The sequence below is a fragment of the Streptomyces xylophagus genome, assembly GCF_000716435.1.
Lineage (GTDB): Bacteria > Actinomycetota > Actinomycetes > Streptomycetales > Streptomycetaceae > Streptomyces > Streptomyces xylophagus.
Window position 1 is genome coordinate 288,358 of the sequence record NZ_JNWO01000015.1, and the last position, 115,343, is coordinate 403,700.

The 115,343-nt window shown below is 70.4% G+C and carries 58 protein-coding genes and 1 pseudogene (1 of these 59 running past the window's edge); 37 read left to right on the forward strand and 22 right to left on the reverse strand.

Annotated features, from left to right (window positions below):
• Nucleotides 1-476 carry the 5' portion of an SPFH domain-containing protein gene (locus OO70_RS30775; protein ID WP_043678236.1) on the reverse strand. The gene continues 562 nt to the left of window position 1, outside the view, so only the first 476 of its 1,038 coding nucleotides appear in the window; it begins with the start codon at nucleotides 474-476; the stop codon falls past the left edge of the window.
• A gap of 168 nt (nucleotides 477-644) precedes the next feature.
• Between OO70_RS30775 and OO70_RS30780 the strand changes: the two genes are divergently transcribed.
• Together OO70_RS30780 and argF are read left to right on the forward strand one after the other, a co-directional pair.
• Nucleotides 645-1,868, forward strand: coding sequence for an arginine deiminase (locus OO70_RS30780; RefSeq protein WP_043678238.1), 1,224 nt, complete (start codon nucleotides 645-647; stop codon nucleotides 1,866-1,868).
• Nucleotides 1,869-1,968: 100 nt separating this feature from the next.
• Nucleotides 1,969-2,976 (forward strand): ornithine carbamoyltransferase, encoded by a 1,008-nt coding sequence (gene argF, locus OO70_RS30785; protein WP_043678240.1) that lies wholly within the window; start codon nucleotides 1,969-1,971, stop codon nucleotides 2,974-2,976.
• Nucleotides 2,977-2,999: 23 nt separating this feature from the next.
• On the opposite strand, the gene OO70_RS30790 is transcribed toward argF, so the two are convergent.
• The 6 genes and pseudogenes from OO70_RS30790 to OO70_RS30815 all read right to left on the reverse strand — a co-directional run bounded on the left by OO70_RS30790 (nucleotide 3,000) and on the right by OO70_RS30815 (nucleotide 7,270).
• Nucleotides 3,000-3,455 carry an ATP-binding protein gene (locus tag OO70_RS30790; RefSeq protein ID WP_043678242.1) on the reverse strand — a complete coding sequence of 152 codons (456 nt, stop codon included), beginning with the start codon at nucleotides 3,453-3,455 and terminating at the stop codon, nucleotides 3,000-3,002.
• 276 nt (nucleotides 3,456-3,731) lie between these two features.
• On the reverse strand, nucleotides 3,732-4,943 hold the full coding sequence (locus tag OO70_RS30795) for a sulfate adenylyltransferase subunit 1 (protein WP_043678245.1): 1,212 nt from the start codon (nucleotides 4,941-4,943) through the stop codon (nucleotides 3,732-3,734).
• Between the two features lie 2 nt (nucleotides 4,944-4,945).
• Nucleotides 4,946-5,692, reverse strand: coding sequence for a sulfate adenylyltransferase subunit CysD (gene cysD / locus OO70_RS30800; RefSeq protein ID WP_043678248.1), 747 nt, complete (start codon nucleotides 5,690-5,692; stop codon nucleotides 4,946-4,948).
• Nucleotides 5,680-6,054, reverse strand: a pseudogene (locus OO70_RS30805) (adenylyl-sulfate kinase); the annotation flags it as partial. The gene cysD and the pseudogene OO70_RS30805, both read right to left, overlap by 13 nt.
• A gap of 96 nt (nucleotides 6,055-6,150) precedes the next feature.
• Complete coding sequence (locus tag OO70_RS30810) at nucleotides 6,151-6,963, reverse strand: PaaX family transcriptional regulator (protein WP_043678249.1); 813 nt, start codon at nucleotides 6,961-6,963, stop codon at nucleotides 6,151-6,153.
• A 109-nt stretch (nucleotides 6,964-7,072) separates the two neighbouring features.
• On the reverse strand, nucleotides 7,073-7,270 hold the full coding sequence (locus OO70_RS30815) for a DUF5999 family protein (RefSeq protein ID WP_043678251.1): 198 nt from the start codon (nucleotides 7,268-7,270) through the stop codon (nucleotides 7,073-7,075).
• Nucleotides 7,271-7,530: 260 nt separating this feature from the next.
• Here OO70_RS30815 and OO70_RS30820 point away from each other — a divergent pair, with 260 nt between their 5' ends.
• Nucleotides 7,531-7,962, forward strand: coding sequence for a DUF6299 family protein (locus OO70_RS30820; protein WP_043678253.1), 432 nt, complete (start codon nucleotides 7,531-7,533; stop codon nucleotides 7,960-7,962).
• Nucleotides 7,963-8,022: 60 nt separating this feature from the next.
• Here the strand turns inward: OO70_RS30820 and OO70_RS30825 are convergent, their stop codons facing one another.
• Complete coding sequence (locus OO70_RS30825) at nucleotides 8,023-9,195, reverse strand: hypothetical protein (RefSeq protein ID WP_043678255.1); 1,173 nt, start codon at nucleotides 9,193-9,195, stop codon at nucleotides 8,023-8,025.
• 229 nt (nucleotides 9,196-9,424) lie between these two features.
• Between OO70_RS30825 and OO70_RS30830 the strand changes: the two genes are divergently transcribed.
• Together OO70_RS30830 and OO70_RS30835 are read left to right on the forward strand one after the other, a co-directional pair.
• Complete coding sequence (locus tag OO70_RS30830; RefSeq protein ID WP_043678257.1) at nucleotides 9,425-12,769, forward strand: right-handed parallel beta-helix repeat-containing protein; 3,345 nt, start codon at nucleotides 9,425-9,427, stop codon at nucleotides 12,767-12,769.
• Nucleotides 12,766-14,031 carry a S8 family serine peptidase gene (locus OO70_RS30835; RefSeq protein WP_043678260.1) on the forward strand — a complete coding sequence of 422 codons (1,266 nt, stop codon included), beginning with the start codon at nucleotides 12,766-12,768 and terminating at the stop codon, nucleotides 14,029-14,031. The genes OO70_RS30830 and OO70_RS30835 overlap by 4 nt, the downstream gene beginning before the upstream one ends.
• A gap of 97 nt (nucleotides 14,032-14,128) precedes the next feature.
• On the opposite strand, the gene OO70_RS30840 is transcribed toward OO70_RS30835, so the two are convergent.
• A complete protein-coding gene (locus OO70_RS30840) occupies nucleotides 14,129-18,061 on the reverse strand; it encodes a type VII secretion protein EccC (protein ID WP_043678262.1) in 3,933 nt (1,310 codons plus the stop codon).
• Between the two features lie 321 nt (nucleotides 18,062-18,382).
• Between OO70_RS30840 and eccD the strand changes: the two genes are divergently transcribed.
• The 10 genes from eccD to OO70_RS30895 all read left to right on the forward strand — a co-directional run bounded on the left by eccD (nucleotide 18,383) and on the right by OO70_RS30895 (nucleotide 65,171).
• Nucleotides 18,383-19,783 (forward strand): type VII secretion integral membrane protein EccD, encoded by a 1,401-nt coding sequence (gene eccD / locus OO70_RS30845; RefSeq protein ID WP_043678265.1) that lies wholly within the window; start codon nucleotides 18,383-18,385, stop codon nucleotides 19,781-19,783.
• 49 nt (nucleotides 19,784-19,832) lie between these two features.
• Nucleotides 19,833-21,428: a type VII secretion protein EccB gene (eccB, locus tag OO70_RS30850; RefSeq protein WP_051741758.1), complete on the forward strand. Its 1,596-nt coding sequence runs from the start codon at nucleotides 19,833-19,835 to the stop codon at nucleotides 21,426-21,428.
• A gap of 221 nt (nucleotides 21,429-21,649) precedes the next feature.
• Nucleotides 21,650-21,988: a hypothetical protein gene (locus tag OO70_RS30855; protein WP_019065061.1), complete on the forward strand. Its 339-nt coding sequence runs from the start codon at nucleotides 21,650-21,652 to the stop codon at nucleotides 21,986-21,988.
• Between the two features lie 69 nt (nucleotides 21,989-22,057).
• Nucleotides 22,058-22,381: a WXG100 family type VII secretion target gene (locus OO70_RS30860; RefSeq protein WP_043678268.1), complete on the forward strand. Its 324-nt coding sequence runs from the start codon at nucleotides 22,058-22,060 to the stop codon at nucleotides 22,379-22,381.
• Nucleotides 22,382-22,496: 115 nt separating this feature from the next.
• Complete coding sequence (locus tag OO70_RS30865) at nucleotides 22,497-22,943, forward strand: type VII secretion system-associated protein (protein ID WP_043678270.1); 447 nt, start codon at nucleotides 22,497-22,499, stop codon at nucleotides 22,941-22,943.
• A gap of 97 nt (nucleotides 22,944-23,040) precedes the next feature.
• Nucleotides 23,041-26,127, forward strand: coding sequence for an AAWKG family protein (locus OO70_RS30870; protein ID WP_043678272.1), 3,087 nt, complete (start codon nucleotides 23,041-23,043; stop codon nucleotides 26,125-26,127).
• 40 nt (nucleotides 26,128-26,167) lie between these two features.
• The gene (locus tag OO70_RS30875; protein WP_043678273.1) at nucleotides 26,168-26,617 is read left to right on the forward strand and encodes a YbaB/EbfC family nucleoid-associated protein; all 450 of its coding nucleotides are present in this window, start codon (nucleotides 26,168-26,170) and stop codon (nucleotides 26,615-26,617) included.
• Between the two features lie 6 nt (nucleotides 26,618-26,623).
• Nucleotides 26,624-26,989, forward strand: a complete 366-nt coding sequence (locus OO70_RS30880; RefSeq protein WP_043678274.1) for a hypothetical protein — start codon at nucleotides 26,624-26,626, stop codon at nucleotides 26,987-26,989.
• A gap of 18 nt (nucleotides 26,990-27,007) precedes the next feature.
• Nucleotides 27,008-63,967 carry a hypothetical protein gene (locus OO70_RS51365; protein WP_051741759.1) on the forward strand — a complete coding sequence of 12,320 codons (36,960 nt, stop codon included), beginning with the start codon at nucleotides 27,008-27,010 and terminating at the stop codon, nucleotides 63,965-63,967.
• A 37-nt stretch (nucleotides 63,968-64,004) separates the two neighbouring features.
• Nucleotides 64,005-65,171 carry an RICIN domain-containing protein gene (locus tag OO70_RS30895; RefSeq protein ID WP_043678277.1) on the forward strand — a complete coding sequence of 389 codons (1,167 nt, stop codon included), beginning with the start codon at nucleotides 64,005-64,007 and terminating at the stop codon, nucleotides 65,169-65,171.
• A 55-nt stretch (nucleotides 65,172-65,226) separates the two neighbouring features.
• Here OO70_RS30895 and OO70_RS30900 read toward each other — a convergent pair whose 3' ends face one another.
• The 3 genes from OO70_RS30900 to OO70_RS30905 form a co-directional block, all read right to left on the reverse strand.
• Entirely contained in the window at nucleotides 65,227-66,756 is a 1,530-nt protein-coding gene (locus OO70_RS30900; protein ID WP_043678279.1) for a helix-turn-helix domain-containing protein, read from the reverse strand.
• 64 nt (nucleotides 66,757-66,820) lie between these two features.
• Nucleotides 66,821-67,018: a DUF4236 domain-containing protein gene (locus tag OO70_RS52835; protein ID WP_078651623.1), complete on the reverse strand. Its 198-nt coding sequence runs from the start codon at nucleotides 67,016-67,018 to the stop codon at nucleotides 66,821-66,823.
• A gap of 69 nt (nucleotides 67,019-67,087) precedes the next feature.
• The gene (locus OO70_RS30905; RefSeq protein ID WP_043678282.1) at nucleotides 67,088-67,696 is read right to left on the reverse strand and encodes a TetR/AcrR family transcriptional regulator; all 609 of its coding nucleotides are present in this window, start codon (nucleotides 67,694-67,696) and stop codon (nucleotides 67,088-67,090) included.
• A 92-nt stretch (nucleotides 67,697-67,788) separates the two neighbouring features.
• On the opposite strand from OO70_RS30905, the gene OO70_RS30910 reads away from it, so the two are divergent.
• Both OO70_RS30910 and acnA read left to right on the forward strand, forming a co-directional pair.
• Nucleotides 67,789-68,535 carry an SDR family oxidoreductase gene (locus tag OO70_RS30910; protein ID WP_043678284.1) on the forward strand — a complete coding sequence of 249 codons (747 nt, stop codon included), beginning with the start codon at nucleotides 67,789-67,791 and terminating at the stop codon, nucleotides 68,533-68,535.
• A 230-nt stretch (nucleotides 68,536-68,765) separates the two neighbouring features.
• Nucleotides 68,766-71,480: an aconitate hydratase AcnA gene (acnA, locus tag OO70_RS30915; protein ID WP_043678287.1), complete on the forward strand. Its 2,715-nt coding sequence runs from the start codon at nucleotides 68,766-68,768 to the stop codon at nucleotides 71,478-71,480.
• 64 nt (nucleotides 71,481-71,544) lie between these two features.
• Here the strand turns inward: acnA and OO70_RS30920 are convergent, their stop codons facing one another.
• A complete protein-coding gene (locus OO70_RS30920; protein ID WP_043678289.1) occupies nucleotides 71,545-72,546 on the reverse strand; it encodes a response regulator transcription factor in 1,002 nt (333 codons plus the stop codon).
• Between the two features lie 79 nt (nucleotides 72,547-72,625).
• The gene (locus tag OO70_RS30925) at nucleotides 72,626-76,300 is read right to left on the reverse strand and encodes a S8 family serine peptidase (protein WP_043678291.1); all 3,675 of its coding nucleotides are present in this window, start codon (nucleotides 76,298-76,300) and stop codon (nucleotides 72,626-72,628) included.
• A gap of 278 nt (nucleotides 76,301-76,578) precedes the next feature.
• On the opposite strand from OO70_RS30925, the gene OO70_RS30930 reads away from it, so the two are divergent.
• Both OO70_RS30930 and OO70_RS30935 read left to right on the forward strand, forming a co-directional pair.
• Nucleotides 76,579-77,304 carry a response regulator transcription factor gene (locus OO70_RS30930; protein ID WP_043678292.1) on the forward strand — a complete coding sequence of 242 codons (726 nt, stop codon included), beginning with the start codon at nucleotides 76,579-76,581 and terminating at the stop codon, nucleotides 77,302-77,304.
• On the forward strand, nucleotides 77,301-78,833 hold the full coding sequence (locus tag OO70_RS30935; RefSeq protein ID WP_043678293.1) for a sensor histidine kinase: 1,533 nt from the start codon (nucleotides 77,301-77,303) through the stop codon (nucleotides 78,831-78,833). The genes OO70_RS30930 and OO70_RS30935 overlap by 4 nt, the downstream gene beginning before the upstream one ends.
• A gap of 32 nt (nucleotides 78,834-78,865) precedes the next feature.
• Here the strand turns inward: OO70_RS30935 and OO70_RS30940 are convergent, their stop codons facing one another.
• Entirely contained in the window at nucleotides 78,866-81,133 is a 2,268-nt protein-coding gene (locus OO70_RS30940; protein ID WP_234336981.1) for an NEW3 domain-containing protein, read from the reverse strand.
• Between the two features lie 245 nt (nucleotides 81,134-81,378).
• Nucleotides 81,379-82,251, reverse strand: coding sequence for a helix-turn-helix domain-containing protein (locus OO70_RS30945; RefSeq protein ID WP_043678301.1), 873 nt, complete (start codon nucleotides 82,249-82,251; stop codon nucleotides 81,379-81,381).
• Between the two features lie 205 nt (nucleotides 82,252-82,456).
• Here OO70_RS30945 and OO70_RS30950 point away from each other — a divergent pair, with 205 nt between their 5' ends.
• The 5 genes from OO70_RS30950 (at nucleotide 82,457) to OO70_RS30970 (ending at nucleotide 86,722) form a co-directional block, all read left to right on the forward strand.
• On the forward strand, nucleotides 82,457-83,437 hold the full coding sequence (locus OO70_RS30950; RefSeq protein ID WP_043678303.1) for an aldo/keto reductase: 981 nt from the start codon (nucleotides 82,457-82,459) through the stop codon (nucleotides 83,435-83,437).
• Nucleotides 83,438-83,468: 31 nt separating this feature from the next.
• The gene (locus OO70_RS30955) at nucleotides 83,469-83,873 is read left to right on the forward strand and encodes a nuclear transport factor 2 family protein (RefSeq protein WP_043678306.1); all 405 of its coding nucleotides are present in this window, start codon (nucleotides 83,469-83,471) and stop codon (nucleotides 83,871-83,873) included.
• Nucleotides 83,874-84,117: 244 nt separating this feature from the next.
• A complete protein-coding gene (locus tag OO70_RS30960; protein ID WP_051741761.1) occupies nucleotides 84,118-85,539 on the forward strand; it encodes an aldehyde dehydrogenase family protein in 1,422 nt (473 codons plus the stop codon).
• A 139-nt stretch (nucleotides 85,540-85,678) separates the two neighbouring features.
• Complete coding sequence (locus OO70_RS30965; protein ID WP_043678308.1) at nucleotides 85,679-86,386, forward strand: alpha/beta fold hydrolase; 708 nt, start codon at nucleotides 85,679-85,681, stop codon at nucleotides 86,384-86,386.
• A gap of 108 nt (nucleotides 86,387-86,494) precedes the next feature.
• Entirely contained in the window at nucleotides 86,495-86,722 is a 228-nt protein-coding gene (locus OO70_RS30970; protein ID WP_043678310.1) for a hypothetical protein, read from the forward strand.
• Here the strand turns inward: OO70_RS30970 and OO70_RS30975 are convergent.
• Entirely contained in the window at nucleotides 86,713-87,120 is a 408-nt protein-coding gene (locus tag OO70_RS30975) for a hypothetical protein (RefSeq protein ID WP_043678312.1), read from the reverse strand. The two genes, OO70_RS30970 and OO70_RS30975, sit on opposite strands and share 10 nt — an antisense overlap.
• Nucleotides 87,121-87,585: 465 nt before the next feature.
• Here OO70_RS30975 and OO70_RS30980 point away from each other — a divergent pair, with 465 nt between their 5' ends.
• The 3 genes from OO70_RS30980 (at nucleotide 87,586) to OO70_RS30990 (ending at nucleotide 92,707) form a co-directional block, all read left to right on the forward strand.
• Nucleotides 87,586-88,668 carry a lytic polysaccharide monooxygenase auxiliary activity family 9 protein gene (locus OO70_RS30980; RefSeq protein WP_043678314.1) on the forward strand — a complete coding sequence of 361 codons (1,083 nt, stop codon included), beginning with the start codon at nucleotides 87,586-87,588 and terminating at the stop codon, nucleotides 88,666-88,668.
• A gap of 324 nt (nucleotides 88,669-88,992) precedes the next feature.
• Entirely contained in the window at nucleotides 88,993-92,265 is a 3,273-nt protein-coding gene (locus tag OO70_RS30985; protein ID WP_043678316.1) for a GH92 family glycosyl hydrolase, read from the forward strand.
• A gap of 67 nt (nucleotides 92,266-92,332) precedes the next feature.
• A complete protein-coding gene (locus OO70_RS30990; protein ID WP_043678319.1) occupies nucleotides 92,333-92,707 on the forward strand; it encodes a hypothetical protein in 375 nt (124 codons plus the stop codon).
• A 7-nt stretch (nucleotides 92,708-92,714) separates the two neighbouring features.
• Here OO70_RS30990 and OO70_RS30995 read toward each other — a convergent pair whose 3' ends face one another.
• Nucleotides 92,715-96,506: a GH92 family glycosyl hydrolase gene (locus OO70_RS30995; RefSeq protein WP_199827440.1), complete on the reverse strand. Its 3,792-nt coding sequence runs from the start codon at nucleotides 96,504-96,506 to the stop codon at nucleotides 92,715-92,717.
• Between the two features lie 366 nt (nucleotides 96,507-96,872).
• On the opposite strand from OO70_RS30995, the gene ngcE reads away from it, so the two are divergent.
• The 9 genes from ngcE to OO70_RS31040 all read left to right on the forward strand — a co-directional run bounded on the left by ngcE (nucleotide 96,873) and on the right by OO70_RS31040 (nucleotide 109,003).
• Nucleotides 96,873-98,321 (forward strand): N-acetylglucosamine/diacetylchitobiose ABC transporter substrate-binding protein, encoded by a 1,449-nt coding sequence (gene ngcE / locus OO70_RS31000; RefSeq protein WP_043678321.1) that lies wholly within the window; start codon nucleotides 96,873-96,875, stop codon nucleotides 98,319-98,321.
• Between the two features lie 59 nt (nucleotides 98,322-98,380).
• Complete coding sequence (locus tag OO70_RS31005; RefSeq protein WP_043678322.1) at nucleotides 98,381-99,316, forward strand: carbohydrate ABC transporter permease; 936 nt, start codon at nucleotides 98,381-98,383, stop codon at nucleotides 99,314-99,316.
• Nucleotides 99,317-99,333: 17 nt separating this feature from the next.
• Nucleotides 99,334-100,269 carry a carbohydrate ABC transporter permease gene (locus OO70_RS31010; protein ID WP_043678323.1) on the forward strand — a complete coding sequence of 312 codons (936 nt, stop codon included), beginning with the start codon at nucleotides 99,334-99,336 and terminating at the stop codon, nucleotides 100,267-100,269.
• 199 nt (nucleotides 100,270-100,468) lie between these two features.
• Nucleotides 100,469-101,668, forward strand: a complete 1,200-nt coding sequence (locus OO70_RS31015) for an ROK family transcriptional regulator (RefSeq protein ID WP_043678324.1) — start codon at nucleotides 100,469-100,471, stop codon at nucleotides 101,666-101,668.
• 132 nt (nucleotides 101,669-101,800) lie between these two features.
• A complete protein-coding gene (locus OO70_RS31020) occupies nucleotides 101,801-102,895 on the forward strand; it encodes a sugar ABC transporter substrate-binding protein (protein ID WP_043678326.1) in 1,095 nt (364 codons plus the stop codon).
• A gap of 209 nt (nucleotides 102,896-103,104) precedes the next feature.
• Entirely contained in the window at nucleotides 103,105-103,893 is a 789-nt protein-coding gene (locus OO70_RS31025) for an ATP-binding cassette domain-containing protein (RefSeq protein WP_063749751.1), read from the forward strand.
• Nucleotides 103,890-105,209: a sugar ABC transporter permease gene (locus OO70_RS31030; RefSeq protein ID WP_043678332.1), complete on the forward strand. Its 1,320-nt coding sequence runs from the start codon at nucleotides 103,890-103,892 to the stop codon at nucleotides 105,207-105,209. The genes OO70_RS31025 and OO70_RS31030 overlap by 4 nt, the downstream gene beginning before the upstream one ends.
• Nucleotides 105,210-105,403: 194 nt before the next feature.
• Nucleotides 105,404-107,332: a 1-deoxy-D-xylulose-5-phosphate synthase gene (dxs, locus tag OO70_RS31035; protein WP_043678334.1), complete on the forward strand. Its 1,929-nt coding sequence runs from the start codon at nucleotides 105,404-105,406 to the stop codon at nucleotides 107,330-107,332.
• 147 nt (nucleotides 107,333-107,479) lie between these two features.
• Entirely contained in the window at nucleotides 107,480-109,003 is a 1,524-nt protein-coding gene (locus OO70_RS31040; protein WP_043678336.1) for an amino acid permease, read from the forward strand.
• A 74-nt stretch (nucleotides 109,004-109,077) separates the two neighbouring features.
• On the opposite strand, the gene OO70_RS31045 is transcribed toward OO70_RS31040, so the two are convergent.
• Nucleotides 109,078-109,449 carry a PIN domain-containing protein gene (locus OO70_RS31045; RefSeq protein WP_043678338.1) on the reverse strand — a complete coding sequence of 124 codons (372 nt, stop codon included), beginning with the start codon at nucleotides 109,447-109,449 and terminating at the stop codon, nucleotides 109,078-109,080.
• A gap of 68 nt (nucleotides 109,450-109,517) precedes the next feature.
• On the opposite strand from OO70_RS31045, the gene OO70_RS31050 reads away from it, so the two are divergent.
• Nucleotides 109,518-110,537: a hypothetical protein gene (locus tag OO70_RS31050; protein WP_043678340.1), complete on the forward strand. Its 1,020-nt coding sequence runs from the start codon at nucleotides 109,518-109,520 to the stop codon at nucleotides 110,535-110,537.
• A gap of 32 nt (nucleotides 110,538-110,569) precedes the next feature.
• Here OO70_RS31050 and OO70_RS31055 read toward each other — a convergent pair whose 3' ends face one another.
• The 3 genes from OO70_RS31055 to OO70_RS31065 all read right to left on the reverse strand — a co-directional run bounded on the left by OO70_RS31055 (nucleotide 110,570) and on the right by OO70_RS31065 (nucleotide 115,206).
• On the reverse strand, nucleotides 110,570-111,643 hold the full coding sequence (locus OO70_RS31055; RefSeq protein ID WP_043678342.1) for an LCP family protein: 1,074 nt from the start codon (nucleotides 111,641-111,643) through the stop codon (nucleotides 110,570-110,572).
• A gap of 219 nt (nucleotides 111,644-111,862) precedes the next feature.
• Entirely contained in the window at nucleotides 111,863-113,992 is a 2,130-nt protein-coding gene (locus OO70_RS31060) for a 3-hydroxyacyl-CoA dehydrogenase NAD-binding domain-containing protein (RefSeq protein ID WP_043678344.1), read from the reverse strand.
• Nucleotides 113,989-115,206, reverse strand: coding sequence for a thiolase family protein (locus OO70_RS31065; RefSeq protein WP_043678346.1), 1,218 nt, complete (start codon nucleotides 115,204-115,206; stop codon nucleotides 113,989-113,991). The genes OO70_RS31060 and OO70_RS31065 overlap by 4 nt, the downstream gene beginning before the upstream one ends.
• Between the last annotated feature and the right edge of the window lie 137 nt (nucleotides 115,207-115,343).

The window sequence follows — 115,343 nt, forward strand, 5'->3', positions numbered from 1 at the left end:
GTGGCCGGCAGGCGGGGTTCGGCATGCAGCCCGGCCGCGATCTGCTCCCTTACCGCCGTCACTCCGTCGACCAGCGCGGATGCCAGCGGTGTGCGAGCGAGTACGGCCAGCGCGTGCTGCTGGGCCGTCTCCGTGAGCAGGGTGCCCAACTGCTCCAGAGGCGCGCCTCGCCATACGCCCGTGTCCGGGTCGACCGAGAAGTCGAGCCGGGCGGACGCCAGGGCCGGGTCGTCGATCCGGTAGGTGACGGTCGCCTGGACCGCCACGTCCTGGAAGTCGGACGTACGGGCATGGAAGGTCATGGCCAACTCCCGGTCGTCGACCGGTACTTCGGAGAGCGCGGCGGTCAACGAGCGGAACCAGAAGCTGAGTCCGGGCCCGTCGTGCAGCAACTTGCCCGAGCGGTGGTGGCGGATGTGTGCCGTCGGAGCCCCGCGCAGGTGGCGCCAGCCAAGGCGCCGGGTGATGTCGGCCATCAGAGTCCCTCAGATCCCATCTGGTCCCGTCGGATCGCCTCTCGATCTCGTCAGTAAGACGATAATCGTGCGACGCACTTGTCGTCAAGGGGACGAAAACAAGTGCGGTCTGAAGGCAGTATGAAAAGTAGGAGGGTGAACTCGGGCCCAGGTGGTCAGGATGGAGACATGGCACTCCATGTCGACTCCGAGACCGGGCGGCTCCGCCGCGTCATCCTGCACCGGCCGGATCTCGAGCTCAAAAGGCTCACCCCCGAGAACAAGGACGCCCTCCTCTTCGACGACGTGCTCTGGGTGCGCCGGGCGCGCGCCGAGCACGACGGGTTCGCGGACGTACTGCGCGACCGGGGCGTCGCCGTCCACCTCTTCGGCGACCTGCTCGCCGAGGCCCTGGCGATCCCGGCGGCCCGTTCGCTCGTCCTGGACCGCGTCTTCGACGAGAAGGAGTACGGCCCCCTCGCCACCGACCACCTCCGCGCCGCCTTCGAGGCCCTGCCCGCGCCCGAACTGGCCGAGGCGCTCGTCGGCGGCATGACCAAGCGGGAGTTCCTGGACGCCCACGCGGAGCCGACCTCCGTCCGCTTCCACGTCATGGAACTCGACGACTTCCTCCTCGCCCCCCTCCCCAACCACCTCTTCACCCGCGACACGTCCGCCTGGATCTACGACGGTGTCGCCGTCAACGCGATGCGCTGGCCGGCGCGGCAGCGCGAGACCGTCCACTTCGAGGCGATCTACCGACACCACCCGCTCTTCCGCGCGGAGAAGTTCCACGTCTGGTCCGAGGGGCAGGCCGACTACCCGTCCACCATCGAGGGCGGGGACGTCCTCGTCATCGGCAACGGCGCGGTGCTCATCGGCATGAGCGAGCGCACGACCCCGCAGGCTGTCGAGATGCTCGCGCACAAGCTGTTCGCCGAGGGCTCCGCGCGGACGATCGTCGCGCTCGACATGCCCAAGCGGCGCGCCTTCATGCACCTCGACACGGTGATGACGATGGTCGACGGCGACACCTTCACCCAGTACGCGGGGCTCGGCATGCTGCGGTCGTACACCATCGAACCGGGCGTCGGCGACAAGGAGTTGAAGGTCACCGACCATCCGCCGGAGCACATGCACCGCGCGATCGCCGCCGCCCTCGGGCTGAACGAGATCCGTGTCCTGACCGCCACCCAGGACGTGCACGCCGCCGCGCGCGAGCAGTGGGACGACGGCTGCAACGTCCTCGCCGTCGAGCCGGGCGTCGTCGTCGCCTATGAGCGGAACGCGACCACCAACACGTTTCTGCGCAAGCAGGGCATCGAGGTGATCGAGATCCCTGGCAGTGAGCTGGGCCGGGGTCGGGGCGGGCCGCGCTGCATGAGCTGCCCGATCGAACGGGACGCCGCGTAGAGGTCGCCGCACAGAAGCCGCCGTATAGAAATGCTGCGTGTCGTATAGAATTCCAAACCAAGCACTTGTTCCCCTGTACCCGTATCTCTGGAGCGCCCCCATGGCGACAGTCCCGACCGCCCTCGCCGGCCGCCACTTCCTCAAGGAGCTGGACTTCTCCGAGGAGGAGTTCCGCGGTCTGATCGAGCTGGCCGCCGAGCTGAAGGCCGCCAAGAAGGCCGGGGGCGAGACGCGGTACCTGTCGGGGAAGAACATCGCGCTGATCTTCGAGAAGACCTCGACGCGCACACGCTGCGCGTTCGAGGTCGCGGCGGCCGACCAGGGGGCCTCGACGACCTACCTCGACCCGTCCGGCTCGCAGATCGGGCACAAGGAGTCCGTGAAGGACACCGCGCGCGTGCTCGGCCGTATGTTCGACGGCATCGAGTACCGCGGGGACAGTCAGGCGGCCGTGGAAGAGCTGGGTGCGTACGCGGGCGTGCCCGTATACAACGGTCTCACCGACGACTGGCACCCCACCCAGATGCTCGCCGACGTGCTCACCATGACCGAGCACAGCGACAGGCCGCTCAAGGAGATCGCCTTCGCCTACCTCGGCGACGCCCGCTTCAACATGGGCAACTCCTACCTGGTCACCGGCGCGCTGCTCGGTATGGACGTACGGATCGTCGCCCCGAAGTCGTACTGGCCCGCCGAGGAGATCGTCACCGCCGCCCGCGCGCTCGCCGAGCGGAGCGGTGCCCGCATCACGCTCACCGAGGGGATCGAGGACGGGGTGGCGGGCGCCGACTTCGTCGTCACCGACGTGTGGGTCTCGATGGGCGAGCCCAAGCAGGTCTGGGACGAGCGGATCGCGGCCCTCGCGCCGTACGCCGTGACCATGGACGTCCTACGGGCCACCGGCAACCCGGACGTCAAGTTCCTGCACTGCCTGCCGGCCTTCCACGACCTCGGCACCAAGGTCGGCCGCGAGATATACGAGACCCACGGCCTCGACTCCCTGGAGGTCACGGACGAGGTCTTCGAGTCGGCCCACTCGGTCGTCTTCGACCAGGCCGAGAACCGACTGCACACGATCAAGGCCATACTGGTGGCAACACTGGCCTGACCAGCGTCGATGCCGTCCGGCGGCTATCCCGCCGGACGCCACTGGGGCGGTACGACGGGCAGCCTGAACCACACCGCTTTGCCCGACTCGGTCGGGCGGTGGCCGCACGACGAGCTCAGGGCGCGGATCAGCAGCAGGCCGCGCCCGTGCTCCTGCCAGGGGTCGGGCTCTTCCTCGGCGGGCTTGGTGAGGCTTGTGGGCGGCTCCGGGTCGGGGTCGTGCACCTCGACCTGGCAGCCGGTGGGCAGCAACTCGACCACGAGCTCTATGGGGGCGTCACCGGCGGTGTGCTCCACCGCGTTCGCGACCAGCTCCGCCGTCAGCAGCTCCGCGGTGTCACTGTCGGCCGTGTGCTTCACCTCGGACAGAGCGGTACGGACCAGTGCGCGGGCCACCGGCACGGCCGCGGCGGTGTGCGGCAGTGCGATGCGCCAGGAGGCGGAGGCGGAGGGGCGTTCTTGCAAGGCGGGTCCGTTCATGGAGCAGGCTGTCCTGCTTTCAACTATATGAATGGTACGGCGCCCTTTGTCAGAGTCTCTCGACGGGCTCCGCACGGGACCTTCGTCCCGGTACCGAGCGGCATACCCCGTTCAACGGCCTCTTCCGCATGACAGCTCCCGTTGTTACCGCGCTATTGACGACTCGTGACGGATGCGACGGCGACAGGTCATTTCGACGGGTCATTTCGACATGGCACAAGAACGCCCTCGGGCCCCGTTCGAAAACGGGGCCCGAGGGCGTTCTGCGGGCGAGGATCAGGCCAGGTCGGCCATCCCCGCGGTCAGCGTCGCGCCGTCCGCCGGGTCGATCACGAGGAACGCGCCCGTGCGGCGGGAGACCGCGTAGTCGTCGAGCGCGAGCGGCTCCGCGGTGCGCAGGACGATCCGGCCCAGATCGTTCGCGGTCAGCTCGGCCGCGCCGCCGAGGTCCTTGACGATTGCCTTGACCGTCCGGGTCGTGTGGCGCACCAGCACCCGGTCGCCGACCCGCAGCGGGCGGTCGGCCAGATGGCATACGGCGGCCCGGACGTCCTGCGTGAGCGCGGGCGCGTCGGCCCCGGCGGTGATCATGTCGCCGCGCGACACGTCCCGTTGATCGGCGAGGCGCAGGCTGACCGACTGGGGCGCGTACGCAGCTTCGGCCTCGGTGCCGAGCACGGAGATGCCGGTGATCTCGGACGTCTCGCCCGAGGGGTGGACCGTGACACGGTCGCCGACGCGCAGAGAGCCGGACACCAACTGGCCCGCGTACCAACGGACTTCGCCGTCACGGATGACGTACTGGACCGGAAAACGGGCCGGTGCGTCGGACGGGTCGGCGCCGACCGGCACGTCCTCCAGGAACTCCAGCAGGGCCGGGCCCTCGTACCAGTCCATGTGCTTGGAACGGTCCACCACGTTGTCGCCGACGAGTGCCGACACCGGTATCGGCGTGAAGGACGGCAGGCCCAACTCGGCCGCGTGGCCCGTGAATTCCTCCACGATCCGCTCGAACACCGGCTGCTCGTACCCGACGAGGTCCATCTTGTTGACGGCCAGGACGACGTTCGGGACGCGCAGCAGCGCGGCAACGGCGGCGTGCCGCAAGGTCTGTTCGACGACACCGTTGCGCGCGTCGACCAGGATGATCGCCAACTCGGCGGTGGAGGCGCCGGTGACCATGTTGCGGGTGTACTGCACATGGCCCGGGGTGTCGGCGAGGATGAACCGCCTGCGTGGGGTGGCGAAGTAGCGGTACGCCACGTCGATGGTGATGCCCTGCTCGCGCTCGGCGCGCAGGCCGTCGGTGAGCAGCGCGAGGTCGGGGGCGTCCTGGCCGCGGTCGGCCGACACCCGCTGTACGGCTTCGAGTTGGTCGGTGAGGACCGACTTGGAGTCGTGCAACAGCCGTCCTACGAGAGTGGACTTGCCGTCGTCGACGGAGCCTGCCGTGGCGAACCGCAGCGTGTCGATGGTGATGGTGCTCATGGTTAGAAGTACCCCTCGCGCTTGCGGTCTTCCATCGCGGCCTCGGACATCTTGTCGTCGGCACGCGTGGCGCCCCGCTCGGTCACGTCCGCCTTCGGGCCGCCCCATTCACCGGCGGTCAGCCACATGCCACCGCGGTTGAAGACCTCGCGGTAGTGGGCGAAGTAGATGTCGGGGAGTTCGATGCCTTCGCGGGCGATGTACTGCCAGACGTCCAGCTCGGTCCAGTTGGACAGCGGGAACACACGGACGTGTTCGCCGGGGGCGTGGCGTCCGTTGTAGAGGTTCCACAGCTCGGGCCGCTGCCTGCGCGGGTCCCACTGCGAGAACTCGTCCCGGAGCGAGAACACCCGCTCCTTCGCCCGCGCCTTCTCCTCATCACGACGCCCGCCACCGAACACGGCGTCAAAGCGCTCGGACTGGATCTTCTCCGTCAATGGCAGGGTCTGGAGGGGGTTGCGGGTGCCGTCGGGGCGTTCGCGCAGTACACCGCGGTCGATGTAGTCCTGTACGGAGGCCACATGGAGGCGCAGCCCATGTGCGGTCACCACACGGTCCCGGTACTCGAGGACCTCGGGGAAGTTGTGTCCGGTGTCCACATGGAGCAGGGAGAACGGCACCGGCGCGGGCGCGAACGCCTTCAGCGCCAGGTGCAGCATGACGATGGAGTCCTTGCCGCCGGAGAAGAGAATCACCGGCCGCTCGAACTCACCCGCCACCTCACGGAAGATGTGCACCGCCTCGGACACACCTCGACGGGGGTCGCGACATGCACCTCGACGTACGGCGTCCCGCTCGCCTCGTGGCGCTTGCGGACGGCCTCGCGGCTGTCGGCGTAGGGCGCGATGACCGGGACGACGGAGAGGACGCCGTTGCGCGCGAGCACCTCGGAGACGAGGCCGATGCGCTGCACGTTGGTGTTGCGGTCCTCGCGGGAGAAGCCGAGGCCGGCCGAGAGGAAGCGGCGTACCTCGTCGCCGTCGAGGATCTCCACGCGATGTCCCTCGGCCTTGAGGCGCTCCCCGAGGTGTCTGGCGATCGTCGTCTTACCCGCGCTCGGCAGTCCGGTGAGCCAGACGGTGGCTCCCTGAGCCCTTGCCGTGGTGGTCATGCGCAACAGTCCTCTTTCTTACCCGACGAGCGACGTCGTCGAAGGCTAGGTAAGAACTCTGAGAGGACCTGTTAAAGAAGCTGAGGTTTAGCTGAGTCACACGCCCGCGAACGCCGCTCCCGCGTCCCGCAGCCGTGCGTGCAGCGCCCGGAACACCTCGGCCGAGCGGGCGCCCGGCCAGTCGCGGGGGAGCAGGCTCGCGGGCAGTCCCGGGTCGATGTAGGGGAGGTGGCGCCAGGAGTCCAGGGCGAGGAGGTAGTCGCGGTAGGCGTCCTCGGGCGGGGTGTCCGCGCGCTGTTCCCAGTCGTGCAGCACGCGCGCGTGGCGGTCGAGGAACGCCTCGTGCGCCTTGGCGATCGTGGCGAGGTCCCACCAGCGGGCGACGGCCTCCGCGGTCGCCGCGAAGCCCAGGTGTTCGCCGCGGAAGAAGTCCACGTACGGGTCGAGGCGCAGCCGTTGGAGGATGTGCCGGGTCTCCTCGTACAGGCGCGCGGGTGCGATCCACACACCCGGGGCGGCGGTGCCGAAGCCGAGGCCGGACAGCCGGGAGCGCAGGACGTGCCGCTTCTGCCGTTCGGACTCGGGTACGGAGAACACGGCGAGCACCCAGCCCTCGTCGTCGGAGGGGGTGGTCGCGTAGACGCGTCGGTCGCCGTCGTCGAGCAACTGCCGTGCCTCGGGCGACAGTTCGTAGCCCGCGGCGCCCTGTGCGGTGCGGGCGGGCAGCAGCAGCCCGCGCCGTTTGAGCCGGGACACCGACGAACGCACGGAGGGCGCGTCGACGCCGGCCGCGGCCAGGAGCCGGATCAGCTCCGCGACCGGGACAGGGCCGGGCACGAAGCGGCCGTAGGCGCCGTAGAGCGTGACGATGAGAGACCGTGGAGCATGCTGGTCGGACACGTTGATCATCTTAGGCCGCCGGCATCACTGCTGGTCACCTCGGGTGCGCAAGCTGAGCCTCTACGGTTTGGCGGTCACCGTGGGCAGCGCGTCCCGGAAGACGATCATGCGGGAACGGTCAGGCGGCGACGGCGAGTTGGTCGGCCGCCACCCGGAGCGGGGCGACGATCCGGCCGTCGGGCAGCAGGGCGCCGGTGTCGTCGAAGACGATCGCGCCGTCGCACAGCAGCGTCCAGCCCTGTTCGGGGTGGGCGGAGACGATGTGCGCCGTAGTGGCGGTGTCGGTCACGGGGCACGAGGACTGGTGGGAACACATGGCGTACCTCCACGTCGGATGCGAGCCGTGCGGGCGGCTCCGTCACCGCCCCGCATCGCATATACAGACCATCCTCCCGCCGCGAACTCATCGGAACCGCCTGCTGTGAAGCGTGACAACACGCGGACAACACTCGGACGGTTCGGCGACGCTCGATGCGGACTCGCCACCGAAGGAGTGAGGATCACGGGAGTCGGGGCGATGGACCGGTACCAGTGGAGACCTCTGTTTCTGTTTCAGGTACTTCAGGAGGTCTTTCCATGTCCATGCGTTCCGTCCTCGGTACGGCTGCCGGTGCCGCGCTGCTCCTGCTGGCCGCCGCTCCCGCCGCGACCGCGTCCGCCGACCCCTACGAGACGGTGACGGTCGACCCCACGGGCAGCATCGCCCCGGACGGCACCGTGACCCTCTCCGGCACGTACCGCTGTCTCGGCAACTCGGGCCCGGTGTTCGTCAGTTCGTCCGTCTCGCAGGGCGACCCGTCGGTCCGGCACGGCATCGGCGGCACCCGGGCGGTCTGCGACGGCGTGGAGCACGGCTGGGAGAACTCCGCGAAGCCGTCGTCCGACACGCTCACCCCGGGCCCGGCCCAGGTCGAGGCCACCGTGATGGAACTGTCCTCCCGGGGCGGCCTGCCCCTGCCCCGCTTCCACGCGACCCAGCGGCAGGACATCACCCTGACCGAGAGCTGACCTCCACGTCTTCGGCCCGCCACCCTCAACGGGGGCGGGCCGGACGGGAGTTCGGGTCGGTCAGTGCTGGGTGTTGCTGGCCCAGATCGCGGTCGAGCCGCCGGAGTAGATCACCATGTTGCCGTCGCCCTGGAGCCTGAGGATGGCGCCGTCGTGGCCTTCGGTCTGGCTGGCCCAGACGGGCTGGTTGCCGGAGGTGTAGACGACGAGGTTGCCGTCCGCCTGGAAGACCGCGTGGTAGTTGGAGCCGAAGGTCATGGTGGCCCAACGGGGCTTGTTGTTCTCGTCGTACAGCACGAAGTTGCCGTCGGTCTGCATCCGCAGCCGCGCCTTCTTCGCGTTGATGGACTGGCCCGCGCTCAGCACCCGGGTGGCCGTGACGAGGACGTCCGAGGGGTAGCTCGACGTGGAGGTGGACGTGGAGCTCGATTTCGTCCCGGACTTGGTCGTCGTGGACTTCTTCGTCGGCTTCGCCGCCGCGGTCGGCTTCTTCGTCTTGACGGTCGTCGGCTCGCTCGCCGGGTGCGCGCCGGACGTCTTGACCGGAGTGGTCTTGTGCGGGGCGGCCTTCGGTGTCGCGGACCGCACGGCGGCGGAAGGGCTGGACGAGGCGTAGGCCCCGGCGCCCTGCGTCGCGCCGTCGCCGAGAATGGTGCCCGCCTGGTCGGCGACGACCCGGTCGTGGCTTTCCGGCGTGCGGTCCCGGCTCATCAACAGCCCCGGTACGGCGATCAGCAGCGCGCCGAGCACCGCCGCACCGGCCAGCAGCGGCCGGCCGGGGCGACCGACGGACGCGGTCGCCGTGTCTCCGGGAGTGGGCCCGTCCCCCTCGGGAACGCTCGCGGCCAGCGCCCCGGCGGGCGCCTCGGCCTCCTCCTGCCGCGCAGGCCGCGCGGAAGCGGGGTCCGCGCCGGCCGGCTCCGCGGGATTCTCCGTCGTACGCGCACGGGTGAGCGCTTCGGTCACGGCCTGTGCCAGTGTGGTCGCGGGCCGACTCGGCTCCGCGGCGGCCGCCTCCGGCGAGAGCTGTGCCGCGACGGACTCCGCCGAGACGGTCCCGGCGGAACCGGCAGCCCCTGAACGGGACTTGGGTGCCTCGCTCGCCGTACTTCCCGCCGCCGTCTCCCCGGCGGACGCTGCCGCCGAGGCCTCCGCGGCTTCCCCTGCCGGGGTGGCCGCCGCCGAGGTCTCTGCCGCTGTCTTCCTCGCGGTCGGTCCGGTTCGGTCTGTCATCCGCCCTGTCCGCCCCAATCGCCCAGCAGTTCTTCGTACGTCTGTATGGACAATCCTTTCACGCGCATACACGCACGTGCGCCAACAGCGGTTCCTTTCCCCGGAGTTAACAATCGTCACGCACAAGCTCCCGCGCTGGTACGGCTGTTGCGCGACGGCCCATAATTTGCCGTACGGCATGATGGGGTTGGCCGCAACCGACGGGTGCCGACACGAGGAGGTCAGCTGAGTGCGCCAGGTACTGACGGTCTGTCCGGAGGGCACCGGGGATGCCCGGACGATCGGAGAGGCCCTGGCCAGGGCGCGCGGCGGCGCCGTGCTGAGCGTGCGCCCCGGGACGTACGAGGAGAACCTCGTCGTCACCACCCGGGTGACCATCGTCGCCGAACAGGCGCGCGGCACCGTCCGGTTGGCACCGCGCAAGGGCATCGTGATCTCGCTGCGCGTGGACGCGGTGATGCTGACCGACCTGGTGGTGCAGGGCCAGGACGAGGAACAGCCCGCCGTGGACGCCTCGCACGGGCAGGTCGCGATGCAGGGCTGCGATCTGTCCGGCGCCTCGTGGACGACCGTACTGGCGCGCAACTCCGGGTCGTTGGCGATGCGCGAGTGCCGGATATCCAACCGCACCGGCGCCGGTGTCGTGGTCACCTCGTCCACGGAGAGCTCGCTGGAGTCCTGCACCCTCGAACACCTCGGCACCAGCGGTGTGGTGATCGGCGAGCGCGGCCGGGCGACGCTGCGCGGCTGCACGGTGCGGGACGCGCGCGGCAACGGCGTGCTCGCCAACGGCGACGCCCAGGGCTCCGTCGAGGACTGTGACCTCTCCTCAACGGACAAGCCCTCACTGGCACTTGAGGAGCGCAGCGCGCTGCGGGTGCTGCGGACGGTGATCCGCGACACCTCGATCGGCGTGCATGTCACCAGCGCCGCCCGCTGCGAGCTGGAGGAGGTGCGGGTCACCGGCAGCAGCGGGCCCGGCATCATCGTCTCGCACGGCAGCGACCCGGTGCTGCGCCGCTGCCGTACCGCCCGCACGACGGGCAACGGCCTGCTGGTGACGGACCGTTCGCGCGGCACGTACGAGGACTGCTGGCTGACCGGCGCCCAGACGGCGGCGCTGCGGGTGGCCGGGGCCTCCTCGCCCACGCTGACCTCGCTGACCGTCCGGGACGGCGAGTCGGACGGCGTGCTGCTCGAGGAGGACTCGGCGGCCGAGCTGGAGCGCGTGGAGATCATCGACGTCAAGGGCACCGGTGTGGTCATCCGGGGCAACGCCAACCCGCTGGTGCGGCGCGCCCGGATCACCGGCGCGGGCGGCTCCGGTGTGTCGGTGCGCGACGGCGGGCGCGGCCGGGTCGAGGACTGCACGGTGGAGACGCCGGGCGGTGCGGGCGCGGACGTCGCGGCGGGCGGCAACGTCTATCTCGCCGGGTTCCGGGTGAACAACCCCGGCGGTGCCGGTCTGGAGATCGGCGGCGAGGGCACGGCGGCGATCCGTGACGGCGAGCTGGTCTCGGCCGGTGGCTGCGGTGTACTCGTGGACACCGGCGGCGAGTTGACGGCCAACCGGGTGCGGACCGCCGCCTGTGCCGAGCACGGCTTCCTGGTCCGCGACGGCGGCCGGGCCTCCCTGAACGGCTGCGAGGCCGCGGGCAACGACCGCGACGGCATCCGCGTCGAGTCGGAGGCCCCGGTCTCGGTCGTGGGCTGCACGGTGCGCGACAACAAGGGCGGCGGCCTCGTACAGGCCAAGGCCGGCGGTCGGCTGGCCGTGGAGAACCTCACCAGCACCGGCAACGAGTCCCGCGACGCCTGGGGCTTCGGCGAGGCCGAGGGCACCGACCCGGCGGGCACCGTACCCGCCTCGGAGGGGCCAGGACGCCCCGACGGACCGATGGCCGCGCTGGAGAGCCTGATCGGCCTGGACAACGTCAAGGAACAGGTCCGCACCCTCGTCAACCTCACCCAGCTGGCCGCGCGCCGCGCCCAACTCGGCATGTCCGCACCGCCGATGAGCCGCCACCTCGTCTTCGCGGGCCCGCCCGGCACCGGCAAGACCACCGTCGCCCGCCTCTACGGCACGATCCTCGCCGAGCTGGGCGCCCTGCGCTCCGGGCACCTGGTCGAGGTCTCCCGCGCCGACCTGGTCGCCCAGGTCATCGGCGGTACGGCCATCAAGACCACGGAGGCCTTCGAACGGGCCCTGGGCGGCGTCCTGTTCGTCGACGAGGCGTACACCCTCACCTCCGACTCCCGTGGTTCCGGGGCCGACTTCGGGCGCGAGGCCGTCGACACGCTGCTGAAGCTGATGGAGGACCACCGCGAGGACGTGGTCGTCGTCGCGGCGGGCTACTCCGACGAGATGCGCAGCTTCCTCGGCTCCAACCCCGGTCTGGCGTCCCGCTTCTCACGCACCGTCGAGTTCGAGAACTACTCGGTGCCGGAGCTGGTGGAGATCATGGAGAGCATGTGCGTACGCCACCAGTACGCGCTCGCCGACGAGACCCGACACGCCCTCGCGGTGCACTTCGAGCGAATACCGAAGGACGCCGGTTTCGGCAACGGCCGTGCCGCACGCCAGGTGTTCGAGGAGATGGTCGACCGGCAGGCCGTACGGCTGTCCGCGCTCACCGACGTCACCGAGCAGGACCTCTCCCTGTTGCTGCCGCAGGACATCAGCGAGGAGGCGGCACGCACGGCCGCCGACGGCCCGAACGCCACCGACCCCGGCGACGACGCGCTGAGCAGGCTGGACGCGCTGGTCGGACTGCACGCGGTGAAGCGGGACGTCACCGACCTCGTCAACCTGGTGTCGACGGCCAAACAGCGCGAGGCCGCCGGACTCCCCGTGCCCCGCCTCAGCCACCACCTCGTCTTCACCGGCCCGCCCGGCACCGGCAAGACCACCGTGGCCCGCCTCTACGGCGAACTCCTCGCCTCCTTGGGCGTGTTGCCGCGCGGCCAGCTCGTCGAGGTGTCCCGCGCCGACCTCGTCGGCCGATACGTGGGCCACACCGCGCAGTTGACCCGCGAGGTCTTCGAACGGGCCCTGGGCGGTGTGCTGTTCGTCGACGAGGCGTACACCCTCACCCCGCGCGAGGCGTCCGGCTCCGACTTCGGCCGGGAGGCCGTCGACACGCTGCTGAAGCTGATGGAGGACCACCGCGACCAGGTGGTCGTCATCGTCGCCGGATACACCCAGGAGATGGAGACCTTCCTGGCCTCCAACCCGGGCCTGTCGTCGCGGTTCTCGCGCCGGGTCGAGTTCGCCGACTACTCCTCCGACGAACTGGTCACCATCGTGCGCGAGCACGCGGTGCAGCAGGGGTACGAGTGCGGCGCCGGGCTCGGACCTGTGCTGCGGCAGTACTTCGACGCGCTGCCCCGCGACCGGTCGTTCGGCAACGCGCGCACCGCCCGCCAGATCCTGGAGCGGATGATGACCCGCCAGGCGGGCCGCCTCAGCCGGCTGGCCGTACCCAGCCTCGACGACCTGCGGCTGCTGCTCCCGGAGGACCTCGCGGATCCGGCGAGTGCCTCCTCCACCTCCAGCGGGGCGGCCCGGGCATGACGACGACACACGGCAAGGTCTCCGCCGCCGCTCTGGCGCTGCTGCTGACGGCTTCCGCGAGCGCACTCGGCGCCGGGTCCGCAACGGCGGCCGGCGGCACGGTCCAACTCCCGGTCCTGCCCTCGCGGTTGGACGCCGACACGGCGTGTACGGCGGGCTCGGACCAGCGGGCCACCGACGTGCCCTGGGAGCAGGTCTCCCTCCAGCTCGGCCGGACCTGGGAGTTCGCGTCGGGCGCCGGGGTGACCGTCGGCGTGGTCGACACCGGGGTCTCGTCCTCCGCACCCGCGCTGAAGGGGCGGGTCACGGCGGTCGGCGACGCCGGGACCGACTGCGTGGGACACGGCACCTTCGTGGCCGGGCTGGTCGGCGCCGCCGTAGAAGACGGTGTGCGGTTCGCGGGTGTGGCGCAGCAGGCGCGGATCCTCGCGGTGCGCGGGAGTGATGCGCGTGGGGCGGTCACCGCCGAGCGGGTCGCGGACGGCATCCGGGCCGCCGTGGACGGCGGGGCGAAGGTGGTCACGGTGTCGGCGGCGCTCGGCGGTGACACCGCCTCGCTGCGCTCGGCCGTGGCGCTGGCGGCGAAGAAGGACGTGCTGGTGATCGCCGCCGCCGTACCGGACACCCCGGCGACGGCGACCTCGGCGACGGACAGTCCGCCCGCCCGCGACTACTACCCGGCCGCCGACGAGGGTGTGCTCTCCGTCCTGGACGTGGACGTCGACGGCAAGCGGCCGACCGGCGCGTACACGACCGACAGCGCCGCGATCTCCGCTCCCGGTGACGGGGTGGTCGGCATCGGCCCGAAGAAGGACGGCCACTACATCGGTTCGGGCGCGTCCTTGGCCGCCGGGTTCGTGGCGGGGGCGGCGGCGCTGGTGCGCTCCGTCCACCCCGAACTGACGGCCGCGCAGACCGCGAGCCTGCTGCGTACGTCCGCGTACCCGGCCGATGTGCCCCGCCTCGACCCGTACGCGGCGGTCACCTCGGTCCTGACGCCGGCCTCGGCACCGGCCCGGGGCGACGCCGGTTCCCCGGTGCGGCTGCCTGCCGACGAGGCGGCCGGACCACTCCGACGCGCCCTGTGGCCCGCGTCGTTGGGCCTCGCCGTGATCATCGCGGTGGTGTGGGCGGGTTTGGTTCTGCCTCGGGGACGCCGACTGGGCTGGCGCCCGTCCCGGCCGGAGGATACGACCGGCGCCGAGGGCGAGGGGAGTGCTGTCCCGGTGGGCGCGGGTGCCCAGGGGACCTCGGAGAGCTGACGGGGTTCCGTCCTCGCGGACATCACACACCAGGTGAAACGGCACGGCCCCGGGTGACCGACAGTCGCCCGGGGCCGTGCCGTTCAGTATCTGCCTCTCACTCCTCCGCCCCCGCCGCCAGCGCCGTCTGGATCAGCACCGGCTTGCGGCGGACGATGTGGAGGGCTCGGCCCGGGGGGAGGACCCGGGGTTTGACGTTGCCGAAGACGTAGCCCTCGGAGGGGGAGCAGGACATCAGGATGCCGGGGGTGTTGACCTCGTCCATGCGACGGAGGAGTTGGTCGTTCAGGCCGCGGCCGGCGCCGGTGGCGGAGCGGGCGACGACCACGTGCAGGCCCAACTCGTGGCCCAGCGCGAGGTGTTCGAAGAGCGGGGCGAAGGGGTGGTCCATGACGGTGCCGCCGCCGACCATGTCGTAGTCGTCGACGAGGACGAACAGGCGGGGGCCCGTCCACCAGTCGGCCTGCCGCATGCGGGCCGGGGTGATCTCCTGGCCCGGGAGACGGGTGCGGAGGGCCTTCGCGGAGCCGCCGACGAGTTGCTTGAGGGCTTCCAGGGCGACGGCATGGCCGAGGCGGTATTCCTCGGGGACCGCGTCGACCAGGCCGCGGCGGTAGTCGACGACCAGGATGCGGGCCTCGGCCGGGGTGTAGCGGGCGACGACCGCGTCCGCGACCAGGCGCAGCAGGTTGGTCTTGCCGCTCTCGGTGTCGCCGACGGCGACCAGGTGCGGGTTGCGGGAGAAGTCGTGCCAGACGGTACCGAGGGTCTCCTCGTCCTGGCCGAGCGCCAGCTTGAGGCTCTGGCCGTCGCCGAGTTCCGGCTCGGACAGTTCGGCCGCGGGCAGCCGGTGCGGCAGCATCCGCACCTGCGGGGCGCGCGGCCCGTGCCAGGCGGCGGCGATCCGGTCGACCAGATCCGCGACGCCCTCGCTGAGCGTCTCGGGGTCGGTGGAGCCGTCGCCGCGGGGCAGCGCGGACAGGAAGTGCAGCTTGGTCTCCACGGTGAGACCCCGGCCGGGGATCTGCGGTACGGCGCTCGCCTTGCGGACGTCCACCACGGAGTCCATCGTGTCGCCGAGCCGGAGTTCGAGCCGGGTCGCGGACTGGTCGCGGACCGGGGCGGTGAGTTCCAGCCAGCGTGCGGTGGCGACGATGAGGTGGATGCCGTAGTTGAGGCCGCTGGTGGCGATCTGGTTGAACGTGGGGATGAACTGGTCGAAGTTCTGCCGGACCGCCGACCAGCCGTCGATCACCAGGAAGATGTCGCCGTGCGGTTCGTCGGGGAACTCCCCGGCCGCGCGGCGGCGCCGGTACGTGGACATCGAGTCGATGCCGTTGTCCAGGAAGAACTGCTCGCGCTGGGTGAGGACGGCGGTGACCTCGGCGACCGTACGGCTGATCCGCTCGGTGTCGAGGCGGGCCGCGACCCCGCCGACATGCGGCAGCCCGGTGAGCTGGGAGAGCGTGCCGCCACCGAAGTCGAGGCAGTAGAACTGCACTTCGCGCGGGGTGTGCGTGAGCGCGAGGGCCATGATGAGGCTGCGCAGCACCGTCGACTTGCCGCTCTGCGAACCACCCGCGACGGCGACATGGCCACCGGCTCCGGCGAGGTCCACCACGAGCGGATCGCGGCGCTGGTCGAACGGCTTGTCGACCAGACCGACCGGAACCCGCAGCTTCCCCGCACCGGTCCAGCGGGACGCGGACAGGCCGCGGTCCGGGTCCTCGGCGAGACCGCCGAGCAGGACGTCCAGCGGGGACGCGGTGTCCAGCGGCGGCAGCCACACCCGGTGCGCGGGCGGCCCGGAGTCGCGCAGCCGGTCCAGCGCCACCGCCAGCAGACTCTCGGCGCTCTCCTCCGCCTCGGGCTCCGGCGTGATCGCGGCCGGTGCCGGGGCGCGCGGCACGATGTACCCGGTCGACCAGGGCACCACCTGGGTGGCGACCCGGGCCTGCGCGACGGCACCGCCGCGCCTGCGGTACGGGCCGGAGACATAGGCGGCGCGGAACCGGGTGAGGGCCTCGACGCCGCTCTTCAGGTAGCCGCTGCCGGGCTGCGAGGGCAGTTCGTACGCGTCGGGGACACCGAGGACACCCCGGGACTCCATCGCGGAGAACGTGCGCAGACCGATCCGGTACGACAGGTGCGACTCCAACTGGTGCATACGGCCCTCGTCGAGGCGCTGCGAGGCGAGCAGCAGATGCACACCGAGGGACCGGCCGAGGCGGCCGATCATCACGAACAGCTCCATGAACTCCCGGTGCGAGGCGAGGAGTTCGCTGAACTCGTCGACGACGACGAACAGGCTGGGCAGCGGGGCGAGATCGGCGCCGCCGGCCCGCGCCTTCTCGTACTCCAGCGCGGAGGTGTAGTTGCCTGCCGACCTCAACAGCTCCTGGCGGCGGATGAGTTCACCGTGCAGCGCGTCCTGCATGCGCTCCACCAGGGCGGCCTCGTCGGCGAGGTTGGTGATGACGGCGGAGGTGTGCGGGAGTTCGTCCAGACCGAGGAAGGTCGCGCCGCCCTTGAAGTCCACGAGGACGAAGTTGAGGGTCTCGGAGGAGTTGGTGAGCGCGAGCCCGAGGACCAGGGTGCGCAGCAGCTCGGACTTGCCGGAACCGGTGGCGCCGATCAGCATGCCGTGCGGGCCCATGCCGCCCTGCGCGGACTCCTTGATGTCCAGCTCCACGGGCCGCCCGTCCGCGCCGACCGCGACCGGGACGCGCAGCCGGCCGGAGCCGTTGTGCCGCCGCCAGATCGTGTCGGGGTCGAGCCGGTGCAGGTCGGCGATGCCGAGCAGGGTCGTCAACTCCGTGTCGTTCGACAGCGGTTCGACCGCGTCCGAGGACAGACTCATCCGGTACGGGGCGATCAGCCGGGCCAGCGACTCGGCGGCGACCGGACCCACCCGGTCGGGGCGGCCCAGGACGGTGGTCTGTTCCTTGCGGCTGCGGTCGGTGCGCACCAGCGCGACCGCGTCCGGGGCGATGTCCAGGCGCAGCGTGGTGCGGCCGGGCCGCCAGGTGAGCGAGTCGGACAGGTCGAGGACGATCGCGTTGCGGAAACCGGGCCCGTCGAAGCGGTGCCCGGCCGGGATGCCCGCGCCGTCCACCACGACCACCACCAACGGCTCGTCACGGCCCGGTACGGCGTCGGGGTCGAACGCGGGCCGCTCGGAGAACTCGCTGCCGAGCTGGTCCTCCAGGTCGGTGAACGCGGATGCCACCATGCGCAACGGACCGGCGCCGTCGGTCTCTTGGGGATGCTGGTTGTGGGGCAGCCACTTCACCCACTCCCACTCCGCGCGCACCTCGTCACCGGCGCAGACGGCGATCCACAGCTCCTCCGGCGGGTGGAACAGGGCCAGTTGGCACAGCGCGGCGCGCAGCATCCCCCGGGTGGCGTCGCGGTCGCCGCGCACCAACACCCTTGACCAGGAACGGAGATAGAGCGCGATGGGCTGGCCGGGGACCGTGCTGTAGGCGCGGATGAAGCGGCGCAGGGCGTGCGCGGACAGCGGTTCGAGGTCCTCGACAGGCTTGCTGGACACGGGGGTGAGCCGCATGGCGAGCTGCTGGTCGCCGACGGCGATCCGGACCTCGCCGAAGTCGTCGTCCTTGACCCGGCGTTCCCACAGCCGCGTGGTGCGGACCATGGTGCGCAGCACCCGGGGCTCGGGGTGACGCCAGGCGAGCGCGAGCTGCTGCTCGATCACGGCGCGCTGCACGGTACGCCGACTCTGCGCCAAGTAGCGCAGATAGTCCCGGCGTTCACCACGCAGCCGCTGCTTGCGGTCGCCGGCCTTGCGCATGACCTGACCGACCATCATCGCGCCGGCGGCCATCACCATCATGCCGAGCGCGAGATACATGAAGATGCCGCTGGACTGTCCGCCCGACCGCATGAACATCATCATCATCGAGACCGACATCATCGCCATCGGCAGATACGTCCACACCGCGGACGTGTCCGGGACGGTCTCCATGAGGGTCGGCGGTTCCTGCAGGACCAACTCGCCGGCGGGCATGTCGGGTCCGCGACGGCGGGCCGGACGACGGAACAGGACCACGCTCAACGCTTGGGGCTCCTAACGGACTTCGCGCACCGCGGCGGTACGTGGGGGGCGTGCACCGGATCTGGCCTCGGTACTGGCACGGTGGAGGATGCTGTCAACACCGTTCGTGGGGGCTCCCGTTGACACGCGTCGTAGGGAGTGTCAGTAGTGTGCACCCCGTCAACTCTGTACGTCCATGTCACCCCCCTGCTTCACAGGCACCCCTCGCTCCCCCCACCTCGCACGCCGCGCCGCGTGCCCCCGTTTCGATGTTCAGGAGACGTGAGCCCCGGTATGACCGACACTTCCGTGACCGGACTGTGCCATCTGACCGTGCGCGCCCCGGCCCGCACCATCGACCTCGCCGTGCCGTCCGACGTGCCGGTCGCCGACCTGCTGCCCACGGTGCTGCGGTACGCGGGGGAGGAGGCCGAGGAGAACGGCCTCGAACACGACGGCTGGATACTCCAGCGCCTCGGCGGACGGCCGCTCGACGAGGAGGCGACGCTCGCCTCGCTCGGGCTGACCGACGGCGAGGCGCTCCATCTCCGGCCGCGCACCGAGGCGTTGCCCGAGGTACGCCTCGACGACCTGGTCGACGGGATCGCCGCCGTCACCCGGGACCGGCTGCACGGCTGGAGCCCGGAGGCGGCACGCCGGCTGTTGCGCGGGCTGCTCGCGGTGGCGGTGCTGGCCGGCATGGTCCTGCTGGCGCTGCCGGGCGCCCCGGCGTCGTTGCGCGCGGCCACCGCCGTAGGAACCGGTCTGTTGCTGTTGGCCGGGGCCGCGTCGGCGAGTCGGGCCGTGGACGATCCGGCGACCGGGGTGGTCTTGGGCCTGCTGGCGTCGCCCGCACTCGCGCTCGCCGGTTGGCTGGTGCCGGGTGGGGAGTTGAGCGGTCCGCAGGCCCATCAGGTGCTGGGGGCGCGGCTGTTGGGGGCGGCGGCGGCCTGGGCGGGTGGCGCGGTGCTGGCGCTGGCGGCCTCGGCGGCGCGTACCCCGCTGTTCCTGGCGTCGGCGCTGGTGGCGCTCGCGGCGGCGGTGGGCGGTGTGCTGATGACGGTGTTCGACGTGCGCGTGGCGGGCGCGGCCGGGGTGGTCGCGGCGCTGACGGTGCTGCTGGGCGGGCTGGTGCCCTCGCTGTCGTTCAAGTTCGCCGGGATGCGGATGCCGCCGTTGCCCACCAACCCGGAGCAGTTGCAGGAGGGCATCGAGCCCTACCGGGGCAACGACGTCGCCGTACGCACCGAGTTGGCCGGCGAGTGGATGACCGCGCTGTACGGCGCGACGGGCGTGCTCTCGTCGGCCTGCCTGGTGGCGCTGGCCCGCAGGCCGAGCCTCCCGTCGCTGCTGGTCGCCCTGGTCCTGTCGCTGCTGCTGCTTCTGCACGGCCGGGGTCTGGTGAACACGGCGCAGCGACTGGTGCTGGTACTGCCGGGCGCGTGGGGCCTGTTGCTCCTCGCGTTCGGCTGGGGACTGCGGCTGTCCGGCACCGAGCGGACCCTGCTGGTCGCCGGGCTGCTCGCGGTGGCGGCGGCACTCACGGTCGCGGTGTGGACCGTACCGGGACGGCGTCTGGTCCCGTACTGGGGCCGCGCGGCGGAGATTCTGCACTCCCTGCTGGCGATCGCCCTGCTGCCGCTGACCCTGTGGCTGCTGGGCGTGTTCGGCACGTTGCGCGGCATTTTCGGCTGACCGCCCGCGAGACCCGACCGGAACCTGAACGACCGAGCAGGAGGAAAACGTGCGGTCGAAGCGCGACCAGGTGCAAGCGCACACGTTCATGATGGGCCGCCTGACCTCGGGCATGCTGCTGGCCGACCCGGACGCACCGGAGAGTCCCCTGGGCCGTACCAGCCGGGGCGCTCTGGTCGGTCTGATCGTCGGTGTGCTGTTCTGCGCCGGGGCGCTGGTATTCGGGCTGCTCAAGCCGGGCGGCAACGACGCCTGGCGCAGCGGCGACACCCTGATCGTCAACAAGGACACCGGTGCCCGCTACCTGTACGCCGACGGCCGGCTGCGCCCGGTGCGCAACTACGCGTCGGCCGTGCTGATCGGCGGCGCCGACCTGAAGACCACGTCGGTCGGCTCGAAGTCGCTGGCGGGCACCCCGGTCGGCAAGCCCGTCGGGATCACCGGCGCCCCCGACTCGGTGCCCGCGACAGGTGAGTTGGAGTCCTCGCCGTGGCAGGTGTGCTCGACGGGCACCGGCGCGCAGACGACCCTCGTCCCGGGCGCCCCGGTGGAGACGGACCCGGTCGGCGTGAAGTCGGCGCTGGTGGTGCGGGGTCCGGACAAACTCACCTATCTGGTGTGGCAGGGCAGCCGGCTGGAGCTGGACAAGGACTCGGGCGCGGCGGAGTCCCTCGGCTACGCGCCGGTGACCCCCCGCCCGGTGTCGGCGGCCTTCCTGGACGCCCTGGTCACCGGCCCAAAGCTGGCCACCCCGAAGGTCGAGGACCGCGGTGCGGCGGGGCCGGAACTGGGCGGCCGGGCGACCCGGATCGGGCAGGTGTTCCGGGTGGTCGCGGGCTCCGGCAACCAGGAGTACGTCCTGCAGAAGGACGGCCTGCACCCGGTGACGGACACCCAGTCGGCACTGCTCCTCGGCGATCCGGACACCCGCAAGGAGGCCTACGACGGAGCGGCGCCGGACGTCGTCACGCTCGACGTCTCCGACCTGCGCGCCCACCAGGCACCGGGGACCGCGGGCACCGACCCGTCGGTGTCGGGCCTGCCGGACAGCCCGCCGAACGCGATCGAACCGGCGGCGGGGGAGTCGGTGTGCGCCCAGGTCGACCCCGCCGACGGGCAGGTGCGGGTGACCTCGGTGCGGGTCGCCGAGTCCGCGCTGTTCCCGGCCGCGCAGGCGGACCCGACCGCGCTGACCGCCGCGTGCGTCGCGGTGGACCGGGTGGTGATGCGGCCGGGGCACGGCACCCTGGTCCGGGCGCTGGGCGCGGCCGGCGGGACGGTCGGCGACACCACGTTCCTGGTCGGCGACGACGGGGTGAAGTACCGCATCCCGGACGCGAACGCGCTCGCCGCACTCGGCTACGACGGGGCGGCGCCGGTACGGGTCCCGTCCACGCTGCTCTCGATGCTGCCGACCGGTCCCGAGCTGAACGCACGGGCCGCGGCGTCGGACTCGGCGGTCGTGGCCCCGGGCGGCGCGGCGGCCCAGTGCGGCACCGGGACCACCCCGGGAGGCGGCGGACTGTCCGGCCCCGGCCTTCCCGCGGTCGGCGGCCAGGCCCAGGCGGGCGGCTCGGCCGTAGCGCCGGGGTCGGCCGCGAAGTCGACGTCGAACCTCAACTCGGCCTCGGGCACGGCGAACTGACGAATTCACGCCGATCGGGATCGTGTTCACGCCAATCCCGTTCGAGCTCAGAACCGGAATCCGCGGAGTCACGTGTTCCGGTCAAGTTGCCTAGCAGTAAAAGGCGTTGATCGGAACCGGATGGCAACCTCAGATCTTCCTCAGTTCGTTGCCACCGCAACTTCCGTCAACCTAGGCTCAGTTGTGCTCGCACTGTAGATCGACTTACGAAAGGTGGGACGATGGCTGGAGATGGCCAGCAGTCAAGCGAAGGTTCGACCCGGAACGGAATCCAGGCCCTGGAGAGCGCCTTCAGCGGCATCGTGAAGATCCGTCAGGACGTCGACAGCACCCGTTCCACCCTGGGCAGTGGCTACCAGGGCAGCGACGGCGGCCAGTACGGCCAGCTCCTCGCGCAGTGGGACGGTCAGTGCAACGTCATCCTCAAGAACCTCGAGGACGTCATCGACCGGCTGAACCAGAGCCTCGTGGAACACAACAAGACCCAGGGTTCCTCGAACGACTCCATCAACCAGGCGTACAACGCGTCGCAGTCGGCCTTCGACCAGCTGGCCGGCTGACCGACGCACCGCCTTCCCCGTGACCTCGCGGTCACGTCCGATCCCCACATCGTGTAAGAGAGGCAAGCTGTGGCAGACAACCTGTCCGACGGTGTCATCTACGTCAGCTACAACCACATGTCGAACGCCGCGGACGACATGGTGGCGCAGACCAAGGCGATCGCCCAGACGCTCTCCAGCCTCGAGCAGGAACTCGGCGAGCTGTCCAAGACCTGGTACGGCAACGACGCCGACACCTACCGCCAGAAGCAGGCGGCCTGGGACGGCGCGGTGCAGAACATGGAGACGCTGCTCACCTCGCACTCGCAGCTCCTCAACGAGATCTCCAACAGCTACAAGTACAGCGAGAACTCGCTCAGCCAGATGTGGTCCGAGGTCACCATCGGCCGCTGAGCCGGCCGGCTCACCGCACCGACCGGTCTCGTCGTGGTCGGTGCGGTCAGGCTCCTTCCCGTTCCGTCGCCGCGCCGTACGCCAGGGTCGGCGCGTCCCGCCCGAGGAGGCATCCATGGCAGATCTGACCCATCTCGACTCGACCGCGCTGAAGAACTTCAAGAACACCGACGTCGCCGACTTCATCAACGATCTGCTGGCCATCCGCAAGGACAACGCGGGCGTCCGGTCGTTGAAGAACCTCATCGCCGAGACCGGTGCCGGCTCGGCCCAGGGACTCGCCAAGATCCTGCGCATCGGCCTGATGAACGGCGGCGACAGCTCGGACCCGGTCGGCGGTGCCACGCTCGTGGAGGCGCTCAAGACGCAGGCGACCGGACTGGACAAGATCCTCACCGGCCAGAAGACCCTCTTCGACGACATCGACGACGCGCTGGACGAGACGATCACCACCCTGCTGAAGACACAGGGCGACAGTCTCGACTCGATCGACGGCGAGAAGCTGCTCGACATCTTCGACACCGTCGACGGCGACATGAGCGGCACCGACTCGAAGACCTGAGGCCGGCGCGCGGCCCGCCGGCTCCCCGTGAGCCCGGGCCCCGCCGCCCGGACCCCCCACCCAGTCCCCCCTCCTCCTCCGCAGCGGAGTCCGCCCCATGGCCGAAACCACCACCGGGACCGCCAACTACGACCCGGACGACTACTTCGCCCAGGCCGTCACCGACTTCACCGGCTACACGCTCCCGGCCCGGTCCACGCTGTTCGACAAGCTGAGCAGCTCGTCCAGTGACGACTTCGGCAACCTCAAGCTGTTCCGGATGGACATCCAGGGCATCGACATGAGGTCGGTGACCGCGGCCGACTACTCGGCGATCGGCGGCTGGCACGTCAACTCGGGCGAGGACTACGACCTCGCCTTCTACGACGCCGGCGGGGACGGCGCGCACAGCAGCGTGGACATGAAGAAGGCCCGGATCGTGATGATCGGCGTCACCGTTGACGAGAACGGCCGCGCCACGCTCTGGAGCGGCGGGGACATCGTCGGCGGCGGCGCGTTCGAGGGCTCGTACTCGCACGTCCAGTGGGACTCGGGGCCGATGGCCCAGTACATCTCGGGCAGCAAGCTGGTCCTCGACCACATCCTGGCGTCGCCGTACTCGACACAGGGCTTCTCGTACAGCGGACTGTCCGTCATCGACGCCAACGCCGTCGACATGCTCTCCTTCGAGACCACCGGACAGTCCTTCGACCGGGTGGTGCAGTTCTTCAAGGACCACTCGGACATCGTCAACCAGTGGATGACCTCGCTCGGCGAGGACCAGGCGGCCTGGAAGGGCAAGGCGGCCAGCCTCTTCTGGCATCTGCTGGACGAGCTGAAGACCAACTACGACGGCTACGTCTCCCAGTTGGGCGGCCGTGACTACACGGCGACCAACACCACCCTCGGCGGCACCGTCCCGAAGTCGAAGCTGAGCGACGCGCTGGCCGCCGCGCAGCAGGCGCTGAAGCAGGCGGTCACCGACCTGCAGACCGCGTGGACCAACTGGGCGTCGGACGGCCAGCACGACCCGCACTACCACGTGAAGAAGATCCTCGACGAGATCAGTCAGTGGGTCATCAACAACAACATCAACCACGTGCTGGAGGAGACCTCCTACGGCGGCGAGACGGCCGTCACGACCTACTCCACCACCGACGGGTTCAAGCAGAACGTCCCCGACTACGGCGATCTCACCCAGCACACCACCTGGCAGAAGGTCGCCGACGCCGCCGTCAAGAGCTGGTCCGACCACGCGGACTCCAAGCTCAAGCAGCCGGCCATCGACGCGCTCAGCAACGTGAAGAACGCCTGGGCGGACGTCGAGGACGCCTTCGCCAACGAGGTCACGAACAAGAACAAGGAGACGCTCTCCGAGGTCCTCCAGAAGGAGGAGAACGAGATCGCCGAGGAGGAGGCGAAGGAGAACAACGACAAGCTCAACGACAACCTCAACAACCTCGGGGACAACCTCAACAACCTCGGCGACAACTTCAACAACCTCAACGACAACCTGAACGACAACCTCAACAACCTGGGCGACAACCTCAACAACCTCAACGACGGCCTGAACGACAACCTGAACAACCTCGGCGACGGCCTCAACAACCTCGGCACGAACCTCAACACCAACCTGAACGACAGCCTCAACAACATCGGCGACGGCCTGAACTCGAGCCTCAACAACCTGAACGACGATCTCGGCAACAGCCTGAACAACGTCGGCACCGGGCTCGACGACCTCAACACCAACAGCCTGCTGAACAACGACGGTTCGACCGGCGGCAACGACCCGACCGACCTCGCCAACGCCGCGCTGAGCACTCTCAACCCGTCGCTCCTGAACGGCAACGACACCACCAAAAACGGCTCGACCACGCTCAACTCCCCGACCGGGGGCACCACTCAGCTCAACGGCGACGGCACGCTCACCACGACGTTCCCGGACGGCTCCACCCAGACCATCGACCCGTCGACCGGCCTGGTCACCACCACCAACCCGGACGGCACCACCTCGGTCTCCCAGCTCAACCCGGGCACCACCATCACCAACCCGGACGGCTCGACCACCACCCTGAACGACGACGGCACGCTCACCACGAAGTTCCCGGACGGCACGAGCCAGACCCTCGACCCGACCACCGGCCAGGTCAGCACCCTCAACCCGGACGGCACCACCTCGCTGTCGCAGCTCAACCCGACCGACGGCTCCTTCACCACCCCGGACGGCTCGACGGCCCAGCTCAACGCGGACGGCTCGGTCACCACGCACTTCCCGGACGGCTCCACCGAGACGCTCAACCCGGACACCGGTCAGGTCTCCGTCACCGACCCCTCGGGCCATGTCACCACCACGCATCTCAACGCGGGCGACACCTTCACCAACCCCGACGGCTCGACGACCACGCTGAACGACAACGGCACGCTCACCACGAAGTTCCCGGACGGCTCCACCCAGACCCTCAACCCGGACACCGGCCAGCTCACCACCACCGACCCGTCGGGCCACACGACGACCACCGACATCGACGGCACCGGCCTGCCCTCGTCCTCGATCGACACCAGCGGTCTCAACGGCAACGGCATCGACACGAGCGGCATCGACACAAGTGGGCTGAACAGCAACGGCATTGACACGAGTGGGCTGAACACGAGCGGCCTCAACAGCGGCGGACTGAGCAGCGGCAGCCTCAACACGTCCGGCGGCGGCCTGGATTCGGGCCTCGACAGTGGCTACGACGACTACGACAGCACCCCCTACACCGGCGGCGCGCTGCGCTCCGACGCCCTCGACACGAGCACTCTCGCCGCCGCCTCGGGAACGCAGGCCGCGTCGAGCGGCACCCCGCTCAACCCGATGGGGATGGGCGGCATGGGAGGCATGGGCGGCGGTATGGGCGGCGGCGGGGGAGGCCAGGGCGGCACCACCGAGCGCACCCGCGCCGTACTCACCGATCCGGCCAACGGTGCCACCAGGCGCGGTCGGGCCAACCGGGCGACATCCGTCGACGAGGACGAGGACGTCGTGTACACCCGGCCCACCACGTCCAGCGCCCCCTACCCGGTGGGCGGGCCCGGCAACGGCGCCGGCCAGAACGGCCGGTCCACGGAGAGCGGCGACCGTGCCCGGGAGGCATGGCTCACCGAGGACGAGGACGTCTGGGGCACGGACGAGGGCGGTTCGCCGGCGGTGATCGGCCGATGAACTCGGGACGTTCCGTTCGGGAGAGCACGCGAGGTGCCGGATGAGCAGTGAGTCGATCGAGCAGCGGCTGGCCAAGGCGGTCGCCGAACTGGAGGCCACCGAGGCCGCGGTGGCGCGCGCCGAGGGCGAACTCGCCCACGCCGAGAGCACGGTGCGCTCGGCGGACCGCGCGGTCGAGGTGACCGTCAGCGCGCAGGGCGACCTGCGTGCGCTGACCTTCCTGGACGACAAGTACCGCACGATGCCCGCCGGTCAGCTCGCCGCGAGCGTGCTGGAGGCGGTGCAGGAGGCACGGGCGCGGATGGCCCGGCATGTGATGGCCACCTTCGAGCCCTTCACCAAGGCCAACCCCGAGGCACCCGAGATCACCGGTTTCGACGTGGACTGGAACAAGATCTTCGGGCCCGGTGTCCTTGAGGGCCCCAAGGGCGGCCGACGGCGCGGGGCCGGCCGGCTCCGCGACGAGATCAGCGAAGACCCGGAGGACTGAGAAGCGATGTCGTCGAACGCCTACTCCGCCAGCCCGGCCGCGCTCATCGCCGGTACCCGGCAGATCGAGCAGATCAGCCGGCTGGCCAACGAGATGATCAGCGAGTTCATCACCGACGTGTCGTCCACCTCCGGCTGGCCCGGAGACGACGACAGCTACGCCAAGCAGATGCTGCCGCAGGAGAAGGAACAGCGGGAGGGCTCCGTCAAGACCGGCTCGTCCCTGTCCGAGGCGATCGTCAGCATCGGCGACGGCACCCTCACCAACCTCAAGAGCGTGCTGGGCACCCAGAACAACGTGCTCGGCGCCATCCACGACTCCGACATCAACACGGGCGACACCGACGGTGGTTCGCACGGCGGAAAGCACTGACGCAGAAGATCGCCCCTGATGACCATCCACGCGTCGCCCCAGCTGAACAACCTCATGTTCGTGCTCATCGGCGAGAAGTTCCTCCAGGCCGACGAGGACATGGCCTACGCCAACGGCAAGCCGTACGAGCGGCTGGGCCGGCGTATGCGTGACCTCTCGGACCTGATCGAGCAGACCGCCGGTGGGGTCGGGCGCGCGCTGCCGCCGCAGGTCGGGAACAACTATGTGCGGGCGATGCACATGTTCCTCGACAGCGGCGGCGTCAACTACCTGAAGGATTTCGCCGACCAGCTCGACAGCATCGGGCAGTCCCGCACCAAGTCCTCCATGGACATCATGGAGTCGAAGTGGCAGATCATCGCCGAACTGGTCCGGCTGCTCATCGAGTTGCTGGTCATCGCGGTGCTGTCCGCCTTCACCGGCGGTTCCGCGTCCAGCCAGGCCGCGGTGGCGAAGGCCCGCAGCCGGGTCGCCATTCTCACGCTGATGGAATGGCTGATGAAGAAGACGCATCTTCTGCCCAGCCTCACCGAGGCGATCGAAGAGGCGTTCACCACCTTCGCGGTACGGCTGGCCATGATGCTGGGCGCGCCCAAGGGCCGCCGCCCGCACGGGTTCGACTGGTCGCAGATCGTCCAGGACGGTGTCTTCGGCGCCTTCACCGGCCTGTTCCACGGCCTGCTGCACGACCTCGGCAAGGGCCTGAAGAACAACCTCAAGAACATCTTCGGCAGCCACAACCCGTTCAAGGACGTCAGCGGCAACTCGAAGAAGTTCAACAACCACAAGTTCGACAACCCCGACGTCAACACCAAGCCGAACCCGAAGCCGAACCCCACGCCGAACCCGAAGACCACGCCCACCCCGACACCGTCCCCGCATCTCACGCCGACCCCGACGCCCACCCCCACGCCGAAGCCGAAGAGCCTGGGCAACAAGGTGGCGCACGAGTTCGGTGAGGACGTGGAGCACTTCCTCACCGAGGGCGGTGCGGAGGCGCTCGGCGAGATCGCCACGGCGTCCATCTACGGCTTCCCCATCGACCCCCTGAACACCTTCCTGGGCGGCGGCCTCAGCTCGGTCGCCGAACACCATCTGGGACAGGGCGCGAGCGCGCTCGGCAACAAGTTCAACTTCAGGACACCGCCGCAGGTGAACACCCTGAGCACCGCGGACGTCCCGGACGACTCCCACACCGACGTCAACTCCGGCCCCAACACCGCCTCCTCGAACACGCCGTCGTCCGACTCGTCCACCACGTCCGGCCCCGGCCCCATCAACACGACCTCGAACAACGGCAGTTCCTCGACGAGCGGCAACCCCCAACGCACCTCCACGAACACCCCGCCGACCCGGACCACCGACCTGGACGACACGAACCTCAGCGACATCCACGTCGACGACGTGAAGGTCGACGGGGGGGACCTGCAGAGCAACGTCCCGCACGGCACGACGAGTTCGACCGGCGACGGCTCGTCGTCCAGTACGCCGACGAGGACGCCGAGCCAGGTCGACACGGGCGGTACCGACGAGGTGGCCCAGGGGGCCGGTGAGCAGCAGAACGCCCCCTCGAACACCACGGTCGTACCGCCGACCACGAGCACGGGGAACCCGACGTCCGGTTCCGGCTCGCCCTCGAACACCGGCGGCACCCCGCACACCACCGACTCGGGAACTCCGGCGCCCGTGCGGACAGTTCAGCAGCAGCCGAACAACACCGGCGACGGCGTGCAGGAGTCCGCGCAGGGGACTGGTCAGCAGAGCGATACCTCGGACACGTCAACTCCGGTGCCTACGCCGGACGTTCCGGTGGCGAGTGGGGCCGACACCACCGTCGTACCGCCGGGCACGGGCACGGGTACCGGTACGGGTACGAGCACGACCGGGTCCGGTGCCCCCACGTCGAGCGGGACGAACACGGGGAGCCCGACGTCCAGTTCAGGTACCCCCTCGAACACCGGCGGCACCCCGCGCACCACGACACAGGGGCGCCCGGAGGACGCGACGTCCAACGGCACCGGCACCACCCACTCCGATGGCGACACCGGATCCAACACCACCACCAGCACCGATCCCACCCCCGGCAACACGCACACCGAGACCGGCACCGGTACCAACTCCTCCCACCCCGATGTCAACACCAGCTCCGACACCGGCACCGATCCCACCCCCCTCCCCACCCCCGGCGACACGGACACCGGCACCGGCACGGACACCGGCTCCGATCTACCGACGCCGGTCACCACCAGCAGCAACAGCGCGCCGCCTACGACCAGTTCGGCCCCGGACACGTCTTCCGCACCGGAGACGGCCTCGCTGCCCAACTCCGACTCCAGCTCCGGCACCGACACGACGGCACCGCACACCGACCCCGCCACCACATCAACAACTTCCTCCGACGTCACCCCCGTACCGGAGCCGAACAGCACGCCCACCCCCGCGCCGGCCGTGGATCTGACCCCCTCCGTGACCCCCAACTCCGCGCCGGAACCCGGCAGCCTGGCGGATGCGCGGGCCGGGGTCACGTCCTCGGAGCGCAGTCATACCTGGGTCGACCCGGTGTCGCGGCCGCTCGGGGCGGACGGGACGCGTACCCAGTACGTCGTGCGGGCCGGGTTCGCCGTGCGGCGGTTCAGTCACGACGGTGGGCCGGTCACCGATCTCACCGTCACCTACCGGCTCACCGGTAACCCGAACCTGGGACCGCAGGTCGACGGTGTCCAGCAGCGGCTGACGGACGGTGTGCAGCGGGTGTTCAACACCCCGGGGCACCGGTTGGAGGACGGGAGTCTGCTGCACGTCACCGTCGTGCCGGCCGCGCCCGGCGAGACGGCGCACCTCGATGTGACGCTCACCGACCCCGCCGACGGAACTCCGGCCACCCATCACTCCTGGCCGGCCGACATCTCCGACTCCGACCTGGCCCACGAGGTCGGTCATCAACTCGGCCTGCGCGACGAGAGCGGCTTCGACTCGGCCGCCCCGCACCGCGGCGGTACGGCCAGCCTGATGGGCGACCCCACGTCGTTCACGCCCGCGTCGGACCCGGCGTACAAGTCGGGTGGGCTCAGGCCCCGGCACCTCGCGCTGATCGGCACCCTGGTCGGCGATCCCGCCGACGACCGCCGGGGCACCGGGACCGGTACCGGTCCGAAGGGCCCGGTCGCGGGCGCCCCGGGCGCGGACCCGCCCGCCCCGGTCAAGCCCACCGTCGACGCCTCCGACACCGCGCCGACCCCGGTGGCCACCACGTCCACGCCCCTGACGGTGTCCACGTCCTACGGCATGGATCCGGCGGACATCGAACTCACGGACACCGTCCCGACGGAGACCGGGACCGTGCCCGCGGTCGTGCCGCTCCCGGAGATCACCGTGACCTCCCCGGAGGGCGACACCAGCGCGCCGACCGAGGTGGTGCCCGGCGGGGGACGCCGTACCTCCTACCTCGACGGTTACGGGCAACGGCACGACGGCCAGATGGGCCTGGTGCAGATGGAGCCGTTCGCGCCGGACCTGGTCGACGGGCTGCACCGCCAGGTGCTCACCGCGCTCGGCAGGCCCGCTCCGGGACCGGACGACCCGGTGCTCGGCCAACTGCGGGACGTGCTGTCGGAGCAGCAGATGACGCAGAACATGCCGTATCTGCGCAGCCTCGGCGGCCACCGGATCGTCCTGGAGGTCGACGGCGTCGACCGGCAGGTGGACGTACGGCTGACGCTCGACAACAGGCGGCCGTCCGTACGGCAGGGCGCGCTCGACACGAGCGATCCCGACAAGCATGTGGAGCGGCGCGGCTACGGCACCCGGGAGATCGTCTCCGCGCAGCCGTCCGGCACGTTCTCGACGATTCCGGTGCCGTGGACCGGTTCGGTACCGATCGCGGCGGCGGGCCCGGTCCGCGGGGTGGATCTCGCGCTGGCCGCGACCATCACCCACAACCAGGCGGACGGCTCGACGACCGTCACCCAGGTCGTGCAGACCACCAGCGCGCAGCGCAGCAACGAGCCCTCCCGCGCCTACGACTTCACCGACAACTGGCAGGTGCGCGTGGACGCGCCGGCTCCGGGCACGGGCGTAACAGGCGTAGGCAATGCGGCTGTAGTGAATCCGGGGGCCTCAACGGACGCGACGGACACGGCAGTTGTCGTCGCGACGCCCGATCCCGCGCACGACTGGAGTCCGGCCGAGCAGCACGGGTCGGTCACCGTCTGGTTCCCGCAGCACCTCGTGGACGCCGACGCCGATCCCGGGCAGGCGCTGCCCGCCCCCGCCGACCTCAGGCAACTGCCCATCTACGGCGTGGACTCGGTGCTGAACCCGCGGCGGCTCTACGAGGGTGCCGCGGAGAACTTCCGGGCCGACCTGGACGACACGTCGTCGGCCCAACTCGCGGACTTCCTCGACGAGTCGATCCTGCGCGGCACGCTGCCGATGCAGGTCGAGGGCGGGTTGTACTCGCCGGTGCTCACCGACGCGCGCGGACGTGCGGTCGGCATGATGCGGCTGGACGCGAACGTCACCCGGAACACCCCGGTGGCCAAGAGCCTCGACAAGAAGATCAACCTCGAGAGCCATGTCGTCACCTCGGTCAAGAACGACCAGAGCACGGCGTTCAGCAGTGGAGTGACCTTCAGCGGCAGTGTCGGCCCGTCCCTCACGATCGACCACCGCGCGGGGCACCCGGACGCCTCCCACGGCATCGGCGGCACCGTCAACGGCAAGGGCACCGCCTCCCTCGCGGCACAGAACGTGTTCGGCACCAGCGCCCTCGCGGGCACCATGCACGCGGTGCGCACCAACCGCAGCCATCTGCTGACCGAGGCGGACGTCCAGTACACCCTCACCCTGTTCCGGCCGGACGGCACCGTCTCCACCTACACACCCCCGGCGTGGACACACGCGCTCGATCTGCGGGTGCTCAGCGCCGAGGACGCGACGGGACACCCGCCGACCGCGGACGAGGTCCGCGCGCTGCCGCACGAGTTGGCGACGCTGGAGTCGATCGGGCAGTCCACCGCACCGCTCGGGGTGGACGAGAACGACGCGGAGCCGCTGTTCGAGGACGCGGAGACCTGGCTGCGGGACGAGGGCTTCCTGCCGCCACCGGCGAACGCACCGCGCCGCGGCCGCCTGCCCGACGAGACGTTGGTGCAGGCCCAGTTGAACAATCTGCGGCGGCTGCAGGAGCTGCGTTCCCCGCTCGGGCTGCGCGCGGCGACGGACTCCATGGTGGACGGCGGCCACTCGCTGTTCCTGGAGATCCCCTCGGTGACGGGACGGCGCCGGGTACGACTGGAACTGGGCGCGCTCCACGACCCGGACCGGAACGTGGAGCACCGCACGGTGCTGCCCGACATCCAGGTCATGGGCCTGGCGCAGGCGGGGACCGGCGGCACCGGCCGGCTCGGCAACACCTACAGCCTCGGCGGCGGGGTCGGCGGCGGGCTCACCGTGCCCACACCGCACGGCGGCGCGTGGACCCTGAGCGGTACCGGCGACTACCAGTACGTCGGCCAGGCCACCCTCGGCAACACCACCGGCACCACGCTCGGCCACGACCAGTTCTTCATCGGCACCGGGCAGAACACCCACGAGTTCGCGGTACCGGCCCGCCTCACGCTCGACCTGTACGAGGGCCCCGGCCAGGAACCGGTGCGCCGGTTCGGCGAGGTGCAGGCGCCCCGCGCCGAGGGCGATCCGGAGGCCGGTGTACAGCCTCCCGGCGTGCGGGGTGTCGCCGGAATGATCCGGCTGGCCGTTCCGCACGCGCGGACCGTGGACGCCGCGGAGGACGCGCCGGCCGGTGAGCCGTACACCGTACGGCAGGAGACGCCGGAGGACCGGCAGCGGCTGGCCATGACGGGCCCGGACGGCACGCCGCACCCGGACGTGGTCCGCGTGCCGGACGACGCGCTGATCGACGTGGTGCGCGGTTCGGCGGCGCTCCAGGACGCCTTCCGGCAGATCGTCACCGGCGTCGGTGCCCGCCCCGATGCCGACGCCACCGCGGGTGACGACAACGCCGACGGCGACCCCGCCGCTCCTCCCGGGCGGATCTCCCGGCTGGTGGGTGGTGTCACCGGGTTCCTGCGCAGTTCGCTGGTCGGCAGTCCGTTCGCCGACACCACCACGGTGAGCGCCGAGTCCCGCACCACCGCGCTCTCGCCCGGTTCGCTGATCGGCCGGGGACACCAGATCTTCAGCGGCACCTACGTGGTGGAGGGACTGACGCTGCCCGGGCTCGGCGCCGACGGCCAGCTCGCCATCGAGATCGAGGCCGTCGCCCACACGCCCCACCTGACGCAGAGCGTGAACCAGTACCTGGAGACCGGCATCTCCGCCGCCGACTCGGCGCAGCAGCTCAAGGGACTGGGAAAAACACACCAGTTCGGCCTGGGCGGCTCGGCGACCCAGAACAACCCGCCGAGTCCCACCCCGGCGAGCGGGCAGCCCGCCGCCTCCCCGGCACCGACGCCGTCCCGCTTCAACCCGTCCGGGCGCTACCAGTACGACCGCAAGAGCGACAAGTCCGACACCCTCAGCAGCAGCACCGCCACCAACCGGACGCCCACCCAGTCGGGACTCCAGCACCGGGTCACGGCCGACGTCACCTACCTGATCACCGTACGGTCCGGACACCGCAACGTGGTCGCCAACTCCCTCGGGTTCGGGCCCGCGGAGACCGTCACGCTCGCCGTCGACGTGCCGCGCGGCCTCCAGTTCCTGATGACGGAGAGTCAACTACGGCGCGACGGAGGGTGGATGGGCGCCTTCGACCCTCCCCTGCCCGCCCCGTCGACGACCGGCCTGACGAGCCCGTCACTGCCCAGTCGCTACGTCCGTGACGGCACCCTCGGCCTGGCCACTGTCAACTCGGTCACCGAACTCTCCGACCGGGGAACGGGCCCGGCGGCGACCCCGCAGAGCGAGCAGCGCGCCCGACTCCACAACGAGACACGGGAGTTGGTGGAGCGGTACGCCCCCGGTGTGACCACCCCCGGCCACGCGTCCTATCTGCCCGGTGTCGCCGCGCTGATCGCCGACAACACCGGTGTCGCCGGGAAGCGGGCGCTGATCGGGCGCGGCGACGGACAGACCAGGTTCAGCTTCCGGCACCACCGGTTCGGCGGTTCGGCGCTGGTCGAGGTGACGTTCTCGGCCCGCCCCACGACCACCCCCGTGGACCGGGGCACACGGCGGGGCACCGCGGTGCCGGGCGACAAGTCCGGTATCGAGCAATGGGGTTCGCACACGCCGGAGGGTCGTTCGCTCTCCTCCTCGGTGGGCCGGACGCACCGTCTCACCGGCAACCCGACTGCCCGTTTCAGCCGCCCCGACACCGACGACCGCACGGACCGGCTCGGCCCCTCCGCCCATCTGGTCTCCTCGTCCACCAAGGTCGACAAGCGGGGGCGCACCGCCGAGGACCGGTACTGGCTGCGCACCGACAGCGCCGCCGACTTCGACGACCTGGACTACGAGTTGGTCGCCACGGTCCGCTCCACCCTGGTCACCGACTGGCCGCCCAACGTGCTGGGCGCCCTGGTGCAGCGCGGGGTCATCGCCTGGGACGACGCCGACGCGCCGACCCGCTCCTGGCTGAGCCGCACCCTCTCCGGCGAACTCGGCGGCCAGGCCCGGGTACCGGCCCGCGTGAGCCTGCGCTTCACCGGCAGCGAGACCAACACCGCCCCGGTCACGCCGCCCGCGCTGCCGGCGCCTTCGCTGTCCCGGGTCGACCCCCGTCAACTGCCCGGCGCACAGCCCGCGTTGCGGGACACGGACCTCTTCCACCCGACCGGCAACGTCCCGGTCTACGGCTTCGACGCCTGGAGCCAGCTGTACACCGCCCTCGACCAGGTGGCCCCGGACACCGGGAGCAGCTGGCGCTCCCAGCCGGCCTCGACCTCCGACGAGAACGCCTCGGTGCGGCTCGGCGAACTCATCCAGGCGGGCACGCTGTCGCTGGACACACCCCGTCAGGTCGGCGGCATGCTGGAGGGGATGCCGGGCGCGTACCCGTTGCGGAACGCCCCGGACCAACGGCCCACCCTCACCGTCTCGTTGTACCGGCCCAGGGCGGTCAGCGACGGCGGCGACGTGACCCTCGACAGGCTGCGGATCAGCTCGCGGAACAGCAGCACGGTCTCCGGCGGCGACACCACCACCGGGCTGTCGCTGCCGTTCGTCATGAGCGCCGACGACCCCGACCGCAACCTCCTCGGCGCGACCCCGCCGCTGCTCCAACGGCCGGTGCACGCGAGCAACTTCGGCAGCACGGTCTCCGGCGGGCGCCGCGACTGGCTCAAGACCGGCTCCACCAGCCTGCCCGCCGACGGCCGCGGCACCCGCAGCTACGAGGTCACCGCCGACGTACACATCGAGGTCTCCGGTCCCGAGGGCGTACGCCATGTCACCGGTACCGCCACGATCCGCGTCGAGGAGCGCGACGCCCTCGGCCACGGCATCACCGACGCCCGTCCGGTGCCCGGCGTCTACGACCTCCCGGCCCTGCTCACCGCGGGCACCGACACCGCCCCCGAGGACTGGGCGACGACCCCGCTGCGGGACGTGACCCCCGCACTGACCGACGGCGTCGACCGCACGGACGGCGGATACCAGTTCTGGGTGGCCACCGGCCCCGACCCGGACGGCTCCCGCCTAGCCCTGGCCCTCTACGGCGCCTCACGGGCGGCCCGGGCACACGGTCACCCGGCGGAACTGGTCACCCGGGGCCCGGAGGGCCTGCGCATCTGGTCCTTCGACCAGGACGGCACGCTCACGGGGTCGCCGGTGGGGAGGACGGGGACGGACATCGTGGCGCCCGGTACGGATGGCGGGGCGCCCCGCACGGGTGAGACGGCACCGGGCTCCACCACCGGTGTCGTAGCGCTTGACCAGGCATGGGCGGACTTCGAGGATGCCGCCGCCGCGTTCGACCGGGCCGAGGAGGACCACGCCGAAGCGCTCGACGACGAAGGCGTGGAGCGGGGTCTGCGGGCCGACGCGCAGCACGCCCTGAACGACGCCGTCACCGCGCTGACGGACGCGGCGGCCGAGGCCACTCGGACCGCCACGGCCGCGACCACCGCGGAGCAGGAGGCGGACCGGGCCGAACAGAACGTCCGTGACCTCGTCGCCCGCGACAAGACCCTGGTCGGTGGGATCTCCGGGGCCCGCCGCACGATCGGCTCGCTCACCGACGCGGTCTCCGAGGGCGAGCGCGCGGAGATACGCCTCAGCGCCCAGGCCAAGACCGCCCGACGCCACCTGGCCGACCTCACGGCCCGCGCCGCGGCGGCCTCGACGACGAGGCCCTCCGGCTCCGGCCCGGGCGACACGGAGAACGTTCCGGTACCGGGCCCGTCCGGCACGGACGGTGCTACGACGGTCGAGAGCGCGACGCCGGATAGGGTCACGCAGAACTCGGACACGCCGGGCACGACCACGTCGGACACCGTCACGCCGGACACTGTCGTAGGACCCGCGCCGGAAACGGCCGTAGGACAGCCGGTCGGGGACGACACCACCGCCCCCACCCCTGCCGTAGATCCCCGTCTCGCCCGGCAGATCGACGAAGTCACCGCCGACGTAGGCAAGTTGGACGCCGACCTCGCCGAGGTGCGGGCCGGGCTGGAGCGGGACCGTGCCGCGCGCGAGGACACCGAGGCCGGCCTGGCGCGCGACGAGGCGGCCCTGCGCGAGGCGCGGGCGCAGCTCCCCGGCGCCCAGGCCACGGCAGGCACTCTGCGCACGGACGCAGGCACGGCTCGCGACACTGCCACGGGCGCGGCCCTCGTCCACGAGGACGCACGCGAGAACCACGAGCAGGCGGAGCAACAGCTCCACGATATCGACGCCCGGATCGACAACGCCGTCGGCAGGCGCGACGACGCAGCGGCCCGCCGGGCGGCGGCGGAGACCCAACTCCCGGGCGCGACCGGCCCGGTGCTGGTCTCCGGCCCCTCGACGCTGCCCACCTCACACTCGACGCTGGCCTCCATCACCCCGCGCTGGCCGGGCTCGGGCCGCCCCCGCGCGGCGGGTCCCTCCACCGGCAACACACCGGGCCCCGGCGACGGCAACACCCTCGCGAGCGGCGACTCCACCACCAGGAACGAGAACTCCGGGGACGGCGGCGGCCGTTCGGACACGCACACCGACTCGACCACCTCCGACTCGACATCCCTCGTCCCGCCGAAGGACACCCCACCGACCGGCGACAACGACACCACAGGCGGCAACCCCGGCACCACCTCCGACCAGGACAACGCGTTCGACGCCCTGGTCGGCAACACCACGACGTTCGGGCACCTCGGCAGCAACTCCGGTGAGGGCAGCGGCAGTACGTCCTTCAACCCCGTCGTCAGCACCACGACCCAGAACCCCGGCACCACGCCCGCCGACCCGCACAGCACACCGGCGGACGCGGACACCCACACCCAGGACGAGACGGAGGCCGCCACCCTCACCCCGGACGAGGCAAAGGCCAAGACCGAAGCCAAGGGCAAGGGGCGCGCCCAGGACGACGCGGACCCCGTGCCGGCCAACCGCACGGCGTCCCGGCCCCCGGCCTTCCAGGTGCGGCCGGCCCGAGGGCGTCCGATCGACACCCGGGGCGACGGCCGGTGCATGCTCTACACGTTCATCGGCACCGACCCGGAGCGGGTCCGCGACGCGCTGCCCGGACTGCGTACCGAGGCCCCGGACACCTACGCCTGGCTCAGCCGACCGAGCCAAGTCCGCGCCGGAGTGGCCGAGTTCGCCCACTGGGAGAGGGGGGCCTCCCCGATGCCCCCGGCCGGCCGGCATCTGATGGTCGCGGCGGACCGGCTGCGCATCCTCGCCGATCACCGACTGCTCATCGCGCGCGGCGAGCGCCCGTTGCCGCACGAGGTGGTCGGTCAGGTACGGCAGACGCTCGTGCCGTGGTTCGACAAGCGCACGGCGAAGATGAGCCGGCCCGAACTCCTCACCACCCTCGACGAGTACGGCATCGAAGGGGTGACGGAGCCGGAGCAGTTGGACGATCTCGACACGCGCTACATCGACGCGCTGACCACGGACGACGCCATCGGCCCGGCGACGCCCGGCGCGCCGGACATGTTCGCGTATCTGCGCGACACCGACCGGCTGCCCACACTGAACGACCTCTCCGACGCGGAACTCCGCAGGCTGCTCGGGCACGGCTACACCGAGAGCGACGCACAGTTCACCGACGCCGAACTGGCCCACGCGCTCCACGCCGTCGGGAACTGGTCACAGACCTATGAGAGCAACGAGGGCGAGTTGTTCCTCCCGTTGCTGGCGGACACCCTGGACGTGGCCGTGGAGGTACTGCGGCCGGGCGACTCGGCAGACACCGCCACCGTCAGCGTCATCGGGCCCGCCTCCGCCACCCGGGTCATCGAGGTCCACTACACAGGCCTGAACCACTACAGCGCGACCGACGCGGGCCCCCTCATCGTCGACGACACGACGACCACCATCACGCCGTCGCAGGCGCCCCGGGGTCCGGAGGACGCCAACAGCGTTCAGCCGGAGGGCCGTTACCGCCCCGCGCCCGTCCGCGACGCCGACGAGGACCGGCCCGCATCCCGTGTCACCGATCCCGCGCCCAAGGACACGTGGCACGCCCTGCGTCCGCACGCCCGGGCTGCCGTGCACTCCGCGGAGCGGTTCGATCCGCACGCGGATCAGTCCACCCCGCCCCGCCCCGGCGCCCTGAGCGGTGCGACGACTCTCATCCGGGCGCAGATCCGTCGTATCCAGGCCCCGAACGGCCAGTGGGTCCGCGACTACACGCTCAACCTCCCGGTCACCACGACCGACCCGGCGCTCACCACCCAACTCAACGAGCGCATCACGCGGTTGCTGGACACCCACCTCAACTCCGGTCTCGCACTGCCCAGTTCAGGCGACCAGCTGCACGTCAACCTCAACCTGATCAGCGACTCCGCGCACCCGGAGGCGATCACCCTCACCGACTCCGGGAACCCGGCTCGCGCCGACCAACTCCACCTGGACGTCAACCATTCCGACGCGGTCCTGCTCCACGAGATCCTGCACTACCTCGGCCTGCCCGACCAGCAGCGCGACAACGACTTCCTGCTGCGCAACCACCCCAACAGCACCACCGTCCACACCACCGGCGTCATGGCCACCACCCAGACCCCGGTCCACATTCCCCGCCGCTACCTCCGCACCATCGAGAACGTCACCTCCGCGGGCCCTCAACTCCACGACCACACAAACCAAGACCGGACGACCCCCGCCCAGAACCCCGACACCAATCCCATTCCCACAGACACCCCCCTCACCTGGCCCGCCTCCCAGGCCCCGACCGCACAGCCGCCTGCGCGGGGCCAATTGCCGTCGAGCTATGTGAATTCCTACGGTGCGCGTCCGGACGGCACGGTCGGTTTGGTGTACGCGGAGCCGTTCTCCGACGAGGTGATGGAAGGGCTGCACGGTCAGGTCTACGAGGCGCTCGGGCTGGACGTGGACAACCCGCCCGAGTCGGTGCGTGAACAGGTGCGGGGTGCGCTGAGCCGGGAGACTCTCTCGCTTCAGCTGCCGTATCTGCGCTCGAACGGTGGTTACCGGATCACGGTCCGGGTCGACGGGCGTGATCGCACCGTCGACGTACAGCTGACGCTTTCCGACGCACGAACGTCGTTGCGGCAGGGGCGCTTTGACACGCGTGATCCGGACAAGCATGTCGAGCGGCGTGGGTTCGGTACGCGGGAGAACTTCTCCAGTCAGCCGGCGGGTACGTATCGGACGGTCCAGGTGCCCTGGACGGGTACGTGGCCGATCACGGCGCCGACCGCGGTGCGGGCGGTGGACGGTTCGGTGACGGTGTCCCTCACGCACAACCAGGCGAGCGATGCCACCACGGTCACGCAGGCCGTCCAGACCACGTCTTCCCAGCGCTCCAACGAGCCCTCTGATGCTGTGGAGTTCACCACCCACTGGCGGGTGCGCGTCGATGCCCCCGCGGTCACTGCGGCGCCCACCGCACCCCCCGCGCCCGCCACCGCCCCGGCGACGGACGGGTGGGGCGCGCCGGTGTCGCACGGTTCCACCACGATCTGGTTCCCGCAGCACCTCACCACCGCCGATCCGGCGCCGGGTTCGCTGCCCGACCCCGCCGCGCCGACCGATCTGCCGCTCTACGGCGTCGACTCCGTGATCGACCCGAGGGCCCTGTACGAGCACGTCCACCAGGCGTTCCACGCCGATCTGGACGCCACCGCCGCGGGGCAGGTCTCGGACTTCCTCTCCGAGCAGGTGCTGCGCGGCACGCTGCCGATGCAGATCCATGGCGGGCTCTACTCGCCCGTGATCACCAACGCCGACGGCGCGGCGGTCGGCATGCTTCGCCTCGTCACCCAGCCGGGGACGAGCACCCCGCAGCGGCAGAGCATCGCGGGAAAGATCAACCTGGAGAGCCATCTGGTCAACACCGCGAAGGTGGACCTCTCTTCGAAGTACACCAGCGGTATCGGCATCAGTGGCAGCGCCGCTGTCGCCCTCACCGGTGACCACCATCAGGGTCATCCGGACGCGTCGAGCACCATTGGCGGCACTCTCGGTCTGCGGGGGCAGACCCAGGCGACCGTCACCAACACGTACAGCGCGAGCAGTTCCGCCGGCACGATGCACGCCATCCGCACCAACCAGAGCCATCTGCTCGCCCCCACCGGCGTCACCTACCGGGTCACTCTGATCCGGCCGGACGGTACCGAGACGCGGGCCCCGGCGCTCACCCAGGCGCACGGCATGGACTTGCGGCTGCTGAGCAGGACGGCCGCCGCCGGGCACCCGCCGACCGCTGCCGAGACGCGTGAACTCCCGGACTCGCTGGAGCGGTTGGACGGTATCGGGCTGAGTGCGGCCCCGCTCGAAGTCACCGGCGCGGACGGCCTGTTCGACGAGGCCGAGGCGTGGCTGCGCCGCGAGGGCTTTCTGCCGTCCGCTCCCACAGGGATGGGCGTGGTGCGCAACTACGAGCCCGAGCACCAGATTCGGCTGCACGCGCAGCTCAACAATCTGCGCCGGCTGCGCGAGGCCCGCTCCCGCACGGGGCTGCGTGCTGCCACCGATGCCATGGTCGACGGCGGTCACTCCCTGCACTTCGAGGTGCCCAACAGCACGGACACGGGCGTGCGTCGGGTCCGGCTGTTGCTCACCGCCGACCGTGACACCGGGCAGGCCAGTACCCATGACCTGGTCCTGCCGGGTATTCAGGTCATGGGTCTGGCGCAGATGTCGGGCAGCGACGCCGAGCAGCGAGGTGAGTCGTACAGCGGTGCGTTCGGGGCGTTGGGCAGTGTCGGCGGGCCGTTGCCCAGGTGGGGGTCCATCGGGTTCGGGGGCGACTATCAGTACGGCCACCAGGTCACGCACGGCGACACCGTGGGCGGGGCCACCGGCCATGACCAGTTCTTCATCGCCACCAACCAGGACAGCCACGCGTTCGACGTGCCGGTGCGGTTGGCCCTGGACCTGTACGCGAACGACACGGACGAGCCGAGCGAGCGGTTCGGGCGGAACGTCAACCAGGCGGCCCAGCCGGCCGTAGCCCCAACTGTCCCCGGTGCGCCGCCCGTTGCCCCCGCGCCGGCGCCTACGGTCACCGGTTCGCTGCGGCTGGCGGTGCCGGACGGCCGTACCCACGCGCCCTCGGCGACCCCCGCACCGCGCGCCGCACGTGCCGACGGGGCGCCGCGTGATGTGGACCGGAACGACAGGGACCGTCTCGCCGCGACCGACAACCAGGGCACCCCGCTTCCGGGTCTGGTGCGGATACCGGACGACGCGCTGATCGACACCGTGCGCGGCTCCGCGGCCATCGAGTCGGTCTTCCGGCGGGCCGCCCGGGAGATCCGCAACCAGGCCCAGCAGGCGACGCCCGCCACCCCGGCCACCGGCCCGATCCTCCCGGTCACTGCCCCCGGCACGGCGCCCGCCCCCGCCGCGCCGCAGCGCGCCGGCGTCCTCCCGCTCGCCGGGCACGGGCTGATGGACAACAGGACGCGTGCCGCCGAGACCCGGCACGCGGCGATCACGCCGGGCAGTCTTGTCGCCCACGGGCACGAACTGTTCAAGAACTCCTACGTAGTTGAGGGCCTGAGCCTGCCGGGGACGATGGCGGACGGTCAGTACTCGCTGGAGATCCAGGCGGTGGCGCACGCGCCCCGGCTGCTGGACACCACCCGGCAGTACCTGGAGACGGGCGTCTCGGCCACCGACAGCGCCCAGCAACTCAAGTCCCTGGGAAAGTCACACCAGTTCGGCGGTACCGGCTCGGTCACCCAGAACTCGTCCACACCGGTGGCGCAGAGCAACACCGGTTCCGGGTCGGACGGTTCGGGCTCCACCGGCCAGAGTGCCACCAAGCCGAACAAGAACCAGTTCAACCCGGCGGTACGGCTCAACAAGGTGTCCCGCACCGACACCTCCGACACGCTCTCCGCCAGCACGGGCGTCAACCGCACCCCCACCGAGAGCGGAACCCTGCACCGGGTGGTCGCCGACGTCACCTATGTGGTCACGGTCCGGGCCGGCTCCCGCACACTGGGCAACGGGGTCGCCGACCTCGGCACGATCGCCCCCGTCACCTTCGCGGTGGACGTCCCGGGCGGCGTCCAGTTCCTCATGACGCAGGGTCAACTCGACCGTGACGCACGGTGGATGGGCTCGGTGAACGGTCTCACCCCGGCGCCCGTCCAGGGCCAGGCTCCGCTGCCGGCGGCCTACGTGAACAATCGGCAACTGGGCCTCGGCGGCGTCCTCTCGGTCACCGAGTACGAGAGGGCCCCCGCCCCGGCAGCCGTCGCCGGCCAGGTCCCGTTGCTGCCGGTTCACGACAGGGAGCGGCGCGGCCAGGTCGGGCGCGAACTGCTGGCCCTGGTCGCGACCGAGGCACCCGGAGTGTTCACCCCCGGGCACGTCGGTTACCAGCCCGGTGTGCACAGCCGGATCGCCCAGCTCACCTCCACGGCCGGACTGCGCTCGCTGCCCGGACGCGGCCCGGACGGCACCCCGCACCCGGCCACCACCCGCTTCCACTTCCGCCACCACGGTTACGGCGGCGAGCGGCTGATCGAGGTCACGCTGCGGGCGAGGCCCCGGCGGACCCAGAACCTGGCCGGGATCCGGGGCACCTCCACCCCCGGCTCGGGTCTCGAACAGTGGCAGTCGCACACCGCCGCGGGCCGCACCACCACCCGTGCCTCGGTACGGCAGACGCAGCTCCCGATCACGCCGACGGTCCGCTATCTCCGTCCGGACCAGGGTCCCGATCCCTTGACGACGGACCGCTCGGCGCCGGGCGTCACCCCGCAGTCGGCCAGCGGCATCACGGCCCGGCGGGCGACCACGGCCGACAACCGTTTCTGGCTGCGCACGGACAACGGTGCCGACTTCGACGGCCTGCGCTACGACTACGAGCTGACCGTCCGCTCCGCGCTGGTCGTCGACTGGCCGCCCAACGTCATCGGCGGTCTCATCCAGAACGGCGTCATCGCCTGGGCCGACGCGGACGGCGACATACGCCAGTGGATCGACGCGATGCTGGAGGGAGGCAACGCGCGCACCAGCACCGTCCCAGTCAGCCTGGCGCTGCGGTTCACCGGCACCGAGACCAACGTCCCCGCGCAACCGGCCTCGGTGACCGCCCCGTCCGCGGAGTCCGGCGTCGACCCGCGCAACACCGTGCTGCCCGGCCCCGCCCGCACCCCGTATCTGGCCGACGCGCAGATGTTCCATCCGGTGGGGCCGACCCCGGCGTTCCACTTCGACGGCTGGGCACACCTGGAGACGGCGCTCAACGCCGTTGCGCCGCGCGGCGGACGCGGCTGGCACGCGCAGATCACCTCCGTCTCGGTGGAGGGACAGGCCGTCCGGCTCGGCCAGTTGATCCAGGCCGGGCAGGTCTCGCTCGACCGCCCCCGGTTGGCCGCCGACCTCACCCGCCAGCTGCCCGGCACCGCGCCCTTCGAGGGGGCACCGGGCCAGGCCCCGTCGATCGCGGTGACGCTCTACAACCCGCGCCGTTCCACCCATGCCGACGACGTCACCCTCGACCAACTCCACAACACCACCGACACGGTGAGCACCGCCGCCGGCGCCGACCACTCCATGGCGACCTCGTTCACGCAACTCCTCAGCGGTGACGACAACAATCGCCAGCTCGGTGGGATCAACGTCCCGGTCGCCCAGCGGCAGACCCAGCCCTCCAGCTTCGGCGGCACCACCACCGGCAGTCGCCGTGACTGGCTCAAGTCGGGCAGCACCTCCGCACCGGCCAACGGGGCGCGCGGGACGCGGAGTTACGTCGTCGACGCCGATGCCCACCTGCTCGTCGAAGGACCGCAGGGCACCCGTCACGTCACCGGCACGGTCACCCTCCGCATCGAGGAGCGTGACCTCCTCGGCCACGGTCTGCTCACTCCGGCCGAGTCCCCGGAGGACGTCCACGACCTGCCCGCCCTCGTCCCCGACTGGGCCACCGCCGAGCCGCACACGCTGCCCGAACGGCTGCACTCCGCGATCCCGGCCGGCAGCCATGGCGTCCAGTTCTGGGTGGCCCTCGGCGCCGACCCGCAGGGCGAACACCTCGGCCGGGCTCTCTACATGGCTTCCCGTACGGCCGTGCTCGGCAACCGTCCGCTGGAGTTGATGACCCGTGACCAACAGGGCGTCCGCCGTTGGGAGTTCACCCCCGAGGGCGCGCTCGTCACTGCCGACCCGGATCTGACCACCGCGTGGACCGCCTTCCACGCCCAGGCGGAACTCCTGCACACCGCCACCGACACCCTCGCCGACACCCCGCAGCTGCTGAACCTCCGTTTCGCTGCCCGCAGGGAGGCCAACCAGGCGTACACGGCCGTCGCGAAGACCCACCGGGAGGCGCAGCTCGCGGTCACGAAGGCGACCGCCGCCCACACGCAGGCGAGGAAGGCGGCCGTCGACTCCGCCCAGGCCGCGCGCGACGCCGAGGCACAAGTCGAGCGGCTGAAGCGGGAGTTCGCGGAGGCCCAGCAGACCACCAGGACACTGCCGCAGGTCATCGAGGCCCACGAACGGGAGGAGAGGCAGGGCGTCCACGCCCGTCAAACGGCCCTGGCCGCGCTGACGCAGGCCGAGACCCTCGTGCGCGCCGAACGCGCCGACGCCGCCCGGGCCGCCGCCGAACAGGCCGCGAGGAACGGGCAGTCGAGTACGGCCCCCGCTCCCGTACCGGCCCCGCCGACCCCCGCCGCACCCGGCGCCCCGCGCTCCCACGCCCCCGCGGCCGATGTCGCCGACGACCCCCGGGTGCAGGCCGCGGTCCCGGCGGTCACCGCCGCCGAGAACGCCGTCCAGCGGGCCACCGCCGCGCTCACCACGGCCCGGCCGGCGCTGGAGCAGGCGCGGGAGACCGTCGCCAACCGGCCGGACGAGATCCGCACGGCGCAGGAGGACCACGGGAAGGCCGAGGAGAAGGCGCGGGAGGACGCGCGTGCCGAGGAGGTCGCGGCACGCGGCCTCCGGGTCGCCACGGAGAACGAGGCCGCCGCCCAGAACCGGGTCACCGCCGCAGCGGCCGAGGTCACCCGCCGCGACGGGGAGATCGTCGCCGTCGTCGCCGCGCAGGTGCAGGCCGCGGCCGACCAGACATCGGCCACCACCGCGCTGCCGGGCCTGTCCACCCCCGTCCAGGACAGCGCCCCGACCCCCGAACAGTCCCTGCGCACCACCTTCGCCACCACCCCGCCCCGCTGGCCCGCGCCCGACGGCCCGGCCACCCCCCTCCCGGCCGCCGGTCAGACCCACACCCCGGCCCCCGCCACCAGTACGACCGTCCCCAGCACCGGAACCACGCCGAAGCCGACGCAACAGAAGCCGAAGAAGAGTGAGCCGTCCAAGTCCGGTACGAGCAGCGGCAAGTCGGGCAAGACCGACAAGGGCAAGAAGCCGGTCACCGGCAAGAGCACGGGCCCGGGCAAGGCCAAGACCCCGCTCGTCGCGTCGCAGCCCGGCACTACTCCGGCCGCCCCGCTGTCTCCCTACGTAGCCTCCACGGGCAACGCCGTTGAGACCCCCGGTGACGGCAACTGCCTCCTGTACGCCGTCATCGGCAGCGCGCCGCACCTGGTCCGCACCCGACTGCGGCAGGCCAACCGGGCCTTCGCCGCAGGCACAGCCGCCTGGCTCGCCCGGCCCGAGGACGTACGGCGGACCCTCGCGACGATGACGCGGAACCCGGGGACCAACAACCGGGGATCAGGCCATCTGCGGTACGCGCAACAGGAGTTGCAGAACCTGGTGCTGGCCCGCCTGGCGGAGGCGCGCGACGGCAGGCGGCCGCTGCCGCCGCAGGTGCTGGGCCAGCTCCGGGGCGTCCTCGCCGGCGGCTTCGCGAGGCGGGTGCAGAACGCGTCGGACGGCGAGGTCGACAACCAACTGACCCAGTACGGCATCCAGGGCATGACCCACGCCGAGGACCTGGACCCGGTCGACCTCCAGACCCGCTATCTGCAAGCCGTCTCTCTGCCGGGCGCCCCGACCCCGCCGACCGGCAACCCACCGAGCAACCGGCGGATGTTCGCCTATCTGCGCGCCGCGAACGCCCTGCCGACGCTCGCCACCATGACCCCGGACGAGCGCAGGTCGCTGCTGACCGCCGGCTACCACCGGAGCACCGCCGCACTCACCGACTACGAGGCGGGCGTCCTCGACGGCGCGGTGAGCAACTGGTCGGATGCATGGGCGAACCCGGTCGGCGACACCTTCCTGCCGCTGCTCGCCGACACCCTCGGCGCCCCCATCCACGTCTTCGAGCCGGTGACCAACACAGCCGCCGGTCCCCGAGGCATCGTGCTGCGCTACGGCCCGACGACCACCAACACGCCCGCGCTGGAGGTCCACTACACGGGCCTCAACCACTACAGCGCCAGCGACGCGAACACCGGCACCACCCCGCCGAACATCACCCCTTCGTACGCGCCCCGGGGTCCCGAGGACGCCAACAGCGTTCAGCCGGACGGCCGTTACCGCCCCGCGCCCACCCGCAGCGTCGACGACGACCGTCCCGCATCCCGTGTCGCCGACCCCGCGCCCAAGGACACCTGGCACGGCCTGCGTCCCCACGCCCGCGCCGCCGTGCACAGCACGGAGCGCTTCGACCCGCACGCCGACCAGTCCGTCCCGGACCGCCCCGGCACGCTCAACGGCGCGACGACCCTCGTCCGTACGCAGGTCCGTCGTATCCAGGCCCCCAACGGCCAGTGGGTCCGCGACTACACGCTCAACCTCCCGGTCACCACGACCGACCCGGCGCTCACCGCTCAACTCAACGAACGCATCAGCGGTCTCCTGGACCTGCACGTCAACTCCGGCCTGGAGCTGCCCAGTTCAGGCGATCAGCTGCACGTCAACCTCAACCTGATCAGCGACCCCGCGCACCCGGAGGCGGTCACCCTCACCGACTCCGCGAACCCCGGCCGCGCCGACCAACTCCACCTGGACGCACAGCACTCCGACGCGGACCTGCTTCACGAAGTCCTGCACTATCTCGGTCTGCCCGACGAGCAGCGTGACAACGACTTCCTGCTCCGCAACCATCCGAACAGCACCACCGTCCACACGACCGGCCTCATGGCCACGACTCAGAACTCCGTCCACATCCCGCAGCGTTACCTCCGCACGATCGAGAACGTCACTGCGGCGGGCCCTCAACTCCACGACCACACAGGCCAGGACGAGACGACCCCGGCCCAGGACCCCGACACCACCCCGATCCCCACGGACGTCCCCCTCATCTGGCCCGCCTCCCACGCCCCGACCGCACAGCCGCCTGCGCGGGGCCAACTGCCGTCGAGCTATGTGAATTCCTACGGCGCGCTCCCGGACGGGACCGTCGGGTTGGTGTACGCGGAGCCGTTCTCCGACGAGGTGATGGAGGGGCTGCACGGTCAGGTCTACGAGGCGCTCGGGCTGGATCCCGATGACCTGCCCGAGTCGGTGGGTGAGCAGGTGCGGGGTGCGTTGAGCCGTGAGACCCTCGCGCTCCAACAGCCGTATCTGCGCTCGAACGGCGGTTACCGGATCACGGTCCGGGTCGACGGGCGTGATCACACCGTCGACGTACAGCTGACGCTTTCCGAGGCCCGGACCTCGTTGCGGCAGGGCCGGTTCGACACGCGTGACCCGGACAAACATGTCGAGCGGCGCGGGTTCGGTACGCGGGAGAACTTCTCCAGCCAGCCGGCGGGTACGTATCGGACTGTCCAGGTGCCGTGGACCGGTTCCTGGCCGCTCGCGGCGCCGACCGCGGTGCGGGCGGTGGACGGGTCGGTGACGGCGACCATCACCCACAACCAGGCGAGCGACGCCACTACGGTTACCCAGGCCGTCCAGACCACCTCCGCCCAGCGCTCCAACGAGCCTTCGGATCCAGTGGAGTTCACCACCCACTGGCGCGTGCGCGTCGACGGCCCCGTCGTCACGGCGCCGCCCAAGACGACCAAGGCGGCCAAGCCGGCCAAGGCAACCCCGGCGGACAAGACGGGCAAGACTGGTACGACGGCCCCGGCCGACGGCTGGAGCGCGCCCGAGTCGCACGGGGCCACCACCATCTGGTTCCCCCGGCACCTCACCACCGCCGACCCGGCGCCGGGCACGTTGCCCGCGCCGGCCGCGCCCGCCGATCTCCCGCTCTACGGTGTCGACTCCGTGATCGACCCCCGGGCGCTGTACGAGCATGTTCACCGGACGTTCCACGCCGAGCTCGACGGTGCCGCCGCCGGGCAGGTCTCGGACTTCCTCTCCGAGCAGGTGTTGCGCGGCACGCTGCCCATGCAGGTCGACGGGGGTATCTACTCGCCCGTCCTCACCGACGCCGACGGCAACGCGGTCGGCATGCTGCACCTGGTCACCGTGCCGACGGTCGGGACCCCGCTGCGGCAGAGCACTCCGGGTCAGATCAACCTCGAGAGCCACCTGGTCAACACGGCGAAGGTCGACCTGTCCTCGAAGTACACCAGCGGTATCGGGGTCAGCGGCAGCGGTGCCGCCGCCCTCACCGGCGACCATCAGCAGGGCCATCCGGACGCCTCGGGAGTCATCGGCGGCAGTCTCGGTCTGCGCGGGCAGACGCAGGCGACCGTCACCAACACGTACAGCGCGAGCAGTTCCGCCGGCACCATGCACGCCATCCGCACCAACCGGGGCCATCTGCTCACCCCCTCCGGCGTCACCTACCACGTCACCCTGATCCGGCCGGACGGCACCGAGACGGCCGCGCCGCCGCTGACCCAGGCGCACGGCATGGACCTGCGGGTCCTGAGCCAGGCGGACGCCACCGGCCGGCAGCCGACCGCCGCCGAGACACGGGAGCTCCCGGACTCGCTGGAGCGGTTGGACGGCATCGGGCTGAGCGCGGCCCCGCTCGAAGTCACCGGCGCGGACGGCCTGTTCGACGAGGCCGAGGCGTGGCTGCGCCGCCAGGGCTTCCTGCCGCCCGACCCCACGACCCCGGCCCCCACCGGGATCGGCGCGCGCCTGAAGCAGGGGCTGGAGCAAGCGGTACGCAACCACGAGCCCGAGCACCAGATCCGCCTGCACGCGCAGCTCAACAATCTGCGCCGACTGCGCGAGGCCCGCTCCCGGACCGGGCTGCGCGCCGCCACCGACGCCATGGTCGACGGCGGACACGCCCTGCACTTCGAGGTGCCCAACAACACGGACACCGGCGTCCGCAGGGTCCGGCTGCTGCTCACCGCCACCCGTGACACCGCGCAACTCAGCACCCACCACCGGATTCTGCCGGGCATCCAGGTCATGGGCCTGGCCCAGATGGCGGGCAGCGACTCCGAGCAGCGCGGTGAGTCCTACGGCGGTGCGCTCGGACCGATGGCCAGCGTCAGCGGTCCGCTGCGCAGTTGGGGGTCCATCGGGTTCGGCGCCGACTACCAGTACGGCCACCAGGTGACCCACGGCGACACCGTGGGCGGCGCCACCGGGCACGACCAGTTCTTCATCGCCACCGGCCAGGACAGCCACGCGTTCGACGTGCCGGTGCGGCTGGCCCTCGACCTGTACGCGGACGACGGCAACCGCCCCAGTGAGCGGTTCGCGGAGACCCTGCACCAGTCCCTCGCGCCGGTCCTCCCCGGTGCGGCGAACGTCCCCGGTCCGCCGACGGTCTCCGGCTCGCTGCGGCTGGCGGTGCCGGACGGCCGTACCCAAGCACCGCCTGCGACCGCCGCTCCGCGCACCGCACGTGTCGACGGGGTACCGCGCCTGCCCGACGTGACCGACCGGGCCCGGCTCGACGGGACCGACGTCCACGGCATTCCGCTCCCGGAGCTGGTGCGGATACCGGACGACGCCCTGATCGACACCGTGCGCGGCTCGGCCGCCATCGAGGACGCCTTCCAGCGGGCCGCCGGGGAGATCCGCAACCTCGCCCGGCCGACGCCCCCCGCCACGGGAACCGGCCCGATCCTCCCGGTCACCGCCCCCGCGACCGGTGCGCCGCCGGTACTGCCTGTGCCGCCTGTCCCGACGACGACCGGCACCGGTGTGCAGCCCGCCCCGGCGACCACGGGCGCCGCCACGACCACGGGCACCGCCGCCGGCACGACCCCCCGCCCTGCCCCTGCCCGCCCGGCTCGCGACGGCATCTCCCCGCTCGCCGGGCAGGGGCTGATGGACAGCAGGACGCGTGCCGCCGAGACCCGGCATGCCGCGATCACGCCGGGCAGTCTCGTCGCCCACGGGCACGAACTGTTCAAGAACTCCTATGTGGTTGAGGGCTTGAGCCTGCCGGGGACGTTCGCCGACGGCCAGTACTCCCTGGAGATCCAGGCCGTCGCACACCGGCCCCGGCTGCTGGACACCACCCGGCAGTACCTGGAGACGGGTGTCTCGGCCACCGACAGCGCCCAGCAGCTCAAGTCCCTCGGGAAATCGCACCAGTTCGGCGGCAGCGGGGTGGCCACCCAGAACCCGCCCAAGCATCCGGCGACCCCGGTGAACGCGGCCGGGCAGGGCAACACCGGTCCCGAGTCGGACGGTTCGGTCTCCACCACCCAGACCAGCGGCAAGCCGTACAAGGGGCTGCTCAACCCGTCGGTACGGCTCGGCCATGTGTCCCGTACCGACACCTCCGACACGCTCTCCGCCAGCACGGGCGTCAACCGCACCCCTACCGAGAGCGGCACCCTGCACCGGGTGGTCGCCGACGTCACCTATCTGGTCACGGTCCGGGCCGGTTCCCGCAACCTGCTCAACGGTGTCGGCGAGTCCGGCACGATCGACCCCGTCACCTTCGCGGTCGACGTCCCGGGCGGCCTCCAGTTCCTCATGACGCAGGGGCAACTCGCACGCGACGCCCGGTGGTTGGGCTCCGTGACCGGGCTCACCCCGGCGGCCGCACCGGCCCTGACGGCGCCGCTCCCGGCGTCGTACACCCGCAATCGGGAACTGGGCCTCGGCGGTGTCCTCTCGGTCACCGAGTTCGAACCGCCCGCCCGCGTCCTCCCGGCGGCGCCCGGCGCCGCGATCCCCCTGGGACCGGTCAACCGGAGGGAGCGGCGCGGCCAGGTCCGGCGCGAGCTGCTGCGGTTGGTGGAGGCCGAGGCGCCCGGAGCGTTCACCCCGGGGCACTCCGGCTACCAGTCCGGCGTGCACAGCCGGATCGCGCAGCTCACCTCGACCGCCGGACTGCGCTCGCTGCCCGGACGCGGTCCGAACGGCACCCCGCGCCGGGCCACCACCCGCTTCCACTTCCGCCACCACGGTTACGGCGGCGAGCGGCTGGTCGAGGTCACGCTGACGGCGAGGCCTCGGCGCACCCAGAACCTGGCAGCCGTCCGGGGTTCCTCGACCCCCGGCTCGGGTCTCGAACAGTGGCTGGCGCACACCGCCGCAGGCCGCAGCATCAACCGGGCCTCGATACTCCAGAATCAGCTCCCGGTCACCTTCACCACCCGCTATCCCCGTCCGAACCAGGGCCCCGACCTGGCCAAGGTGGACCGGGCGGCGCCGGTGTTCACCCCGCAGTCGGCCTCCAGCAGGTCGGCTCGGCGGGCGACCACCGCCGAGAACCGGTTCTGGCTGCGCACCGACAACGGCGCCGACTTCGACGGCCTGGAGTACGACTACGAGCTGTCGGTGCGCTCCGCGCTGGTCGTCGACTGGCCGCCCAATGTCATCGGCGGTCTCATCCAGAACGGTGTCATCGCGTGGGCCGACGCGAACGGCGACGTACGCCAGTGGATGAACGAACTGCTGAGGCGAGGCACCCCCCGCACCCGTACCGTCCCGGTCCGGCTGACCCTGCGCTTCACCGGCACCGAGACCAACGTCCCCGCACAACCGGCCACGGTGACCGCCCCGTCCGTCGTCTCCGGCACCGACCCGCGCAACACGGTGCTGCCCGGTCCCGCCCGCACCCCCTATCTCGCCAACGCGCAGATGTTCCATCCGGTGGGGCCGACCCCGGCGTTCCACTTCGACGGCTGGGCGCACCTGGAGACCGCGCTCAATGCCGTGGCGCCGCGCGGCGGTCGTGGCTGGCACGCGCAGATCACGTCCGTCTCGGTCGAGGGACAGGCCGTCCGGCTCGGCCAGTTGATCCAGGCCGGGCAGGTCTCCCTCGACCGCCCCCGGCTGGCCGCCGACCTCACCCGCCACCTGCCCGGCACCGCGCCCTTCGAGGGGGCACCGGGCCAGGCCCCGTCGATCGCGGTGACGCTCTACAACCCGCGCCGCTCCACCCACGCCGACGACGTCACCCTCGACCAACTCCACAACACGACCGACACGGTGAGCACCGCCGCCGGTGCCGACCACTCCTTCGCCACCGGGTTCACCGAACTCCTCAGCGGCGACGACGACAACCACCAGATCGGCGGACTGAGCGTCCCGCTCGCCCAGCGGCAGACCCAGCCCTCCAGCTTCGGCGGCACCACCACCGGCAGCCGTCGTGACTGGCTCAAGTCCGGCAGCACCTCCGCACCGGCCAACGGGGCGCGCGGGACGCGGAGTTACGTCGTCGACGTCGATGCCCATCTGCTCGTGGAAGGACCGCAGGGCACCCGTCACGTCACCGGTACGGTCACCCTCCGCGTGGAGGAGCGTGACCTGCTCGGCCACGGTCTGCTCACCCCGGCCGAGTCCCCGACGGACGTCCACGACCTGCCCGCCCTCGTCCCCGACTGGACCGCCGCCGCACTGCACACCCTGCCCGAACGCCTCAACTCCGCGATTCCCGCGGGCAGTCACGGTGTGCAGTTCTGGGTGGCACTCGGCGCCGACCCGCAGGGCGAACACCTCGGCCGGGCCCTTTACATGGCCTCTCGTACGGCCGTGCTCGGCAACCGGCCGCTGGAGTTGATGACCCGTGACCAACAGGGCGTCCGCCGTTGGGAGTTCACCCCCGAGGGTGCCCTGGTCACTGCCGACCCGGATCTGACCACCGCGTGGACCGCCTTCCACGCCCAGGCCGAACTCCTGCACACCGCCACCGACACCCTCGCCGACACCCCCCGGCGACTGGACCGCCTCACCTTCTCCCTCCAGCACGCCAACCGGAAGCACACGGACTCCGCGGACTCCCACGGGCGGGCGGGACACGCGGTCACGTTCGCGGTCGCCGCCCACGCCCGGGCGACCGCCGAGGCCACCGCCTCCGCCCAGGCCGCGCGCGACGCCGAAGCGCTGGTCGAGCGGCTGAAGCGGAGCCTCGCGGACGCCCATCGGACCGTCACCACCCTGCCGGCGGTGATCGCGCAGCACGAGCGGGACGAGACCCGGGGCCGCCGTGACCTGCAGACCGCGCTGGCCGCGCTGACTCAGGCGGAGAACACCGTGCGTGCCGAACGCGCCACCACCCAACAGGCCGCGCAGGGTGGGCAGTCGAGCACTTCTCCGGCCGCCGCACCGACCCCGCCGGCCCCCGCCGCACCCGGCACCCCGCGTTCCAACCGCCCCGCGGCCGACGTCGCCGACGACCGCCGGGTGCAGGCCGTCGTCCCGGCGATCACCGCCGCCGAGGACGCGATCCAGCAGGCCACCGCCGCGCTCACCACAGCCCGGCCGGCGCTGGAACGGGCGGAGCACATCGTCGATATCGGACCGGCCCGGATCAGCGAGGAGGAGGAGAACCACGAGGAGGCCGTGGCGACAGCGCACCGGGATGCGCGGGCCGTGGCCCGCCGGGCCGAGAACCTGCGGGTAGCCAGGTTCCGCGAGACCCGCGCCCAGCGCCGGGTTACCCGGGCCCAGGCCAGGATCACCCGCCGCAACGGGCAGCTCGCCACCACCGTCACCGCTCAACTCCAGGCCGCCGCCGACCAGTTGTCGGCCACCACCGCGCTGCCGGGCCTGTCCACCCCCGTCCAGGACAGCGCCCCGACCCCCGAACAGTCCCTGCGGACCACCTTCGCCACCACCCCGCCCCGCTGGCCCGCCCCCGACGCCCCGGCCACCCCCCTCCCGGCTGCGGGCCAGACCCATACCCCGGCCCCGGCCACCGGTACGACCGTCCCCAGCACCGGAACCACACCGACCCCGACGCCGCAGGCGCCGAAGAAGAGCGAGCCGTCCAAGTCCGGTACGAGCAGCGGCAAGACCAGCAAGACGGGCAAGACCGACAAGGGCAAGAAGCCGGTCACCGGCAAGAGCACCGGCAAGAGCACCGGCAAGAACGCCGACACGAGCAAGAGCACCGGCAAGAGCACGGCCACCGACAAGGGCAAGGGCAAGGCCCCGCTCGTACCGACGCCCCCGCCGCCCGGCACGACCACGACGACAACTGCCGCCCCGACCCCCGCCGTCCCGCCGTCCCCGTACGTCACCCCCACCGGCAACGCCGTCCAGACCCCCGGCGACGGCAACTGCCTCCTGTACGCCGTCATCGGCAGCGCGCCGCACCTGGTCCGCACCCAACTGCGGCAGGGCGACCCGGCGTTCGCCGCGGGTACCGACGGCTGGCTCGCGCAGCCCCATCTCGTACGCCAGACCCTCGCGACCCTGGCGCAGCACCCGCAGACCGCCGGCCAGGCAACCAACCATCTGCGGGCCGCCCGGCGGGGGTTGCAGAACCTGGTGCTGGCCCGGCTGACAGCCGCACGCGACGGCAGCCGGCCGCTCCCGCCGCAGGTGCTCGGCCAGCTCCGGGGCGTCCTCGTCCGCCCGTTCGGGACGGAGGTGCAGAACAGGCCCGACGCCTGGGTCGACAACCAGCTGACCCAGTACGGCATCCAGGGCGTGACCCACGCCGAGGACCTGGACCCGGTCGACCTCCAGACCCGCTATCTGCAAGCCGTCTCGGCGCCGGGCGCACCGCCCGCACCGGCAGGCAACCCGCCGAGCAACCGGCGGATGTTCGCCTACCTGCGTGCCGCGAACGCGCTGCCGACGCTCGCCGCCATGACCCCGGACGAGCGCCGGGAGCTGCTGATCGCCGGCTATCACCGGAGCACCGCCGCCCTCACCGCGGACGAGGCGCGCGTGCTCGGGCACGTGGTGCGCAACTGGTCGGACGAGTGGGCGAACCCGGTCGGCGACACCTTCCTGCCGCTGCTCGCCGACACCCTCGGCGTCCCGATCCACGTCTTCCAGCCGGTGTCTCCCGCGCTCGCCGGCACGACCGCGACCGGCGGTCCCCGGGGCATCGTGCTGCGCTACGGCCCGACCACCAACACGCCCGCGCTGGAGGTCCACTACACGGGCCTCAACCACTACAGCGCCAGCGACGCGAACGCCGGCACCACCCCAGCCCCCATCACGTCATCGAAGGCGCCCCGGGGTCCGGAGGACGCCAACAGCGTCCAGCCGGACGGCCGTTACCGCCCCGCGCCCACCCGCAGCGTCGACGAGGACCAGCCCGCATCTCGCGTGGTCGATCCCGCGCCCAAGGGCACGTGGCACGGCCTGCGCTCCCACGCGCGCGCCGCCGTGCACTCCGCCGAGCGGTTCGACCCGCACGCGGATCAGTCCACCCCGCCCCGCCCCGGCACGCTCAGTGGCGCGACGACCCTCATCCGGGCGCAGGTCCGTCGTATCCAGGCCCCGAACGGCCAGTGGGTGCGTGACTACACGCTCAACCTCCCGGTCACCACCACTGATCCGGCGCTCACCGCCCAACTCCAGGACCGGATCACGCGGTTGCTGGACACCCACCTCAACTCCGGTCTCGCACTGCCCAGTTCAGGCGACCAGCTGCACGTCAACCTCAACCTGATCAGCGACTCTGCGCACCCGGAGGCGATCACCCTCACCGACTCCGGGAACCCGGCTCGCGCCGACCAACTCCACCTGGACGTCAACCATTCCGACGCGGACCTGCTCCACGAGGTCCTGCACTACCTCGGCCTGCCCGACCAGCAGCGCGACAACGACTTCCTGCTCCGCAACCACCCCAACAGCACCACCGTCCACACCACCGGCGTCATGGCCACCACCCACACCCCGATCCACATCCCCCGCCGCTACCTCCGCACCATCGAGAACGTCACCTCCGCAGGCCCCCAACTCCACGACCACACAGGCCAGGACGACACCACCCCGGCCCACGACCCCGACACGACGCCGATCCCCACAGACACCCCCCTCACCTGGCCCGCCTCCAAGGCCCCAGTAGCGGCGCCTTCTTCGTCGTACGTCCTCGACTACGGCTCTCAACGGGACGGCAACGTAGGCCTGGTGCTCCTGGAGCCGCTGTCGGCGGCCGTCGTGAGCGGGCTGCACCAGCAGGTGATGACGGCGCTCGGGCTGGGGAACGCGCCGGACACGCACCCGGTGCGGGAGCAGTTGCGGACGGTGGCGAGTGCCGAGACGCTGGTGCTCAACCTGCCGTATCTGCGCGGGAGTCTGGGTTTCCGGATCAGGGTGACCGTGGACGGCCGGGACCGGGACGTGGACCTGCGGATGCGGCTCTCGGACCCGAGGGCGGCGGCCCGGTACGGGCAGGCCGAGGGCGGTGTGCGGGACGTACGGGTGGAGCGGCGCGGCATCGGTTCGCAGGAGTCCGTCTCGTCGGAGGCGTCCGGCAACATCCGTACGGTGATGCTGCCTTGGACCGCGCTGTTCCCGGTGACCCGGGCGATCCCGGTGCGCGGTGTCGATGCCGCGCTGACCCTCGCGCTGACCTTGAACCAGCTCTCGTCGAGCGTGTCGGTGACGACGGGGGTGACGTCGACGACGGCGCAGCGCAGCAACGAGCCTTCGGAACCGTACGACTTCACCGCCGAGTGGGACGTCCGGGTCGACACTCCGGCGCTGGCCGCGCCCGTCAACTGGTCGCCGGAGCAGTCGCACGGGCCGGTGACCGTCTGGTTCCCGCAGCATCTGGCGCGGGACGAGGACGAGGAGTTGCCGGCGGCGGCGGGTCTGGACGTGCTGCCGATCTGGGGCGTGGACACGGTGGCGGAGCCGGGGCGGCTGCTCGCGGAGACGCTGCAGCGCTTCCGTGACCGGCTGCCGGACTTGGACAAGGACTCCCTGGCGGAGCTGGAGACGTTCCTGTCGGAGCCGTTGCTGCGGGGCACCCTGCCGATGCAGCGGGAGGGGGGCGTCTTCTCGCCGGTACTGCTCGACACGTCGGGGCGCGCGCTCGGCATGTTCCAGTTGCGGACCGAGGTGACGGTGGGCGAGCCGCAGCGGCGGACCGTCGCCGGGAAGGTCAACCTGGAGAGCCACCTCACCCAACTGGTGAAGATCGAGGCCCAGTCGAAGTTCAGCAGCGGCGCCGCCCTGTCCGGGAGCGTCGGTCCGGCGCTCACCGGCGACCACAGCCAGGGCCACTCGGAGGCGACGCGGCGGGTCGGCGGCGGTGTGCTGGGGCGGGCCTCGGTCCAGGCGGGGACGAGCGACGCGCTGAACCAGAGCGCCGGCGCGTCGTTGATGCACGAGGTGCGCACCAAGCGCAGTCACCTGCTGGCGCCGGCCTCGGTCACGCACACGCTGGTGTTCCATCGGCCGGGCGGCGGGCGGGAGACCTTCGAGCCCGGCGAGTGGCGAGCCGGCATGCATCTGCGGGTGATGACCGCCGAGGACGCCCAGGGTCATGACCCGACACCGGAGGAACTGCGGCGGCTCCCGGCGGAGTTGGAGCATCTGCGGTCGATCGGCGCCAGCGCGACACCGCTGGAGGTGACGGACGCCCACACCCTCTTCGCGCCCGCCGAGAACTGGCTGCGCCGCGAGGGTTTCCTGCCCGCCGACACCAACGCCCGCAACCGCGTACTGCCCGACGAGGCGCTGGTGCAGGCCCAGTTGAACAACCTGCGCCGGTTCGAGCAGACCCGGTCGCAGATCGGGCTGCGGGCCGCGACGGACGCCATGCTGGACGGCGGTCACTCGCTCTTCCTGGAGATCCCGACCATGACCGGCAGCCGCCGGGTGCGGCTGGTGCTCAGTGCGGAGCGCGGCGCGGGCGAGAGCACGCACACCAAGGTGCTGCCGCACGTGGAGGGCATCGGCCTGGTCTCGCTGTCGACGGTCGCCACCGACCAGAAGGGCTCGCAGTACGGGGTGTCGTACGGCGCCGGCGGTTCGTTCGGCATACCGGTGCGCGACGGCGCGTGGACCCTCGGCGGCACCGCCGACCATGTGCGCTCCCACCAGGTGCAGCACGACAACAGCGTGCAGGTGTCCCTCGGGCACGACCAGCAGTTCCAGGGCACCGGGGCGGGACAGCGCATCGAGGTGTTCGAGGTGCCGGCCGCCTTCGGGCTCGACCTGTACGAGGGGCCGGGGGAGGAGCCCCTGGTGCGGTTCGCGCACCAGGCCGCCGTAGAGCCGTATGTCCCGCACGGCGCTCCGGCGCCCGCCCCGCAGTATCCGCCCGCGCCGCCGCCGGACCGGGTGCGGGGGACGCTGAAGCTGGCGGTGCCGACGCTCCGTACGCTGCCCGCCGCCGACGAACCCGTCCCGCCGGCGCCCGCCGCGCACACCGTGCGGGCCGCCACCGACGCCGACCGCACGGCGCTCGACCTCACCGACGCGAACGGCGGCCTGCTGCCCGACGCGGTACCGCTGCCGGACGACTCGATGGTGGAGGTGTTCCAGGCGTCGGCCGCGCTGGACGACGCGTTCCGCGCGGTCCTCGGCAACACCTACCAGGGGCATCCGGCACGCGGCCTGCTGGACGGCGTACGGGACACGGTCGCGGGCCTGACTCCCGCTCCCGTGGCGCGCGTCGGCCGTGCCGTCGGCGAGTCGCTGGCCGGTGCCGCGGCCACCGATCCGACCACGGTGACGGCGGAGCTGCTCAGTGCCGCCCGCAACCCCGCCGCCCTGCTGGCCCGCGGCCACCAGGTGTTCAAGGGCGCCTATGTGATCGAGGGGCTCACCCTGCCCGGGCTCGCCGCCGACGAGGTGCTGTCGGTGGAGATCCGCGGCGCCCTGCGCAGGCCGCGGGCGTCGGCCGAGATCACGCAGTACTTCGAGACCGGGCTCAACGCCGTCGACGGCGCCGGGCAGCAGCGCGGGGTGTCCAACGCCGCGCAGTGGGCGGGCGGCTTCACCGCCGTCCGCAACAGCTCCTCGGCCCAGACCCCGAGCTCCGACCAGGCCGCGGGCAACGACGGCGACATCGGCGGCCTCGGCGAGGGCGGCATGCAACGCCGCGCCGACACCCCGGCACAGCAACAAGGCAGTTCTACGACCGGTTCGGCGTCCCGCAAGGCGACCTTCAACCCCTCGGGCCGCTACACCCGCACCACCCGCCGCGAGAAGGGCCGGGGGCTCGCCTCCTCGACGATGGCGCACCGCACGGCCACCGAGGGCGGCGCCCAGCACCGCGTCACGGCCGACGCGCTCCTGCTGGTCACGTTCCGGCGCGGCACCCGCAACGCCGTGGGCAACGCGTTCGGGCGGGGCGAGGGCCGCGCCGTGACGGTGGCGGTCGAACTCCCGGACGCCGTACGGTTCTTCGTCACCCCGGCCCAGATCCGGCGCCACCCCACCTGGTTCGCGACCGTGCCCGGCCTCACCGTGCCCACGCCGGTACCGGGCTCCGTACCGCTGCCGCGCCGCTTCATCGCCTCCCGCGAGGTGGGTCTCGGCAGCGTCCAGGCGATGGACCAGTTCACCGACGCCACCCGCACCGTGCAGCGCCCCGACCTCCTCCGCCGGCAACTCCTGCCGCTCGTCGAGCAGGAGGCCCCCGGCACGACCCGCCCGGGCCACGCGTCGTATCTCTCCGGCGTCGACACCCGCATCGCCGACCTCACCTCCACGGCCGGCCTGCGCACCCTGGCCGGCCGCGGCCCCGGCCGCGTGCAACGCTTCCGCTTCCGCCACGTCGGCTACGGCGGCGCCCGCATCGTAGAGGTCACGCTCGCGGCCCAGCCGGACGCCGACGACCACGCGCTACGCCAGGTGCGCGGCCACGACGGGGCAAAGGGCACCGGCATCGAGCAGTACCACGGCCACACCCCGTCCGCGGTGACCGACAAGACCTCCCACAGCACCCGCCACTCGGGGTTCGTCCAGCTCCAGACCCGGCTCCCGAGGCCCACCGGCGGCCCCCGCACCGACCGGGCGGCCGCACTGCTCAGCGCCGACACCGTGCGCGGCAACTCGGCCCGGGTCACCCGCGCCGCCGAGGACCGGCACTGGCTGCGCACCGACAACGTCGCCGACTTCCACGGCGTCCCGTACCGGATCGTCGCCACCGTACGGTCCACGCCGACCGTCGACTGGCTGGTGGACCTGCCGGGCAGCGTGTTCCAGCACGGCGTGCTCAGCCTGACCGACGCGGACGCCTCGCTGGCCGACCGCATCGCCCACCTCTTCCTCGGCCGCCGGGTGCGGAGCACTACGGTGCACACCGCCGCCGCGCTGCGCTTCACCGGCAGCGAGGCCACCGACCCCGACCAGCCCGAGGAGCCGCGGGTGGCGGTGGGCGTGTCGGCGGAACGGCCGACGCCGGTCGGCGGCCGGTTCAGGCCGGCCGGCCCCGCACCGGTCTTCTCCTTCGACGCGGGCATCGAACTCGCCACGGCGCTCGGCGAGGTGGCCCCGGCCCTCACCGGCTCCTGGCGTCGGCTCGCCGCCTCCGACTCCGCGGACGCCACCGCCGTACGGGTCGGCGAACTCCTCCAGGCGGGCACGATCGAGCTGGACCACCCGCGCGGCCCCGCCGGCCTCACCACCACGATGCCGGGCGCCTACCCGTTCCAGGGCGATCCCGACACCCCGCCCCGGCTCACCGTGGAGCTGTACCGGCCGCGCCCGGAGACCGACACCGGCGACGTGACGATCGACCGGGTCCGGCTCAGCACGGTCAGCGCGGGCTCCGCCTCGCACGCGGGCCTCACCGGCAGCCTCTCGGCACAGGGCGCCTTCAGCCTCCACGACTCCAACCGCCAACTCCTGGGCTTCACCGCGCCGGTACTGGCCCGCCCGGCCCAGGACCCCGGCTCGGGCGCCGCCGTCGCCGGCACCCGCCGCGAGTGGCTCAAGCACGGCGACACCAAGCTCCCGGCCGCGGGCTCGCGCGGCACCCGCAGCCACGAGATCCTCGCCGACGCCCTCGTCACCGTCCACGGCCCGAACGGCACCCGGTACGTCTCCGGCACGGTCCGCCTGCGCCCCCTGGAGCGCGACCTCCTCGGCCACGGCGTCACCACCGCCCGCACCGACACGGGCGTCTACGACGGCGCGTCCCTGATCCGCGAGGCGGCGCCGACCGCCCCCGCGGACGGGGCCCTCCGCGACTGGCGCAGGATCTCCTTCCGCGACCTCCCGACCCTGATGGCCCAAGGCATCCAGGCTGACCCGGACCCGGCCCGCGACAACGCCGCCATGCTCCAACTGTGGCTGGCCACCGACGGCAGCCCGAACCAGACGGCCCGCGCCCTGTACGCCGCCTCGGGCACAGCTGCCTTGCTACGGCGGCCTGTTGAGCTCGCGCTGCGTGACGGTGAGGGGGTGCGGTTCCGGCGGTTCGACGGGAACGGGGAGCCGGAGGGCACGCCTGGGGTGGACGAGCGGGGCCACGAGGAGCCGGACGGCGAGGAGTTGGACGGCAGGGGCCCGAGCGCTGCGGGCCCGAGCAGCGCGGTGCAGAGAGACCGGGGCCGAGCCCGCGTCGGCCGGAACGACGCGGTCCACGACGCCGGTTGGGCGGCCGTACGGGGTCAGATACGCACCCTGGAGGAGGCCGCACAGGCGGAGCACGACGCGCACACGCAGGAGGGCCGACTCCAGGACCAAGTGCCGGATGCCGAACGCGTGTTGAACGAGGCCGAGCCGCCGGTGACCCAGGCGGAGCTGGACCGGGGCGAAGCCCACGCCGCCGCGCACACCGCGGCCCGCGAACTCACCGCCGCCGAGCGGGCCGTACCGCTCGCCGAACGCACCGATCACGAACGGCGCGCCCGTGTCACGGAGTTGACCACGGATCTCCAGGCCCGGGACGAGCGCGTGACGGAGGCGACCCGGGCGGCGGGGGAGTTCCACGACGCGGTCCGCACGGCGGAGGAGGAACTGGCGGCGGCGGAGGAGGCCCTACGGGAGGCGGCGGAGGACGCGCGGCAGCAGCCCGCCAACTCCTCGACCCAGGGCGGGAGTTCGCGTCGCGACGAGGGGAACTCCGCCCCGGGCGACCCCGGTTCCCGCACCCGGCCCGAGGCGCGCCGGAACCGGGCCCGTACCACGCTGGACCAGGCACGGATCGAGGCCGCGGCAGCCGACCGCGCCGTCGACACCGCCCGGCACGCCGCCAACGACACCAGGCGCCGGCTCGTCCTGGCCGAGGACGTGGCACGCCACGCCGCAGGCGTCCTGACCCGCGCCCGGAACAGGGTCGCGACGGCGACCACGACGCACCGCACGGCCCAGGCGGCGCTCACCGATGCCACCGCTCACCGCGATCGGATGGTCGCCGCGCGGAACGAGGCCCGGGAGGCGTTCGACGCCCTCCGACGCGAGATCACCGACTCCCTCGCCGTACAGGCCAGGCAGGCGACCCGGCAGCGCCACGCGGAGCGGGATCTCGCCGATGTCGTCACCGTCCTGGAGACACAGCGAGCGGCGGCGGGCGACGGCACGGCCCTCCTGCCGACCGGCTCCCTCGCCGCGACCCCGGCCACGCGGCCGCACCGCACCCCTCGCCCGGTACCGGCCCGTGCCGACGCGGGCCCCGCCACCGCCGAACCGGTGGTGGACCCGCGGGAAGAACCCGAGGGCGAGCCCCAAGTAGTCGACCAGGAACCGGAGTTCCCGCAGGGAGGAGCCGCCAACGAGACCGGCGAGGAACCCGAGGACGACCAGGGCGACGAGGACGATCAGGGCGGCGAGGACGATCAGGCCGGCCGGCATGGGCAGGTCCTGGACGACGGGAGGGAGCCCGGCGACGGCGCGTCGGACGCCGAGGGCAGCGACGTGGACGAAGACGGCTTGGAATACTCCGGCGAGTCCGACGACGAGGACGGCGGCGATGACGGCGCTGGCGATGGCGATGCCGCGAACGGCCGGCGCGGTGAAGGCTCCGGCACCACCGCCTCCTCTGCCCCCGCCTCCTCTGCCCCCGCCTGGATCCGCACTCCCGACCCCCATACCGCCCTCCTCACCTGGGCCCGGGCCGACGTAGCGGCCAACGGCGCCCCCGACGACGCGGCGCTCCCCGCCCCGAACACCTCGGTCGGCACCGACGCGCTGGCCGAAATCGGCGCTCTCACCGAGGAGTTGCGCGCCCAGTCGATCCTCCAGAACGGCACGGTGACCGTCGCGGAGGCCGGACTGGACGACTCAGGACGCCTCGCGCTGGTGCTGGCCCGCCCCGACACCCCCACCTACGTGTCCACTCTGGCCGCCCTGGTCGCACGCGACACCGGGCGGCCGGTCGAGGTGCTCGGCCCCGACGACCGCACCCATCGGTCCGGGCCGGCCGACGGCACCCCGCTGACCCTGTACTTCGACGGCAACCGGTTCTCGGTCAACCCACCGACCCCGGACGGCGACTGACAAGTCGTCACCCGATCACGTTTCTGGAAGGAACAGCATGTCCGGCAAGAACAGCCCGCAGCACCAGGCAGCGACGGGCGAGACGGAGCCCGCCCCGGCCCCGGACACCACCGCGGGCACCCCCGAGGCCGGAGCGGCACTCCCGCCCACCAGCGGCGAGACGGCGGCCGACCCCGGCACCACGGAGACCGCGGCCAAGGCGGAAGCCGCGCTGACGACCCCGTCACGGGCGGCCACCGCGGCCCGGCTCCCGGCGACGGGCGAGGCCGCGCACCCGGAAGCGGAACCCGACACCCATGCCCCCGCCCATGCCCACGCCGACATCGACGACGGCGAGGGTGCCGACGCCATGGCCGGAGCCGGAGGCGGGGGCGAAGAGGCCGCCGCGGCGGCCCCCGCCTTCGGCCGCCCCTCCCGCGGCCTGCTGGCCGGAGCCGCCATCGCGGGAGCGCTGCTGATCGGGGTGCCGTTCCTGGTGTCCGGCATGCTGGGCGGGTCGAATGCGGACGGGAAGCCGTCGGACAAGGTGGCCGACGCGGGCACCGTGCTGAACGGGTCGACGACGAACATCGGTGCGGGCGCCTACGGTTCGGCCAGCCCGGACCCGTCCTCCGCCTCGCCCAAGCCGTCGCCCTCGAAGGGCGGCGGCAAGAAGGACACGGTGAAGAACGGCGCGGGCGCCGCGGCTGCCGGCGGGGCCGGTGCCGGAGTGGTCGCGGGCAGTTCCGCCGAAGCCCCCAAGAAGGCGTCCTCCGGCGGGAGTTCGAAGAAGAAGACCACCACGACCAAGGTCACGGCCACCAAGACGGTGACCGTCGCGCCCGGCACCACGATCTACAGCCACGCCTCCAACAAGTGCATCGAGATGGTGGGGCACAAGGGCGCGGACGGCGCACATCTGCGGATCTGGAGCTGCAACAGCCAGAACTGGCAGAAGTGGGACTTCCGTTCGGACGGCACGATCCGCTCCATGGGCCTGTGCATGGACGTCGCCTGGGGCTCGTCTGCCAACGGCGCGGTGATCCAGCTCGCGGTGTGCAGCGGCAACCCGGCCCAGCAGTTCCGCCTCAACTCCAGCAACGACCTGGTCAATCCGCAGGCCAACAAGTGCGTGGACGTCAAGGACCAGAAGACCGCCAACGGCACCCCGCTCCAACTCTGGGACTGCAACGGCCAGGACAACCAGAAATGGAGCACCCGCTGAACACGGCGGTGCCGCCGCACCTTTGACGGCACGGCGGCACCCCTGCGGTCACAGCTCAGATGTCCCGGAAGATCTCGATCTGCGCCCCGATCGAGTTGAGCCGCTCCGCCAGATCCTCGTAACCGCGGTTGATGACATACACGTTCCGCAGCACGGACGTCCCCTCCGCCGCCATCATCGCGAGCAGCACGACCACGGCCGGCCGCAGCGCCGGCGGGCACATCATCTCGGCGGCGCGCCAGCGGGTCGGGCCCTCGACCAACACCCGGTGCGGGTCGAGGAGTTGGAGACGGCCGCCGAGGCGGTTGAGGTCGGTGAGGTAGATCGCGCGGTTGTCGTAGACCCAGTCGTGGATGAGGGTCTGGCCCTGAGCGACCGCCGCGATCGCCGCGAAGAACGGGACGTTGTCGATGTTCAGGCCGGGGAACGGCATCGGGTGGATCTTGTCGATCGGCGCCTCCAGCTTGGAGGGCCGGACCGTGAGGTCCACCAGGCGTGTGCGGCCGTTGTCGGCGACGTACTCGGGTGTGCGGTCGTGGTCGAGGCCCATCTCCTCCAGGACCGCGAGCTCGATCTCCAGGAACTCGATGGGCACCCGGCGGACCGTCAGCTCCGACTCGGTGACGACGGCCGCGGCGAGCAGGCTCATCGCCTCGACCGGGTCCTCGGAGGGCGAGTAGTCGACGTCGACGTCGATGGTCGGCACGCCGTGCACGGTGAGGGTGGTGGTGCCGATGCCCTCGACCCGTACGCCGAGCGCCTCCAGGAAGAAGCAGAGGTCCTGGACCATGTAGTTGGAGGACGCGTTGCGGATGACCGTGGCGCCGTCGTGGCGGGCGGCGGCGAGCAGCGCGTTCTCGGTGACGGTGTCGCCGCGCTCGGTCAGCACGATCGGCCGGTCGGGGGAGACGGACCGGTCGACCTGCGCGTGGTACAGCCCCTCGGTGGCGGCGATGTCGAGCCCGAACCGCCGCAGCGCGATCATGTGCGGCTCGATGGTGCGCGTGCCGAGGTCGCAACCGCCCGCGTACGGCAGCTTGAAGCTGTCCATGCGGTGCAGCAGCGGGCCGAGGAACATGATGATCGAGCGCGTGCGCTTGGCGGCCTCCGCGTCGATCGCGGCCATCTCCAGCTCGGCCGGCGGCACGATCTCCAGGTCGACACCGTCGTTGATCCAGCGGGTGCGGACGCCGATCGAGCCGAGTACCTCCAGAAGGCGGTACACCTCCTCGATCCGCGCGACCCGGCGCAGCACTGTGCGCCCCTTGTTGAGGAGCGAGGCGCACAGCAGTGCCACGCACGCGTTCTTGCTGGTCTTCACATCGATCGCGCCGGAGAGCCGACGACCGCCGACCACCCGCAGATGCATCGGACCGGCGTAGCCCAGAGAGACGATCTCGCTGTCCAGGGCTTCACCGATTCGAGCGATCATCTCAAGGCTGATGTTTTGGTTGCCGCGCTCGATGCGATTGACGGCGCTCTGACTGGTGCCGAGCGCCTCGGCAAGCTGTGTCTGTGTCCAGCCCCGGTGCTGTCGAGCGTCACGGATGAGCTTGCCGATACGTACGAGGTAGTCGTCTGCCATGAGGCCGAGGTTATCTCAGATATGAGATGGCGCCTCTTGAGGGGGCCGTTCGGGTGACGGCCGGTCAGTCGTCCTTCTTGGTACGAGTCTTGCGCCACCCGAAAGGTCCGGGCAAATTCATCGATGTCGTACGACGTCCTGATGTGCTGCGCGTGTACCGCGGACCGCGCTTGCCGCCTGTCGTGAACGACATGGACCCTTTGCTGATGTTCAACCGGAGCCAAGGAAGGATCCGGAAGCTCTTGCGGAACGTGAGCGGCATCCCGCCCCCTTTCGTCCCGCACCGGGTACCCCGAAGGCATGCGGGTATGGCGCCCGCGGGCGCCTGTTCTCAGAGCGGCGGCCAGTTCCGCAGCGCCGCGTCGGCCACCCGCTGGAGTTCGGTACGGGTGGCGCCGCCGGCGGCCTGGACGGCGATGCCGTTCCCCAGTGTCATGAGGTAACGGGCGAGCAGTTCCGCGTCCGCGTCCGGGGGCAGATCGCCCTCGTCGACAGCCCGCTGAAACCTGTGGCGCAGGCCGGCGCGGCCGTCGTCGCGCCAGGCGGTCAGGGTCTCCTGGGCGGCCCGTCCGGAGTCGCCGGCGGCCAGCGAGCCCTGCACGCCCAGACATCCAGCGGGGCAGTCGGGGCGGGTGGTCGTCCTGACCGCGCCGGCGAGGAACGCCGTGGCCACTTCCCGGGCGGTCGGCTCCTCCATCGCGCGGGCCGCATAGGACGCGGGGCCCTGTGTGTAGCGCTCCAGGGCCTTGCGGAAGAGCTCCTCCTTGTTGCCGAAGGCCGCGTACATGCTCTTGCGGGTGATGCCCATGGCGCTGGTCAGGTCGGTCAGGCTGGCGCCCTCGTAGCCCTGTTCCCAGAAGACCAGCATGGCCTGCTCCAGGGCCTCGTCGGCGTCGAAGCCTCTCGGCCGGCCGATCGGTGCTTTCCGGGTGATCTCCACGGCGCGATCCTACCTCCTCGATACCGATCGGTGCAGAAGCGCTACTGTCCACTTCTGCACCGATCGGTATCTAAGTTTGAGGAGCTCAGGTAATGGGACAGTTCGAAGGCAAGACCGCCGTCGTCACCGGCGGCGGCACCGGAATCGGCCTGGCCACCGCAGCGCGGCTGGCGTCCGAGGGGGCCCACGTGTTCATCACCGGCAGGCGCAAGGACGCGCTCGAAGAGGCTGCCGGGTCGATCGGTCCCGCCGTCGCCGCGATTCCGGGCGACATATCCGAGCCGGCCGACCTGGACCGGCTCTACGACGCGGTCCGCGACCGGGGCCGGGGCCTGGACGTACTGTTCGCCAACGCGGGCGTGGCGACGTTCGCGTCGCTGGAGCAGGCCACCCCGGAGCAGTTCGACCGGATCTTCGGCGTCAACGTCCGGGGCACTTGGCTCACCGTGCAGAAGGCGCTGCCGCTGCTCAACGACGGCGCCTCCGTCATCCTCAACGACTCCATCCGCGCCGACGACGGCTGGGAGACCTTCGGCCTGTACGCGGCGTCCAAGGCCGCGGTCCGGTCCCTCGGGCGGACCCTGGCCAACGAGCTGAAGGGCCGGGGTGTCCGGGTCAACATGGTCGCGCCGGGCGCGATCGACACCCCCGGGGTCGATACCGCCGTCGGCGCGGAGAACGCGGCGGCCGTCAAGGCGGACCTCGCGACGGGGGTCCCGATCGGCCGGATGGGTCGACCGGAGGAAGTCGCCGCGGCCGTGGCCTTCCTCGCCTCGGCGGACAGCAGCTTCATGCTCGGCAGCACCCTGTACGTCGACGGTGGCGAGAAGCAGTTCTGACCGGTTTCGCGCGCACTGGGAGGGGGCGGCCGGGATCCGGGCATGACCAGCCCGCCCCCATGTACTAGAGTTATCTCGACATCGAGATATCTGCCGAGGTGCACCGCAGCCGCACACTCCGCCGAGCCGACAGTAAGGCTTACCTAACTTAGCCTTACCTTAGCGGATCGGCCAAGACGTAGTGGCGGCAGGATGCGGTGGGAACGCGCACATCAATGAAGGAGACTGTCGTGTCGGCGAACAGCTTCGACGCCCGCAGCACGCTGCAGGTGGGCGACGAGTCGTACGAGATCTTCCGCCTGGACAAGGTGGAGGGCTCGGCCCGGCTCCCCTACAGCCTTAAGGTCCTGCTGGAGAATCTGCTCCGCACCGAGGACGGCGCGAACATCACCGCCGACCACATCCGCGCCCTCGGCACCTGGGACTCGCAGGCCCAGCCGTCGCAGGAGATCCAGTTCACGCCGGCCCGCGTGATCATGCAGGACTTCACCGGCGTGCCCTGCGTCGTCGACCTCGCCACTATGCGCGAGGCCGTCAAGGAGCTGGGCGGCGACCCGGCGAAGATCAACCCCCTGGCGCCGGCCGAGCTGGTCATCGACCACTCCGTCATCGCCGACAAGTTCGGCACCCACGAGGCGTTCGCGCAGAACGTCGAGCTGGAGTACGGCCGCAACCGTGAGCGCTACCAGTTCCTGCGCTGGGGCCAGACCGCGTTCGACGAGTTCAAGGTCGTCCCGCCGGGCACCGGCATCGTCCACCAGGTCAACATCGAGCACCTGGCCCGTACGGTCATGGTCCGGGGCGGCCAGGCCTACCCCGACACCCTCGTCGGCACCGACTCGCACACCACGATGGTCAACGGCCTCGGTGTGCTGGGCTGGGGCGTCGGTGGCATCGAGGCCGAGGCCGCGATGCTCGGCCAGCCGGTCTCGATGCTCATCCCGCGCGTCGTCGGCTTCAAGCTCACCGGCGAGCTGACCCCGGGCACCACCGCCACGGACCTCGTGCTGACCATCACCGAGATGCTCCGCAAGCACGGCGTGGTCGGCAAGTTCGTCGAGTTCTACGGCGAGGGCGTCGCCGCCACCTCCCTCGCGAACCGCGCCACCATCGGCAACATGTCGCCGGAGTTCGGTTCCACCGCCGCGATCTTCCCGATCGACGACGAGACCCTGAAGTACCTGCGCCTGACCGGCCGCGACGAGCAGCAGGTCGCGCTCGTCGAGGCGTACGCCAAGGAGCAGGGCCTCTGGCTGGACCCGGCCGCCGAGCCCGACTTCTCCGAGAAGCTGGAGCTGGACCTCTCGACGGTCGTCCCGTCGATCGCAGGCCCGAAGCGCCCGCAGGACCGCATCGTCCTCGCGAACGCCTCCGAGCAGTTCAAGAGCGACGTGCGCAACTACGTCGCCGACGACGACGAGGCGGGCAAGGAGTCCTTCCCGGCCTCCGACTCCCCGGCCGCCACCAATGGCGTACCGAGCAACCCGGTCACCGTCACGGCCCCCGACGGCTCGACGTACGAGCTGGACCACGGCGCGGTGACGGTCGCGGCCATCACCTCCTGCACCAACACCTCGAACCCGTACGTCATGGTCGCCGCCGCGCTCGTCGCGAAGAAGGCCGTGGAGAAGGGCCTGACCCGCAAGCCGTGGGTCAAGACCACCCTCGCCCCGGGCTCCAAGGTCGTCACCGACTACTTCGACAAGGCGGGGCTCACCCCCTACCTCGACAAGGTCGGCTTCAACCTCGTCGGCTACGGCTGCACCACCTGCATCGGCAACTCGGGCCCGCTGCCGGAGGAGGTCTCCAAGGCCGTCAACGACCATGACCTGGCCGTGACTTCGGTGCTCTCCGGCAACCGCAACTTCGAGGGCCGGATCAACCCCGACGTCAAGATGAACTACCTGGCGTCCCCGCCGCTGGTCGTCGCGTACGCCCTCGCGGGCTCCATGAAGGTGGACATCACCAAGGACGCGCTCGGCGTCGACCAGGACGGCAAGCCGGTCTACCTCGAGGACATCTGGCCGACCGAGGCCGAGGTCAACGACGTCGTCGCGAACTCCATCGGCGAGGACATGTTCAACAAGTCCTACGCCGACGTCTTCGCGGGCGACGCCCAGTGGCAGGCGCTGCCCATCCCGGAGGGCAACACCTTCGAGTGGGACGCGCAGTCGACCTACGTCCGTAAGCCCCCCTACTTCGAGGGCATGACGATGGAGACCACCCCGGTCTCCGACATCGACGGCGCCCGCGTCCTGGCCAAGCTCGGCGACTCGGTCACCACCGACCACATCTCGCCCGCCGGTGCCATCAAGGCCGACACCCCGGCCGGCAAGTACCTCACCGAGCACGGCATCGAGCGGCGTGACTTCAACTCCTACGGCTCGCGCCGTGGCAACCACGAGGTCATGATCCGCGGCACCTTCGCCAACATCCGCCTGCGCAACCAGGTCGCGCCGGGCACCGAGGGCGGCTTCACGCGTGACTTCACGCAGGCCGACGCCCCCGTGTCGTTCATCTACGACGCCTCGCGCAACTACATCGAGCAGGGCATCCCGCTGGTCATCCTGGCCGGCAAGGAGTACGGCTCCGGTTCGTCCCGCGACTGGGCCGCCAAGGGCACCGCGCTCCTCGGCGTCAAGGCCGTCATCGCCGAGTCCTACGAGCGCATCCACCGCTCGAACCTCATCGGCATGGGCGTCGTCCCGCTCCAGTACCCGGCGGGCCAGTCCGCCGAGTCCCTCGGTCTGACCGGCGAGGAGTCCTTCTCCGTCGCGGGCATCACCGAGCTGAACGACGGCACCACCCCGAGCACGGTCAAGGTCACCACCGACACCGGTGTGGAGTTCGACGCGGTCGTCCGCATCGACACCCCCGGCGAGGCCGACTACTACCGCAACGGCGGCATCCTGCAGTACGTGCTGCGCAACCTGATCCGCAACTAGCGGACCCGGTACGGCGGTTGAGGGCCGCATCCCCGGTGACGGGGGTGCGGCCCTTCGCGTGCTCCTACAGCCAGCCGCGCTGCGCCGCCCGCAGCCCGAGCTGGAAACGGCTCGCCGCCCCGAGCCGTTCCTGCAGGTCGCTCACCCGCCGCCGCAGCGTGCGCAGACTGATCCCCAGATGGCGGGCGACCGCCTCGTCCTTCAGCCCGGCCGCCAGCAGCCGCGTCAACGCCTCCTCGTCCTCGGAGAGTTCGCCGTTCCCCCCGGGCCGGCCGAGCGGAGTCGCCTGCTGCCAGGCCAGCTCGAAGAGCTTCTGCAGGGCCTCGGTCACCGCCGAGTGCCATACGACGACGGCACAGTAGCCGCCCGCCTCCGACGAGGTCAGCGGGAGCAGGGCCCGGCGTCCGTCGACCACCAGCAGTTTGAGCGGCACGGACGGCAACACCCGTGCCTGCTCGCCGAGTTCGACCATGTTCCAGGCGCGGGACAGGGCGTTCGGATCCTCCAGGGCGGTCGCCGAGTAGATGCCGCGCGAGACGATCCCGCGCTTGAGCAGATCGGCCTGGAGGTCCACCTGCGGTGCGGGCGGGGCGAGATACGGCGGGGTGTCGAAGAGGCACACCTCGTGCTCCGCGCGGGCGTACATCTCCTCCAGGCGGGCCGCGATGGCTCCCTCGCCGGAGGCGACCTCGATCAGCCGGGACGGCTCCTCGCGCAGCAGTCCTGCCTCGTACGCGGTGGCCATCTCCTCGGCGGTGGCGGCGACCAGTTCGGACTCCGTCTCGCGCCGCCGGATCAGCGCACGGATCGCCACCCGCGGGTCGACCGCGCGCAACCCGCCCATGGAGTCCGGCGGTTGGAGCAGTCCCAGCGCGAGCAGCCGGTCGCAGGCCTCACGCAGCTCGGCCGGGGTGGCCCTGGCCATCAGCGCCCAGCCGCCCGCGCCCGCGTCGGGCTGATGGAGAATCGACTGGTACACCCGCTCGTCGAAGGCCGAGACCCCCACCGCGGCCCAGGGGCTCGCGGCAGGGGTCTGTCGTGCAGGATCTTGTGCCGTGTTCACCATGGCTCGCCACGGTAGGGGTTCTTTGTTAAGAATCCTTACAGTGGCTCGGCCCGTCCGTTCAATTCAGGTCACTCCAGGCTCACTTCAGGCCGAACGCCCGCAGTACGGTCTGGTCGATCCTGTTGCCGTCGCGGTCGGTGGCCCGCACGCGCAGCGACACCGACGTGGCGCCCTTCGCGGGCCTGAACCGTGCCTCGCCCTTCTTGACACTCACCTCCTTCCAGGACGCGCCGTCGTCGTAGGAGACCCACGCCTTCAGACTCTTCGCCCGGACGCTCCCCGACTGGTTCGCGACCGGCAGCCCGACCGTCAACTCCCGCTTGGCGTCGGCCCGGTTGAGGAGGTCGAGGCCCTTCGGGTCGATGCCGACGGTGAGCAGCGGCAGGGCCGTCGCGGTGTCGGTGTGCGCCGAGGCGAAGGTCCACTCGGTGTGCGTGCTCGTGGAGTACTTCGCCCAGGCCGCCTTGCGCTGCACGTCCAGATCGAAGCGGTACGAGGACTTGGCCGCCGGGACGTCGAACGTGCCGTATCCGCCGCGTGCCGAGTCGCCGACGAACTGCCCGTCCGCGTAGAGCTTGCCCTGCGCTGTGGTGTCGACGGTGTCGACGTATCCGTAGTGACCCGGCGTGGAGTCGTTCAACTCCGTTACGGAGAAGGCGAGTTTGTCGCCGGTGCGGGTCGAGAGGCCGTACTCCTCGCTGCTGCCCGGCCGGACGACCTGGCGCAGCCAGTCCTCGGTGGGCTCGGTGGCCGCCTTGGTGAAGATCCGCAGCGGGCTCCACTCGCCCTTGTAGGCCTTCGAGTTGGGATAGACGAGGTGCCAGGTGCGGGTGTCCGGGTCGACGTAGTAGTACTCGTCGCGTTCCGTGCCCAACTGCGTGGGCACGCTGCTGTCGACGCCGAAGCGCTGCCAGGGGCGGAAGGTGTACAGGGTGTCCGCGCCCATCTCGCCGGCCGTGGCGCCGTAGTAACGGGCCTTCCGCTTAACGGTGTTGGACTTGTCCAGGCGGTAGGTCTGGTCCGCGGTGATGGTGCCGCTCTGCGCGGCGAGCAGGTTGTAGACGTACGGGCTGACCGCTGTGCCGCTCAGCTTCAGCGTGACCTTCTTGCCGGTCTTCAGCAGGGCGGCCAGTCCGGCGCCCTGCTCGCCGGTGGCGATCATCAGCGGGACGGTGGTCGCCCGGTCCACGGCCTCGATCCAGAAACCCGGTGTCTTGCGGTAGGCGATGAGGTAACCCGCCCCGGCCTTGGTCGCGTTGTCCAGCGCGCTCTGCGCCCGCTCGGTGGCGCCGAGTCCGACCACCGCCACCTTGCCCTTGACGTCGAGCCCCGCGAAGTCGGCCGCGGTACCGCCGCCCGCGTCCACCGCCCGCACCGTGTGGTCACCGCTGATCTTCAACGGGAAGTCGTTGTACGTCTGGGAGTAGTAGAGCGAGGACAGCGAGGTCTTCTCCGGACTGGTGACGCTCGCCGTCAACTCCTTGGCGTACAGCCGGAACTTGGCGTAGAAGCTCAGGGTGCCCACGGTGACCGGCTGGGTCGGCGCCACATAGATGTGGTCGGTCCAGAAGCCCTGGCTGTAGGTGACTCCCCAGGCGGTGCCCGGCCCCTCCCGGTGCCAACTGGTGCTGAAGCCCTGGAACTCGGAGTCCTGCTTGGTCTTCGGTTTGATCTCCACGGCCTTGCGGGCGTCGAGGACGACCGCCGTGTTGCCGTCGACCTTGATCTCGGGATTGCCGACGACCGACGTGCCGACGGCCAGGCCGGCCCCGTCCCGGTCCGGGATCCAGGTCGCGATGGAGTAGGTGCCGGCCGGCACCTGCCAGGTCGCGCCCGTGCCGAGGAAGCCGTACTGGTCGTCGTAGGCGCCGTTCAGCTCCTGGAACGCGAAGAGCGAGGCCGCGGTGGACGGTCTGCCCTCGCGGTCCACGAGCGAGACCTTGAGGCTGTACGTCTTCGGCGCCTTCTCGAAGCCGACACTGGTGGTGACCTGGATTCCGCCGTCGGCGGTCGCCGTGACACGGCCCGTGTACCGGCCCCCGGTCTCCTGCGCCGGGTCGACGCCGACGGAGACGGTCGCGGTACCCCGCGCGGGCACGGTCACCGAACCGGAGCCCAGAGCGAGATCGGCCAGCGATGACGAGAGCTTCAACTCCACCGGGTTGTCAGTGGTGTTGGTGTACGTGATGTCCTTGCTGACGACACCGGTGTCGCCGTCCACGAACTTGCCGAAGCTCAGCGTCGAGGTCGCGAAGACGTCCTGCTCGACCGCCCGTACGGCGTCGACCCGGCCGTCGCCCTGCTCGAACACGGAGTTGACGGCGTTCGTCTTCGCCGTACTGGCCAGCGCCTCCTTGATCTGCTCGCCGGTCCAGTCCGGATGCGCCTGCGCGACCAGAGCCGCCGCGCCCGCGACATGCGGGGTGGCCATCGACGTACCGCTCGCCGTCGTGTAGTAGTCGTCGACCGGCGTACCACCGGGCATGGTGGTGCCGGCGGCGCGGGCCGCGGTGATGTTCACGCCCGGCGCGGTGATCTCCGGCTTGACCGCGTAGTCGCCGAGGCGCGGACCCCGGCTGGAGAACGAGGCCAGCTTGTCCGACTTGTCGACCGCGCCCACCGTCAGCGCCGAATCGGCGATGCCCGGGGTGCCCAGGGTCTGCTCGCCCGGTCCCGCGTTGCCGGCCGCGATCACGAACAACGCGCCGGTGGACGCGGACAGTTGGTCGACGGTCTCACTGAGCACGTCCGAGGGACCGTACGCCGTACCGCCCAAGGACATGGAGACGATCTTCGCGCCGGAGTTCGCCGCCCACTCCATGCCCGCGATGATCCAGGAGGCCTGGCCGCTGCCCGTGTTGTCCAGCACCTTGCCGACCAGCAGCTTCGCGCCCGGCGCCACGCCCTTGTACCGGCCGCCCGAGGCCGCGCCCGAGCCGACGATCGTGGACGCCACATGGGTGCCGTGGCCGAAGCCGTCCTGGACCGTCTCGTCCGGTACGAAGCTCTCCGACCCGGCGATCTTCCCCGCCAGGTCCGGGTGCCCGGTGTCCACACCCGTGTCCAGGACCGCGACCTCGACGCCCGTGCCGTCGTAGCCGGCCTTCCACACCTCGGGCGCGCCGATCTGCGGCACGCTCACGTCGAGGGACGCCTTCACCTTGGCGTCCAGCCAGATCTTGTCGATGCCGTCGCCGAGCTGCTTCGCGGCCTTCGCGGTGGGCTCGGTGCCGAGTGCCGGGGCGATGTCGGACCAGAACGCCGTGGACTTCTTCGCGCTGAGCGCGGCGCCGTCGATCCCGGGCAGCGCCAGCGTCCGGCGCGTGCCCTCGGGGGTCTCGGTGCCTTTGCCGTACGTCGCGATGACCGGGGTGGAGCCGGTCTTCGCGTCCGTGTACCCCTGCTCGACCAGCTGGGTGACGTTGAACAGGGCCGGGTCGAGGCGGCCCGCCTTGATGAGCGGGATCGCGTCCGCCGGCAGGACGCTGATCTCGCCGTCCTTCTCGCTGGACAGGAAGGTGGCGGCCTCGCGGCCCTTGCCGCGCCGGACGTCGACGGCGTTCTTGCCGTCCGGTCCGGCGGTGAGGGTCACGGTGTCGCCGGTGATGAGGGTGACGGTCTGCGGTGGGGCGGTGCTCGGGCCCGTGGGGTGGGTGGAGACCGTGGAACCGGCGGCGGCCGTCGCGGGCGCGACGGCCCCCGCGAGCAGTCCGGCAACTCCGGCCACGGCCCACAGGGCGTGGAGTCTTCGCATGGGTGGACGTCCTCCCCTGAACGCGGAAACGCTTCCGCCCGGTGAGCGGAAGCCGGTCATCAGAGTGCGTGCCGGGTCGACGGCGACTCAAGGGGATCAGGTGGCCGGAGAGTGCCAACGCCCGCTTTGGCCACGGCAGTTGGAGAAGGCGCTGGTCGACGGGCGCGGCCGTCGCCGACCGGTCGCCGGTGTCCGCGCCCCGGACTCCCGCCCGTTCGCACGGCTCCGGCTCAGGTGGAACACAGGATTCCCTCAGCGGGCCGGGACAGAATCGGGACATGACTGGCACTTCGGGGTCCCGCAGCAGCCGCGTACGCGTCCTCATCGTCGACGACGAGCCCGCGCTCACCGAGCTGCTCTCCGTCGCGGTCACCGAGGCCGGCTGGCGGCCCTACCCCGCGCCGGACGGGCAGAGCGCGCTGCGGATCGCCCGCGGCTGCGCCCCGCACGCCGTCGTCCTCGACGGCATGCTGCCCGACCTGGACGGCGTACAGGTACTGCGCCGGCTGCGCTACGAGAACCCGAGGCTGCCCGTCCTCATGCTCACCGCGCGCGACGCGATCGAGCACCGCCTCGACGGCCTCGAAGCGGGCGCCGACGACTACGTCACCAAGCCCTTCTCCCTGGAGGAGGTCGTCCTGCGGCTGCGCGGACTGCTGCGCCGGGCCGGCGGCGAACGCACCCCCACCGACGACTCCGTACGGGTCCTCGGCGATCTCGTACTGACCGGCGAGACCCGCGAGGTGCGCAGAGCCGGTGAGCAGATCCAGCTCACCGCCAAGGAGTTCGACCTGCTCACCCTGTTCCTCGACCATCCCCGCCAGGTGCTGAGCAAGGCACAGATCCTCGACCATGTGTGGAGCACCAGCTTCGACGGCGGCGGCAACCTCGTCGAGGTCTACATCTCCAGCCTCCGCCGCAAGATCGACCGGGGCCGGGCGCCGATGATCCACACCGTGCGCGGCATGGGATACGCCGTACGGCCCGTGGAGGACAGCAGATGAACCTCCGTACCCGCAACCGCCGCCGCCCGCACGGCCGTTCACTGCGCACCCGGCTCCTGCTCTTCATCAGCGCCACCCTGGTCGTCGTGTGCGCCGCGATGTCCCTCACCACCGTCTTCGTCCAACGCGCCTATCTGCTGGGCAACTTGGACGACCGGGTCGACAACGCCGCCGAACGCAGCCTCGGCGGGGCCCAGCTCCATCCCGAACTGGGCGTAGACCTCGGATTTCTCGGCGAGAGCGGACACCCGGCGGGCATGCTCGCGGCGCGGATCGACGGCAAGGGCCGTATCGTCGCCGCGGCCGTCGTCAGCCAGGACGCGGCGCCGCGGACTCTCGGCGCCGCCCAGCGGACGGCCCTCGCGGGCATCACGCCCGACGGTTCGAAGCACACCCGGACCGTGCCCGGCCTCGGCACCTACCGGATCACCGCGCTCGACAGCAACGGGGTGCGGGTCCTCACCGGGCTCCCGATGGACGACGTACAGGACATGATCCGCGGTCTCGTGGTGGTCGAGGCGGGCGTCGCCCTCGCCGGCCTGACCGCGGCGGGCTGCCTGTGCGCGGTCGTCATACGCCGGCAGCTACGGCCGCTGGGCCGGGTCGCCGCCACCGCCGTCGAGGTCTCCCGCTCACCGCTCGGCCACGGCGAGGTCACCGCCCTCACCCGGGTGCCCGAGCGGGACACCGACCCCGGCAGCGAGGCCGGCCAGGTCGGCGCCGCGCTCAACCGCATGATCGACCACGTCGAGTCCTCGCTCGCCGAACGCCAGCGCAGCGAGGAGCAGATGCGCCGCAGCGAGGAACGCATGCGCCGCTTCCTCGCCGACGCCAGCCACGAACTGCGCACCCCGCTGGCCTCCATCGCCGGCTACGCCGAGCTGATGAACCGCGGCACCGACCGCATCGAACCCGGTCTCGCCTGGCGCCGGGTCACCGCCGAGTCGGCGCGGATGACAGGCCTGGTGGAGGACCTGCTGCTGCTCGCCCGGCTCGACGAGGGACGGCCGCTGCAGTCCGCCGAGGTGGACCTAGCGGCGCTGCTCGCCGAGGCCGTGTGGGACGCGCGCGCCGCCGGCACCGGCCACGAATGGCAGCTCCAGCTGTCGCTCGACGCCCCGGCCCTGGTCGTCGGCGACGAGGCCCGCCTGCACCAGGTGTTGGCCAACTTGTTGGCCAACGCGCGTATGCACACACCTGTTGGCACGACGGTCACGGCGAGCGTCGAGGTCACGGCCGGCCACACCGTCGTCATCCGGGTCCGCGACGACGGCCCCGGCATCCCCCCGGCCCTGCTCCCCACGGTCTTCGAACGCTTCACCCGCGCCGACGCCTCCCGCGCCCGGGCCGGCGGCAAGGAGGGCGGCTCCGGCCTCGGCCTGGCCATCGCCGTGGCGATCACCCGAGCACACGGCGGCCGTATCGACGTGACCAGCGTGCCCGGCCGCACGGAGTTCACCATCGAACTCCCGGCGGCCGAACTCCCGCCCGCCGAAACGCCGATACGCGCCCGCACGGCGCCGGTCTAGCCGCTGTACGGGCGCGTATCCGCGACTGACCGCTAGGGAGTGGTCGTGAACGAGTCGAAGTCGGCCTCGCCCGTGGTGCCCGAGGCGTGCGAGGTCTGGGTCAGGCCGACGTCCTGGGTGGCGGCGGCGGTCGGGACGGTGATGGTGCCGACCAGGTTCCACGTGGCGTTGTCGGTCGAGTAGTAGCCGCTGTACGAGGTCCCGTCCCGGACGAGCTTCAGCCACGAGGGATAGACGGCGGTGCCGGTGGAATCCTGCGAGTCGAGCTTCCCGTCGCCGTCGCTGTCCCAGTCGAGGAGATAGCCGTTGCCGGGGGTCGCGACCAGGGCCAAGTAGCCGGGAGACGTGTTCGGTTGGGTGATGTCGTTGCGGACCATGATCCCGGCCTTCGCCCAAACGTCCGTATTCGACTGCGAGTTGAGCTTCACCGTGGTCACCGAACCGTCGTGCTCGGCTCCGGGCAGATAGATCGCGCCGTATTCGTTAGTGCCGTTGTAGAGATCGGCGCCCTGCGCCCGGATCCCGAGCTGCGTACCGGACTCACTGAAACTCGCCGTGGTGGAGGCGAACGTCCGGTAGGGAGCGGTCACTTGGTGGTTGACGGTGATCGTGTCGCCGGCGGTGAGCCCGGTCTTCCCGGGCGACCGGAAGCGGTAACTCGCCGTCCCCTGGAAGTCGCTGGAGGCGAAGAGCTTCGCCGAGGGCGGGATGGACACGGAGTAGGTGACCTTCAACGCGTGGCCGCCGCGGACCGTCCGGGCCCGGGTCACGTCACGCGTGGTGATCTTCGTGCCGGCCGGCCCGGTGAGGGTCAGGTCGGCGTCGGTGATCGACCGCGACCCGTTGTCGGACAGCACCGCGGTCACCGTACGCGTGGTGCTGTCGCTCGACGCGGGGGCCCAGTTGAGCCCGAAGGAGACGTCCGGAGCCGCACCGGCCACTGTGCGGTGGGTGCCGTGGACCCGGTACAGGACGACCCCGTGCGGCGGCACATTCGCGCCGATCCGGCCCGCGGACTCGGTAAGCCGCTTGCTCCACAGATCCCGCAGGGAGTAGTCACGTGCCTTGGCGAGCCCCAGCGCGGACGCGGTGGTGGCCACCTCCCGGGGAGCCGACCCGGTGTTGAACAGACCGACCACGACGTCCCCGTCGGGCTCGGTCTTGGCGAACACCTGTGAATTCGCGTCCGAGGAGATCCGCTTGGCGTCGATGCCGTCCTGATCGACCCCGAGGACATCGGTGTTCTTCAGCAACGCGAGGTCGGCGGGGTCGAGACGGGTCAGGTCGGTGCCGAGAACGAGCGGGGAGGCGGCCAGCGACCACAGACTCATCTGCGTCCTGCGCTCGTCGGGGGTGAGGCCGTTGTCCGCGCCGTTCCCGATCTCCAGGGAGTCGTAGTCGTTGTACCCGCCGGGACCGCCGTACGGTGCCCACGCGGCGACCTGGTCGAAGCGCGAGGCGACCGAGGCCCATGTCGTCAGCGGGTAACTGCTGCCGTCCGGACCGCAGTAGCACTCGATGTCGCCGCCGGTGCGCCAGCCGTTGGAGAGCTTCTTCCAGGTGGCCGCGTTGTTGATGTCGAGGTTGTTGGACAGCTCCAGATGGATGGGTCGGCCGGTGTGCCGCAGCGCGTCCGACCAGGCCTGGACGTCCTGTTGGTCGGACGTGCCGACGCCGTCGATCTTCAGATAGTCGATGCCCCACCCGGCGAACTGACCGGCCCACGAGTCGATGAACGTCTGCGCGCCGGGCTTGGTGTAGTCGATGCCCACCATGCCGCCGCAGTTGTAGTTGCTCTCCGTCGTCGAGGTCGCGATGTCCCGGGCGTGGTAAGCGGTCCCCTTGATCTCGGTGTTCTTGGCGACCGCCTGCTGGGAGATGCCGGGAGTGACGTACAGGCCGAACTTCAGGCCCAGGGAGTGCACATAGTCGGCGACGACCTGGACGCCGTTCTCACCGCCGCGCGGCGGGAACTTGACGGGGTCGGTGACCCAGCGGCCGTACTGGTCGACGTCCGGCCCCTGACTGCCCGGGCACTGGTACCAGAAGTCGTCGACGTTGGCGTAGACGAAGCCGTTTTTCGCCAGCCCGCTGGTCTTGAGCGCCTTCGCCTGCGCCTCGATGGTCTGCGCGGTCGGGTTACGCCGCACAAAGCTCCAACTGCTCCACCCCAGCACGGGTTTGAGCCCGACACCGTTGTCATCGGCTCGCGCGGACTGGCCACCGGTCGCGCTGACTCCACTGGTGAGCAGCAGCGCTCCCGCGAACGCGGCCAGCACACCGCGGATCTGTCTTCTCACGAGCTGTTCCTCCATCGCAACGCTCACCTGACTCAGAAACCGTCAAGAACCAACCCCGTGGACACGGCAAGTCAACATGACCGAACGCGAGTCACCGCATAGCGCGCTTGGCCAAAACTGGGTCAAGTCTGTGGGGTTGCTGGGCGGGGCGGCCCTGCATTTCAGCCGTCACCATGTCGGCCTGGGCATGGGGGGAATTGAGCGCATCGTGGTCTTCGCCCTGGAGGTCATCGACCGGCCGCAGGTCAAAGGCCAAGTCGGCCCTCGGCGTTCCAGCTGGCCAGGAGGCGGATCGCGTCGGCTTCGGGGGTGCCGGGCCGGGGGGTGTAGACACTGAGGATCTGGCTGGAGACAGCCTCGATGCGGAGGGTCTCGTAGGGCAGCGTGACCTCGCCGATGACGGGGTGCCGGAAGGTCTTCGTGCCGGCTCGGGCGGTTCGTACGTCGTTGGTCGCCCAGCGCGTCCGGAATGCCGTGCTGCGAGTCGCGAGCTCTCCGATCAGTTCGGTCAGGTCGGGGTCGTCGGGATGGCGGCCGGCCTCGATACGCAGTATCGCCACGGTGTCGGCGGTGATCCGGTCCCACTCGGGGAACAGCTCCCGGGCCCTGGGCTCGTCGAGAAACAGAAAGCGGGCACTGTTCGTCCGTCCGGGCAGGTCGAACACGGGGGCGAGAAGCGCACGCCCCAGTGTGTTGACCGCGAGGATGTCGAACCGGCCGTTGAAGACCACTGCGGGCAAGTGGTCCATGGAATCCAGCAGCACCCGGATTCCGGGAGTGACCGGGTCTTTCGCCGCACCGCGCCGCCGCTTGCGGGACGCGGGGGTCAGGGCGGCGAGCAGCCGGCCGAGGTGAGCGCGTTCGTCCTCGTCCAGACGCAGGACGCCGGCGACGGCGTCGACGACTCCGGCGGAGGGCCCGGTCGCCTGGCCCCGTTCGAGCCGCACATAGTACTCCGGGCTGACCCCGGCGAGCAACGCGACCTCCTCCCTGCGCAGGCCTTTCACCCGACGGCGGGTGCCCTGCGGAGGAAGGCCGGCGTCGGCGGGGGTGACCCGGGCGCGGCGGGTGGTGAGGAACTCGCGGACCGCCGCCCGCGCCGCCTCCTTCTCGTCCATGGGATCAAGGGTAGGTCCGGCCGGCGTCCCGGAAGGGGTCCCTGTGAGTACCCCTTTTCGCAGTGCCTGTCGGGATGTCGTGAACGGATGTTGGCTGGATGTCGGCGAGATCGAGATCGGCGCCCGGATGCCGTGGACGCCGTCCCTCGCCGCTTCCCTCTGCCGCACCTTCCTCCGACACTCTCGACGAGAAACGAGTTCTCTGATGCAGCACGCCATGCTGGGGAGCCTGCGGGTTTCCCGGATCGGCCTGGGTGCCATGTCCATGGCCGGCACCCTCCTCTCCGGCGGCGGCCTGGACGACGCCGAATCCATCCGAGCCGTCCATCGCGCGCTCGACCTCGGCGTCACCCACATCGACACCGCTGAAAGCTACGGCCCCTACCACAGCGAGGAGGTCGTCGGTCAGGCACTGGAGGGCCGACGCGACCATGTCGTCCTCGCCACGAAGTTCGGCATCCTGTCCCATTCCGGGGACGGAACCGGCCTGTTCGACAGCAGTCCGGCCAACATCCGCACCGCCGTCGAGGGCTCCCTGAAGCGCCTGCGCACCGACCGGATCGACCTCTACTACCAGCACCGCGTCGACCGGAACACCCCCATCGAGGAGACCATCGGCACCGTGGCCGAGCTGGTCGCCGAAGGCAAGGTCCTGCACATCGGCCTGTCCGAGGCCTCTCCGGACACGATCCGCCGCGCCCACGCCGTGCACCCGATCGCCGCGCTGCAGACCGAGTACTCCCTGTGGACCCGCGACGTCGAGACCGAACTGCTGCCCCTGCTGCGCGAGTTGGGCATCGGGCTCGTCCCCTACGCGCCACTCGGGCACGGGTTCCTGACCGGCCGGATCCGCACGCCCGAGGAGATCCCCGACGGCGACTGGCGCAAGACCAATCCGCGCTTCATCGGCGAGGCGTTCCACCAGAACCTCCAACTCGTGGACGAAGTACGGAACATCGCGGCCGAGGTCGGTGCCACCCCGGCACAGATCGCGCTGGCCTGGCTGGTGGCCCAGGGCGGGGACATCGCCCCGATCCCCGGCAGCCGGCGAGTCGCTCGCGTCGAGGAGAACACCGCCGCCGACGGCATCGTCCTGACCGCCGGCCAGTCGCAGCGGCTCGACACCCTCACGCCGGCCACCGGCGCCCGGCACGACGACTTCAACGAATCCACGATCGACCGCTGAACCAGCTTCACCGCCCCAGAGGAGATACGCCATGTCCGCAGCCACATCACTGACCGAGCAGAACCGCGCGATCGTCGAAGGCATGTTCGCGGCAGCCAACCGCGGTGACGTCGAGGGAGTCTTCTCCTACTTGTCCGAGGACGTCGCGGTCATCGAGCCGGTGTTCCTGCCCTTCGGGAAGGCCTACCACGGCAAGGCCGAATTCCTCGGCCTCGCCCAGGTCCTGCCGAACTACATCGAGGTCTCGTCGATCACGGTGCACTACACCATCGCTGACGGCGACCGCGTCGCCGCGTGCGTCGGCATCAAGGACGTCACGACCGGAGAGCTGACCCACTTCATCGAGCAATTCACCCTCAAGGACGGCAAGATCGTCGAGAACCGGGTGTTCTACCACAACGTCGGCTCCATGCTCGACAAGCCCAGGGTCGTGTAGCGCGCACTCGAACTCGTGGACCGCCGCCCGCGCCCTGTGCCCCGGATGCGGCCCGTCATGCCGGGGAGCCCGCGGGCTTCCCCGACCGGTCCGGGTGCCATGACGAGGGCGGTACCTGCACCTCCGGCGGCGCCCTGGACGACGCCGAAACCATCCGCGCCAGTCATCGCGCGCTCGGCGTCCGCGTCAACCGCATCGACACCACCGAGCCCCACGGCCCGTTCCACAGCGAGGAGACACGCACATGAGCGAGCAGCGAGCTGTCCAGCACTGGATCGACGGCGTCGAGGCCGCCGGCGACGGGCGCGAGCGCATCGAGGTCGTGAACCCGGCCACCGCCACCGTGATCGCCGACCTGCCGGCGGGAACGGCGGCCGACGTCGACCGGGCCGTCGCGGCCGCGCGGCGCGCGTTCCCGGAATGGTCGGCGATACCGGTCGGTGAGCGGGCCGCCGCGGTCACCCGGATCGCCGACGGCATCAAGAGTGCCATCGACGATTTCGCCGCCACCGTCACCTCCGAGATGGGTTCGCCGATCTCGTACGCCAAGGTCGTGCAGGCCGGGCTGCCCTACCAGGTGGCGAGCAGCTTCGGGCCGGTGGCCGACGCCTTCGCCTGGGAGGAGGAACTGGGAAACGCGCTGCTCGTGCGCGAGCCGATCGGTGTGGTCGGCGCGATCACGCCGTGGAACGCCCCCCTGTATCAGACCGTCGCGAAGGTCGTGCCGGCGTTGCTCGCCGGTTGCACGGAGGTGCTCAAGCCCAGCGTGGTCACCCCGCTCACCGCCGCCCTGTTCGCCGAGGTGACCGCGGCCGCGGGGATTCCGGCGGGCGTCTTCAACGTCGTCCACGGCGCCGGGTCGGTGATAGGCGAGGCGATCTCCGGCCATCAGGGCATCGACATGGTGTCGTTCACCGGATCCACCGGCGCCGGCAAGCGGGTGTCGATCGGTGCGGCCGGCACCGTGAAGCGGGTGGCCCTGGAGTTGGGCGGCAAGTCGGCCAACGTCATCCTCGACGACGCCGACCTGCAGAAGGCCGTCGACCTCGGCATCGAGTACGCCTGGATGAACGGCGGCCAGACCTGCGCCGCGTGGACGCGGATGCTGGTGCCCGCGAGCCGGCACGACGAGATCGTCGAACTCGCGGTGGCCGCCGCCGGTTCCTACGGCGTGGGTGACCCGACCGACCCGGCCACCCGGATCGGCCCGATGTCCTCGGCCGCCCAGCAGCGGCGGGTGTCCGGCTACATCGAGCGCGGCATCGCCGACGGGGCCACGGTCGCGTTCGGCGGCGCCGGCCCGGTCGGGGGCTTCGAGCCGGGCGCCTACGTCCGCCCGACGATCTTCGCCGACGTCGCGCCGGACGCCGTCATCGCCCAGGAGGAGATCTTCGGCCCGGTGCTCTCGGTGATCCCCTACGCCGACGAGGAGGAGGCCGTGGCCATCGCCAACAACTCCATCTACGGCCTGGGCGGCAGTGTGTTCGGCGAGCCGGACCACGCGCTGGCCGTGGCGAAGCGCATGCGCACCGGCCAAGTCATCGTCAACGGCGGGGAGTTCAACCTGACCGCGCCGTTCGGCGGGTACAAGCAGAGCGGCAACGGCCGCGAGCTGGGCCGGTTCGGGCTGGAGGAGTTCCTCGAGGTCAAGGCCATCCACCGCTAGGAAGGTGCCAGGTGGCACAGCTCACGTGCGAGCCGTGCTGCCCCACCGACCAGTCGTGCGCGGCAAAGGCGCGCCGCCGACGGATCTCCCACCCCCACCCCTCTGCCCGGAACAACATCCGAACTCCAGGAGGTCTCCCATGAGCCTGCCCGTGACCAACGTCGTACTCGTGCACGGCGGGTTCGCCGACGGATCCGGCTGGCAGGGCGTCTACGACCTGCTGACCGCCGACGGCTTCAAGGTCAGCATCGTGCAGCACGCCACGTTCTCGCTCGCCGGCGACGTAGCGGCCACCCGCAGGGTCCTCGACGCCCAGAACGGCCCCTCCGTGCTTGTCGGGCACTCCTACGGAGGAGTCGTCGTCACCGAGGCCGGCACCCACGACGCCGTGGCGGCGTTGGTGTACATCGCCGCGTTCGCCCCGGACCAGGGTGAGTCGGTGAGCACGCTCATCGCCGACCCGCCGCCCGACGCACCGGTGCCGCCGATCCTGCCGCCCGTCGACGGCTTCCTGCTGTTGGACCGTGAGCGCTTCGCCACGTCGTTCGCCGGGGACCTGCCCGCAAGCCAGGCGGCGTTCATGGCGGACTCCCAACTCCCGTGGGGCGTCGACGCACTCGCCGGCACCGTCTCCGCGCCCGCGTGGCGGACCAGGCCGAGCTGGTACCTGGTCGCTGCCGACGACCGCATGATCCCCCCGCCCGCCCAGCGGGCAATGGCCGAACGGGCCACCGCGACCACGGTCGAGTCCTCCGGCAGCCACGCTGTGTACGTCTCGCAGCCTGCCGCGGTCGCCGACCTGATCAAGAAGGCCGCCCAGTCGGTCAGTTCGGCCGCCAAGCTGTAGCGCTGAGTTCGCCGAGGCGCCGACCGCCGTCGCGTCGGTGATACCGAGCGGCACAGCTCTCGCCCGGCGGATGGCCTCACCGATTCCGTCAGTGGGCAACCGGTCGTCGTGGAACTCGGCTCCGGCACCGGTGCGTTCGGCCGGACGATCCACGAACGACTCGACGGGCGCCGGCGGGCGCGCTTCGAGGAGCCCGACGCCGCGGAACTCGCCGGCCGCGACATCGGCGGTCCGCCGCCCGCCGGCCGTCCTTCGCCGGGACCCGGCGGCCCGGAACCCGCCCGGGCCGCCGGTGCCGGCCGTCAACGGCGCCTGCCGTCGGATGATCAGTCGTAGGGGTTGATCGACGAGCCGGACGAGCTGCAGTTGTCGAAGGTCGTGTCGCGACAGACCGTCACCCAGAGGCTGTGGATGCCGCCGTCCAGGCTGCCCGGCAGGGCGCTCCAGGTAGTGGTGGTACCGCACCCGCTGGTGTTCCAGTGGTTCGGGAACTGGAAGCCCGGCACGGTGACGTAGAAGAACACCGGGTGAGCGTCGCAGGAGGTGTCACTGAGCTTCACGTTGCGCAGAGTGAAGGATTCCGACCCGGTCCAGTCGACGGTGAGCGAGACGGAGGCGCCCGTGGTACTGGCGCTGAGCGGTTGGTTGTCCGAGGCGTTGGCCGTGCCGGGTGTGAGCCCCAGGGCCGCGGCCGCGAGGCCGGCCACGAGGCCGGCGATGGCGCGCTTCTTCATGATTCCTCCCGTGTGTTCGGGGCGAGGCGTCTTCTCCCGCCGCGATGTGGTGCTGAGCGTTGGTCGTGTACGGGCCGCCGGCGTGGTCACTCGCCGGCGGCTTGGCGGCAACAGGCTGTCGCCGCAGCCGGGTTGGCGCCAAGGAGCTCCGGCTGCCTTGGGAGGACGGGACGGCGGTGTGGCTTTGACCTGCGCCGTCGCGAAGCCGTTGGGATGCCGCTGGGACGGCCACCGCGGCCGGGTCATGGGCGGACGCCGGTATCGCCCCTGAAACCGGTCTAGGCGTACCGCGACGTTTACAGCCGCCCCAGTCCGCGCTAGCTTCACAGGAAGTGGGGTGGGAGCGCTCCCACCCGCCCGACGGTCCGGAACCCGCCGGGTGCGGCGGGATCGCCCCACCCCACGTCTCCACCTCCGCACGTTCCTCACCACCGCCGAGCGAAGGGACGTAGAACTGTCATGCCTATGACAATCAGGCATCCGCATGTCGATCCGCGATTACCGCGCCCCACCCCCCACCGAGCCCTCTTCCTCGTCCTCCTGGCCCTCCTCACCACCGTCCCCGCCCTGGCCCTGATCCTCGCCACCGGCGGCGCCGCGGAGGCCCACGGCACCCCCATGAAACCCGGCAGCCGCACCTTCCTCTGCTGGCAGGACGCGCTGACCGACACCGGCGAGATCAAACCGGTCAACCAGGCCTGCAAGGCGGCCCAACAGGTCAGCGGCACCACGCCGTTCTACAACTGGTTCTCCGTCCTGCGTTCCGACGGCGCCGGCCGCACCCGCGGCTTCGTGCCGGACGGTGAGCTGTGCAGCGGCGGGAACCCCAACTTCACCGGCTTCAACCTCCCGCGCGACGACTGGCCGTTGACGCATCTGACCTCCGGCGCGACGGTCGACTTCTCGTACAACGCCTGGGCGGCGCACCCGGGTTGGTTCTACGTCTACGTCACCAAGGACGGCTTCGACCCGACCAAGACCCTCACGTGGGACGACATGGAGAACACCCCGTTCCTCACGGTCGACCACCCGCCGCTCAACGGCACCCCGGGCACGGTCGAGGCCAACTACTCCTGGACCGGGCAGCTTCCGGCGAACAAGTCGGGGCGCCACATCATCTACATGGTGTGGCAGCGCTCGGACAGCACGGAGACCTTCTACTCCTGCTCGGACGTCGTCTTCGACGGCGGCAACGGCGAGGTGACGGGCATTCACGACCCGGGCAACCCCACCGACCCGGTACCCGGCACCTGCTCCGCCACCCGCCGCACGACGGGCAGTTGGCCCGGCGGCTACCAGTCCGAGGTGACCGTCACCAACTCCGGCGACGTCCCGATGCTCGACTGGATGGTCAACTGGACGCTCCCGGGCGGCCAGTCGGTCGCCAGCCTCTGGAACGGCAACGCGACCTACACCGGCCAGGACGTGATGGTGCACAACGCCGACTGGAACGGCTCGCTCAGTCCGGGCCAGAGCACCACCTTCGGATACGTCGTGAACGGCGACGGCGGGGACACCGCAACTACCCTGCCCTGCCAGGTCGGTTGACCCAGAGCTCGGGGCGGACCCGGTGGTCGGGGGCCACCGGGTCCGCGAGCCGGGCAGGGAATGGGGGTTCAACCTGCCCGGGTGGTGCGTGGCTTGGGGCGACACTGCGGTGCGACAACGTTGTCGAATGGTCTGCATATGACTCTACCGCCCCAACGGACAACGATGTCAAGCCAGTTGGCCTGGGTCGACCGTCCGAGTGTCCGCTCCGTGCGCCCTCACCGGGGCACGCGCTCTTCCGTGGTACGGGTGGCGCACGTTACTGTCCCTGCGGCTTGTGCGACCTGTGGTGCGCGACCCGTCCGAAGGAGGAGGGGCCGCGTCATGCGTTTCCGTCCCATGTCCCTGCTGCTCGCCGCCGCACTCGCGGTCGGCGGCGCCACCCCCGCCCTGGCGGCCACCACCGCCCCACCGCAACTCGTCAAGGACCCGAGCGCCTACGTCGATCCGCTGATCGGCACCAAGAACGGCGGCAATGTCTTCCCGGGCGCCGTCGTGCCCTTCGGCATGCTCTCCTGGAGCCCGGAGAACACGAGAGGCAGCGCGACAAGTACGGCCGCGCCCGGCGGTTACCAGTACGACGCCACCCGCATCCGCGGCTTCAGCCTCACCCACATGTCGGGCACGGGCTGCGCAGGCGGCAGCGGCGACATCCCGTTCTTCCCGTACGCCGGTGAGGTCACCTCGTCCCCGGCGAGCGACACCAAGGACGCCGTCTACGCCTCCGACTTCAGCCACACCGACGAGACCGCCGAGCCCGGCCACTACAAGGTCGGCCTCGCCTCGGGCGTCACCGCCGACCTCACCGCGACGGCCCGCACCGGCTCCGGCCGCTTCACCTACCCGGCCGACAAGCCCGCCTCACTGCTGATCCGCACCGCCAACTCCGAGGTGGGCTCCACCGATTCGTCGGTCACCATCGATCCGGCGACCCGCACGGTCTCCGGCTCGGTCACCTCCGGCAACTTCTGCGGCTACCTCGACCCCGAGGGCCAACGCGCCTACTACACCCTGTACTTCACCGCCACCTTCGACCGCGCCTTCAAGACCACCGGCACCTGGCAGGACGACAAGCTGACCCCGGGGTCGACGAACGCGACCGGCGGCACCGGCGGCTTCACCAACGGCGGCCGTCCCGTCGCGGGCAAGGGCGCGGGCGGCTACGTCGAGTTCGAGCCCGGCACCGGCCCGGTCGGCGTCAAGGTCGGTATCTCGTACGTCAGTCAGGCCGGCGCCGAGGCCAACCTCGCGGCGGAGAACCCGCCGAAGCGCTCCTTCGACGCGGTCGAGGACGCGGCGCACCGCGCCTGGCGCGACCAGCTCGGCGCGATCAAGGTGGGCGGCGGTACCGACACCGAGCGCACCACCTTCTACACCGCGCTCTACCACTCCCTCCTGCACCCGAACGTCATCAGCGACGCCGACCGCAAGTACACGGGCAGCGACGGCAAGGTGCACAAGGTGAGCCGGGGGCATCAAGCGCAGTACGGCACCTTCTCCGGCTGGGACATCTACCGGTCGCAGGTCCAACTGCTCACCCTCCTCAGCCCCCGCACCGGCTCGGACATCGCCCAGTCCCTCTACGAACTCGCCCAGCAGAACGGCGGGATCTGGGACCGCTGGCTGCACGGCGCGAGCGGCACCCACGTCATGAACGGCGACCCCTCACCCACCGCCCTGGCAGGCATCCGCGCCTTCGGCGGCACCGACTTCGACCTGAACGGCGCACTCGACTCCCTCGTCCAGGCGGCGACCGTACCGACCGCACAGGACCTGTCCTCCTCAGGCAAGCCGGTGCTGTCGGCGGGCCAACGCCCCTCCCTGGACAAGTACTTGAAGCTGCACTACATGCCGTCCGTCTCCAACGCCTGGGGCGGCGCCGCCGAGACGCTGGAGATGTCCACGGCGGACTTCGCGCTCTCCCAACTCGCCACAGCGGCGGGGAAGAAGACCACGGCGGCCGACTTCGCCAAGCGTGCCCAGTGGTGGCAGAACAACTTCAACATCGCCGCCGACCCCACCGGCGGTTACATCGCCAACCGCAAGGCGGACGGCAGTTGGGTCACCGGCTTCACCCCGGGCACCGGCAACGGCTTCGTGGAGGGCACGGCCGCCCAGTACACGTGGATGGTCCAGCACAACCCGGCGGGCCTCTTCGCGGCGATGGGCGGCACGGACAAGGCACTCGCCCGCCTCGACTCCTTCTTCCATGAGGCGGACGGGAGTTGGGCCTTCACGGGCAGCGGCGGCGACAAGTCCGAGCTGGACAACGAACCGTCCGTCAACGTCCCCTACCTCTACGACTACGCGGGTGCGCCCTACAAGACCCAGGAGACGGTCAGGGCGGCCATGAAGCAGCTCTGGACGACCGACCCGGCCGGCATCCCCGGCAACGACGACCTCGGCGAGATGTCCTCCTGGTACGTCTTCTCCGCCCTCGGCATGTACCCCCAGGTCCCCTCCCGCGCCGAACTCACCCTCGCCTCACCCCTGTTCGAGCGCATCGAGATCAGCCGCCCGCACGGCAACGACATCTCCATCCGCGCTAAGGGCGCCGCGACCGACGCCCCGTACATCCAGTCCCTGAAGGTCAACGGCCGTACCAGCGACCGCCCTTGGCTCTCGTCCTCGATCGTCCGGAACGGCGGCACCCTCGACTACACCCTCTCCGCCACCCCCAACCGCACCTGGGGCAGCGACCCGGCCGACGCCCCGCCGTCCTTCCGCACCGGCGAGCAGCCGTACCAGATCGGCGTCGGCCCGACCGCCGCGACCCTCGCACCCGGCGAGAGCACCAAGGTGAACATCAAGGCCCTGTCCCTGAGCGGCGGCACCGGCCCCGAGGTCCGCTACAGCGTCGAGACCCCCACCGGGGTCACGGCGACTCCCGCCCAGGGAACGGTCGTCGACGGCTCCCAGGACATCACCCTCACCGCCGCCGACGACGTCACGCAGGGCTTCTACGACGTGAAGGTCACCGTCACCTCGGGCGACACGTCGTACGAGCAGCCGGTGTCCCTCACGGTGGCCGCGCCCGGCACCCTCCTCGCCGCGTACAACAACACCGGCGTCTCCGACGACACCGGTGAGCACGACGAGGCGGACTACGACGGAGGCGGCTGGAGCTACTCCCTCCAGGCACTCGCGGCGGCCGGGCTGACCCCGGGCGGCGCCGGCACGGTGGACGGGCTCGGCTTCACCTGGCCGGGCTCGCCGAACGGACGCCCCGACAACGTCTCGGCGGCCGGCCAGACCGTCCAACTCCCGCAGCCCGCAAGCACCTTGTCCTTCGTGGGCAGCGCGGTCAACGGCAACCAGCAGACGAAGGCGACCGTCACCTACACCGACGGCAGCACCGACGCGATCGACCTGTCCTTCACGGACTGGACGGTCGGCGGGGGCGGCGGCACCGTGCAGTACGGCAACGAGGTCGTCGCCAGGACCGCGTACCGCAATGTCGCGGGTGCGGACAAGGACCCGGTCGTCACCTATGTGTTCGCCACCAAGCCGTTCGCGGCACCCACGGGCAAGACCATCAAGAGCGTGACACTTCCGGACGACACGGATCTCCATGTGTTCACCCTTGCGGTGAACTGACGTCCACTATGTGTGCCCTCGCCCGTTCCGGTGGCGGGGGCACATCGTCGCGTGCGAGCATCCGCAGATGGTGAAACGGCCGCAGCTGCCCGAGGAGTTCCGGGCCGAAGCGCGCACGGCCTTCGCGTTCCTGGTCGGGGACGAGGGCTTCGCGCCGCCGGAGGACATAGACGGCGGTCTGCGCTATCTGCGCGCCGACCTGATGGTGCGCGTCTGGTTCCTGGGCGGCGCCGAATCGGAGGTCCTGACACGACTGATCCCCCTGGCGCCGGACGGCACCAGGGGGAGCGGGGCGTGGCTCGACGACCTGTACAAGGCCGCCGCGTGCGGCCCGGCCCAGGACGTCCCCGTCTTCGCGTCGACCAGGAGAGGCGTGCTCAGACGGGTCCACCAGCACGCGGAGGCGTTGCGGAAACTGCTGCCCCGCCTCCCCGTGCCGTGAGGTCACCTCAGGCCAGCAGTTCCACCTCCGCGAGCGTCGAGGAACCGTCCAGGACCAGCCGGTAACGCGCGTACGAGCCAGGCGACTTCACCGAGAACACGCGCGTCTGCTTGTCCCAGGTGAAGGTCTCGCCGGAGCGTTTGTCGAGCGTCTTCCACGTGGTGCCGTCGGCCGAGCCCTGAAGGGTCCAGCCGGTCGGTGCCGTGGTGTGGTCCGCCGACGACGTGAGCGTGTACTGGATGCCCTTGGTGGCCTTCGTGACCGGCAGGTCCACCGAGGTCACCGTCGCGCTCGTGGCCGACGTGTTGTCGAACAGGGCGCCGTCACCGGTGAGTTGGTCGCTGCGGGGTGTCGGCACCTGGTCGTCCTTGGTGATCGACACCGGCGCCGCGTTCTTGCCGCTGCCCCACGCCGAGGGCTTGGAGCCCATGGAGAAGTCCAGCACTCCGCCCTTCTCCAGCAGCGAATGGGGGAGTGAAGTCTTCGTCCAGGTCTGGCCGTTGACCTTCAGGCCCTGTACGTAGACGTTCTTCGTGCTGTTCTTCGGTGCCTTGACGACGAGGTCCTTGCCGTTCTCCAGGTGGACGGTCGCCTTGGTGAACAGCGGGGAGCCGATGGCGTATTCGCCGCTGCCCATCACCAGCGGGTAGAAGCCGAGCGCGGAGAAGAGGTACCAGGCCGACTGCTCGCCGTTGTCCTCGTCGCCGTGGTAGCCCTGCCCGATCTCACTGCCGGTGTAGAGGCGCGACAGCACCTCGCGCACGTTCTTCTGCGCCTTCCAGGGCTCGCCGGCCGCGTCGTACATGTAGATGACGTGGTGGGCGACCTGGTTGGAGTGCCCGTACTGGCCCATCCGGACGTCGCGCGCCTCCGTCATCTCGTGGATGACACCGCCGTAGGAGCCGACGAAGTCGGAGGACGCCGTCTCCGGGGTGGAGAAGTACTGGTCGAGCTTGTCCCCGAGGGCACTTTGGCCGCCGTAGAGGTTGGCCAGGCCGCGGCTGTCCTGCGGGGCGGTGAAGGCGTAGCCCCAGCCGTCGGTCTCCGTGTAGTCGTAACCCCAGATGCGCGGGTCGTAACTCGCCGAGTCCACGCGCCAGTTGCCCTTGGCGTCCTTGCCCTGGAAGAAGCCGGCCTGCTTGTCGAAGAGGTCGACGTAGTCCTGGGCCCGGTTGAGGAAGTACTCGGACTCCTCCTTGTAGTGCTTCTCGCCGGTCTTCTTGTAGAGGGCCAGGCCCATCTGGGCGATGCCGTAGTCGTTGTTGTAGCCCTCCATCGCCCAACTGAAGCCCTCGTTGGTGGCGGTGCTGGTGTAGCCGAGGAAGGGGGAGGTGGTCATGCCCTTGCGGCCCACACCCGACGTGGGCGGGACGACGGTCGCGTTCTTCACGGCCGCGTCGTAGGCCGACTTGGCGTCGAAGTTCACGCCCTTGACGTACGCGTCCGCGAACGCGACGTCCGAGGACGTGCCGGTCATCAGGTCCGCGTAGCCCGGTGAGGACCAGCGCGAGGTCCAGCCGCCGTCCTTGTACTGCTGCACGAACCCGTCGACCATCTCACCCGCCTGACTGGGCGTCAGGAGAGAGTAGGCCGGCCAGGTCGTCCGATAGGTGTCCCAGAAGCCGTTGTTGACGTACACCTTGCCGTCGACGATCTTCGCGCCGGTGTGCGTCGGGGTGTCCTGGCTCGGCATCGGGGAGAACGGCGAGGCGTACTGGTAGGTCGAACCGACCTTCTCGAAGCCGGAGTTGGGGTACAGGTACAGCCGGTACATGCTGGAGTACAGCGTGGTCAGCTGGTCCGGTGTGGCGCCCTCCACCTCGACCTTGCCGAGCAGCTTGTCCCACACCTGCTGGGCCTGGTCCTTGACCGTGTCGAAGGAGGTGCCGTCCGGGATCTCCTGGCTCAGGTTGGCCTTCGCCTGGTCGACGCTGATCAGCGAGGTGGCCAGACGCAGCGTGACCGTGTGGTCGGCGCCCGCCTTGAACCGCAGATAGCCCTTGACACCGCTGGAGGAGCCGTCCGTCACCGGCGCGTCGAACACGCCGTACACGAAGAGCCGGGTCGCGCCCGTGGACAGTCCGGACTTGACGTCTGAGTAGCCGGTGACGGTCCCGTTCTCCTTGTCGAGGGTCAGGCCCGCCTGCTCGGTGACGTTGTCGAAGATGACGCTCGCGTCGTCGCCGGGGTAGGTGAAGCGCAACGAGGCCGCGTGGTCGGTCGGGGCCATCTCGGCCTTGAGACCGTTCTCGAAGGTGACGCCGTAGTAGTACGGGCGCGCGGTCTCGTTCTCGTGCTTGAAGGCCAACTCCCGTGCGCTCGGGTCGGTGTTGGGGGTGCCCGACGCGGCCGACGGCATCACCTGGAAGGTCTGCCGGTCGCCCATCCAGGGGCTGGGCTCATGGCTCAGGCTGAGTGCCTGGAGCGTCGGCAGGTTGTCGTCGTTGTTCGCGCGTGCGTAGTCGTAGAGCCAGCTGAGCGACGACGAATTCGTCACCGGGGTCCAGAAGTTGAAGCCGTGCGGGAGCGCCGTCGCGGGGAAGTTGTTGCCGCGCGAGAAGCTGCCGCTGGAGTTGGTGCCCCGGGTGGTCAGCGCGTAGTCGGACAGATGCGCCTTCGGCTTCTCGGGCGCGACCGACTTGATGCTCACGTCGTCCAGCCAGCCCCGGAACTTCGCCGGCCCGCCGGGGGAGTCGTAGGCGAGGAGTATCCGGTCGACGGTCTTCCCTGCCGCAACCGAACCGATCCGCGAGAGGACGCTGTTCCACTGGTTGACGTAGAGGATCTTCGCCGCGCCCTGCCCCTGCGGAGTCAGCGCGAAGCCGTGCGAGTCGCTCGCGCCGAGGTCACTCAGATAGGTGCCGTCGGTGAAGACCAGGTCGACGGCGACGTTCGTGGCGTCGTAGTCGCGGTCGCCGTCGGCCATCTGCGGGAAGATCTTGTACGACAGTGCCGTGTCCTTGGCGACCGGCACGTCCACGTCGAAGACCTTGTTGTACGAGTACGCGCGTCCCGTCGCCGTATGGCGGCCCGCGTACCGCAGTGCCCGCTTCCCGGTGAAGCCGGCGCCCGCCTTGGCGGTGGGCGAGCCGCTGGGGCCGCGGTCGACCAGCGAGAGCATGTCCTCGGGGATCGGGGCGGTGCTGTTGCCCGTCGAGAACTGGACGTCGGCGAGCTGCAGGATGCCGCTCGCGCCGTTGTTCTTCGTGATGTCGAGCCGGAAGTGCTGGTACTCGGCCGGCGCGGCGAGGTCGTAGGACTTCGTCTGGAAGCGGTCGGCGAAGGTCTCGCCGGTGCGGGTGTCGACGGGCTTCCAGTCCTTGCCGTCCGTCGAGCCCGACAGCGTCCAGTCCTGCGGATCGCGTTCGGCGTAGTCATTGGCCGAAGTCAGCGCGTACGTCACTATCCTGGCCGGCTTGTCGAGGTCGAACTCGACCCAGCCGGTGGGCTCGAAGGTCAGCCACTTGGTGCCGGACTCGCCGTCGACGAGGTTCTCCTTCACCTCGCCGCCGCCGGTGTTCTCGGAGCTCGCCCGGACGTCGGTGACATGGTCGGTCACATTGCCGGGGATGCCGGTGCTGTAGCCGCCGTCGACGCCCGAGGCGCGTTTGGACCCGTCCGGCGCGGTGTCGACCGTGTTCAGCCAGTCCGGTGCCGGATCCCCCGACTCGAACGAGGAGGTGAACTCCCCGCCGGCCGGGGCCTTTGCGGGCAGGGCGACCGTCACTCCCTGCGAACCCACGAGCAAAGCCAGTGCGGCGGTCGACACGACCGCCGTACCCCACCATCTGTGATGCATACGAGGGCATCCTCCCTGCACGCTGGACAACGTTGTCAGCTTCGATGCGCAAGGAACAGTAGGGAGTCAAGTGGCCTGGGATGTCAAGGGTGTTGAGTGTGGCATTCGAGGGCAATAACGGGGATTTCTCCGTCATCGAACACACAGGGCGTTCATATTTCCGCGAGGTCTCACTTCGGAAAAGACCGACAACCTACCCTGCATTCGATCTTGCTCTGCCGACCGGAAGTGGACTATACCTGTCGCGTTCGACACCGCTCTCGAAGCAGTACGCACGAAGTACTCCTGCACGACCAAGCTCGACCTGACCGCGGTGCCGGGGATCCGGTTCACCGCCTGAGTCCTGGAGAAGGCGAGGACTTGAGCATGGGATCCACTTCCGCCGAGAACAACGGTTCCAAAGGCGTCGGCCGCCGCGATTTGATCAAGAGGTCTGCCGCACTCGGTCTGATCTCCGTACCCACGATGAGTTTCCTGTCCGCGTGTGCCAGCGGCGGCGGGGACGACAGCGGCAGCGGTGACGCCACCAAGGGCACCACGTCGAAGTCGAATCCCTTCGGTGTGAAGAAGGGCAGCACGCTCGACGTCGTCGTCTTCAAGGGCGGTTACGGAGACGACTACGCCAAGGCGTGGGAAGCCAACTTCAAGACGAAGATCGGCGTCAGCTCCACCCACACCGGAACGCAGGAGATCACCGGCAAGCTCCAGCCCCGCTTCAACGCGGGCAACCCGCCGGACATCGTCGACGACTCCGGCGCCCAGCAGATCAAGATCGACGTCCTGTACAAGAACGGTCAGCTGCTCGACCTCTCGCCGGTGCTGGACGCGCCCGCGATCGACGACCCGACCAAGAAGGTCCGCGATCTGCTGATCCCCGGCACCCTCGACCCGGGTGTGCAGGAGGGCAAGGTCGTCGCCCTCAACTACATCTACACGGTGTGGGGGTTGTGGTACTCCGGCAAGCTCTTCAAGGACAAGGGCTGGACCCCGCCCAAGACCTGGGACGAGTTCATCGCCATCTGCCAGAAGGCGAAGGCGGCCGGCATCGGCGGACTCGCCCACCAGGGCAAGTACCCGTACTACATCAACGTCGCCATCATGGACCTGATCGCCAAGAAGGGCGGGATCGACGCCGTCAAGGCGATCGACAACCTCGACCCGAAGGCGTTCGTCGGCTCGGCCGCCGCGCAGGCCGGTGTCGAGGCGATCTACGAGGTGGTCGAGAAGGACCTGTTGATGCCCGGCACCAACGGCCTGACCCACACCGAGTCGCAGACCCGCTGGAACCAGTACAAGGCCGCCTTCATCACCTGTGGTTCCTGGCTGGAGAACGAGCAGCTCAAGCTGACACCGACGGACTTCGACATGAAGTTCCTGCCGATGCCGCTGCTGCCCGACAGCAAGATGCCGTTCGAGGCGATCCGGGCCGGCTCCGGCGAGCCCTTCATCATCCCCGCGAAGGCCAAGAACCTCCCCGGCGCCAAGGAGTTCATGCGCCACATGCTCTCCAAGGAGTGGTCGACGCTCTTCGCCAAGGAGGCCAACTCGCTCACCATCCTCAAGGACGGTGTCGACTCCAGCGTCACCCTGCGCCCGGGCACCCAGTCCACGGTCGACGCGTCCAAGGCGGCCGGCGACAACACCTTCCGCTACCTCTACCCCGACTGGTACAGCGAGATGGACACCTCCATCCAGAACGCGTCCAACGAGCTGATGGCCAAGCGCATCCAGCCCAAGGAGTGGCTGAAGCGCTGTCAGGCCGCCGTCGACAAGCAGGCCAAGGACCCGGCGTCCAAGAAGAACGTTCACTCCTGATCACAACGCCTGATCGCACCACCTGATCACGCTCGGGACACCAGGGGCAGGAAACGCCAATGCGCAAAGGGCAGTACAGGTTCGTCGCGGGATTTCTCTTCGTTCCCGTGGCGCTCTATCTGATCTTCGTGATCTGGCCGTACATCCAGACGTTCGGCTATTCGCTGACCGACTGGAAGGGCGAGTCACAGACCTTCAAGTTCGTCGGACTGGACAACTATCGAGCACTGCTCCACGACGACGTCTTCAAGGAGGCCATCTGGCACAACCTCCTGTTCCTGGTGTTCATCCCCGTGATCACCATTCTGCTGGCCCTCTTCTTCGCGTTCATGGTGAACGCGGGAGGGCGCAGCAAGGCCGGCGGTGTGCAGGGTGTCGCCGGTTCCGGGTTCTACAAAATCGTCTACTTCTTCCCGCAGGTGCTGTCGCTGGCGATTCTCGCGGTGCTGTTCAACGCGGTGTACCGCAGTGACGGCGGTGGCCTGCTCAACGGTTTCCTGATCAAACTCCACCTGGTGGACGTCAACAATCCGGTGGAGTGGCTCAACGAGCCCAACATGGTGCTCTGGGCGCTGATGGCGGTCGTCGTGTGGCACGGCGTCGGTTTCTATCTGGTGCTGTTCTCCGCCGCCATGCAGTCCATTCCCCGGGACATCTACGAGGCCGCCCTGATCGACGGCGCGAACCGCTCCCAGTCCTTCTTCCGGATCACCCTGCCGCTCCTCTGGGAGACCGTCCAGACGGCCTGGGTGTATCTCGGCATCATCGCGATGGACATGTTCGTCCTGGTCTCCTCCATGACCTCGAACATGGGCGCCTACGGAGGCGGTCCCGACCACGGCAGCGACGTCATGTCGACCGTGATGATGCGCAACTTCCTCTACTTCGGGAAGAGCGGCTACGCCTGCGCGATGGGCGTCGTCATGCTGCTGCTCACCCTGGTCCTGTCCGTGGTCACGCTGCGCGCCACCCGCCGTGAGCGCATCGAGTTCTGAGCGGGAGACATACGACGATGAGCGCACCCCTCAAGGAGACCGCCCCCACGGGCGGCACCGTCCCGCCCCAGCCGTCGGTCCGGAAGTCGAGCGCCCGGGCCGGTGAGCCGCGCGGCGAGGGCACCGTACTGAACGTGTTCTCGCACGGCTTCCTGGCCCTGTGGGCCCTGCTGATCGTGCTGCCGCTGCTGTGGCTGGTGCTCAGCTCCTTCAAGACCGACGTGCAGATCGGCAACTCGGCCTTCGGCTGGCCGCACAACTGGTCGTTCGACGTGTTCCGGCGGGCCTGGAGCAAGGGCATCGGCGACTACTTCCTGAACACCTTGATCGTCCTGGTGTTCTCGGTGCCGCTGACCATGCTGTTCGGTTCGATGGCCGCGTACGTGCTGGCCCGCTACCAGTTCTGGGGCAACCGGCTGCTGTACTACTTCTTCGTCGCCGGCGCGATGTTCCCGGTGTTCCTGGCGCTGGTCCCGCTGTTCTTCATGGTCAAGCGCCTCGACATGCTGAACACCTACCAGGGACTGATCCTGGTCTACATCGCCTACTCGATGCCGTTCACGGTGTTCTTCATGCACGCGTTCTTCCGGACGCTGCCCACCGCGGTCTTCGAGGCGGCGATCCTCGACGGCGCTTCGCACACCCGGACGTTCTTCCAAGTGATGTTGCCGATGGCCAAGGCCGGGTTGATCAGCGTCGGCATCTTCAACACCCTCGGCCAGTGGAACCAGTTCATCCTGCCGACGGTCCTGATGCAGCCGCAGAGCGGCTCGGACCCCGAGCGCTATGTCCTCACCCAGGGCCTCATCCAACTCCAGCAGCAACAAGGGTACGCCTCCGACCTGCCCGTTCTCTTCGCGGGCGTCACGATCGCCATGATCCCGATGCTGGTCGTCTACCTGTCGTTCCAGCGCCAGGTGCAGTCCGGTCTGACCTCGGCGACGCTGAAGTAGCGCGCCTGGAGAACGCAGAAGGAAGCGCTCGTTCCGCCACCGCTCCCGGAAGGCCGGGAGCGGTGTCCACGTATGTGTCCGAGACCCCGGATGCGGTTCAACCTCTTGACGGGAGGCGACCCGAACGGCTCAGCTTAGAGTTCACTAGTTGGACATAGACGGGGCCTCATCGATGCGGTCCCGCGCGCAGGAGGTCGTCGTGGAGACTCCCGGGTCGCAGTCGTCACTGCACCGAGCCAATCTCGAGCGGGTCGTCCGAGCGGTGCGGTTGGCCGGGTCGTTGACGCAGGCGGAGATCGCGAGGACGACGGGCCTGTCCGCTGCGACGGTCTCCAACATCGTGCGCGAGCTCAAGGACGGCGGAACGGTCGAGGTCACACCCACTTCGGCGGGTGGCCGCAGGGCCCGCAGCGTGTCCCTGAGCGGGGACGCCGGCATTGTCATCGGCGTCGACTTCGGGCACACGCATTTGCGCGTCGCGGTCGGGAATCTCGCCCACCAGGTGCTGGCCGAGGAGTCCGAGCCGCTCGATGTGGACGCCTCCTCGAACCAGGGTTTCGACCGGGCGGAAGAGCTGGTCAACCGACTGATCGCGGCCACCGGAGTGGACCGGTCCAAGATCGCCGGGGTGGGCCTCGGTGTGCCCGGACCGATCGACCTGGAGTCGGGCACCCTGGGCTCCAGCGCCATCCTGCCGGGCTGGTCGGGCACCAGACCCGCCGAGGAGCTGGGCAGCCGTCTGGGTGTACCGGTGCACGTGGACAACGACGCCAACCTGGGCGCCCTCGGTGAGCTGGTCTGGGGCAGCGGGCGGGGCGTCAGGGACCTGGCGTACATCAAGGTCGCGAGCGGTGTCGGCGCCGGACTGGTCATCAACGGCAAGATCTACCGGGGCCCGGGTGGCACAGCGGGAGAAATCGGGCATATTACTCTTGATGAGTCCGGCCCTGTCTGCCGCTGCGGAAACCGGGGCTGCCTGGAGACCTTCACGGCCGCGCGCTATGTGCTGCCACTCCTCCAGAGCAGTCACGGCACCGACCTGACCATGGAAGGAGTCGTACGGCTGGCACGGGACGGAGACCCTGGTTGCCGTCGGGTGATCGCCGACGTCGGCCGACACATCGGCAGTGGAGTCGCCAATCTCTGCAATTTGCTGAACCCGAGCCGAGTGGTCCTCGGTGGCGATCTCGCCGAGGCCGGTGAGCTGGTGCTCGGGCCGATCAGGGAGTCTGTAGGCCGCTATGCGATCCCCAGTGCGGCGCGTCAACTGTCCGTTCTCCCGGGTGCACTTGGAGGCCGTGCGGAGGTGCTCGGAGCGCTTGCTCTCGCACTCAGCGAGATGGGCGATTCGACCCTTTTGGACGGGTCGCTGACTACAGCGACACCTGCCTTCACTTAGAGAACGCACGACGCCGTTGCCATCTCGTTAAGTATTTACTTCTTGACGCCGAACGCGCGGCCGAGTTGGCTTCCAGCCACCTCGGCCGCAACGACGCGGCCTCGTCAGGGAGGTTTCACAGTGAACACGCGTATGCGTCGTGCCGCCGTTGCTCTTATCGCCACCACGATGGCCGTCTCGATGGCCGCCTGTGGCAAGGCCGGCGACGACAAGAAGTCCGACAGCAGCTCCAGCTCGTCGGGCGGCACCAACGCCAAGATCGGTCTGCTTCTGCCCGACAGTGTCACCACGCGGTACGAGAAGTTCGACAAGCCGTACTTCGAGGCCAAGGTCAAGGAGCTCTGCTCCGGCTGCACCGTCGAGTACAACAACGCGAACGCCAGCGCGGCCACCCAGGCCCAGCAGGTCAGCAGCATGATCACCAAGGGCGTCAAGGTCATCGTGATCAGCGCCCAGGACTCCGCCGCGATCAAGTCCTCGATCCAGCAGGCGGTCAACAAGGGCATCAAGGTCGTCGCGTACGACCGTCTGGCCCAGGGCCCGGTCTCCGCGTACGTCTCCTTCGACAACGTCGAGGTCGGCAAGCTCCAGGGCGAGGCGCTCCTCACCTCGCTGGGCTCGAAGGCCACCACGAAGTCCAAGATCGTCATGATCAACGGTGACGACGCCGACCCGAACGCCGCGATGTTCAAGAAGGGCGCCCACGAGGCCCTCGACGGCAAGGTCGACATCGCCTACGAGCAGTCCGGCCTGTGGAAGGACACCGTCGCCAACCAGAAGGTCACGGCGGCCATCACCCAGCTCGGCGCCAAGAACATCGCGGGCGTCTACTCCGCCAACGACGGCATGGCCGGCGGTATCGCCACCGCCCTCAAGGGCGCCGGCATCAGCGGCATCCCGCTGACGGGTCAGGACGCGGAGCTCGCCGGTATCCAGCGCATCGTCGCCGGTACCCAGTCCAGCACCGTCTACAAGGCCTTCAAGCCGGAGGCCGAGGCGGCCGCCACGCTCGCCGTGGACCTGGCGCAGGGCAAGAGCATCACCTCGCTCGCCACCACGACCCAGACCAGCGGCTCCGGCAACAAGGTGCCCTCGCAGCTGCTCGTCCCGGTGTCGGTCACCAAGGCCAACATCAAGGACACGGTCATCAAGGACGGTCTCTACACCGTCGCGCAGATCTGCACCGCCGACTACGCCGCGGCGTGCAAGAAGGCCGGTCTGTCCTAACCACCGCCCAGCGGTGACAAAGCCCCTTCGGCGTCCGCCCCACCCTCAAACCCCGCTGTGGGGCGGGCGCCGATCGGAACCCGTGCGAACGCAGCCGTTGCCAACAGGCATCGGCCGCGCGCATGTTCATCTTGTAAATCTGTGCCTAGGCACAACCCTCCGCGGCTTTTGACTAGCGCGGCATCCCCGCCGGTCAGGCGGCGAAGGAGATGGTTAACGTGTCCGCTACGCCCGTGCTGGCGTTGCGCGGAGTCTCCAAGCGATTCGGTGCGGTGCAGGCCCTCACCGAAGTAGAGCTGGAGGTCCACGCCGGAGAAGTCGTCGCACTGGTCGGCGACAACGGCGCAGGAAAGTCCACCCTGGTGAAGACCATCGCCGGGGTGCATCCCATCGATGAGGGAGTCATCGAGTGGGAGGGCAAGCCGGTCAGCATCAACAAGCCGCACGACGCCCAGGGACTCGGCGTCGCGACGGTCTACCAGGACCTCGCGCTGTGCGACAACCTCGATGTCGTCGGCAACCTCTACCTCGGACGCGAGCTGCTGCGTCACGGGGTCATCGACGAGGTCACGATGGAGAAGAACTCCCGTGAGCTGCTGAGCACGCTCTCCATCCGCATCCCGAGCGTGCGCATCCCGATCGCCAGCCTCTCCGGTGGTCAGCGACAGGTCGTCGCCATCGCCCGCGCGCTGATCGGTGACCCCAAGGTCGTCATCCTCGACGAGCCCACCGCCGCCCTCGGCGTCGAGCAGACCGCCCAGGTCCTCGACCTGGTCGAGCGGCTGCGCGAGCGCAACCTCGGCGTCATCCTCATCAGCCACAACATGGCCGACGTCAAGGCGGTCGCCGACACCGTCAACGTGCTGCGCCTGGGCAAGAACAACGGCTCCTTCCCGGTGAAGGACACCAGTCAGGAAACGATCATCGCCGCGATCACCGGTGCCACGGACAACGCCGTGACCCGTCGTGCGGTGCGCAGCACGGAGGCGGCAAAGTGAGCGACACGTCCAACACCGTGAAGAAGGACGCGGTGGAACCGACCACCGCGGCTCCCACCGAGGACCCCACGGCAGCGGCCGGTGCCGCCACCGTCGTCGACCCGCGTCTGCTGGTCCGCGAAGAGGGCTACAAGGGCTACATCACCGAGTTCAAGCGCAAGGTCAAGGGCGGTGAACTCGGCTCCCTGCCGGTCATCGCCGGCCTGATCGTCATCGGCATCATCTTCCAGTCGCAGAACAGCCGGTTCCTGAGCGCGGACAACCTGTCCAACATCAGCTACTACCTGTCGGCCACCGGCATGCTCGCCATCGGCCTGGTCTTCGTGCTGCTGCTCGGCGAGATCGACCTGTCCGTCGGCTCGGTCAGCGGTCTGGCGTCCACCCTGTTCGCCGTCTTCGTGGTCAACCACGGGATGAACGGCTGGCTGGCGCTGGTCCTGACCATCGTCACGGGTGTCGGCATCGGCGCGCTGCACGGCTTCTTCTTCGCGAGGATCGGCGTACCGGCGTTCGTCGTCACCCTGGCCGGCTTCCTCGGCTGGAACGGTCTGATGCTGTGGCTGCTCGGTTCGAGCGGCACCATCAACATCCCGGACAGCGGTCCCGTGCACCTGCTCGGCCAGGGTTCCTTCTTCATGGACCAGTCGATCGCCGGTGCCTACATCCTGGCCGCGCTCGGCACCGCCTCCCTGGCCTACGGCTCACTCGTCGAGCAGCGCCGCCGCAAGGCCGCCGGGGTGCCGTTCCGGCCCACCAGCGAGATCGGTCTGCGGGTCGGTCTGCTCGCCGTGGCGGCGTTCGTCACCGCGGCCGTGCTGAACTCGTCGGCCGGTGTCTCCAACTCGCTGGTGATCTTCCTCGCCTCCCTGGTGATCGTGGACTTCGTCCTGCGTCGTACCCCGTACGGCCGCAAGGTCTTCGCGGTCGGCGGCGGCATCGAGGCCGCGCGCCGTGCCGGTATCAACGTGTCCATGATCCGGATCACCGTGTTCGCCATCTCCGGCGGCTTCGCGGCGGTCGGCGGTATGTTCTTCGCCGGCCAGACGCAGAGCGCCACGCTGAACGCCGGTGGCGGCAACACCCTGATGCTGGCCATCGCGGCGGCGGTCATCGGCGGTACGAGCCTCTTCGGAGGCCGCGGCACCGTCTGGTCCGCCCTGCTGGGCATGCTCGTCATCCAGTCGATCCAGACCGGCCTCGACCTGCTCAACATGAACACGTCGATCCAGTACATGATCACGGGTGGCGTCCTGCTCGGCGCGGTCGTCATCGACTCCGTGTCCCGCAAGAGCCAGAAGGCCGCCGGTCGCGGCTGACCTGCGCGCTTTCAGACCTGTGCCCGGTACCGAAGGCGGTACCGGGCACAGTCATGTCGTAGGAATGGCTGTTCTTGGGTACAGCCGATCGCGTGACGTATGACGCACAGCCCGGGCGCGGTCCGCAAAGACGGAACATTAGACTCGACAAGCCCGGCAACAGCTCGAACAGCTCTACTCGCAAGGAGGCACGGGTGCCGCTGCTGACCCGCATCAGGGGACCGCGCGATCTGGACCGGCTCAGCCTGGAGCAGCTGGACCAGCTGGCCGAGGAGATCCGGACCTTCCTCGTCGACGCCGTCTCCAAGACCGGCGGCCACCTCGGCCCGAACCTCGGTGTGGTCGAGCTGACCATCGCCCTGCACCGCGTCTTCGAGTCGCCGAAGGACCGGGTGCTGTGGGACACCGGCCACCAGTCCTACGTGCACAAGCTGCTCACCGGCCGCCAGGACTTCTCCAAGCTGAAGATGAAGGGCGGCCTGTCCGGCTACCCCTCGCAGGCCGAGTCCGAGCACGACGTCATCGAGAACTCGCACGCCTCCACGGTCCTCGGCTGGGCCGACGGCCTCGCCAAGGCCAACCAGGTGCTGAAACGCGACGACCACGTGGTCGCGGTCATCGGTGACGGCGCGCTGACCGGCGGTATGGCCTGGGAGGCGCTGAACAACATCGCCGACGCCAAGGACCGCCCGCTCGTCATCGTCGTCAACGACAACGAGCGCTCCTACGCACCGACCATCGGCGGCCTCGCGAACCACCTGGCGACCCTGCGGACCACCGACGGCTACGAGCGCTTCCTGGCCCGCGGCAAGGACCTCCTGGAGCGCACCCCGGTCGTCGGCAAGCCCCTCTACGAGACGCTGCACGGCGCGAAGAAGGGCCTGAAGGACTTCATCGCCCCGCAGGGCATGTTCGAGGACCTCGGCCTGAAGTACGTCGGCCCGATCGACGGCCACGACATCGAGGCGATGGAGTCCGCGCTCGCCCGCGCCAAGCGCTTCGGCGGCCCGGTGATCGTCCACGTCCTCACCGAGAAGGGCCGCGGCTACCAGCCCGCCCTCCAGGACGAGGCGGACCGCTTCCACGGCATCGGCCCCATCCACCCCGACACCGGCCTGCCGATCAAGGCCTCCGGCGCCGACTGGACCTCCGTCTTCGGCGACGAGATGGTCGCGCTGGGCCAGGAGCGCGAGGACATCGTCGCGATCACCGCCGCGATGCTCCAGCCCGTCGGCCTGAAGAAGTTCGCCGACGCCTTCCCGAACCGCATCTACGACGTCGGCATCGCCGAGCAGCACGGCGCCGTCTCCGCGGCGGGCCTCGCCACCGGGGGACTGCACCCCGTCTTCGCGGTCTACGCCACCTTCCTCAACCGTGCCTTCGACCAGGTGCTGATGGACGTGGCCCTGCACAAGTGCGGGGTGACCTTCGTCCTGGACCGGGCCGGCGTCACCGGCACCGACGGCGCCTCGCACAACGGCATGTGGGACATGTCGATCCTCCAGGTCGTCCCGGGCCTCCGGCTCGCCGCGCCGCGCGACGCCGAGCAGGTCCGCGCCCAACTGCGCGAGGCCGTGCAGGTCAAGGACGCGCCGACCGTGGTCCGCTTCTCCAAGGGCGCGGTCGGCCCCGCCGTACCCGCCGTGGGCCGCATCGGCGGCATGGACGTGCTGCGCGCGCCCGGCACCGACGCCCCGGACGTCCTGCTGGTCTCCGTCGGCGCGCTGGCGCCCATGTGCCTGGAGATCGCCGCCCTCCTCGACAAGCAGGGCATCACCACCACCGTCGTCGACCCGCGCTGGGTCAAGCCCGTCGACGAGGCCATGGCCCCCCTTGCGGAGCAGCACCGGGTGGTCGTCACCGTCGAGGACAACTCCCGTGTCGGCGGCGTCGGTTCGTCGATCGCGCAGGCACTGCGCGACGCCGGAGTGGATGTTCCGCTCCGCGACTTCGGCATCCCGCCGCGCTTCCTCGACCACGCCTCGCGTGCCGAGGTGATGACGGAGATCGGCCTCACCGCGCCGGACATCGCCCGCCAGGTGACCGGCCTGGTCTCCAAGCTGGACGGCCGCTTCGACCGCCCCACGGCGGAGGTCGACTCGGTGGAGTCGGCACGCGACTGAGGCACGGCCGCACCGCTGAACGGGCCGCTTCCACCACTCTTTGCAGTGGTGAAAGCGGCCCATTCGCGTGAACCCGCCCGCGTCGGGGCATACGCACATCGCCCCCTCTCGATCATGTCGAGGACGCCAAGCGTGGGAGGTACACCCGTGAGCAGCACCCTCTTCCGGACGAAGAGAGTCGAACAGTCCATCAAGGACACCGAGGAACCGGAGCACGCGCTCCGAAAGTCCCTCTCCGCCCTGGATCTGACCGTCTTCGGCGTCGGTGTCGTCATCGGCACCGGCATCTTCGTCCTCACCGGCACGGCCGCCAAGAACACCGCCGGCCCCGCGGTGGCCCTGTCCTTCGTCGTCGCCGGCGTCGTCTGTGCCCTCGCGGCGCTCTGCTACGCCGAGTTCGCGTCCACGGTCCCGGTCGCGGGCTCGGCGTACACCTTCTCGTACGCCTCGCTCGGCGAACTCCCCGCCTGGACCATCGGCTGGGACCTGGTCCTCGAACTCGCCCTCGGCACGGCGGTGGTGGCCGTCGGCTGGTCCGGCTACATCCACTCGCTGCTGGACAACGCGGGCTGGCACCTGCCCGAGGCGCTCAGCGGCCGGGACGGCGCCCACGGCTTCGGCTTCGACATCCTCGCCGCCGCGCTCGTCCTCGTCCTCACCGCGATCCTCGTCCTCGGCATGAAGCTCTCCGCGCGGGTCACCTCGGTCGTCGTCGCCATCAAGGTGGCCGTCGTCCTCGTGGTGATCGTCGCCGGCGCCTTCTTCATCAAGGGCGACAACTACAAGCCCTTCATCCCCAAGTCGCAGGCCGTGGAGGCGGGCGGCAACCTCAAAGCCCCGCTCATCCAGCTGATGTTCGGCTGGGCGCCCTCCAACTTCGGCGTCATGGGCATCTTCACCGCCGCCTCGGTGGTCTTCTTCGCCTTCATCGGCTTCGACGTCGTCGCCACCGCCGCCGAGGAGACCCGCAACCCCAAGCGGGACGTGCCGCGCGGCATCCTCGGCTCGCTGGTCATCTGCACCACGCTCTACGTCGCCGTCGCGGTCGTCGTGACCGGTATGCAGAAGTACAGCTCACTGTCGATCGACGCACCGCTCGCCGACGCGTTCAAGGCCACCGGCCACCCGTGGTTCGCGGGCCTGATCAGCTTCGGCGCCGCGATCGGCCTGACGACGGTGTGCATGATCCTGCTGCTCGGCCAGGCCCGCGTCTTCTTCGCGATGAGCCGCGACGGGCTCCTGCCGCGCTTCTTCTCGCACGTCCACCCGCGCTTCCGCACCCCGTACCGCCCGACCATCCTCCTCGGCGTGATCATCGCGATCGTCTCGGGCTTCACGAGCCTCAGCGAACTCGCCGAACTGGTCAACATCGGCACGCTGTTCGCCTTCATCGTCGTCGCGATCGGCGTCGTCATCCTGAGGAACAAGCGCCCGGACCTGCCCCGCTCCTTCCGCACCCCCCTGGTCCCTGCCCTCCCGATCGTCTCGGTCCTCGCCTCCCTCTGGCTGATGCTCAACCTCCCCGCCGAAACCTGGCTCCGCTTCGCCATCTGGATGGCCATCGGCTTCGCCGTGTACTTCTTCTACGGCCGCACGCACAGCCGCCTGGGCCTGCAACAGGCGGCGGAGGCGGGCGAGTCCGCGGTACCGCCGACCGGAAACGCCTCGTAGGCAAGCCAGTTGACCGTCCGGCCCGGTAAATCCCGCTCCGCGCGGGGGACTTACCGGGCCGCATGACGTACACGTCACCCCCGCACACTGCGCGGCCCGGTGACCTCCGCCCCCAACTCCGCCACCCTGCACCGCAGTTCGCGGTCCGCTGTGACCACCAGGCACGGCCGACCGGCAGCCTCGGCGACCAGTTCGACCATGCGGTCGTCGCCGCTGCCGGGTGCCGAGTCCACCCGTACACCCGGCACGGACTCCACTCCGCGGGCCGCGCCCTCCACCACGAGGACGAGCTCCACGGGGTCCGTGCGGCCCGGCAGACCGTCGCTCGCGAGCCGGTCACGGAGGCGCTCGGCGGCACCCTTCCGGTCGCGCCACCAGCCGTCGGGCACCGACCCGACGACGTTCGCGCCGTCGACGATCACGAGCAGGGGAGTGTCCTCGTCCATGGCGCAAGGGTCGCACGCGAGGCGGGGGCGCCCCGCGCGGAAGCGACCGCCCCGATTACAGTGAACCGGTGAACGGCGACTGGCTCCTCCGCGGCCGCGACGGCCGGCTCAGTGTGTATCTGCCCTCGGGCGACGCCGTCCTGTGCCGGGCGGAACGCGGCCCCGGCGGCCTCTGGAGCGCCCCGCGCAAGGTGGGCGGCGACCAGAAGCTGCACCCGGGGCTGCTCGGCATCGGACAGGGCGCGGACGGTTACGCCCATCTGGTGTCCTGGCGCCCCACGGCGGCCGGCGAGTCCGGACTGGTCCATTCCACGCACTTCCGCCCCCGGCTCGCGGCCCTCGACTGGAGCCCGATCGGCCACCCGGACAAGAAGGGCGACCGCACCGGCGTACCGGCGATCGCGGTCGACGCGGAGGGCCGGGCCCATGTCTTCGTGCGCAACACGGCGGGCGGGGTGAGCATGCTGGCCCAGAAGGAGAAGGGCGGCTGGGAACCCTGGCGCGACCTCAAGGGGAGTGACGTCCACGAGGACCTCGCGGCGGTGACGGGGGAGTCCGGCACGGTCGAGCTGTACGCGGCGGTGCCCGGCGCGATCCTCCACTGGCGCCAGCTGGAGCCGGGCGCACAACCGGTGCTGGAGGAGGCGATGGAGGCCCGCATCCGCCCCGGCACGCTCCGCGCCCTGGCCACCTCCCCGGAGAACACCACCCTGTACTACACGGACGACTCCGGCGACCTCTGCGCCTGGCGCCCCGGCACCAAGCCGATCACCCTCCTGCCCTCCGCGGGCCCCGGCCCGGTGTCCGCCGTCCGCTGCGAACTCGACGGCTACGACTGCACGTTGCTCGCCCAGCGCTCGGCCAGTGGCCGGGTCGCCTTCGCCGCGTACCCCACGGAGCAGGAGGCCGCGGGCGCCTGGTGGACCGAGTCGGGCCCCCAACTCCCGGCGGACGCCGAGGTCTCCCTCACCCTGGACGAGGACGACCGGGTCGCCGCGGCGACGATGTCCCCGTCCACCGGCCAACTCCTGGTCACGCGGCGGAAGGAGGAGGCGGGGCTGGCGCTGGAGGCGTGGCGGGAGGTCTGACCGACCACTTGGTTCCGCCGCGTCAGGACGGACTAACTCCCGCCCGTGGCCGGTGACTTCTTCGCCGACTCGGGAATCGTCGAGTCGGTGCGGATCGCCTTCCACAGCGTCGAGTCCTGCGGCTGCGCCGCCACCACCCGGTTCGGGTCGATCCTGTCGTACGACACCGGGAGCATGATCGTCTCCATGGTGGACGGATTGATGCCCTTCAGGCTGCGGCCGAACTCCGCGAGCTTGGTGAGCGAGGCGAGGTCGGAGTCGGTGGTCAGCGCGGCGGTGAGCTGGTCGGCGATCTTGTACGCCTTGACCGGGCTGCCCAGCAGGTCCTGCTTCTGGATCTCCGTGAGCAGGGCCAGCATGAACTGCTGCTGGAGGCCGATGCGCCCGAGGTCGCTGCCGTCGCCGATGCCGTACCGGGTGCGGACGAACTTGAGGGACTCGGTGCCGTTCAGCCGGTGGGTGCCCTTGGTCAGGTTCAGTCCGCTGACGGTGTCGTGGATGTCCTCGTCGACGGTGACGGTCACGCCCCCTATCGCGTCCACCAGATCCTTGAAGCCGGCGAAGTCGACCTCGACGTAGTGGTCCATGCGGATCCCGGAGATCTGCTCCACCGTCTTCACCACACAGGCCGGACCGACCTGGGAGTAGATGGAGTTGAACATCACGCGCTTCGCCGAGGCGACCGTGGAGCCGTTCTTCCTGGTGCACTCCGGGCGGGTCACCAGGGTGTCGCGGGGGATGCTGATCGCGACGGCCTTCTTGCGGCCCTCGGGTATGTGCATCACCAGCACGGTGTCCGAACGGGCCCCGGCGACCTTGTCGTCGTCCAGCTTCGCGTTGGCGCCGGCGCGGGAGTCCGAGCCCAGTATCAGGATGTTCTGCCCCGAGGTGGGCAGCTTCTCCGGCCGGTCGTCGCCGATCGCCTTGTCGATGTCGACGTGCTTGATGTTGCCGTCGATCCCGCTGTAGAGCCAGTAGGCGGTACCGGCTCCGGCGAGGACCAGGACGGCCAGGGAGAGCAGGATCCACCGACCGATGCGGCGCTTGCGCCCGGGCCGCGCGGGTGTGTCGGAATCGCTGTGCTGAGGCGTCGAGACTTGGCTCATCCTGCGTCGAGTCCTCGTCGGTCGTGCCCCAGCGGCGGGGCAGTGCTGTTGCCCGGTCGAAACCGTCCCAACGGCGGACGATCGCACGATCATGCGCAACCAGTGAGGTATTTGTAAACAGTGGCCGGAGAAATAGTGTGCGCGCCAGCCCGGTGAACGAGAGGAGGGCCCCCGCCCGAAAGTGGAGGCCCTCCCCAAGTCACGTCCGTACGACGGTCGTTACGCCGGAACGCTCGCCACGCCCTGCGCCAGGAACGGCTTCCCGTTCACCCGCTCCGACACACCCTCCCGGTCCAGGTACGGCGTGATGCCGCCCAGGTGGAAGGGCCAGCCGGCGCCCGTGATCAGGCAGAGGTCGATGTCCTGGGCCTCGGCGACGACGCCCTCGTCGAGCATCAGACCGATCTCCTGGGCCACCGCGTCCAGGACACGGTCGCGGACCTGCTCCTCGGTCAGCACGGAGTCGCCCTGCTTCAGCAGCGCGGCGACCTCGGGGTCCAACTCCGGCTTCCCGCTGTCGTAGACGTAGAAGCCGCGCTTGCCCGCCTTGACGACGGCCGCGAGGTTCGGGGAGACCGTGAAGCGGTCCGGGAAGGCCCGGTTGAGGGTCTCCGAGACGTGCAGACCGATGGCCGGACCGACCAACTCCAGCAGCACCAGCGGGGACATGGGCAGGCCGAGCGGCTCGACCGCCTTCTCCGCCACGGCCACCGGGGTGCCCTCGTCGATGACGTTCTGGATCTCACCCATGAAGCGGGTGAGGATGCGGTTGACGACGAACGCCGGGGCGTCCTTCACCAACACGGCAGTCTTCTTCAGCTTCTTGGCCACCGCGAACGCGGTCGCGAGCGAGGCGTCGTCCGTCTGCTCGCCGCGCACGATCTCCAACAGGGGCAGAATCGCCACGGGGTTGAAGAAGTGGAAGCCCACGACCCGCTCGGGGTTCTTGAGCTTCGACGCCATCTCCGACACCGACAGGGACGAGGTGTTGGTGGCGAGGATCGCGTGCGCCGGAGCGACCGCCTCGACCTCCGCGAACACCTGCTGCTTGACGCCGATCTCCTCGAAGACGGCCTCGATGATGAAGTCGGCGTCGGAGAAGCCCTCGGCCTTGTCCAGGACACCGGTCACCAGGGCCTTGAGGCGGTTGGCCTTGTCCTGGTTGATACGGCCCTTGCCGAGCAGCTTCTCGATCTCGGCGTGGACGTAGCCCACACCCTTGTCGACGCGCTCCTGGTCGATGTCCGTGAGGACGACCGGTACTTCGAGGCGGCGCAGGAAGAGCAGGGCGAGCTGCGAGGCCATCAGACCCGCGCCGACCACGCCGACCTTGGTGACCGGACGCGCCAGCGACTTGTCGGGCGCACCCGCCGGACGCTTGCCGCGCTTCTGGACGAGGTTGAACGCGTAGATACCGGCGCGCAGTTCGCCACCCATGATCAGGTCGGCAAGGGCCAGGTCCTCGGCGTCGTAGCCCTGCTGGAGGTCGCCGTTCTTCGCGGCCCCGATGATGTCGAGCGCGCGGTAGGCGGCCGGAGCCGCGCCGTGCACCTTGGAGTCCGCGACGAAACGGCCCTTGGCGACGGCCTGGTCCCAGGCCTCGCCGCGGTCGATCGCCGGACGCTCGACCTTGATCTCGCCCTTGAGGACGTTCGCCGTCCAGATCAGCGACTGCTCCAGGAAGTCGGCGCCCTCGAAGAGCGCGTCCGCGATCCCGAGGTCGAAGACCTGCTGGCCCTTGAGCTGCTTGTTCTGGTTGAGGCTGTTCTCGATGATCACCGAGACGGCCTTCTCGGCGCCGATCAGGTTCGGCAGCAGCGTGCAGCCGCCCCAGCCCGGGACCAGACCGAGGAAGACCTCGGGCAGCGAGAACGCCGCGATGTGCTTCGACACCGTGCGGTACTCGCAGTGCAGACCGACCTCGACGCCACCGCCCATGGCCGCGCCGTTGTAGTACGTGAAGGTCGGTACCGCGATGTCCGCGAGGCGCTTGAAGACCTCGTGTCCGCCCTTGCCGATGGCGAGCGCGTCGTCGTGGTTCTTGAGGAGCTCGACGCCCTTCAGGTCCGCGCCGACCGCGAACACGAACGGCTTGCCGGTGATGCCGACACCGACGATCTCGCCGGCCGCCGCCTCCTTCTCGACCTGGTCGATGGCGGTGTTCAGATTCGCCAGCGAGGCCGGGCCGAAGGTGGTCGGCTTGGTGTGGTCGAAGCCGTTGTCCAGCGTGATGAGCGCGAACCGCCCGGCGCTGTACGGCAGTTCGAGGTGGCGGACGTGCGCGGACGTCACGACCTCGCCCGGGAACAGCTCGGCCGCACCCTTCAGAAGCTCGGTGGTGGTGCTCACTTGTCCCCCTCGAAGTGCGGGTTCTCCCAGATGACCGTCGCGCCCATGCCGAAGCCGACGCACATCGTCGTCAGGCCGTAGCGGACGTTCGGCTGCTCCTCGAACTGGCGGGCCAGCTGCGTCATCAGGCGCACGCCCGAGGAGGCCAGCGGGTGACCGAAGGCGATCGCGCCGCCGTACTGGTTGACGCGCTCGTCGTCGTCCGCGATGCCGTAGTGCTCCAGGAAGGCCAACACCTGTACGGCGAAAGCCTCGTTGACCTCGAAGAGGCCGATGTCACCGATGCCGAGGCCCGCCTTGGCGAGCGCCTTCTCGGTCGCCGGGATCGGGCCGTAGCCCATGACCTCCGGCTCGACGCCCGCGAAGGCGTACGAGACGAGGCGCATCTTCACCGGCAGGTTGTGCTCGCGCGCGAAGTCCTCGCTGGCGATGATCGAAGCGGTGGCACCGTCGTTGAGACCGGCCGCGTTGCCGGCGGTGACCCGCCCGTGCACACGGAACGGAGTCTTCAGCCCGGCGAGGTTCTCCAGGGTCGTCCCAGGCCGCATGGGCTCGTCGGCGGTGACAAGACCCCAACCCACCTCGCCCACCTGCTCGTTGGTGTTGCGCACCGAGATCGGCACCAGGTCCTGCTGGATCTTGCCGTTGGCGTACGCCTTGGCGGCCTTCTCCTGCGAGCGCACCGCGTACTCGTCGGCGCGCTGCTTGGTGATCGTCGGGTAGCGGTCGTGCAGGTTCTCCGCCGTCATGCCCATGAACAGCGCGGAGTCGTCGACCAGCTTCTCGCTCACGAACCGCGGGTTCGGGTCCACGCCCTCACCCATGGGGTGGCGGCCCATGTGCTCGACACCACCGGCGATGACGGCGTCGTAGGCACCGAAGGCGATGGAGCCCGCGGTGGTGGTGACGGCGGTCAGCGCGCCCGCACACATGCGGTCGATGGAGTAACCGGGCACCGACTGCGGCAGCCCGGCGAGAATGCCCGCGGTCCGCCCCAGGGTCAGCCCCTGGTCACCGATCTGCGTGGTCGCGGCGATCGCGACCTCGTCGATCTTCGCGGGGTCCAGACCGGGGTTGCGGCGCAGCAGCTCCCGGATCGCCTTCACGACGAGGTCGTCGGCCCGGGTCTCGTGGTAGATGCCCTTCGGGCCCGCCTTGCCGAACGGGGTACGGACGCCGTCTACGAAGACGACATCCCTGACGGTACGAGGCACGATTGGCTCTCCTCCAGGGTGCGGGATCGGCACTGCCGCGATGCGCTGAGCGCGCGCTCAGGACCCATGCTACTTGTGGGTAACCAAGCTGCCCAGCCCCGGGGCCGGGAGCGGCGAACGTCACACCCCGGCCGCGC

What these genes read in the sequence shown, in the direction of transcription:
- OO70_RS30780 (WP_043678238.1), top strand. Translation starts at nt 645, where the DNA reads ATGGCACTCCATGTCGACTCCGAGACCGGGCGGCTCCGCCGCGTCATC.
- argF (WP_043678240.1), top strand. Translation starts at nt 1,969, where the DNA reads ATGGCGACAGTCCCGACCGCCCTCGCCGGCCGCCACTTCCTCAAGGAG.
- OO70_RS30790 (WP_043678242.1), bottom strand. Translation starts at nt 3,455, where the DNA reads ATGAACGGACCCGCCTTGCAAGAACGCCCCTCCGCCTCCGCCTCCTGG.
- OO70_RS30795 (WP_043678245.1), bottom strand. Translation starts at nt 4,943, where the DNA reads ATGAGCACCATCACCATCGACACGCTGCGGTTCGCCACGGCAGGCTCC.
- OO70_RS30810 (WP_043678249.1), bottom strand. Translation starts at nt 6,963, where the DNA reads ATGATCAACGTGTCCGACCAGCATGCTCCACGGTCTCTCATCGTCACG.
- OO70_RS30815 (WP_043678251.1), bottom strand. Translation starts at nt 7,270, where the DNA reads ATGTGTTCCCACCAGTCCTCGTGCCCCGTGACCGACACCGCCACTACG.
- OO70_RS30820 (WP_043678253.1), top strand. Translation starts at nt 7,531, where the DNA reads ATGTCCATGCGTTCCGTCCTCGGTACGGCTGCCGGTGCCGCGCTGCTC.
- OO70_RS30825 (WP_043678255.1), bottom strand. Translation starts at nt 9,195, where the DNA reads ATGACAGACCGAACCGGACCGACCGCGAGGAAGACAGCGGCAGAGACC.
- OO70_RS30835 (WP_043678260.1), top strand. Translation starts at nt 12,766, where the DNA reads ATGACGACGACACACGGCAAGGTCTCCGCCGCCGCTCTGGCGCTGCTG.
- OO70_RS30840 (WP_043678262.1), bottom strand. Translation starts at nt 18,061, where the DNA reads ATGCCCGCCGGCGAGTTGGTCCTGCAGGAACCGCCGACCCTCATGGAG.
- eccD (WP_043678265.1), top strand. Translation starts at nt 18,383, where the DNA reads ATGACCGACACTTCCGTGACCGGACTGTGCCATCTGACCGTGCGCGCC.
- OO70_RS30855 (WP_019065061.1), top strand. Translation starts at nt 21,650, where the DNA reads ATGGCTGGAGATGGCCAGCAGTCAAGCGAAGGTTCGACCCGGAACGGA.
- OO70_RS30865 (WP_043678270.1), top strand. Translation starts at nt 22,497, where the DNA reads ATGGCAGATCTGACCCATCTCGACTCGACCGCGCTGAAGAACTTCAAG.
- OO70_RS30870 (WP_043678272.1), top strand. Translation starts at nt 23,041, where the DNA reads ATGGCCGAAACCACCACCGGGACCGCCAACTACGACCCGGACGACTAC.
- OO70_RS30875 (WP_043678273.1), top strand. Translation starts at nt 26,168, where the DNA reads ATGAGCAGTGAGTCGATCGAGCAGCGGCTGGCCAAGGCGGTCGCCGAA.
- OO70_RS30880 (WP_043678274.1), top strand. Translation starts at nt 26,624, where the DNA reads ATGTCGTCGAACGCCTACTCCGCCAGCCCGGCCGCGCTCATCGCCGGT.
- OO70_RS51365 (WP_051741759.1), top strand. Translation starts at nt 27,008, where the DNA reads ATGACCATCCACGCGTCGCCCCAGCTGAACAACCTCATGTTCGTGCTC.
- OO70_RS30895 (WP_043678277.1), top strand. Translation starts at nt 64,005, where the DNA reads ATGTCCGGCAAGAACAGCCCGCAGCACCAGGCAGCGACGGGCGAGACG.
- OO70_RS30900 (WP_043678279.1), bottom strand. Translation starts at nt 66,756, where the DNA reads ATGGCAGACGACTACCTCGTACGTATCGGCAAGCTCATCCGTGACGCT.
- OO70_RS52835 (WP_078651623.1), bottom strand. Translation starts at nt 67,018, where the DNA reads ATGCCGCTCACGTTCCGCAAGAGCTTCCGGATCCTTCCTTGGCTCCGG.
- OO70_RS30910 (WP_043678284.1), top strand. Translation starts at nt 67,789, where the DNA reads ATGGGACAGTTCGAAGGCAAGACCGCCGTCGTCACCGGCGGCGGCACC.
- OO70_RS30920 (WP_043678289.1), bottom strand. Translation starts at nt 72,546, where the DNA reads ATGGTGAACACGGCACAAGATCCTGCACGACAGACCCCTGCCGCGAGC.
- OO70_RS30925 (WP_043678291.1), bottom strand. Translation starts at nt 76,300, where the DNA reads ATGCGAAGACTCCACGCCCTGTGGGCCGTGGCCGGAGTTGCCGGACTG.
- OO70_RS30930 (WP_043678292.1), top strand. Translation starts at nt 76,579, where the DNA reads ATGACTGGCACTTCGGGGTCCCGCAGCAGCCGCGTACGCGTCCTCATC.
- OO70_RS30935 (WP_043678293.1), top strand. Translation starts at nt 77,301, where the DNA reads ATGAACCTCCGTACCCGCAACCGCCGCCGCCCGCACGGCCGTTCACTG.
- OO70_RS30945 (WP_043678301.1), bottom strand. Translation starts at nt 82,251, where the DNA reads ATGGACGAGAAGGAGGCGGCGCGGGCGGCGGTCCGCGAGTTCCTCACC.
- OO70_RS30950 (WP_043678303.1), top strand. Translation starts at nt 82,457, where the DNA reads ATGCAGCACGCCATGCTGGGGAGCCTGCGGGTTTCCCGGATCGGCCTG.
- OO70_RS30955 (WP_043678306.1), top strand. Translation starts at nt 83,469, where the DNA reads ATGTCCGCAGCCACATCACTGACCGAGCAGAACCGCGCGATCGTCGAA.
- OO70_RS30960 (WP_051741761.1), top strand. Translation starts at nt 84,118, where the DNA reads ATGAGCGAGCAGCGAGCTGTCCAGCACTGGATCGACGGCGTCGAGGCC.
- OO70_RS30965 (WP_043678308.1), top strand. Translation starts at nt 85,679, where the DNA reads ATGAGCCTGCCCGTGACCAACGTCGTACTCGTGCACGGCGGGTTCGCC.
- OO70_RS30975 (WP_043678312.1), bottom strand. Translation starts at nt 87,120, where the DNA reads ATGAAGAAGCGCGCCATCGCCGGCCTCGTGGCCGGCCTCGCGGCCGCG.
- OO70_RS30980 (WP_043678314.1), top strand. Translation starts at nt 87,586, where the DNA reads ATGACAATCAGGCATCCGCATGTCGATCCGCGATTACCGCGCCCCACC.
- OO70_RS30985 (WP_043678316.1), top strand. Translation starts at nt 88,993, where the DNA reads ATGCGTTTCCGTCCCATGTCCCTGCTGCTCGCCGCCGCACTCGCGGTC.
- OO70_RS30990 (WP_043678319.1), top strand. Translation starts at nt 92,333, where the DNA reads ATGGTGAAACGGCCGCAGCTGCCCGAGGAGTTCCGGGCCGAAGCGCGC.
- OO70_RS30995 (WP_199827440.1), bottom strand. Translation starts at nt 96,506, where the DNA reads ATGCATCACAGATGGTGGGGTACGGCGGTCGTGTCGACCGCCGCACTG.
- ngcE (WP_043678321.1), top strand. Translation starts at nt 96,873, where the DNA reads ATGGGATCCACTTCCGCCGAGAACAACGGTTCCAAAGGCGTCGGCCGC.
- OO70_RS31005 (WP_043678322.1), top strand. Translation starts at nt 98,381, where the DNA reads ATGCGCAAAGGGCAGTACAGGTTCGTCGCGGGATTTCTCTTCGTTCCC.
- OO70_RS31010 (WP_043678323.1), top strand. Translation starts at nt 99,334, where the DNA reads ATGAGCGCACCCCTCAAGGAGACCGCCCCCACGGGCGGCACCGTCCCG.
- OO70_RS31020 (WP_043678326.1), top strand. Translation starts at nt 101,801, where the DNA reads ATGCGTCGTGCCGCCGTTGCTCTTATCGCCACCACGATGGCCGTCTCG.
- OO70_RS31025 (WP_063749751.1), top strand. Translation starts at nt 103,105, where the DNA reads ATGGTTAACGTGTCCGCTACGCCCGTGCTGGCGTTGCGCGGAGTCTCC.
- OO70_RS31045 (WP_043678338.1), bottom strand. Translation starts at nt 109,449, where the DNA reads ATGGACGAGGACACTCCCCTGCTCGTGATCGTCGACGGCGCGAACGTC.
- OO70_RS31055 (WP_043678342.1), bottom strand. Translation starts at nt 111,643, where the DNA reads ATGAGCCAAGTCTCGACGCCTCAGCACAGCGATTCCGACACACCCGCG.